This window comes from Lysinibacillus sp. RC79 (assembly GCF_041262405.1).
Classification (GTDB): Bacteria; Bacillota; Bacilli; order Bacillales_A; family Planococcaceae; genus Lysinibacillus.
Genome location: NZ_JBGCCD010000003.1, coordinates 1 through 115,343, shown reverse-complemented (window position 1 = coordinate 115,343; position 115,343 = coordinate 1). Strand labels below are relative to the sequence as shown.

Here is a 115,343-nt window from a genome sequence, read left to right as displayed (position 1 = left end):
AGACGAAGAAAAACCTGCAAAAGAAAATGAAAATGCATCATCTGGCGAAAGCAACAAAGAAAAAGCATTCTCAGTAGCAATGGTTACTGACGTAGGTGGCGTTGATGATAAATCATTCAACCAATCTGCTTGGGAAGGTGTTCAAGCTTACGGTAAAGAAAATGACCTAAAAAAAGGTAATGGTGGCTTCGACTACTTACAATCAAAATCAGATGCAGACTATGAATCAAATTTAAACGCATTATTACGTCGTGACTTTAATTTAGTATTTGGTATTGGTTATTTGATGGAAGATGCTATGACTGCAATAGCTGAAGAAAATCCAGATAATAAATTCGCAATCGTTGACGCTTCAGTAAAAGCAGACAACGTAGTATCTGTTTTGTTCAAAGAGCAAGAAGGCGCTTTCTTAGCTGGTGTAGCTGCTGCGAAAATGACTAAAACAGGAAAAATCGGCTTCGTTGGTGGAGGAGATATTCCCGTTATTAATCGCTTTGAAGCTGGATTCGTTGAAGGGGCTAAAACAGTAAATCCAGATATTGAGATTCAAAGAAAATATACTGGTGCATTTGATAAAGCTGATCTTGGTAAAATGACAGCTAACAGTATGTATTCTTCAGGCGTAGATATTATCTTCCATGCTGCTGGTGCAACTGGTAACGGTGTATTCTCTGAGGCAAAGGAACGTAAGAAAAAAGATCCTAATGCAAATGTATGGGTAATTGGTGTAGATGCTGACCAATACGAAGAAGGTAAAGTAGATGATAAAACAAACGTTACTTTAACATCTATGTTAAAAGGTGTTAACGCAGCAGTTGTGGATATTTCAAATAAAGCGAAAAACGGTGAATTCCCAGGCGGCAAAACGCTTACTTATGGTTTAGCTGAAGACGGAGTGAAGCTTGCAGATTCTCGTGGTGCAATCCCAGCAGATGTTCAAGCTGTCATCGACGAATATAAAGAAAAGATTTCCAAAGGTGAAATTAAAGTTCCAGAAAAAGTGAAAAAATAATTCATCTTTTGATCATCATAAGGGACTTTTAGAAGGCCCTTATGATGCTTTTTCAATCTATCGTTATATTTCGACTATTCGCAATACTCTATTTGATTCTATTTATTTACCATAGAGGTAGTAATTTTTCTATGAGTTTATCTTAAGAATAGTAATGATGGTATCAAGTTAATAGAAGAAAGGTTTCTAACGATGACCTTTCCTGTATTAATTTATCTTCATTCAGAAGAATATCTACCTCTATTAGTGGGACAAGATATGTATGAATTTTTTTAATAGGGTACATAATGCCGCTGAACGAAGATGAAACTTCTGGCTGGAGTCATTGCTGTGCGATGTGAAAAACGTTGAACTAACAGTGACTATGGCTAGTATTATTAAGTTTGTCTCAAACAAATCTAAATAACGGTTTCAAAAATTGGACGTATTGTTTATCTGTGCGAAAGCGGAGTGTTAACGAAACGTCAGCTACACATGTTTTCTGTGGCTAAAGCGAAGTAACAGCCACAAGGTGAAATGATAAAAGTGCCTATTAAGGGAGTGACGAAATTGGAACACGTGATTGAGATGCTAGGAATCCGAAAAGAATTCGGTAATTTCGTGGCGAATAATAACATCACCCTCCAACTGAAAAAAGGCGAAATCCATGCATTGTTAGGTGAAAATGGTGCAGGTAAATCGACTTTAATGAACGTCCTTTTTGGTTTGTATCAACCAGAGGGTGGCGAAATTCGAGTTCGTGGGAAGGCTGTTAAAATTACCAACCCAAATGTGGCCAATGATTTAGGGATTGGTATGGTCCATCAACACTTTATGTTAGTGGAAAATTTTACAGTAACAGAGAATATTATTTTAGGTTCGGAGCCTACAAAAATGGGTGTTATTAATATTAAAGATGCGGCAAAGAAAGTACAGGCACTTTCTGAAAAATATGGTTTAGATGTTGATCCATATGCCAAGATCGAGAATATTACAGTAGGGATGCAACAGCGTGTTGAAATTTTAAAGACGTTATACCGCGGTGCTGAAATTTTAATCTTTGACGAACCTACTGCCTCTTTAACACCACAGGAGATTACAGAGCTTATTCAAATAATGCGCCGCTTAATTGCAGAGGGCAAATCCATTATTTTAATTACCCATAAGCTAAAAGAAATTATGGAAGTCTCTGACCGTGTGACGATTATCAGAAAAGGGGAAGGGATTGGAACAGTTATAACTGCTGACACAAATCCTAACAAATTAGCTGAAATGATGGTTGGTCGCCAAGTCGAATTTAAAACAGAAAAAACAGAAGCAAATCCAACTGATGAAGTACTTGCAATTGAAAACTTGATTGTTACAGACTATCGTAATATTGATAAAGTAAAAGGGTTGAACTTAAAAGTACGCAAAGGTGAAATTGTTGGTATTGCGGGTATCGATGGCAACGGGCAATCCGAGTTAATTGAAGCCATTACAGGCCTACGTAAAATTAAAAGTGGTAACGTTAAATTAAATGGCAAAGATATTACAAATATGAAACCTCGAAAAATTACTGAGGAAGGCGTTGGGCATATCCCACAAGATCGCCATAAACACGGTTTAGTATTAGATTTCCCAATTGGCCATAATATCGCACTGCAAACATATTACCAGTCTCCAATCGCTAAGGGCTTTGTCATGGACTACAAGAAGGTGTCTGAAAAAGCGCGCCAAATTATTGAAGAATATGATGTTCGTACTGGTAATGGTGAAATGACTCCAGCACGTGCGCTTTCAGGTGGTAACCAGCAAAAAGCGATTATCGGTCGTGAAATTGATCGTAATCCAGATTTATTGATTGCTGCTTTACCAACTCGTGGCCTTGACGTAGGTGCTATTGAATTTATTCACTCTCGCCTTATCGAGCAACGTGATAAAGGAAAAGCAGTACTGTTAATTTCATTTGAATTAGATGAAGTCATGAATGTTTCTGACCGTATCGCTGTTATTTATGATGGTCAAATTGTTGATGAGTTAAATCCAAAAGAAACAACAGAACAAGAACTTGGTCTATTAATGGCAGGACAAAGTAGTAAAAATAACATGAATGATGCGAAGGAGGGGAACGACTAATGTCAAATCGTGTCATTAATATACTCGTTCCTATCATCTCTATTATTATCGGTTTAATTGTTGGTGCTATCGTGATGGTAGTCAGCGGCTATGACCCAGTACAAGGTTATAGCGCTCTTTGGACAGGTATTTTTGGAGATTCATATTCAATTGGGAACACAATTCGTCAAATAACACCGTACCTATTGGCCGGGCTTGCAGTAGCATTTGCATTCCGCACAGGTTTATTCAACATCGGTGTTGAAGGTCAGCTAATTTTAGGTTGGCTAGCAGCAGCTTGGGTAGGATCTGCATTTGACCTACCTAAAATTATTCACTTACCATTAGCATTACTTGCTGCAGCAGCAGCAGGTGCATTTTGGGCCTTTATTGCAGGTTTCTTAAAAGCGAAATTTAAAGTTCACGAAGTAATAGCGACAATTATGTTAAACTACACTGCGCTTTATATTGCGAATGCAGTGATTAAAAGGTTGTCTGACGGTGGCTTTAAAACAGAACGAGTTCATGAATCAGCTTCATTACGTTCTCCGTTTTTAAGAGAGCTTACAGACAATTCAAGTCTTCACTATGGCATCATTGTTGCACTGTTAATGGTAATAGTTATGTGGTTCATTTTAGAAAAAACAACACGTGGATATGAGCTAAAAGCGGTAGGCTTTAACAAGCATGCTGCAGACTATGCTGGTATGAGCGTTAACAAAAACATTATTTTAGCTATGACGATTTCAGGTATGTTCGCTGGTCTTGGTGGTGCTATGGAGGCACTAGGTACTTTCGGAAACGCCTCTATTAAACCAGGCTTTACTGGTATAGGTTTCGATGGTATCGCCGTGGCCTTACTTGGTGCCAACACACCACTAGGGGTAGTATTTGGGGCTTCATTATTCGGCTCACTTAAATACGGAGCGCTAAATATGCCGAATGCTGCAGGTATTCCAGAGGAAATCGTGTCTATTATTATCGCGTTAATTATTTTCTTCGTGGCATCAGGCTATATTATTCGAGTAGCGTTACAAAAGTTGAGCAAGAAAAAGGAGGGACAATAACATGGGCTTTTTAGAAATGTTATATTTCATCATCCCTTCGGCGATTCTTTATGCAACACCTTTAATTTTTACGGCAATCGGTGGTGTATTCTCTGAACGTTCTGGTGTAGTAAACATCGGACTAGAAGGTTTAATGATTGTTGGTGCATTTGTTGGTATTTATGTCAATTTAGAATATGCTTCAACATTCGGTGCAGCAACAATTTGGGTGGCAATGCTGGCAGCTTTCATTATTGGGGGAATCTTCTCACTTCTCCATGCAGTTGCGTCTATTTCCTTCCGTGCCGATCAAACAGTATCGGGGGTTGCTATCAACTTATTAGGTTTAGCGGTATCCGTATTCTTGGTAAAAATGATTTATGATAAAGGTCAAACAGATATGATTGACCAAGCTTATGCAATAAATCGTTTCGCTGTCCCTTATTTAGAGGACATACCGTTCTTTGGTCCATTATTATTCCAAAATGTCTACAGTACATCGATATTAGCTTTTGCAGTAGCTTTTGGATCATGGTTTATCATTTATAAAACACCATTTGGGTTACGTTTACGCGCTGTTGGTGAACATCCAATGGCTGCAGATACGATGGGAGTAAATGTTAATAGAATGCGCTATATTGCTGTTGTCATCTCTGGGGCATTAGGTGGTCTTGGTGGTGCAGTGTACGCGCAATCGATTGCAGGCAATTTCTCACATGCAACAATTGCTGGTCAAGGCTTTATGGCCATTGCAGCAATGATTTTCGGGAAATGGCATCCAATTGGTGCATTGGGTGCAGCATTATTCTTTGGTGTAGCGCAAACGTTAAGTATTGCAGGAAGCGGAATTCCTTACGTTCAAGATGTTCCTGCTGTGTACTTACAAATCTTACCGTACGTCTTAACGATACTTGCATTAGCAGGATTTATCGGTAAAGCGAGTGCACCAAAAGCTAGTGGCCAACCTTATATTAAGGGGAAACGCTAAAAAACAGACAATTATTTACACTAAAGACTGGGCGAAAATGCTCAGTCTTTTTCCTTGTACATATCTCAAGTGTTTGGGAAAATAATGGTTAGAGGTTAACCTTTACTTGCTAGTATGAACAGGTTCATTAATCAACCAAATGTAATTTCTCACTTTTCATATACATACTTTGGATTCTTTTTGCAATTATAGACAATAGACATGTATAGTATGTGTAGTACTTTGTTATATTAAGAAAGATAAGGAGGGTTCTATATATGTTTAAAACAATACCTTTTGCAAAAGGTGTCAATTTGCATATCCGACAAACGACCCAATTTAAAACCGTGAATTTTTCAATTAAATGGAGAAGAGCATTAACGGCCACAAATGCGTCTGAACGCACTGTGTTAACAAATGTATTGCAACACAGTAATGAAAAATATAAGACAACAGCTGCATTCCGAGGTTTCTTGGATGACTTGTATGGCACAGTGTTGTATTTTGACACATCTAAACGTGGTAATGAACATACAGTACTGATGAATGTAGAAGCCGTTAATGATCATTATTTGGCAAATACAAGTGTTTTAAACGAGGTACTCGGTTTATTGCACACAGCAATATTTGAACCGAATTTAGAAAACGGTGTATTTAAGGAATCTATTGTAGAGCGTGAAAAGAAAACGGTCATTCAGCGTATTGAGTCTATTTTTGACGATAAATCTCGTTTTGCGCAGCAACGTCTTCAACGAATTTTACGTCCAAATGAACCGGCCTCTATTTCTGCTAACGGAACTGTCGAGGACATTCAAAAAATAACCCCTACATCATTATTTGAAGCATATCAATCCATGCTTGCTAATGATAAAATCGACATCTATGTAGCAGGTGATATCAATGAAGACGAAATCGTAGCGAACCTAAAAAAAGCGCTACCATTTACTGATCGTACACCTGAAGAAATCCCAGCTGTGCTTCCGCAACAGCATCCACAAAATGATTATGTACGTGAACAACAAGAAATGAAGCAAGGAAAGCTGCATATTGGCTTTAGTACACCAGTACGATTTGGTGACCCGGATTTCACTAAAATGCAAATCTTTAACGGCGTGTTCGGTGGTTATCCTCATGCCAAATTATTTATGAATGTTCGTGAAAAGGAAAGTTTAGCTTACTATGCGTCTAGCTCATATGCGTCACATTATGGCTTAGTCTTTGTTGTGTCTGGGATTGAACCAAAGAATGAAGAAAAAGCGCTCTCACTAATTAAGGAACAACTTACTGTTATGCAAGCAGGCGATATTACAGATTTGGAAATAGAGCAAACAAAGGCAATGCTGACGAATCAGCTAAAAGAAGCATTGGATTCTGCTCGAGGACAAATAGAAATTTTTGACCAATATAAAGATTTACCCGAGGAGTTTTCTGTTGAAGCTTGGGCAAATAAATGGAAAGCTGTGACCAAGGAAGATATTGTTGAAATGGCGAAGCAAGTACAGCTAGAAGCGGTCTATTTCTTATGTGGAAAGGAGCAAGCCGCACAATGAAAACAATTGAATTCAAGCAATTAGATGAAACATTGTATTATGAAAAATTAGAGAATGGCTTAGATGTCTATATTTTACCAAAAAAAGGCTTTTCAAAAACGTTTGTGACGTTTACAACTAAGTACGGTTCTGTTGATCGTACATTTGTGCCGATTGGTGAGACGGATAGCATTACAGTACCAGATGGCATTGCTCACTTTTTAGAGCATAAAATGTTTGAAAAAGAAGATGGCGATGTCTTCCAAAAGTTTAGTGAATTCGGTGCTTCAGCCAATGCCTTTACATCATTTACACGTACGGCGTATTTATTTTCTTCGACGAACAATATTTATAACAGCACAGAAACATTATTAAATTTTGTTCAAGAGCCTTACTTTACAGAAGCAACAGTCAATAAGGAGAAAGGCATCATTGGTCAGGAAATTACGATGTATGACGATCAGCCAGATTGGCGGCTCTATTTTGGTACAATCGAAAATATGTATCATAATCACCCAGTAAAAATTGATATCGCTGGTACAATAGAGACGATTGATGGCATTACAGCGGACCATTTATACACGTGCTACAATACATTTTATCATCCGTCCAATATGTTATTGTTTGTCATTGGCGCAGTAGATCCTAATGAAATGATGACGTTTATTCGTGACAATCAAGGCAAAAAAGAATTCCCTGAACTAACACCTATTCAACGCTTCTTTGATCAAGAACCGACTGAGGTTGCTATTAAAGAACGTGAGTTGCATATGGATGTACAAAAGCCTAAGGTCTATATCGGTTTAAAAGCAAAAGAAACAAATTTTTCAGGGCGTGACATGTTAAAGCATGAGCTGTCTGTTCAAATTGCACTTGAACTTATTTTTGGACGTACATCTAAATTTTATGAGAGTGTCTATGAAAATGGCTTGATTGATGAAACGTATGCATTTGATTTCACGTTAGAAAAGGGCTTTGGTTTTGCTATGATTGGCTCAGATTCTACAGAACCGGCTGCATTAGAGAAAGCAATTAAGGAAGAATTAGCAAAGTATGATGGAGATGCACAATTTGAAAGTGCAGATTTAGAACGAGTAAAACGTAAAAAAATAGGTTTCTTCCTACGTGCACTGAATTCTATTGAATTTATCGCCAACCAATTTACACGTTATTCGTTTAATGAAATGAATTTGTTCGATGTTGTGCCTGTACTAGAGGAACTAACGATTGACGATTTGAAAAAAGCATTTTCTTCAATTCAAGGTGAATCTCAACAAACTGTCTTTAAAATTTTACCTACGGAGAAGGGCGTACAGTGAAAAAGTTTGCCCTCGTGTTAGGTGCATCAGGTGAGATTGGCCGTGCTATTTGCCAGAGTCTGGCAGAGGACGGTTGGTCCATCTACATACACTTTTCAAACAATGAAACAGCAGCACAGGCTTTATACCGCTCTCTTTCAGAAAACTTCCCTGCACAGGAATTTATGCTTGTACAGGGAGATTTTTCGAAAGCTTCCGGGGCACAATTGTTAACATCGCAAATTTTTAATGTGCAAGCGATTGTCTTTGCAAATGGTCAAGCGCATTATGCTCTGCTTGAAGATACTACGGTGGAGGATATGGATGCATTATGGCATGTTCATGTGCAAAATCCAATGCGTCTGACGGCATTGCTGTCATCAAAGCTTCGCGCTCATGATGTCAGCTATGTGCTTTTTATCGGTTCGATTTGGGGAGAGGCTGGATCGGCTGGCGAAGCACTTTACGCCACCGTGAAGGGCGCTCAACATGCTTTTGTGAAGTCATATGCAAAAGAAGCGGCACTGTCACGCATTCGTGTTAATGCCATTGCACCTGGCTTTATTAATACCTCGATGAACAGTCATTTATGTGAAGAAGAGCTTGACTATATTTTAGAGGACATTCCGCTAGGTATAGTTGGACAAACAACAGATGTTGCTGAAATGGTGCGTTTCTACCTTTCTGGAAAAGCAGATTATGTAACGGGACAAATCATTCGATTAAACGGTGGTTGGTACATATAATGTTCTTTTTTGCACATACTACATGTGTAAAGGAGGAGGAACATATGACGATTTTAGAAAACTGGCAAAAATGGACATCGTTTTTAGGTCAAAATGTTATGCAAGCCGAATCAAGTGGCATGCCAAAGAAAATGATTCAATCGGCTGCTGTACAAATTGGGGAATATTTGGCGACAAATGTCGATCCTAAAAATGAACAAGAACGAGTGCTGTCGGATTTATGGAGCGTTGCCTCTGAAGATGAAAAACATGCATTGGCGAATTGTGTCATTAAACTTGTACAAGATAAGCATGTGCAGTAAAAAAAAGAGGAGAACTATCTCCTCTTTTTTCTGTTTAAAAAGGGATTTTTTGCATTGAAAAGGGAACGTATGTAAGCCTATTTTGTATGTTCAAAAAAAAAATAGAAAGTTTTTAAAAATAACGCCATAATTCCACGTATTCTAACTTTCCATTACATAAAAAATCAGCTATGATGGAACTTATAAAGGATTTTTTACGTTAACTAATAGGAAGGGAACGAATGTGTTTGAGCGATTGGTACTTTGAATATGAAATTCAGGTGAATCGCCCTGGATTATTAGGAGATATTGCTTCACTTTTAGGGATGCTTCGGGTCAATATTATTTCAATAAGCGGTGTCGATGAGGATCGACGTGGTATGTTAGTGCATACAGACAACGATGAGACAATTGAGCGTTTTCGTACAATTGTTTCGACAATGGAACATATTAACGTGACCAAATTTCGACAACCTAAACTCCGTGATCGTTTAGCTATTAGGCACGGTCATTATATTCCTCGAGATGCAGATGAAAAAAACACCTTCCGCTTCGTACGAGATGAACTTGGCATTTTAGTTGACTTTATGGCTGAACTCTTTAAAAAAGAAGGTCATAAGCTCATTGGGATACGTGGAATGCCTCGTGTTGGAAAAACAGAATCGATCGTGGCGGCTAGTGTATGTGCCAATAAAAAATGGATTTTTTTATCATCTACAATGATTAAGCAGACTGTTCGCAATAAGCTCGCTGGTGATGAATTCAGTGACAATAATATTTTTATATTAGATGGCATTGTGACACGTCGTTCATCGGATGAGCGGCATTTGCAACTAGTGCGTGAAATGATGAGTATGCCTTCCATTAAGGTCGTCGAGCATCCAGACATGTTTGTTCAGCATTCAGAATATAAGATAGAGGATTTTGATTATATTATTGAATTACGTCATCATCCAGATGAAGAAATTACGTATGAAGTAATGGAAAAAAATCATATGATGTCCGAATCCAATTCATTTGGAGGATTTAATTTTTAAATTGATGTTAAAGTAGGTGTTATGAGTGGCAGAATTAGGGACTCGACTGAAAGAGGCGAGACTGTCTAAAGGCTACAGTTTAGACGATTTACAAGAAATAACGAAAATTCAAAAGCGTTATTTAATAGGTATTGAAGAGGGCAATTATTCGATTATGCCTGGTTCGTTTTATGTACGAGCTTTTATTAAACAATATGCTGACGCTGTCGGTTTGAACGCAGAGGAACTTTTAGAAACGTATAAAAGCGAGCTACCAGGTACTCCAAACAATCAAGTAAGTCAATCGATGACGACTAGCCCAAGTAGAAGAAAAGTATCAAAGGGCCCTTCTACTAAAATGATGGAGGCAATGCCCAAAATAATCGTTGGTTTATTTATCATTGTCATTATTGTGGTAATTTGGGTGCTTATGCAGTCTAGAAATAGTGCAGGACCAAATGTTACAGACGATTCAGCTTCATCAGAAATGCAATATGATTCAAAAGTAAAACCAATAGATACAGAAAAAGATAAAGAAAAAGAAAATAAAAAAGCTCAAACAGATGACAAACAAGAGTCAACAGATTCAAAAGATTCAGAAAAGGAAACACCTGACGAAAAACAAACTGAAGAGGGCAAGCAATCGATTTCAGCGGGGACTGTTGAAGCGGATGGTGCTACAACTTCTTATACGTTAACAGGTGCAGATACATTTAAAATACGTATTGAAGTATCAGGTCCTACATTTATCGGTATTCGAAACCAACAGCAACAAGAAATACTAACAGATACTCGTGTATATAATACAGGAGAAGTAGTAGAATTCGACGCAACATCTCAAAATTACGCTCGTATCCGCTTAGGTAATTCAACGCAAGCTAAAGTATACATTAATGACGAGCTTTTAACGTATGCACAGCAAATTGTAACGCAAAACATCGTCATCAATTTCAATAAAGAATAGTAGTCATCTAGTGATGACTACTTTCTTTCATCATGAAAGGTGTTAGAAAAATGAACATTCCAAATAAAATTACCATCTCTCGAATTTTACTTATTCCGTTCTTTGTCATTGTTATGATGTTTGATTTTGGTTGGGGAACAATGTCACTATTCGGTGCGGAGATGCCTGTTCATCATTTTGTAGGTGCACTCATTTTTATTATTGCTTCAACGACTGATTGGGTGGATGGTTTTTATGCACGTAAATATAATCTTGTGACAACATTTGGGAAATTCTTAGACCCACTTGCTGACAAATTGCTAGTTTCAGCAGCTTTTATTTTAATGGTAGAGCTTACAATGGCGCCTGCATGGATAATTATTATTATTATTAGCCGTGAGTTTGCAGTAACTGGCCTTCGTTTGATATTGGCAGGTGAAGGAGAAGTTGTTGCAGCGAACCAGCTTGGTAAAATTAAAACGTGGGCTCAAATTATGGCCATCGGAGCAGCACTTTTACACAATACAATCTTTACACTTATTGGTATTCCATTTGATACAATTATGCTATATATCGCATTGTTCTTTACACTGTGGTCTGGATGGGACTATTTCTATCTAAATCGACGTGTCTTACTTGAGTCTAAATAAGAGAGGTCTTGAGGATCATGAATGCTGAAATTCTTGCAGTTGGCTCAGAGTTATTGCTTGGTCAGATTTCGAACACAAATGCAAGATTTATTTCTAGTCAGTTGTCCGAGTTAGGGATAAATGTGTATTATCACACTGTTGTTGGAGATAATGCAAAACGTTTAGAAGAGGCTATTTCCATTGCAGAGACTCGTGCTGATTTAATCATTTTCTCTGGTGGGCTTGGTCCTACAAAGGATGATTTAACAAAGGAAACAATTGCTCGCCATCTTGACGTCCCTCTCGAATTTGATGAAATCGCACTGGCAAATATTGAACAATTTTTTGCAAAACGAGGACGTCCAATGACGGATAATAATCGTAAGCAGGCTTTAATATTAGCAGGTAGTGAGGTTCTTGTAAACCATCACGGTATGGCGCCTGGCATGATATTAAAAAAGGATGGGCGTACGTATATGTTGCTTCCAGGGCCACCTAAAGAGCTTGAGCCAATGTTCCAGTTTGAAGCGAAGCCAAAGCTCGGTGCGATGTTAAATGCTGGAGGGGTAATTACATCGAATGTTATGCGTTTTTATGGAATTGGAGAGGCGGAACTTGAAGTACGTGTCCAAGATATTTTAGATTCGCAAACAAACCCAACTGTTGCTCCACTTGCTTCTGACGGTGAGGTTACATTGCGTGTAACTGCCAAAGCAGAAACGGAGCAAGAAGCGCAGCAACTTATTACAGCAAAGGTAGCAGAGATTCAAGCACTTGTTGGGGACCATCAATACGGTATAGATGATGATTCTCTTGCCTCTAAAACAGTAGAGATGTTACTAGATAATAAGTTAACAATTTCTGCAGCAGAAAGTTTAACAGCGGGATTATTTCAGTCAGAGCTTGCTGAAATACCAGGTGTAGGGGATGCCCTTGTTGGTGGCGTTGTTACGTATACAGAAGAGGCTAAGATTAAGCAACTTGGTATTTCGAAAGAATTATTAACTACACATGGGATTGTAAGCAGTGAATGTGCAGCGGCTATGGCTAGTGCTGTACGTGAAAAGTTTGATACGGATATTGGTATTGGATTAACAGGCGCGGCAGGTCCTACAGCCCATGATCATCAACCAGTAGGGACGGTTTGGATTGGTATTGCAATTGGCGATGAAAAACCGATAACGTATTTACTTCATTTATCAGGTATGCGTAATACAAATCGACTTCGCGCGGCGAAATTTACTTGTCATTATTTAATGCAGCTTTTGGAAGAAAGAGGCTTTAAAAAACGTTAATCAATTATGCCTCGGCATAATTGTGTCCGGAATCGGCTTTGTGCCTAGGCCTGCAGATGTTTTTTGCGCGAAAGCGAAGCGTCAGCAGCACGACGTTGGTCACTCAGGCGTTTTCACAGGATGTGAAGTTCTTAGCCTGAGTTCCTCTTTTCAGCTGATGTTTGGACACCCGCTAAAAAGTAACTTATACCGGCATTCGTCTCACAACCTATAGAGATGTGCTGAAAGAAGTTAAATATAGTTGAAAATAGAAATTTGGGTAATGGAAAGTTACCCAAATTTTTATTTTGAAGAAAAACGAATAAATGTTCGCTTTTTTCTTGCGTCTTCTCTTAAAAACAAGTATAGTAGAGATAGAGAAAAACAGTGAACAGTTTTCGAAGGAGGAAAATGAATGAGTGATCGTAAAGCTGCCTTAGAACAGGCGTTAAAACAAATTGAAAAGAATTTTGGCAAAGGTTCTATCATGAAACTTGGCGAAAGGACCGATTTAGAAATCGCTACATCTTCAAGTGGTTCGTTAGCACTTGATGCTGCATTAGGTGTTGGTGGTTATCCACGTGGACGTATTATTGAAGTATACGGCCCTGAATCATCAGGTAAAACAACGGTTGCTCTTCATGCCATTGCAGAGGTGCAGGCGAATGGTGGACAAGCAGCGTTTATCGATGCTGAGCATGCGTTAGATCCAATCTATGCACAAAAATTGGGCGTCGATATTGATGAGCTTTTATTATCTCAACCAGATACAGGAGAACAGGCGCTTGAAATCGCAGAAGCATTAGTACGTAGTGGTGCTATCGATATCATCGTTATTGACTCAGTAGCAGCATTAGTTCCGAAAGCGGAAATCGAAGGAGATATGGGTGATTCGCATGTTGGTTTACAAGCGCGTTTAATGTCTCAGGCCTTACGTAAGCTTTCAGGTGCTATCAATAAATCAAAAACGATTGCTATTTTCATTAACCAAATACGTGAAAAAATTGGTGTTATGTTCGGAAACCCAGAAACAACACCTGGTGGACGTGCACTTAAATTCTATAGCTCCGTTCGCTTAGAAGTACGTCGTGCAGAAGCTATTAAACAAGGCAATGACATTATGGGTAACCGTACAAAAATTAAAATTGTGAAAAACAAAGTAGCACCACCATTCCGTACAGCAGAAGTTGATATTATGTACGGTGAAGGAATTTCAAAAGAGGGCGAAACAGTCGATTTAGGTGTTGAACTAGACATCGTTCAAAAAAGCGGTTCTTGGTACGCTTACGGTGATGAGCGCCTAGGTCAAGGTCGTGAAAATGCTAAACAGTATTTAAAAGAAAATCCAGCAGTACTTGACGACATCGCAAATAAAATCCGTGCTTCTTACGGTATTGCATCTTCATCTTACACAATTGCTGCGCATGATGAAGAGGAAGATATGGATGAGGAATTAAAGCTTCTTCTTGAAGATAAATAATATAAATGCATTGTTCCCACTCTTTATAGTGAGAGCAATGCATTTTTTTGTTTACACATACTGGGGAATATGGTTTTATAATATTTGTTAGGATATCCATATATTTAGTAGCGAAGGAAAATGTCCGATCATTTCACCAAAAGTAACTAGTCTTAAAGATACTTCCTAAGTACTGCTTCTACCTATTAATTTTATAAGTTAAAATAAGTGTTAGTGTAAAAGTATTAGGTAATTAATTCTCTTAATGGATATCACTGACTTTTTTTCTTGGAAGGGCGAACATGTGCCCGACTATCCTTGACAGAGCTTGAGGCTAGCTATACAATTAAATATGTATAATTTCTGAATTATGACTTTAAATAGGCAGTACATTCTGTCTTCATTTAGTAGGCCTTTAAAGACCTATTAAATGAAGATTGGGCCATGGCAGATGTCATGGATTTTGAATGAAATGAATATAAGAATGTAGGCCTGAAATCTTCGTATCCAGCGAAAATGGCTAACTAATCTGCAACGGTAAAAACACTACGTCCTGTGACTTTACCGAATGACCGACATCGTATCGGCCCTCGTGCAGACCTGAACACAATTCAAAATCCGGGACGCAATAATTATGCCAAGGCGAAATTGATGTATGCGCCTACTGAAACTGTAATACCCAAATAGCAAGAGGAGGTGTTCATATGGATGGAATTACTATCATCTCCGCTTTGCTTGGACTCATCGTTGGTGCCGCTGTTAGCTATATCTACATGAAAAAAGTGAATGACTCAAAAATCACTGGTGCTAAACATGTCGCTGAAACAATCGTTGAAGAAGGAAAACGAGAAGCGGAGGCATTGAAGAAAGAAGCACTACTTGAAGCCAAAGATGAAACTCACAAATTTCGTACTGAAGCAGAAAATGACATTCGTGAACGTCGTTCAGAACTTCAGAAACAAGAGAACCGTTTATTGCAAAGAGAAGAGAATCTTGATCGCAAAGATGATGCTCTAAATAAGAGAGAAGCAAGCTTAGAGCGTAAAGAACAAGCTCTTAGCGAAAAACAACAGCATATTGAACAGATGGAAAGCAAAGTGGACGAGCTCGTTGCCACACAAAAAACGGAGCTAGAACGAATTTCTGCTTTAACTAGAGATGAAGCAAAAGCTATTATCTTAGGAGAAGTAGAAAAAGAGCTAGCAACTGATATTGCTGTGATGACGAAGGAATCTGAAACACGTGCGAAGGAAGAATCAGATAAAAAAGCACGTGAAATTTTATCACTGGCTCTGCAGCGTTTTGCAGCAGATCATGTTGCTGAAACAACAGTATCTGTCGTGAACTTGCCAAATGATGAAATGAAAGGTCGTATTATTGGTCGTGAAGGTCGTAACATCCGAACTTTGGAAACGTTAACAGGTATAGATTTAATTATTGATGATACTCCAGAGGCGGTTATTTTATCAGGCTTTGATCCAATTCGTCGTGAAACGGCTCGACTTGCACTTGAAAAACTTGTACAGGATGGCCGCATTCACCCTGCTCGAATTGAGGAAATGGTGGAAAAATCTCGTCGTGAGGTGGATGAACAAATCCGCGAAACCGGTGAGCAAACAACATTTGAAATTGGCATTCATAACTTACATCCAGATTTAATGAAGATATTAGGCCGCATGAAATATCGTACAAGCTATGGACAAAACGTCCTAAAACATTCAGTTGAGGTCGCATATTTAGCAGGCTTACTTGCTGCTGAACTTGGTGAAGATGTAGCATTAGCTCGCCGTGCAGGCTTATTACATGATATTGGTAAGGCTATCGACCATGAAGTTGAAGGTAGCCACGTTGAAATCGGTGTGGAATTAGCAATAAAATACAAAGAACATCCTGTCGTTATCAACAGTATTGCTTCTCACCATGGCGATACAGAAGCAACATCTGTTATTGCCGTATTAGTAGCTGCAGCTGATGCGTTATCAGCAGCTCGTCCAGGTGCTCGAAGTGAGACGCTTGAAAACTATATCCGTAGACTTGAAAAGTTAGAGGAAATTTCCGAAAGTTATGATGGTGTAGAAAAATCCTTTGCGATTCAAGCAGGTCGTGAAATTCGTATTATTGTACAACCTGAAAAAATTGATGACTTGGCTTCACATCGCTTAGCGAGAGATATCCGTAAGCGAATTGAAGAAGAACTTGATTATCCAGGCCATATTAAAGTAACGGTTATTCGTGAAACACGTGCAGTGGAGTATGCGAAATAATGTTGAATGTTAGAGGTTTCTCTAGATGAAAATCTAGGGAAACCTCTTTTTTATTATTTTTATCATAGAAAAACTGAAGCGACGGAAAGAGGTGCCGAAGTAACGGAAAGAAAGGTCAAAGCGACGGAAAGAAAAGTCAAAGCGACAGATAGAATAGCCCCAAAGCGCCAATTGAACGTTAACATTTGATGCATAACTAGAAAAAGGAACTATGCTAGTCATGTTTAACAACTACCTTTCATAAAAAAGAAGAAAAAGGAAGTTGTGATATAGATGATTGATATACATGCGCATTTATTATTCGGCGTTGATGATGGGCCAAAAAATGAGGCGGAATCATTGAAGATGCTACAGCAAACATCAAGTGAAGGAATAACAGAAATAATTTGTACGTCCCATGCAATGCATCCACAATATCATGTTAACTATTCGGTTGTAGAGGAACAAACAACATATTTACAGCAATTGTTAGAAGAAAATCAGATACCAATCAAACTTCATACAGGGCATGAAGTACGTTTGCATGAAGATCTCCATACATTGATTAAACAAAAGCAACTCCATACATTGGCAAATTCTAACTACATCCTTTTGGAATTATCCTCTAGTACGATCCCTGCGTATACAAGAAAAATGATTATACTGTTGAAGGCAGCGGGATATACTCCCATCCTTGCGCATCCTGAACGAAATTATGCCATTAGAGAAAAACCAACACGACTTGAAATATTGATTCAAGAAGGCGCGTTAACACAAATAACGGCAGGAAGTTTAATAGGTTTCTATGGAAAAGAGGTACAGCGTTTATCGTTAGCATTAGTGCGAGCAAATTATATTCATACATTTGGATCCGACGTGCATAATGTAACATCGAGACCATTTTTCTATAAGGCAGCTTTAAATTACCTTGAAAAACAAAAGGAGCTAGATGCTGTCGATCAACTCTTAAAGAATAATGAATTTGTCATTGCAAACAAGCAGATACTTCCGCTTGAATTAGACAAAATCTACAGTAAGAAATGGTGGAGAATTTTTTAACTTCTTTCAGCAAATGTTTTGTGTAGCGAAAGCGAAGCGTCAGCGAGCACAAAGGCGAATCCAATTATGCCGAGGTATAATGGATCATTATTATAATTAGAATTGAGCGTGATTTTCAGATGAAATTATGTTACACGCTACTGTTTAGCGCCCTTATATTTATGAGCTTAATGCAACCCGTTGAAGGGATTTATCATAAATTAACATTGTTGATTTGCCTAGTTATAATTTTTTTATCCTTTCTAATGCATAAAAAAATTATCATCCAAAATGTACAGGCCAGCTTGTTTTTTAGTTTAAATATTTTTTTCTGTGTCATTTCCGCGGGGGTCAATCAAGATATAGAGCTATTAAAAAATAGCCTTCAGTTATTTTGTATTTTTTTTACTGTAGCGATTTTTTTTAATGATATTGTGAGAAGGCGTGTTAAAGAAATTGTCCTTAATGGTGTTTTATTAGCGTATATTCCATTTCTTATTTTATGCTTTCAAAAAAATCATTTTATGTACGGTGCCTTTGCAGGGGTATTTGAAAATCCAAACACATTGGGCGTTTCCATGATAGGTTTGACAGTTGTGTTGCTGATGAAGCTTTATGAAATAATAATTGCAATGTTGGAGGGGCATCAACAGCTGAAATTAACAATTCAATTAGGGTGCTATACAATCTTTTATTTATTTGCCTTGTACGTCATTATGCTGTCGAATGCGCGTACATCACTATTAACGGTTACTATTTTGACAACAGTGATGATTGTTTTATTAGTAAAAAGAACGAAAAAAAGATTTTTGCCCTTACTAAAATTTTCATTTTTATTAATAGTAGCTTGTTTATTACTAATTATAGCTATCCATGAAGTTGAAATGATGCAGAAGGCGTTTCAAAGTATTCTTTTGAAAATGGAGAAAAAGTCTACAAATATTACAGATGGTCGTCTTGATATTTGGAAATATGTATTTGAGCATTTTAGTTTTTGGGGACATGGCGCTGAATCACTATGGGTAATAGGAGTTTCTCATGCTCACAATACATTTGTGAATATATTACAGGAGGCGGGCTTACTACCACTCGTATGTTATTCTGTCTTTCTTATATCGATTGCGAGAGGTCATAGTCAGATGGATAAACAGCTAGTGGTGTTTACAGTCTTCGTCATTGTCGCTGCACTGGGAGTATCAACATTTGAAATACTCTATTTTAATGTGCTTCATATACTTGTCTTTGTAGTAAGTGGATTTGGCAGAAATAAAAACATGACGTAGTTGGTCAAAAAAGCCTATTCAGTCGCAATATATTTTTATCGAATAACTGTAAGGTTTGCTTAATATACTTCATTAATATTGCAATTTATCTACATTTGTAGGAGGGAATCTATTTTTGTGAATGAAGAAATTACAGTTCAAAGTATAATAAAAGCATTGCAAAAACGCTGGTTCTTTATCCTAGTGCTTACAATGTTGTCGGTTGGTATAGCCGCTGTGTTAAGCTTTTTTATTTTAACACCCATATATGAAGCTGAGACACAAATAATAGTGAATCAAAAAAGCTATGATAATCAGCAACTAGTAGGGGCACAAAATGTTGATACAGATCTTCGGCTAATCAATACGTACAATGTCATTATTAAAAGCCCTGCTATTTTATCGAAGGTGATTGATAAGTTATCGCTAACGACTACACCTGAACGATTAATGAATCAAATAGATGTCTCTAGTGCGAGTAATTCCCAAGTAGTGAATATTCGTGTACAAGATGAGAAAGAGTCTAAGGCTGTAGAAATTGCCAATACAGTCGCAGAAGTTTTTAAAGAAGAAATCCCTGTGCTTATGCATGTGGACAATATCAATATCTTGTCTATTGCAAAAGCTAGTGAACATCCAGCACCTGTTAAGCCAAACAAAATTTTAAATCTACTGATTGGAGCTATGTGTGGTTTCGCTCTAGCCCTACTGTTTGCTTATATAATGGAAGCATTTGATAAAACAATTAAAACCGAACGTGATATCGAAGAAATTTTATCACTACCAGTCATCGGGGTGGTCAGTAATCTAGAAGCGCATGTAAGAAAAAAGTCTAAGGCTAGGGGGAACCCATAATGTTTTCGATGAGAAGAAAAAAGAAGAACAAGTCACTGATGGCACGCAAGCTAGTTACTGTTTCAGACGTTAAATCAATTCCATCTGAGCAGTTTCGAACGATTCGCACAAATATTAAATTTGCACAGCCAAATCAAGATGTGAAAACTATTTTAGTGACCTCCTCTATTCCTGGTGAAGGAAAATCCACAAATGCAGCGAATATCGGTGTAGTTTTTTCGCAAGATGAGAAGAAGGTATTAATCGTAGATGCCGATATGCGTAAGCCCACTCTTCATCATACATTTCATCTCGCAAATAGTGGTGGCTTATCCTCTATACTATCTAGGCAAGAAAAATTTATAGATGTTATTCAAGAAACATTTGTAGAAGGAGTAGACATCGTTTCAAGTGGACCCATTCCGCCCAATCCAACAGAGCTGCTAGCGTCTGAAACAATGATATCTTTTATGGAGATGGCCAAGGAAAAATACGATATCGTAATTTTCGATGCTCCGCCTTTATTATTTGTATCGGATGCACAAATTTTATCTAATAAATGTGATGGTACGATACTTATTGTCAATTCAGGCACTGTTGGGAAAGCCGCGGTGCTAAAATCAAAGTCCATATTAATGACTTCTCAAGCCAATATTTTAGGGATTGTGTTAAATAATTTTAAAATGAAATGGGATAAGTACTATCAATACTATGGAGTGGAGTAATAAAAATCTATGAAGAAGATTTTGCATATTATTCCGACTACAGACTTTGGCGGGGTTACAACGATGATACTAGACATTTGGGCTAATACAAATAAGTCATTGTACCAATTTGATTTTGTGGTGTTTAACAAAGGAAGATACCATGACTATTTTATGGAGCAAGGTTCCCAATTGTTTTATCAAAAATATATTACGAAGCAAGGTCCTCTTGCCTATGTGATGAAAATATACAAAATAATTAAAGAAAATGGATATGATGCAGTGCATGATCATACGGGTTATCGAGCTGTTTTTACATTGCTAGCAGCACGTTTGGCTGGCGTTAAATGTAGAGTGTTACACAGTCATACAAATGTTGCTGAAGAATGGAGTAATAAATATTTTTTGTCCTTTCTAAAAAAAATAAGTGTTATGAATGCGACAAAGCTCGTTGCATGTAGTACAAATGCAGGGAAGTTCTGCTTCGGAGAAAAATCCTTTGACCTATTATTTAATCCAATGGATATCTACAAAATAAAATATCTTTCACAAGCTGAAAAGAAATTATTTAAAAAAGAACTAGGCATTAGTGATGATGATTTAGTTTTAGGACATATTGGACGTTTTGTCCCTGTAAAGAATCAACAGTTTCTACTGAAACTTGCTACAAGGTTAAAGCAAAAACATATTAAATTTAAGTTATTGCTTATTGGAGAGGGGCCATTAGAGGAAGAAATTCGTATGTTAGTCGAACATAATCATTTACAGGAATCCGTAAAACTATTAGGCCAACGTGCTGATATTTTCAAACTTCTTCAGCTGTTCGATAAATTTATTTTACCATCTAAATATGAGGGGTTTGGAATCGTCCTATTAGAGGCACAGGTATGTGGGACCCCATCACTTGTTTCTACAACTGTACCTAGAGAAGTCGATCTTAATGTAGGCTTAATTCAGTATTTAGATATAAATGGGGATATTGAAGATTGGCTACAAGAAATCATCAAAAAGAATGAGCCGATTGAACTGCATAGCATTATAGATGGAGTCGAAAACAAAGGATTGAATGCAGAAGATATTGCCAAAAAAATGTGTTCTTACTACATTTAACACTTAGCTATGAATATGCAATCAATCTAAATCTTAATTCGGAAGATATACGCTTAGAATCCGCTCGGGTAGAGGTGTCAACTGCTCAGGTAGGTCGAAAATCCGTTCGAGTAAAGGCGTTAACTGATTAAGTAAGCTAACAATCCAAATGTAGAGTCTCAATAGCTCAGACAATCTAAGCCCATGATAAAAAAGGATGATCGTATACAAAAAAAGATTAAAATTACTCATATCATAACCGCCATTGGTTTTGGAGGAGCGGAAACTATGCTCTATCGATTATTACAATCCATCGACAGGGATTTGTATGAGGTAGATGTTATTTGTTTGACGGAGATGGATGTATATGGCGAGTTAATTCAACAGCAATTAAATATGAATGTTTATATTTGTAATATGAAATCTAATTTCCTACGTTCACTTCTAACTTGTTTGAAAGTATGTAAAAATAGCGACATTATCCAAACGTGGATGTACCATTCAAACTTATTAGGTTATCTGATTTCAAAGGTTTGGAGAAAAAAGCTAATTTGGGGAATTCACCATAGCAATTTGGATAAAAAGGACAATAAATGGACAACTATTTTTATTGCAAAGCTTTGCGCGAGATTATCTAAAAAGGTAGATATGATTATTTCCTGTGGTCCAAAAGTAAAAGAGATTCATGAAGCAATCGGATATGCTAGTCATCAACATAAGGTCATCGTCAATGGCATTAATACGGATTTATTTAAGCCAAGTGTCAAAAGACAATATTATTTAGAGCTTTTTGATGTAGATAATCGACATATTTTATTGCATGTTGGTAGATGGGACCCATTAAAGGATTATAAAAATTTAATTGCTAGCTTAAAACAGTTAAATCTTGAAAGACAAGATTTTTATATGTTTCTAGTGGGGCTTGAAATAGATGCGAATAATAGTGAGTTACTTCAAATGATAAAGGATGCCCATTTAGAGGATGTCATTTTTTTATTAGGTAGTAGAGATGATATATCACAGTTAATGTCGGCAGCTGATCTGTTTGTCTTATCCTCTTCAGGTGAGGGGTTACCAAATGTATTAGTGGAGGCATTAGCGAGTGGAACGTGCTGTATCACGACAGATGTGGGAGATTGCAAATATTTAGTGGGAGAGTTCGGCGAGACAGTTACTGCCAAGGATGCTTATGCGTTATCTCAAGCTATCAATAAAGCATTAAATTATAGTTCGAAGCAATATGCTGAAAAGGCAAAGCTTGGTAGAGAACATATATTAGCTAATTTCAATATTAAACAGGTAATAGAACAATATCAATCAATATATCCAATGGTGTTGCCAAAAAGCTATTCAAAATAAGGAAAAGGTGTGTTTATGAAAGAAATTAAAATTGCAGCAGTTCTTTCATATATAACAATTGGTTGTACGATTATTTCTTCCATAGTGTTTACGCCAATCATCATCTCGATGCTTGGGCAAGAAGAATACGGTCTATATTCACTAATGATTGTGCTTGTTGGTTACCTTTCCATTTTAGATTTAGGGTTAGGCAACGCCATTGTGCGCTATATTTCTAGAAACAGAGCGACGAATGATAAAGTATTAGAAGCGTCGTTAAATGGTTTTTTTCTAAAATTATTTATAGGTATTGGTATTATTACATTACTCGCTGGCTTCCTTCTATTTTCACAAGTGGACGTAATTTTTGGAAAAAGCTTGACTGTAGAACAGCTCGATAAAGCCAAGATAATGGGCTATGTCATGACGATAAGTTTGGCGGCGCAATTTCCACTTAGTGTGTTTTCCTCCATATTACAAGCCTATGAAAAATTCATTTTTATTAAATTAACAGCATTACTGCAGGTCATCATACAGCCTCTAACGATGTTGTTTTTCCTTTTACAAGGCACAAATGCTGTTACATTAATTTATATTGTAGCGATCTACAATGCGCTATTTTTACTCATTGATGCGCTATTTTGTCTAAAAGTACTGGATATTAAATTTACGTTTACATTGAATAATCGAGCTTTCATAAAGGAAATCTTCGTCTATGCCATTTTTATTTTTATTACAGTTATTGTCGACAAAATTTATTGGCAAACGGATCAAGTTCTTTTAGGAATAATAAAAGGAACTGAGGAAGTAGCAATTTATGCAGTTGCTATACAAATTGTCTTAATTTTTATGTCGCTGGCCTTGGCGATTAGCGGCTTGTTTTTGCCTCGAATTTCGATTTTAGTGACACAAGATGAAGGGTTATTGCACATTAATAAACTATTTATAAAAGTAGGATCCATACAATTTTTAGTAGTTGGCTATATATTGGGGGGCTTTTTTCTTTTTGGGAAAGAATTTTTATCATTATGGTTAGGCAAAGAATTTATAGCCGTTTATTATATTGTGTTAATTATTATGATGCCTTTTATAATAGATCTCATTCAAAATCTGGGATTAAGTGTGTTGAAGGCTAAAAATTTATTTAAATTTAGAACGATATTATTAATAAGTGTAGCGGTCGGAAATATTTTTATTTCAATTCCTGCGATTTATTATTATGGGAAAATCGGTACAGCCTATGTCACAGCGTGTTCCTTATTTATTGGAAATGTTGTGATTATGAATATTTATTATTATAAGAAAGTAAAATTAGATGTTTACGGATTTTGGAAGGCAATAGGAAGATTAGCAATTGCCTTTGGGCTCGCCGTTACTTGCATAAAGCTTTTATGGTTGGTGACAAATCCAGCAACTACTTGGTTTTCAATTGTTCTCTATATTTTTTACTATAGTGTAATTGTTGGCGTTAGCCTGCTATTTGTAGGGTTGAGAAAAGAAGAGAGAAAAAGATGGCTGGAGTTAGCTAAAAGCCATTTTTTAACTTATTTCAGCAGATGGCGAAACATCCGCTGAAATAGAGGAACTCAGTCTAAGAACGCCACGTTCTGTGGCAATTTATCTGTGCGAAAGCAAAGCGACAGCTACAATTATGCCGAGGCATATTTGATAAAATAGGGGAGGTGCGAAATTTTGGAATCCAAAATCTTAGTGAGTGTCATCCTTCCTGTTTATAATGCAGAAAAATATTTAGAGAAATGTTTAGCTAGCATATGTCAGCAAACGTTAAAAAACATAGAAATAATTGCTATTAATGATGGTAGTAGTGATCAATCATTGATGATCTTACGTAAATTTGCAAAAGAAGAAGCACGAATCACTATTTTTGACATACCAAATGGAGGCGTAAGTAAAGCAAGAAATTTAGGCATTGAGCATGCGAATGGTCAATATGTTACTTTTGTTGATGCGGATGATTGGATTGAAGTAACGATGCTCCAAGAATTGTATCTCGCTTGTAGATTAACAGGAGCAACTATTGCGAAGTGTGATTTATTTTGGCAGGAGACGAATGGTAGTAGACACTTGAGTTACCTTTCACAAGCTTGTTGTACGTATAGTGCAGTAGATTGTTTAAATCAGTTATTTACTGAAATAGGAGAAAGACATTTTGGCTTTGTTAGCTGTAAATTATATTTAAAAACTTTTCTAGATAAACACGCTCTACGATTTGATGAAGATATGAGTTTTGCAGAAGATACAGTTTTTATTACGAGAGCCGTCATAAAGAATCAAGCTATTTGCTATGTTCCTAAGCAGTTATATCACTATAATGTTGAAAACCAAAACTCATTAACAAGAGGGACAATCGTTAATTTACGTCAGAAGTATGATGTATTATATGAAAAGCTGAAAAAGGAGCTAGAAATTGGCAATATATATAATGAAATAAAAAATAGCTTTTTAAATTATCAGTTTGAAGGACTACTTGTGATCTTGCATCATATCCAGACAAACACAGTCAGACAAGATATTAAAGTAGAGATACAATCATTTCTAAGAAAATATCCAGATCTACTAAAGGTCAAACTTATTAATAGAAATGTAAAGCAATTATTGTTTTTTAGGCTCATAAAGATGAATTGGCTCAATCTTTCCTCAACACTTATTTACGCCAATTTGAAAAAGAATAAAATAATTTAAGGGAATGCCAAATAATTAGTGTTTTATATTTTTTTTTGCTTAATGTTCTTACTGAGGTTACAATTAATGATGATATTTATCTTCAATGATATACGTGTAAGTAAAGAAGATTAAGTCTCTCAATGGAAACCAAAATGACATTGGGCGTAATGGATAGAAAGAGTGGTATTGTAAAAATGAAAGTTTTATTTATAGGTGATATTGTAGGTTCAATAGGACGGGATGCTGTAGAAAAATATTTACCCCGATTAAAGAAAAAATACAATCTAGACATTGTTATTGCCAATGGTGAAAACGCAGCAGCGGGTCGTGGTATAACACATAGTATTTATAATGATTTATTGCAAATGGGTGTGGATGTTATTACGATGGGTAACCACACTTGGGATAATAAAGATATTTTTGATTTTATTGATGATGCGGATTATTTAATACGCCCTGCAAACTTTTCAAGTGAGGCCCCAGGTAAAGGTATGATGCAAATTTCAAAAAATGGCGTTACATTATCTGTTATTAATTTGCATGGTCGAGTATTTTTACCTCCTCATGAGGATCCATTTGCGATGGCGGAGAAATTAATCGAAGAAGCACATAAAACATCACCGCTTGTATTCGTTGATTTCCACGCAGAAGCGACAAGTGAAAAAATTGCCCTTGGATGGCACTTAGATGGAAAGGCCTCGGCAGTCGTTGGTACACATACACATGTGCAAACAGCTGATGCACGTATTTACCCAAATGGAACAGCCTATATTACGGACGTTGGTATGACAGGTCCATACGATGAAATTTTAGGAATGACGAAGGAAAGTGTTATTTATAAATTCCAAACAAATATGCCATCTCGTTTCGAAGTGCCTAAAAAAGGACGCGAAGTGTTAAGTGGTTTCTTTGTAGAGATTGATGATAAAACAGGAAAAGCTCGACATTGTGAGCGAATTTATATAAACGAAGATTATCCGTTTCGAGGATAAGGAGAGAAACTATTGTGTATTAAAAAATACACAATAGTTTTTTGTTTTGAAAATTTGTTAATTCAATGAAATTAAAGCATCATAATAAAATATGACTCTTCGGCAAAACGAGGGGTTGATTTCCGCTCCGACTGGGCGCTTTCCTGGGGGCGTCCTATGAGCCGCTTCACTCGCGTTGCTCGCTCCAGGGTCTCATCTGTGACGCTAATCCCCAAGGAGTCGCCCAGTCTCCGCTACAATCAACCTCTTCATTTAGCATGTATTTTCTAGCATGTTAATCTAATTTATAGGGATAAAATCAAGCTTCAACAAGATGCGTTATTTGTGCGAAAGCGAAGCGGCAGCAACAAAAGCGGAGGAAGCGGCTCGGCGCTCGCCCACAGGAAAGTGAGTAGCCTGAAACGGAAATCACCCCCACGTTTTGAGGAGCTCCACTTTATTTAATATGACACCTTTATCTCATTGACATAGTAATTTCCTAGCGGGAATTTTCAGTCTTTTTTGATTGTTTCAATATATAAGAAATGAAAATAGTCTATTTCCTTCTCGCCAAGCATAAAATGACCTATCGACAATAACTTGAGGTCCAAACAAGGGGGACATGAGTTGTTGAGCGTAAACACTATTCGCGAAACGGGGAGGAATAATTGTGGATTCATTAAAAGTATCATCACGCTCTAATCCAAATTCAGTTGCAGGTGCATTAGTCGCGGTAATCAGAGAAAAAGGGCAAGCAGAAATGCAGGCAGTTGGGGCAGGGGCACTTAACCAAGCCGTGAAAGCAGTGGCCATTGCACGCGGATTTGTAGCGCCAAGTGGCACAGATTTAATTTGCGCACCGGCGTTTGCCGATATTTTAATTGCTGGTGAGGAACGTACAGCCTTAAAGCTTCTTGTGGAAAAACGTGTTCGATAAAAAGTAATGAAGTAAAATGCCTTGCACATAATAAGCTGCAAGGCATTTTTTTCGTGGTTGCGTAGCTCATGCTTAACATATTCACATGCTAAATGACTTAAAACCAAAAAGTTAGGGCCGATATTTGTTAAATCATATGCAATGTATAGAAGTTGATTGGAGTGGAGGCTGGGCGACTCCTTGGAAATTTTTATCTTTCTTTAGTAAAGTTTTTGTAGCTGAAGCAAAATGTCAACAACAATTATGCTAAGGCGAAATTGATACTTAGCTGTTTGAAAATTACAACTTTTTGAACAGGATTTTCAGTCAAAGGTCTGATTTTCGTTTAAATCGGGGAATAACAATAGTGTAGACCGTTTCTTCGTGTTAAACTTATGAAGGAAAAATAATAGTATACACATTGGATCTAAGGAGTTGTTGACATGTTACATCAGCTTTCATGGAAAGTCGGTGGGCAACAGGGTGAAGGGATTGAAAGTACAGGCGAAATTTTCTCAATGGCAATGAATCGTTTAGGTTACTTCCTATACGGTTATCGTCATTTCTCTTCTCGAATTAAAGGTGGCCATACGAATAATAAAATTACAGTTCGTCCAACAGAAGTACGTACAATTGCGGATGATTTAGATATTTTAGTAGCGTTCGACCAAGAAACAATCGACGTCAATTATAAAGAACTAACAGAAAACGGCATTATTTTAGCGGATGCAAAATTTGGTCCAGTGAAGCCAGAAGATTCAAAAGCGCCATTATTTGCGGTGCCTTTTACAGAGGTAGCTGCAGAGCTTGGCACTTCGTTGATGAAAAATATGGTAGCGATCGGTGCAACAGCTTCATTGCTAAATTTAGAGGATGAAGTGTTCCAAAATGTTGTAGATGATATTTTTGGCCGAAAAGGTGAAGAAGTTGTTCAGAAAAATATGGAGGCCATTGCACGCGGTCATGAATTAATGAATGAGCTTTTAGGCGATCGTGTAGGTGAATGGGCTTTAGCACCAGCAGATGGTAAACGCCGTATGTTCATGATCGGGAACGATGCAGTAGCACTTGGTGCACTTGCAGCTGGGACACGCTTTATGGCAGCCTACCCAATTACACCAGCTTCTGAGATTATGGAATACCTGATTAAAAAATTACCGAAATTCGGTGGTACGGTTATTCAAACAGAAGACGAAATTGCTGCAGCGACAATGGCAATTGGGGCAAACTTTGGTGGTGTTCGTTCCTTTACAGCTTCTGCTGGCCCTGGTCTTTCATTAATGATGGAAGCACTTGGTCTTTCAGGTATGACAGAGCAGCCACTAGTTGTTGTGGATACACAACGTGGTGGTCCATCAACAGGGTTACCAACAAAACAAGAGCAATCAGATTTAATGGCGATGTTATATGGTACGCATGGTGAAATTCCAAAAGTAGTAATTGCACCTTCTACAATGGAGGAAGCATTCTTTGACACAATCCAAGCGTTTAACATTGCAGAGGAATTACAATTACCAGTTATTTTAATGACTGACTTGCAATTATCTTTAGGTAAACAATCTGTAGAGCCATTCGATTACAATAAAATTGAAATTCGTCGCGGTAAAATTGTTACAGGCGACATTGAAGAAGCGGCTGATAAAGCATACTTCAAACGGTATGAAGATACGGAAGATGGTATTTCACCGCGTGTGTTACCTGGTACGTTGAATGGTATTCACCATGTAACAGGGGTTGAGCACGATGAAACAGGTAAACCATCTGAAGCAACTGGTAACCGTCAAGTACAAATGGATAAACGTTTCCGTAAGCTAGCGGCATTGAAATTTGATAATCCAGTATTTTCAAATGCGCCACACGAAGAAGCCGATATTTTATTAGTGGGCTTTAACTCAACACGTGGAGCTATTGAAGAAGTACAAGAACGCTTAAATGCTCAAGGGTTGAAGGTGAATCATGCACATATTCGTTTAATTCATCCATTCCCATCTGCTGAGGTGGCACCACTTGTAGCAAAAGCGAAAAAAGTATTCGTTGTAGAAAATAACTACACAGGTCAATTAGCAAATATTATGAAGATGAATATTGGTGGTCACGATAAAATCGAGACTATTACAAAATATAATGGTACACCATTCTTGCCAGGTGAATTAGAAAATCGTGTGAAGGAGTTGACTCGCTAATGGCAACATTTAAGGATTTTCGTAATACAGTGAAACCAAACTGGTGCCCAGGCTGTGGTGACTTCTCTGTACAAGCAGCGATTCAGCGCGCCGCGGCTAACGTTGGTATTGAACCAAACGAACTAGCTGTTATCTCTGGGATTGGCTGTTCAGGACGTATTTCAGGTTACATTAATTCTTACGGTTTCCACGGTATTCATGGTCGTGCATTACCGATTGCACAAGGCTTAAAAATGGCTAACCGTGATTTAAACGTTATTGCTTCTGGCGGTGACGGGGATGGCTTTGCGATTGGTATGGGTCATACAATTCATTCCATCCGTCGAAATATTGACATCACGTACGTTGTTATGGATAACCAAATTTATGGTTTAACAAAGGGGCAAACATCTCCACGTTCTGCTGCTGGATTTATTACAAAATCTACGCCAGGTGGTGCGATTGAGCCTTCATTAAAACCGTTAGAAGTCGCTTTAACAAGCGGAGCTACATTTGTGGCACAAGGCTTCTCAACAGATATTAAAGAGTTAACAGCTTTAATTGAAGCAGGCATTAATCATAAAGGCTTCTCATTCATCAACGTATTCTCACCTTGTGTTACGTATAACAAAGTGAACACGTACGATTGGTTTAAAGAAAACTTAACGAAGCTTGCTGATATTGAAGGCTATGATAACTCTGACCGCGGTATGGCAATGCGTACAGTGATGGAGCATGAAGGTTTAGTAACAGGTATTATTTATCAAGATACTGAAACAGCTTCATATCAAGAAAAAGTACCAGGCTATTCAGAGCTACCATTAACAGATATTAATATTAAAATGAGTGAAAATGATTTTAATGATTTAGTAAAAGAATTTATGTAAATCAAATTTCATATAGCATGACAAAAAGCATTTGGGATGTCCTCATTCCAAATGCTTTTCATTTTTTTTTATAAAGTGTGCTTCGTCTGCAAAGTGAGGGTTGATTTCCGTTCCGGCTGGGCGCTTTCCTGGGGGCGTCCGATGAGCCGCTTCGCTTCGCTGCAGGGTCTCATCTGTGACGCTGATCCCCGAGGAGTCGCCCATCCTCCACTCCAATCAACTATTCCAAAAAGCATATTACTCTAATATATAGTCATAAAACGAAACTTCAGTATGAGGGTTAAGTCTGTGCAAAAGTGAAGCACTACAGCATTCTCAAACCTTGACCAAATTGATTTTTATCCTGGATCCACAAAAATTTTTCGATATCCTTATAAAATCCTTATAATCATTTTCTACACTATAATCATCGAAAGGAAGATGATTATAAGATGGAAGATATTATTTTACAAACAGAAAATCTTAGTAAAAGCTTTAAGGGGCAAAAAATTGTAGAGGACTTGTCGTTAACGATACCACGCAATACTGTTTATGGTTTGCTCGGTCCAAATGGTGCAGGGAAATCAACAACGTTAAAAATGATTACGGGGATGCTGCGTCCGAATGCAGGAAAGATACTTTTTAATGGACGTGAATGGAATCGTAATGATTTAAAAGACATTGGTGTATTAATTGAAACACCACCGCTTTATGGAAATTTAACGGCAAGGGAAAATCTTAAGGTTCGAACGATTGCCCTCGGATTGCCAGAATCGCGTATTGACGAGGTATTAAGAATCGTAGACTTGACCAATACAGGAAAAAAACGAGCTGGGCAGTTTTCTTTAGGGATGAAACAACGCCTAGGAATAGCTATTGCGCTATTAAACAATCCAAAGCTTTTAATTCTTGATGAGCCAACAAATGGTCTTGATCCAATTGGCATTCAAGAGCTTCGAAAACTGATTCGATCATTTCCAGAGCAAGGGATTACAGTCATTTTATCTAGCCATATCCTGTCAGAGGTGGAGCAAGTTGTTGATGAAATTGGCATCATTGCGGGAGGGAAATTAGGCTATCAGGGAGTTGCCCCTCAAGGTCAGGAATTAGAATCATTATTTATGCAAGTAGTGTCTGCCAATAGAAAGGCGGGCATGTAACATGATATCAATTATGAAGGCTGAAAGATTAAAGTGGAAAAAGACTTTTATTATTAAATTAGTTTGGCTAGCGCCTATTGTAGTGATATTACTAACTGCAGTATTAATGGGAGGAAAGTTTTTTCAAAGTGGCGCTTATAATTGGTGGTATACAATGCTCCTGCCGGGTGCACTGACGATATGTTGTGCATTGGTGATCGAAAAAGATGCTAAATTGAAATATCATAGTATTCTCGCAATGCCGTTCGATCTGAAGAAGATTTGGTTTGGCAAAATACTTGCATGTAGTGCCTGGTTGTTATTAACTACATTTATTTTCTTTGCTGGTATTACTGCTGGTGGAATACTATTTGGTAATAGCTATTCTTTCATTAATAGTCTTACAGGTAGTTTGTTAATTTTCGTAACGTTTTTATGGCAAATTCCACTTTGTTTATTCCTTGCGGCAAAATTAGGAACTTATATGGCTATTTTTATAAATTTAGTGGCCAATATTGCTGGCATGATTGCATTTGCGAATGGGAATTTTTGGTATAGTGTTCCTTACGCCATTACAGCAAGACTAATATGTCCAACATTGAAGATTTTACCAAATGGTATGCCAGTACCTGAGGGCAGCCCGTTATTAAGCATGTCGGTTATAGTTCCAGGTATATTAGTTGCTTTAGCATGGTTTGCATTAATCAGCTACCTTACTGCACGTTGGTTTCAGAAAAGGGAGGCGAAATAGTATATGGTAATGTTAAGATTACTTAGAGCAGAGTTTCTTAAAACAAAAAGAACGCCCTTTTTGCTCACACATCTAATTGTACCAATTATTATTTCAGGGATGTTTTTAGCATACTATACTTATTCACCATGGGGTTTCAATGATAGGGTTACGGCTTATCTTCAAGCAGTAGCATGCGGGTTTCCAATTATTATTGGATTAGTTTGTGCAATGGCAGCGGAGCAAGAAGCAAATGCAGGACATTTTCAGGAGATGCTAACAGCTACTAAAACAAAAATAGTGGCCTATTTAAGCAAGTTGCTACTGTTATTGTTATTTAGTTTTGGAGCAATATTACTGTCCTTTGGTATTTTTAGTGTTGGTTTTATTGAACTTTTGCATGAAGATACTTTTGGTTATCAATTTTATTTAATAGCTGGATGTATTCTATTTGTAAGCTTTGCATTTTTATATATTTTACATTTTTTTGTTAGTCTTCATTTTGGTAAAGGTGCCTCAATCGGATTAGGTATTGTGGAGTCACTTTTAGTAGCCTTACTACTCACTGGACTAGGTGATGGTATTTGGTCATTTATACCTTATGGTTGGGGTGGTCACTTTGTTTCATTATGGGCAATGAAGGCGTCAGGGGTTGACTTATCGACAGTGGAAATAGGACTACAGGAAGGTATTATTGCTTCAGTTTGCGGAACTTTACTTGCATTAGTCCTATCTTGTTTATGGTTCTGGAAATGGGAAGGAAGAAAATCAGAAAGTTAGGATAAATGATGAGGGTAGAAATATGGCAAAAATATTAGCAGTAGATGATGAAAAAGATATTTTAGTATTGATAAAAAATGCATTACTAAAAGACGAACATTTAGTAACGGCAGTATCTAATGCGACAGAAGTCAGTAAAATGGATCTAGGTGCCTTTGATTTAATTTTACTGGATGTAATGATGCCCGAAATAGACGGATTTACTTTATGTGGTCAAATACGACATGCGGTAGATTGTCCAATCCTTTTTTTAACGGCTAAATCATTGGAGGAGGATCTAATGTATGGTCTAGGTCTTGGCGCAGATGATTATATAATCAAGCCGTTTGGAATTGGCGAGCTACGTGCAAGAGTGAATGCGCATTTGAGACGCGAAAAAAGAGAAAGACGTAGTATCCTTTTTGTAGATAACGTTCACTTCAATCTATCTGGCAAAGAGCTATTTGTAAATGAGGAAAAGGTAATGCTGACAAAAAGTGAATATGAAATATGCGAATATCTAGCTCGAAATAGAGGACAGGTGTTTTCTAAAGAAAAGATTTATGAAACTATTTTTGGGTTTGATGGGAAAAGTGACAGTACTGCTATTACTGAGCATATTAAAAATATTCGATCAAAGCTACATACCTTTAATATTGACGCCATAGATACTGTTTGGGGGATTGGATATAAATGGAGACAATGAGGCCCAATAAAGGAACACGTTTACATACTTTTTTTCTTCGATATCTCCTTTTCCTATGTATAGGCACTATTCTTTTAGTAGTACTACTGTTTAGTTTATTTTTCTTTTCTTTTTCTGCCAACATCGTTTTGCCAGCAAATTATGCAGAAAGTCAGATTTCATTATCAAAGGATCGAATTGCGTCTAGTAGTTCGGTTACAGCTGATATTATCCCAGACCTTGTTGACTACGCTGTCTTTTCTAAAGATGGACAATTTCTTGCAGGGAATCTTTCAGAAAAGGAAGCTTTTAAAGCTTGGGATGTAATGAAAAAAGGGGAAACTGGCTCCCAATTTTACTCGTTTATAGAGCGAGAAAATGAGATTTGTATATTACGATATTATTTAGTACCCCAGTATCGCTCTGTAATTTTAAGAAAATATTTGCCTAATCCGCAACTATTAGTATTTCTATTGTTTATTATTGGGATAATAGCTTATGCAACTGTTCTTGCTATCCATTTTGGCAGAAGTTTAAAGAAAAAAATGTTTGGCTTGCAAGAAGCGATTGAAAAAATACAAGATCAAAATTTGGATTTTACGATTAACCCTTCAGGAATTCGTGAAATAGATGATATATCGATATCTCTTGAGCAGATGAGAGAGGCCTTAAACACCTCGTTAAAACAGCAATGGGAAATAGAGCAGATACGTAGAGAACAAATTTCTGCTCTTGCCCACGATCTGAAAACACCTCTTACAATTATTCGGGGAAATGCAGAGCTTTTACAGGATACAGTTCAAGATGATAGTCAAAGAGAATATAATGACTATATTTTGAAAAATACAATGGAAATAGAAAAATTCACGAAAGAGCTAATTGATTTATCGAAAATGGAGAAAAATATCGTTCGTGAAAAAACGAATGTTAAAACGGATGCATTTATGACAGAAGTAGAAGATCAAATGAAAGCTCTTTCGTTGGAGAAAAAGCTTCAAGTAGATGTCCAAAAGGAGATGCTCCCTGCATGTATGTTGATCGATGAAGAGCAGTTCTATCGAGCGATTTTAAATGTCATTGCCAATGCTGTAGAGCACACACCTGAAAACGGAGAGGTGACATTAACTGTTCAAAGCGCTGCTGACTTTATTCAGTTTACCGTTACCGATAGCGGCTGTGGATTTTCTCCGAGAGATTTAAATGAGGCTACCAAACAGTTTTATCGCGGAGATCCAAGCAGAAATGCAGGAAATCACCATGGGATGGGACTTTATATTGCTCAATCAATTGTTCAGAGTCATGGTGGCACACTGCTAATTGGCAATGATTTAACAGGTGGAGGAAAAGTAACTATAACAATCCCAATCATTTTAGACTTTGCGTAATTGTTTCTGCTGTTACTTTGCTTTCGCACAGATATAAATTATTTAAAATGCGGTGAATTATTTACTGATCGAAGGATTTTTTGCTGATAATTTACTTATGCCTTTTGGTACGGAAATTAGCTTCTTCTATGAAGTTCAATAATATAACATTGGATTAAAATGTATACCATGAATATGAGTTGATTGGAGTGGAGGCTGGGCGACTCCTTGGGGATCAGCGGCTCATCGGACGCCCCCAGGAAGCTTTGCTCTGCGCGAAAGCGAAGCGTCAGCGACAAAGCGCCCAGCCGGAACGGAAATCAACCCCACGCTATGATGACGAGCCTTTAATTAATAAAAATGGTTGGTTAACACACCTGATAAAATATCTTGAGAAAAGAATGATTATGGCAAATTTGCTAATAACATTCTTTTTGTTTTGGTAAATGGAAAAAATGGGGAGTGTTTCGGGCAATAGTATTGTAAAAAATGCTACAATAAAAGAAAAAAGAAGAGGCGATGCACGTGGATAACGTCATTGATTTTATTGCAAAGAAAAGAGAACGTGAAGAAAGACAACGTGCCCAGGAATTAGAAAGGTATGTTGCGACACAATGTAATTTTCAGCAACCAGAAAATATTGATGCGCTTGTTGACGGAAAAGTGATTGAGGTCAAGGACCATACGTTGTTTTTAGGTTTTCTCTCGATATTAAAAGATGAAAAAATTGAACCACTTGATATTTTTCAGGATGTTTTTACATTAGAACCTGCTCGTTTTGAGATGTCCTACAATATGAGATGGTGGTCAGTTGTACAGCTTGCCTTTACATTTTTAACAATTTTAAAGGAAAACGAGCCACATACATATGCAGATTTTCTTGGTTTATAAAATTAATCTAGGGTGTGTGCACGTCTTGGAAAGCTACATAAACGTGCGCATACAGAACTAGATTCCTACTAACTCCTCTAAAAATTTTACAATCCCCCTTCAATTAATAATTGTTCATAGATTTTCATAATTCCTTAATAATTTTTACTGAATATTTTAACGTCCTCCATACTTGCTTAATGTTTGTTTCCTAACATAAGTGTTGTAAGGCAAATGAAAACAAACATAAACAAATGGAGGTTCCAACTCATGGCAATTCAAAAGTTGTGGAAGAAAGGTCTAATCGGAGCATTAGCAATTTCAATGTTGGCAGCTTGTTCTGACGGTTCATCTGGTTCGAATGAAGTGAAAAGTGATTTGACACTTGAAGAGATAACGAAAAAGGCAAAAGAAGAAGGAACTGTAAATTCTGTCGGTATGCCAGATACATGGGCTAACTGGGTAGAGACTTGGGGAGATTTTGGTACTGAATATAGCCTCAAGCATAAGGATACAGACATGTCGAGCGCTGAGGAACTAGCAAAGTTTGAGGCAGAAAAGGATGATGCCACTGCGGATATAGGTGACGTCGGAATTGCCTTTGGACCGATTGCCAAGGACAAAGGTTTAACATTACCGTACAAAACATCTTATTGGGATGAAATACCTGACTGGGCAAAGGATGATGAAGGACATTGGATCGTGGGTTACACTGGAACCATTTCATTTTTAACTGATAAAAACAACGTCAAAAATGCCCCGAAATCTTGGGAGGACATTAAAAACGGAAATTACACTGTCAGCATTGGTGATGCTTTAACAGCAAATCAAGCACAGTTTGCTATTTTAGCAGCTGCTATGGCATTTGGTGGCGATGAATCAAATATTCAACCAGGAATAGACTTTTTTGCAGACTTAGCAAAACAAGGGCGTTTAAAAGGAGATCCAACTGTAGCGAATTTAGAAAAAGGCGAAATTGACGTAGCTATCTTATGGGATTTTAATGCACTTGGATATCGCCACCAAATTGATGAGAAACGTTTTGATGTCGTCATTCCATCAGAAGGCTCTGTAACATCAGGCTATGCAACGATCATTAATAAATACGCCAAAAATCCTTATGCAGCAATGCTTGCTCGTGAATATATTTTATCAGATGCAGGGCAAGAAAATTTAGCGAAGGGTTATGCTCGTCCAATTCGTGACAAGGTTCAATTGTCTCAGGATGTTCAGAAGCTATTATTACCTGCGGACATGTACAAAAATGCACAGCCAGTAAAAGACCAAAAGAAATGGGAAGAAACAACAAAGCAAATTCCACAACTCTATCAGGAGCAGGTATTAATTCATGGAAAATAATAAAGTTGTCTTAATTGTTGTCGATGCACTTCGCTTTGATACAGCCTGTACCCATATGGGATTTATGCACCATTTAGTTGAACGTAAGATTGCAGCACGCTACAAGGTTTGCTCAGAGGTCCCGTCACTATCAAGGCCTTTATATGAAACGATTTTAACGGGGACACCACCCATTGTACATGGAGTAACGAGCAATATGACAGTGCGTTTATCCACGCAAAATAGTCTATTTCATTTAGCAAAAGAAAACGGTCTTTCTACAGCAGCAGCAGCCTATTATTGGGTTAGTGAGCTATACAATCGTGCACCATTTGTGCATATGGAGGACAGGTTACAATTAGATACTCAATTGCTGATTGAGAATGGCTTGTTCTACTTTGAGGATCACTATCCAGACAGTCATTTATTTGCTGAGGCTGCTTGGCTTATGGATAATAAGCAACCCGACTTCTTATATATTCATCCGATGAATGTAGATGATGATGGTCATAAATTTACAGCTGACTCGGCACAATATCGAAATCGTGTTTTAGCAGTTGATGCTTTATTATCTTTATTTATCCCAAAATGTCTTGCGCAGGGCTATGAAGTTATCGTGACAGCTGATCATGGGATGACGAGTGATGGCAATCATGGAGGCACAACAGCTGAGGATCGCCATGTGCCCATGTTTGTTATTTCGAATCACGTTAAAGCAGGCATTAAGGATGAGATTGTATCACAGTTACAAATTGCTCCGCTGTGCTGTCATTTATTGAATATCGAACCTTCTGATGAAATGGTTCCGCTGTTATTAGAGGGGATGCATTCATTAAAAAAGGTTTAATATCATTATTTATTCAGACTTTGAAGATTTATCGGAACAAAATCACGTTTTATCGGAACAATTTTAGCATTTATCGGAACAAAATCTCATTTTATCGGAATATTTTCTCGTTTTATCGGAACAATTTCAGTTTTTATCAACTATGGGCGACTCCATGGGGATTAGCGGCTCATCGGACGCCCCCAGGAAGCTTTGCTCTGCGCGAAAGCGAAGCGTCAGCGACAAATGTTTTATCTGTGCGAAAGCGAAGCGTCAGCAACAAATGTTTTATCTGTGCGAAAGCGAAGCGTCAGCAACAAAGCGCCCAGCCGGAACGGAAATCAACTCACACGTTTTGGTGATGAGCCTTCTAATTAATATAAATGATTAATCAATACTAATCTAAATGGCCGCTATTAAATATAGAAAGAAGTGATTGTTTTGATTTCGAAGCGGCAAACAGTTGCCTGGCTTTCTCCTTTTCTAGTACTTGTCCTGTTATTTTTCTTAGTACCGTTACTGTATATGCTAATCACAAGCTTTCAAAATAGTGATGGTTTTACACTTGCACAATATCAATCTGTACTAACGAATGATTACATTTTACAAGGCTTTAAAAATAGTATTACACTGTCCGTTATTTCGGCAGTCATTGCCTTAATCGTTACCTTATTTGCGGTTTATGCGATTATGAGATTTTCTGAGCCAGTGCGTGAAAAGATTTTAATACTGACAAACTTAACATCAAATTTTTCAGGTATTCCGTTAGCATTTGCGTTTATCGTATTACTTGGCAATAGTGGGCTCTTTACATTGCTATTTGATAAATGGGGAATTGGCACATTATCGTCCTTTTCTCTCTATAGCTGGGGTGGTTTGTTACTGATTTATATTTATTTTCAGCTACCATTAGCATTAATGCTTTTATACCCAATTTATGATGGAATTCAGCAACAATGGAAGGAAGCTGCGGCACTACTTGGAGCTTCTACTTGGCAGTTTTGGATGAAGATTGGGATCCCTGTTATGCTTCCAGGGATTGTTGGAACATTTAGCGTATTGTTTGCCAATGCAATGGGTGCGTATGCCTCAGCCTATGCGCTAACTAGCAGTAATTACAATTTAGTAGCCATTCGTATTGGTTCTCTTATTAAGGGAGATATTTTTGCCCAACCAGAGCTGGCAAGTGCTATTGCCGTAATACTAGCAGTAACGATGGTGACGGCGATGCTATTGAGTGAATGGAGCATTTCAAAAACAAGGAGGAAATTATAGTGAAAAAAAGAGGCTTTGCAGATTTATTTTTCCTCCTGTTAGTGATGTATTTAGTGTTGCCAGTTGTTGCAACAATGCTTTATGCCTTTGCGACGAATTGGAATAAAACCATTTTGCCAGAAGGATTAACATTTAAATGGCTTGCTACATTATTTCAGGATGCCGAATTTATACAGGCGTTTGGACGTTCTGTTTTATTGTCGGGTGGAGCTGTAATGATCGCATTGCTCGTTATCGTACCGGCCATATTCGTAATCGTGTTGTATTTTCCAAAATACGAAAAATGGATTCAGATGGCTGTTGTGATGGTGTATTCATTTCCAGGAGTTATTTTAGCAGTCGGACTCATTCGTGTTTACAGTAAATTTGGTGTGCCGATGATTTTAGTAGTTTTAGGGGCCTATGTTATCGGTATCCTACCATACATTTACCAAGGGACACGCAATAGTTTGCGAAATGTAGATGCACGGCAGCTTTTAGATGCAGCACAATTACTGGGAGCATCAAAATTGCAGGCATGTACCAAAATATTGTTACCTACTGTTTACCCAGGTTTATTTGCTGGTGCATTATTATCGTTTTCCGTGCTTTTTGGAGAATTTGTACTTATTAATCTTGTCGTCGGTTCTCGCTTTGAAACAGTGCAAATTTATTTAATGAAGAAGCTTAGTACAAGTGGACATATTGCTAGTGCAGTTGTCTTTATTTATATCGTTCTTATGGGCTTATTAACGTTCGCTATTGCAACATTAACGAAACGATCGAAAGGTGCTACAAATCTATGAGTTATATTGTGATTGAAGGGCTTCATAAAAAATATGGATCAACGACGGTTTTATCAAATATAGATATGAAGATTGAAAAAGGTGAATTTATAACTCTTTTAGGTCCGAGTGGCTGTGGTAAGAGTACCATTTTACGTATTTTAGCAGGCTTAACAGATGCATCTGCAGGAAAAATTATCATTGAAGGTAAGGATATGATTGGTGTTCAATCAAAGGATCGTCAGGTTGGTATGGTGTTTCAATCATATGCTCTATTCCCAAATATGACGGTGAAGGAAAATGTAGCCTTTGGTTTACGCATGCAAAAAGTAAATACTGCTGAAGTGGACCAACGTGTTCAAGAAATGCTTGAGATCGTGCATTTAAGTGAAAAAGCCAACTCATATCCGAAAGAATTATCTGGCGGTCAGCAGCAACGTGTTGCCCTTGCTCGTGCTTTAATTGTGCGTCCAAAGGTATTGCTGTTAGATGAGCCGCTCAGTGCGCTCGATGCCCAAATTCGTAAGAAACTTCAAGCTGACTTAAGAGCTATCCAACAAAAGCTAGGTATCACGATGATTTTAGTTACGCATGACCAAGAGGAAGCGATGGCTGTTTCCGACAGAATATTTGTTATGAATAATGGAATGATTGCACAAAGTGGAACACCTACTGCGATTTATACAAGCCCTGAAAGTGAATTTATCGCTAATTTTATTGGACATTACAATGTCTTTACGCGTCAAGCTCTAGAGAAAATGATTGGCGAGACATTGCCAAAAGAATACTCAAAATTTGCGATTCGACCAGAAGCGATTCATCTCAATCAGAGACAGGGGGATGTTTGTATTACTGGAGAGGCGAAGCAGTCATTAATGAGTGGCAATGTTATCCGAACAACGTTAGAGGGAGAATGTCTCTTTACGATGGAGCAGCTACACCAACGAGGGCATTCGTTTGAGTTGGGTAAGAAATATATGTGTTATGTAGCGAAAGAAGATGTGATTGCATTATCATGACCTATGCAAAAATTGAACGCTTCGAATTTATTTTAAAACAGTTAGAGGTTGATGGGAAAATTGTTGTTGCCAATATTGCAGAAGAATTACAAGTGGCACCAGAAACGATTCGTAGAGATTTTGATGAGCTAGAACAACAGCATTTATTAACGAGAGTACACGGAGGAGCTGTAAAGTATACGAACGTTAGAAATGAACCAGCATTTTTGAGGAAACTTCAAATGCAAAAAGAGGCTAAACGCAATATCGCTCGTTTAGCAGCTAGACGTATATGTGACGGGGATACAATTGTGGTTGATACAGGCACAACGACGGTGCATATTGCAGATTTTTTATTAGCAGTCAATGATATAACTGTCGTAACCAATTCGATCGCTGCAGCTGTACAATTTAATTTGGCTATAGAAGAGCGGCGGATGACGGGGAAGGTCATATTACTTGGAGGAACGACAAATCCAAGGCAATCCTCAGTAACAGGAGCTATGACATTAGAATTATTAGGAAATATGAATTTTGATAAAGCATTTATATCGTGTGGTGGTATAAGTGAAGGTATCGTATTCGATTATGATTTGGATGAATCGTTAATTTCTAAAAAAATGCTTGATCGTAGCAAGATGAACTTTTTATTAGCGGATGCATTTAAAATAAATGGTACGTCTTTTTATCAAATATGTCACATAGAAGAGTACTCAGAAATTCTTTGTGATATAGCTTGTCCATTGGAGTGGCAAGCGTATGAGGAAAAGTGGACAGTATGCAATGGAGGGAAATGCGGATGATTGATTATCATGTACATTTAGAGGAGGGCCCATATTCATTTCGTTGGCTAGAGCGCACTTCTCAGGCAATTAGATTTTTTAATGAAGATGAAGGAATAGCAAAAGGTTCTAAAGCATTTATAGAGTTGCAAATGCAGCAGTTATCAAAGCGATTACAGAATGGCTGTTATAGTGAAGAATGGTTAGATTTATATTTACAACAAGCAAAGCAGCTCGGTTTGCGCGAGGTTGGAATTGTGGACCATCTATATCGTTTCAAGGAGACGCGAGCATACTTTGAACGTTATATGCAGTTAGATGACAATGAAGTTGGTAGAGCTCAGCGTTACTGGCTTGATCGTGTGATGACGGAAAGCATGGATGATTTTGTGTTAGCTATTAATCGAGCAAAGGAAAAGTGGAGTCGTCATGGTATTTCCTTAAAGCTTGGCATCGAGGCAGATTATTTTGTCGGCGGTGAGGAAGAATTAGCATCTTTATTGGAAGGATATCAATGGGATTATGTTATCGGATCTGTCCATTTTGTGGATGGCTGGGGCTTTGATAACCCTCAAACACAATACATTTTTGAGGATATGGACGCCGCAGCTTTACAGGAAAACTTTGCACGATTTTTTGCCACAGTAGAAAAAATGATCCTCTCGAATATGTTTGATTTTGTGGCACATTTGGACAACTTTAAAGTGTTTGACTATCAAGTGAAGGATACGGCTTTTCTTGATTCGTGGTATGAAAGAATTGCTAAGGCACTTGTGACAACACAAACTGCCACTGAAATAAATGCCGGCTTATATTATCGCTATCCAGTAAAGGAAATGTGCCCTGGCCCCCGTTTCTTGCAAATATTAATTGAACATGGTGTAGCCTTTACAGTTTCCTCAGATGCGCATTTCCCAGACGATTTAGGCAAACACACCTTTGCGAATACAGAGTTACTAAAAAGCTATGGCATTCAATCAATTATTGGGTTTGATCAACGCAAAAAACAGTATATAGAACTATAATAAATGTCGCCGTTGATGGATATCTTCGGTGATTTTTTATTTTAAGGAAAAAGTGGTGGATGGGCTTCGGAGAGGTCATGGATTGGTTGAGCAAAGTGACGGAAAGAGCTGGCAGAGCGACGAATAGAAAAGGCAAATTGGATAGAACCGTCAAAGTGGTGGAAAGAAGAGCCAAAGTGACGGAAGGAACTGTCAAAGCGACGGAAAGCCCCGGCAGAGCGACGGAAAGAAACGTCCAAGCGACGGAAGGAACTGTCGAAGTGATGGATAGAATTCAAAGCGGCGGAAAGAAACGTCCAAGCGACGGATAAAACCATCAAACCGACGGAAAGCCCCCGCAAAACTGGCAACCTCCCATCAACCTAACGAAAATATTCATCTAGCTAAGAGTAATTAAGTCTAAACCGCGACATTTAGTACGCAAACCTTGTAGGATGTTGCAATTATTCAGTATAATAGTAAAATGGGATTTCAAATGTATGGAATTCGTTTGAAAGGAGTTACCTGATTGCGATGAATGAAGAACAACGCTTAGCTAATCAACAAGTCAATCAACCAAAAAAAGAAGACAAGCCTGAAAAGGATTATAGTAAATATTTTGAAACGGTCTTTACGGCACCTTCATTAAAAGATGCTAAAAAGCGTGGGAAAGAAGATGTTAAGTACCATAAGGACTTTAACATTGCAGAAGAGTTTGCAGGTATGGGCACAGGGCGTACTTTTTATATTCGTACGTATGGCTGTCAAATGAATGAGCATGATACGGAAATTATGGCTGGGATATTTATGCAGCTAGGGTATACGCCTACAGATGTAATTGACGAAGCTGACGTCGTACTACTGAATACGTGTGCCATCCGTGAAAATGCAGAAAATAAAGTATTTGGAGAACTTGGCTTCCTGCTAAAATATAAACGTAAAAATCCAGAAATGCTGATTGGGGTTTGTGGCTGTATGTCACAGGAAGAATCCGTTGTCAATAAAATTTTAAGAAGTTATCCACATGTCGATATGGTGTTTGGTACACATAATATTCACCGTTTACCGAACATTTTAAAAGAAGCATATATGTCTAAGGAAATGGTCATTGAGGTTTGGTCTAAAGAAGGCGATGTTATTGAGAATCTGCCGAAAAAACGTCTTGGCTCCATCAAAGCTTGGGTAAATATTATGTACGGCTGTGATAAATTCTGTACGTATTGTATTGTACCTTATACGCGTGGTAAGGAGCGTAGCCGCCGTCCAGAGGAAATCATTGCTGAAGTTCGTGAACTAGCGGCTGCGGGCTATAAAGAAATTATGCTATTAGGACAAAATGTCAACGCTTACGGTAAGGATTTTGAGGATATTGAATATCGACTTGGTGATTTGATGGATGAATTACGAAAAATTGATATCCCACGCATTCGTTTTACAACGAGTCATCCACGTGACTTTGATGATCATTTAATCGAAGTTCTTGCACAACGTGGTAATTTAGTTGAACATATTCATTTACCAGTACAATCTGGTTCAAATGATGTGCTAAAAATTATGGCGCGTAAGTATACGCGTGAGCATTTCCTTGGATTAGTAGCAAAAATTAAAGCGGCTATTCCGGAAGTAACACTAACGACTGATATTATCGTAGGCTATCCTAATGAAACAGAAGAACAATTTGAGGAGACATTATCCTTGTACCGTGAAGTAGGCTTTGAAATGGCCTTTACTTATATTTATTCTCCTCGTGAGGGTACACCTGCTGCCAAAATGGTGGATAATGTACCTGAAGAAGTGAAAAAAGAACGACTTCACCGTTTAAATGAGGTTGTAGGGGAATACTCTCGAAAATCATTAGAGAGCTTGAAGGGTGAAATAGTAGAAGTCTTAGTCGAAGGTACAAGTAAAAAACGCGAGGATGTTTTAGCTGGCTATACTCGTAAAAATCGTCTTGTCAACTTTAAAGCGCCAGCAGATCTAATTGGTCAATTAGTGAAGGTAAAAATAGTTGAGGCTACTTCTTATTCACTAAGTGGTGAGTTCGTAGAAGTAGTAAAAAATGAAAAGGTGGAAGCGTAAATGTCACAAGTATTATATACAAAAGATGATTTAATCAAGAAGTCACACGAAATTGCGCATATGATTGCCAATACGCCAGAAGTTGAATTTTTCAAAAAGGCAGAAGCACAAATTAATGAAAACCAACAAGTACGTGAGCGTATTGCAAGTCTAAAAAGTCTACAAAAGCAAGCTGTTAACTTCCAACACTTAGGGAAAGAAAAAGCGCTTAAATTAATTGAAGATAAAATCGAAAAAATCGAAGAAGAAATCAACGCGATCCCAGTGGTTCAACAATTTAAAGAATCTCAAGGTGATGTAAATGATTTATTGCAATTAGTTTCGAACACAATTGCTAACAATGTTACAAATGAGATTGTTCGCTCAACTGGTGGAGATGTACTTCGTGGAGAAACTGGCTCATACGTAGCCAATACAACACCAGGCAGCTGCTCATAAACATAATAGAAGTAATAGCTCGAATGAATTTCATTCGGGCTTTTCCTATTTTCGAAAAAAAGTCGACGAATCTTTGTGAATGTTGTGGTGCTTTAGATGAGGGTGGTTACATTCCAGGCTACTCGCTTTCAGTGTGGGAAGCTTTGTTCTGCGACGAAAACACTCGAGTAACCTTCCGCTCGAATCAACGATAGCGTGGAACTTTTATAAATTTTTTACATTTCAAAAGAACACGCTACGGCTACTCACCATAATTGAACGGAAAAGACTTATAACAATGACGGGATAATACGCTTTCGCACAAAAAACGTTTCTGAAGTTTCATTTTTTCACTAAAATTAGAACGATTTGCCAGAAGATACATGCTATGTGAAGTGGTTGATTGGAGTGGAGGCTGGGCGACTCCTTGGGGATTAGCGTCACAGATGAGACCCTGGAGCGAGCATCGCGAGTGAAGCGGCTCATCGGACGCCCCCAGGAAAGCGCCCAGCCGGAACGGAAATCAACCCCTCGTTTTGCTGAAGGATACTTTAGGACACCTTAATTTCATTGACATTATAGTTTTTCAACAATTTGAAACGCTCGAATGATGTAATTTGGGCTATTTTTATGTGTTATTCTTCAATATTCATAGAAATTAGCGTGTTTCAGACAACATACTATGAAAAATGAATTTTTCCTTAATTCGATTCAAAAAATATATGTTCACCCAATAGGCGCTACCTGCATATGATGGAGTGAAAAGAGTCGAAGGAGGAATTGCGCTGAAACGTTTACGACAAATCGTGACGAGAGCAGTAGTTGCCAAAGGGAAGAAGAGAACGGAAGAACGTGTAACATTAAGTCCATCAAATAAGCCGACGAGTATTCTCGGTTGCTGGGTCATCAATCATACTTGTTCCGCGAAAAAAGTCGGTAAATTTGTAGAAGTATCAGGGAAATTTGATGTCAATGTATGGTATGCCTATAGTAGTCATTCGAAAACAGCAGTGTTTTCTGAAACGGTGCACTATAAAGACAAAGTGAAGCTTTCTTTTAGAGATGGTGAAGTGAGTGTTGGTGATGATGTTCGTGTACGTGTCATTCAAGAACCAAACTGCGTAGAGGCAATCATCTCTCCATGCGGTACGAAATTTGAAATCGTAGTAGAACGTGAAGTCGTTGTAGAAGTAATGGGAGAAACGACGATTTGCATTAGTGTACATCCACTAGATTTCGAAGAGGAATGGAACTTTGATGAGAGCTCATCCTCGTCTTCATCTAGCTCCAGTTCCAGCTCATCGTCTAGCTCAAGTGAAGAAGGTAGGTATGTTTTAGAGTCCTCATCGTTTCCTGATGAAAGACCAAGATAATACTAAAGATTTTATACATGCGAAGCGCTAGCATCTTAAAAAAGGTGAATTAAGCGTTTCGCATGTATCTTTTGTTATAATAAAAATATCTAAATGGTTAGAGCGAGGGAATTATTAAAATGACAACATATACACCAATGATGCAACAGTATTTGCAGGTAAAGGAAGATTACAAGGATGCCTTTTTGTTTTTTAGATTAGGCGATTTTTATGAGATGTTTTTTGAGGACGCTATTAATGCCTCTCAACTTTTAGAAATTACATTAACGAGCCGGGATGCGGGTGCAAAAGAGCGTATTCCAATGTGTGGCGTTCCGCATCATTCGGCAAGAAATTATATTGAAACTCTTGTGCAAAAGGGCTATAAGGTTGCAATTTGTGAGCAAACAGAAGATCCAAAGCAAGCAAAAGGTGTAGTGAGGCGTGAAGTCGTACAGCTTATTACACCGGGTACGATCATGGAAGGTAAGTCGCTCGATGGTAAAACCAATCATTTTATTGGTGCTGCGGAGCAATTCGACGATACGACATATGGCTACGCTTATTTAGACTTATCTACAGGTGAAGCAGTAGCCTCCCAGATTGAGGGCGACGGTAAAGCACTTTTATTGCAAATGCAGGCATATGGTATTCGTGAATTAATTGTAACGGAAAGTTTGCAACTTCTATTAGCAGAGCATGCAGTAAACGCGGGTATCGTCCTTTCTATTGAAACAGATGAAATGACGTTGGATAAAGCTGCACATTATTTAGATGCGGTGCCAAATGATTTACAGATGGCTTGCCTTCGTTTGCTAGCTTATATCGATAAAACACAAATGCGTTCATTATCACATATTCAAGCATTTACCTACAATGAAATGAAAAATTATCTACGCATTGACTCTAGCTCTAAGCGTAATTTAGAGCTTATTCAATCTATTCGTGGAGGCGATCAAAAGGGCACACTCTTATGGTTGTTAGATGACACAGTGACAGCAATGGGGGGACGAAAGTTAAAGCAATGGTTACACCAACCTCTTGCTTCACATTCTGCCATTGAAGCGAGACTAGCAACCGTCACTGATTTATTGGAGGAGTATTTTGTTAGAACGGAGCTACAAGCCTCTTTAAAACAAGTATATGATTTAGAGCGTTTAGCTGGGCGTGTAGCTTTTGGTAATGTTGGAGGACGTGATTTAGCACAGCTACGTGATTCATTACGTCAAGTACCTGCCATTCAGCAGCAATTACTTGGTGCCAATAAAGAAACATTGCAAAAGCTAGGCGCTGCACTTGATACGTGTGCGGATGTAGAGGCGCTATTAGCTCGTGCTATTACAGACAATCCGCCAATTACTATTAAAGAGGGTGACGTCATTCGAGATGGCTATGATGAGCGATTAGATGAGCTACGTTATGCTTCTCGTAATGGGAAGGATTGGATTGCACAGCTAGAGCAAGAGGAACGGATAAAAACAGGCATTAAAAACTTAAAAATCGGTTACAATCGAATTTTCGGCTACTATATTGAAATTACGAAATCTAATATCCATTTAGCTGATTTAACACGCTATGAACGTAAACAAACTTTGGCAAATGCCGAGCGTTATATTACACAAGAGCTTAAAGAAAAAGAAGCATTAATTTTAAATGCTGAGGAAGAAAGTTTAACGTTAGAGTATAACTTATTTGTGGCAATACGTGATGAATTAAAGGTGTTTATTCCACGTGTCCAAGCTTTAGCGGCAAGCATTAGTGAGCTAGATGTGCTATTAAGCTTTGCAAGTGTTTCAGAGAAATATCGTTTTACAAAGCCTGAGTTTCATGGTGGACGTTCGTTAGAAATTATTGAAGGGCGCCATCCGGTTGTAGAGAAAATGCTCAATAAGCAAATGTATGTACCAAACGATTGTGTACTTGAGGAAAATAACAATATGATGCTTATTACTGGTCCGAATATGTCCGGTAAAAGTACGTATATGCGTCAGGTTGCACTAATTGTTGTCATGGCACAAATGGGCTGTTATGTGCCTGCAGAAAAAGCTAGATTACCAATTACAGATCAGATCTTTACACGCATCGGTGCAGCAGATGATTTAGCTGCGGGACAATCAACATTTATGGTGGAGATGTTAGAATCTCAGCACGCGATTACGCATGCTACAAAAAATAGTTTAATGCTGTTTGACGAAATTGGTCGTGGGACATCTACTTATGATGGCATGAGTCTTGCTCAATCCATGATGGAATACATCCATGACAAGATTGGAGCAAACACTCTATTTTCAACTCACTATCATGAATTGACGGCACTTGAAAAGGAGCTTCCTCGACTGAAAAATGTACACGTATCTGCTACTGAAAAAAATGGCACGGTTGTCTTTTTGCATAAGGTGAAAAAAGGAGCTGCCGATAAATCTTACGGAATTCATGTAGCACAGCTTGCACAATTGCCAGAGGAAATTTTAACAAGAGCACAAGTGCTACTTGAAAACTTCGAGGCTGGAAATGAAGCTGGAAACGAAGTAGCCGTGGTACAAGAAGTTGTTGAAAAGCCACTGCAAATGTCACTATTTACGGAGGAAGAACCAGTCTCTCCAGCAGAGACAGAGGTGCTTAAAAACCTAGAAAAAGTAAATATTCTGGGTACTTCACCAATGCAAGCGATGAATATTTTATACGAACTACAGCAGCAACTAGTAAATGCAAAAAAGTAAAGGAGTGATGAGCTATGGGAAAAATACAAATTATGGACGAGTGGCTGTCCAATAAAATCGCGGCAGGGGAAGTAGTTGAAAGACCAGCCTCTGTAGTTAAAGAGCTTGTTGAAAACGCCATTGATGCAGGAAGTACGTCCATTGATGTTTTTTTACTAGAAGCTGGCCTCACTTCAATTCAAGTCATTGATAATGGTAGTGGTATGGATGAAGAGGATGCATTAATATCATACTCTCGCCATGCGACAAGTAAAATTCATCAGGAGCATGATTTATTTCGAATTCGTACACTTGGCTTTCGTGGTGAGGCATTAGCTTCCATTGCATCGGTGTCAAAAATGACACTCATTACATCTAATGGTGAATCGGGAACGTATTTAGAGCTTGAGGGTGGGCATGTTGCTACACATAAACCTGGCCCTTTGCGCAAGGGAACCGATATTACAGTGGCACAGCTATTTTTCAATACACCTGCTCGATTAAAATATATGAAAACAATACAGACCGAGCTTGGACATACCATTGATTTGATGAACCGTCTGGCACTCGGAAATCCACAAATTGCGTTTAGATTATTGCATAACGGTCAGCAATTGTTACAAACAAATGGACGAGGTGACGTACAGCAAGTATTAGCTGCCATTTACGGTGTCCATAATGCTAAGAAAATGGTGGCATTCAATGGAGAGTCACATGATTATAAAATTTCTGGATTCGTATCACTACCTGAGGTAACTCGTGCTTCGAAAAACTATATGTCGTTGTTTGTGAACGGTCGCTGGGTGAAGCATTATTTAGTACAAAAAGCGATTGTAGATGCCTATCATACGTATTTGCCCATTGAACGTTTTCCAATTGTAGCGCTTTATATCGAGGGAGATCCTTATTTAACAGATGTCAATGTTCATCCTGCCAAGCATCAAGTACGTTTAAGTAAAGAGACTGAGCTTCTAAAGTTAATTGAGGAAACAATACGAGAGAAAATCCGCCATGTTATTCGAGTACCGCTAATGGAAAAGAAGGAGAAAGTGGTAAAGCCTGCGACGGAGCAGTTAAATATATGGAAACCAGCACCAAAGCTTAATGTGGAGAAAATGAATGCTATTGTAGAAAAGCTCTATGATGTGCAAACTGTTCAGGAGTCGAATACATTAGAGCCTATAGTGCCAGAACCCGAATCCGTTCCTACAGCCATTGAAGATAGCTGGCAACCGACACCGATGATAGAAGTAAATCCTCCTGAAGAAGTAACGCTAGAGGAGCCAGTGGAAATTCTAGAGGATGAGCCAGCTAAAGAACCATTCCCTGCGCTTGAAGTGGTAGGGCAGATTCACGGCACGTATATTGTTGCACAAATGGAGGATGGCTTTTATTTAATCGATCAGCACGCCGCTCAGGAGCGTATTAAATATGAATTTTTCCGTGAAAAGGTCGGTCAGGTGAACCCAAATGAGCGTCAGGCTTTATTGCTTCCATTAACCTTCCATTATGCTGCGGACGAGGCTCTTATATTAAGAGAAAATAGACAGGAATTAGAAGCTGTTGGTGTATTTTTGGAAGAATTTGGACAGGCCTCATTTGTCGTGAGAGAGCATCCTAGTTGGTTCCCTAAAGGGGAAGAACAGGCAATTATTGAGGACTTAATTGAACAGGTGCTGACAACCAAAAAAGCAGACGTCAAAAAATTACGTGAGGCGGCAGCGATTATGATGAGCTGTAAAAAGTCGATAAAGGCCAATCATTATTTAACGAAAGAACAAATGGACACTTTATTGCAAGATTTACGTAATGCAGACAATCCATTTACATGCCCACATGGACGTCCAGTACTTATTCATTTTACAACTTATGAAGTGGAAAAAATGTTTAAACGGGTAATGTAGTTGTAATGCCTAACAATTTATTATAAGAATAAACAAGAGCAACATGAACAGTCCATGCTGCATAAAAGGAAATTAGAACATAATACAAATGGAGTTAAAGTTTCTATGCATAAAGTTATTGCTAGTTATACAGGCTAGCATACGCAATAGAGGTTAAACGTATTTTCAAATTATAGCTAATGGGGGAGAAAGATATGTTTTCATTTGAGCATCGTCCTAAAATTATGCAGTTTTTAGAGCAATATAGCTTTGACGTTTTAGTCATTGGTGGTGGCATCACTGGTGCTGGCATTGCACTTGATGCAGCATCTAGAGGGCTATCAGTCGCTTTGATTGAGAAGCAGGATTTTTCTGCTGGCACATCGAGCCGTTCAACAAAACTTATTCATGGTGGGCTTCGTTATTTAAAGCAACTTGAAGTAGGTGTAGTAGCTGAGGTTGGGCGTGAGCGTGAAATTGTATATGACAATGCTGTTCACGTGACAACGCCTGAAAAGATGCTACTACCATTATATAAGAAGGGCTCGCTTGGACCATTTACAACATCAATGGCACTGAAGGTATATGATCGATTAGCAGGTGTTAAAAAGCATGAACGTAGAACAATGTTAAACGCTCAGGAAACGGCAGCGCTAGAGCCTTTACTCAATCGAGATGAGCTTATTGGCGGTGGCTATTACGTTGAATATCGTACAGATGATGCCCGTCTAACAATTGAAGTGCTGAAAAAAGCTGTGGAATATGGGGCGCTTTGTTTAAATTATGCGGAGATGACAGAATTTTTATATGAGAAGAAAAAGCTTGTTGGGGCACAAGTGAAGGATCATGTTACAGGGAAAACGATCGAAGTACATGCCGCGCAAATCGTCAATGCTACTGGACCTTGGGTGGACGAGGTTCGCCAAAAGGATAAAGTAGCAGACAAAAAGCAATTACGTCTTACTAAAGGAGTTCATATTGTCTTTGATCAAAAGGATTTTCCATTACGACAAGCAGTGTACTTTGATATAGTGGATGGGCGTATGGCCTTTGCAATTCCACGTGATGGTAAAGCCTATGTAGGGACAACAGATACAGTTTACGAGGGAGACCCTGTACATCCTGTCGCTACCCAAGAGGATGTTGATTATTTAATTGCTGCTGCAAAAACTGTCTTTCCAACTGCAAATATTTCAAGAGATACGATTGAATCGTCGTGGGCAGGTGTGCGCCCACTTATTTTTGAAAAAGGGAAGGATCCATCCGAAATTTCACGCAAAGATGAGATATGGACGGCTCCGAGTGGACTAATGACGATTGCGGGTGGCAAACTAACGGGCTACCGTCAAATGGCAGAAACAATCGTTGATAAAATTGTGAAAACCCATAAATATAAGCACGCAAGTCCATGTGTAACACGTGAGTTATCACTTTCTGGTGCAAAAGGCATTAATGCCATCAATTTCACTGATTATAGTACGTATAAAGCTAAAGAGGGCGTTCAGTATGGTCTAAATTATGATGAAGCAAAACAGCTTGTACAAAAATATGGTACAAATGTTGATGCATTATATAACCAGGTGAAATATTTACATGAATATGGAAGTACGATGCCCCTGGCCTTACATGCAATGCTACTTTATGGCATAGAAGCGGAAATGGTGTACACACCAAGTGATTTCTTTATCCGTCGAACAGGCTTATTATACTTCGATATTGATGCGGTAAAACGTTATAAACAGCAGGTCATTCAAGTTATGCAACACCATTTTAACTATACAGAGTCACAAAGAAATACTTATGTCGCTCAACTCGAGCAAGCAATTTTAGATGCAACAAATTTTGCGGAGGAAGGAGTGTAGGCAATGCGTTATATTGAAATGTCAGATGGCCATTTTCTGTTTACTCGAACATTAAAGCCAACGAAGCCATGTATTGGTCATATTCATATTCTACATGGTATGGCGGAACATAGTGGACGTTATGCTAAATTTGCAAATAGCCTAAATGAAGCTGGCTTTGCAGTGACTATGCATGATCATCGAGGGCATGGAGAAACAGCAGCCTATAATGGCACACTAGGTTTTTTTGCTGAAGAAAATGGGTTTGATCGCGTCGTAGAGGATGCACATGAAGTAGTAACATTATTGCATGAACAATTTACAGATGTACCTTTGATTTTATTTGGTCATAGTATGGGATCGTTCATTACTAGAAGATATATTCAATTGTACAGCGATCAAGTGGATAATGTGATTCTTTGTGGAACAGGAAACGTTACAGCATTGCACACGATGGGGAATTTAGTAGCAAAAGTATTGGCCAAACAGCTTGGTAAAGAGACGGAGAGCAAGTTGTTAAATAAGCTGAGCTTTGGTAGCTTTAATAAACAGTTCCCAAATTCGAAGACTGCGTATGACTGGTTATGTTCAACAGAGGACGAGGTGCAAAAATATATAGATGATCCGTATTGCGGCTTTATTCCAACAAATCAATTTTTTGTGGATTTAACTACAGGTTTTATGTCGTTAAATCGTAAAAATGAGATAGCAAAAATACAGAAAGACTTACCGATATTGTTGATAAGTGGTAGTAAGGATCCAGTAGGAGAGCAAGGCCAAGGTGTATACTCTGTTGCTGAACAATTTGCATCAGCGGGTATACAGGATGTAACGGTCTACTTATTTGAGGATAAGCGCCATGAAATCCTAAACGAGGACAATCAAGAGGCAGTCTATCAAGTTTTATTACGGTGGTTAGAAAAATATGATACAAGATAAAATACAGCAGGCAGAGGTTGTAGCAATCGTAGGGCCTACTGCTTCTGGGAAAACGGCACTAAGTATTGAGTTAGCAAAAAAATATAATGGCGAAATCATCAATGGTGACTCCATGCAAATCTATCGAGGCTTAGATATTGGTACAGCGAAAATTACTGAAGAAGAGATGGAGGGTGTACCCCATCATTTACTAAGCTTCAAAGAGCCCACAGAGTCCTTTTCAGTAGCAGACTATCAAAAAATAGTGCGAGCTAAAATTGCGGAAATTCAAGCGCGTGGCAAGCTACCGATTATCGTAGGGGGCTCAGGTTTATATGTGCAGGCAGTACTCTATGATTTTCAATTTACAGAGGAGCAGGTAGATGAAGCGGCACGAAAAGCCTATTATGCAGAACTGGAGAAATTAGGTCCAGAGGCAATGCATGCTAAGCTTAAAAAACTTGATCCACAAACAGCTGAGACAATTCATCCAAATAATACTCGCCGTGTTATACGTGCGTTAGAGATGATTGAGCTTAGTGGCGTTTCAAAGGCATCCGAAGCACACAATCGTGGAGAAGTTCCACTTTACAATCATGTGATTCTAGGGCTTGGGCAAAATATGTCACGTGAAGTGCTTTATGATCGTATTAACCGTCGTGTTGATATAATGATGGAAAAAGGGCTTTTAGAAGAAGTAAAAGGCTTATGGCAGCAAAATATTCGAGGTGTGCAGTCAATCCAAGCAATCGGCTATAAAGAATTATATGATTACCTAGATGGAAAATGTTCTTTAGAAGAAGCCATTGACAGTTTGAAGCAAAATTCTCGTCGCTATGCGAAAAGACAACTAACTTACTTCCGGAACAAAATGGATGTATATTTTGTTCATAATGACGAAAAACTTTAATTATTTTCTAAAAATTACTAATTGCCAAATTGGTAGAACATGCTACTATAGGAATGAAGAGGTAGAAAGAGAGTATAGGGAGGCATTTTGATGAAATCAATTAACTTGCAAGATACATTCTTAAACCATCTACGTAAAAACAATGTTTTTGTAACTGTGTTTTTATTAAACGGTTTTCAGTTAAAAGGAACTGTGAAATCCTATGATAATTTTACAGTATTATTACTAGATGCTGATAGCAAGCAACACCTTATTTACAAACACGCTATTTCTACATTTGTTCCAGCAAAGCAAGTAGATTTTTTAGAGACAGACGAATAGAAACATTAGAGTAAAACAGTTAGTGTTCATGACACTAGCTGTTTTTTTGCCTTCAGGCTATAATGTAAGAGGAAATCGACATATTGGAGGACTACACATATGAAAACTATGGATACAACAGAAATATTAGAACTATTAGATGCGAACGAAGATCTATACATTATTGATGTTCGTGAAGATGATGAGGTAGCACAAGGCATAATCCCTGGTGCTCAGCACATTGCTCTTGGGACAATCCCTGAGCGCTTAGGTGAATTAGATGCTTCTAAGCCATACATTATCGTTTGCAAAGCAGGCGGTCGTTCAGCAAATGCTTGTGCATACCTAGAAGCGCAAGGCTTTGACGTAACAAACCTTGAAGGCGGCATGCTTACTTATGATGGAGAGTTAGAATTTAAATAATTATCGATTAAAACCCTCGTTTAAGCGAGGGTTTTTCTTATACAATTGAGTCGATATAAGATTGAAGCAATTGTTATTAATTTGGTAGTATATGTTATAATTACAACATACAAGGAGGGATTAGTATGTATCGAACAATAGCACCCCCAACAATGTCTTTGCAGTAGAATCTACTGTTTAGGCATTCAATAAAAGCTTGCTAATTCTCAATAGATTCTACTGTATATCGAAGACTATATACATGTAGAAAGTAGGAATTAGAAATGAGCGGAAAACTATCTTTTATTTTATCAATGATTATTTTTGGAGCTGTCGGTGTTTTTGCAAAATATATTAAGTTACCTTCAAGTGAAATTGCCTTTTGGATGAGTCTCATTGGCTCTTGTTTTTTACTTTTGATTTTCCTTTGTAAAAAAGTAAGGTTTACGAAAACAACTATTTTGCAAAATAAATGGCCATTGGTACTTTCGAGCTTTGCCTTATGTGGCAATTGGATTTTCCTTTTCCAAGCGTACAAGGAAACAACCATCGCAAATGCAGCGCTAAGCTACTATTTTGCTCCAGTACTAGTGATTTGTTTATCACCTATAATTTTGAAAGAGAAAATATATGCAAGGAAAATCTTTTATGTTTGTGTTGCTCTAGTAGGCCTGTATTTTATCGTCCGAAGTCAAACTACCGAAACGAGCGAACATTATATCGGAATTGTATATGGGCTTATTGCAGCTTGTTTCTATACAATAGTAACATTCACCAATAAGTATATTCGTGGATTAAAAGAGCCTGATAATACGATTATTCAACTTGCAATAGCAGCGTTATTTCTTGCTCTTTACCTTTTTGGGACTAATGGGTTCCAAGTAATGCAGATCGATATAAAATCAATTAGTTTGCTTATAGCATTGGGTATTGTTCATGCTGGAATCGGCTTCTATCTGTTCTTTTTGGGAATGCGTTATCTAAAAGGGCAAAGTATAGCGATTTTAAGCTATATTGATCCACTGACATCATTACTGATTTCGACGATGATTATAGGAGAAAAAATGACGACCTTACAAATACTGGGCGCTATCCTGTTACTCGGCGCAACATTTCTGAGTGAAATAGATAAAACAGAGTTGATATCACAGCAATAAACGGACAGGAAGCTCCCGAAAGCCTTTTTGGCATTAGGGAGCTTTTTCTAGCAAAGGGGAATAGAATTAGTTTTATCCTCTAAAATCCGTTTTAATATTTCATACTCTTTTGAAGAAAGCATTCTATTTATCTAATTTTCTTCCATCTTGAAAAACCGTTTGTAACCTGAATATACTAATGATGAATATTAGCTCCTGAGTTGATCTTTCTTCTGTAATAAAAGCACTTGCTCCTACATTATAGGTAGCTTGAATTTATTCTGTATAATTTGTTGCTAAGTCTAATTTTCTTTAATATTGTGCCATGCACCATTCTTTAGTTTCTTGGTCGGCAAAGGATGCTTCTACACTATTTAAATAAATTTGCCGATAATCTTCTTCGCTTAGATTAAATTCATTGTTAACTAAATGGATTTCTTTTGCCATTGTAGTATCTGATACTGTTCTGTTATCCGTATTAAATGTCACTTTTATTCCATCTTTATGAAACTTATAAATCGGATGTTCAGAATAATGATGCACAGCTTTCGTTTGGACATTACTTGTTGGACACATTTCAAGCACTACCTGTCTTTCTTTCACAATCTTATAAGCCTCGGCACAATCTTTAATAAATACTCCGTGTCCTATTCTTTCAGCACCCAACAGTTCAACAGCCTCTAGCACGTTTTTACCAATTCCCGTTTCACCGGCATGAATAGTGACTCTGTAGCCATATTCTTTGGCTAAAGCGATTGGATCTACGAATTTTTCACAAAAGCCTTCTTCTTCGGATGCACATAGGTCAATTGCCACTACACCTTTTCCAAGGAACTTTTTCCCCTTTTCAACCACCTCAAATGCACTTTCTACAGACATCGTCCTCATGCAAGACAGGATTATATTTCCCTTTATTTCGTAACAGCTTTCAGCGTCTTTCATCCCCTCTATAACAGATTGAATAACTTCTTCAACACCAAGACCTTGTAATGTGTGAAGTAACGGGGCAAATCTGACTTCTAAATATTTCACATTTTCCCTTGTTGCATTCTCAAATAGCTCAAAAGTAATTCTTCTTAAGTTCTCTTTAGACTGCATTACTAAATTAGGAAGAGAAAATCTTTTTAAATATTCATCAAGGGATTCACATTCTAACGGAGCAATCAGCTCCTTTTGCAGTTCATCCTTATCAAAAGAGGGTAACTGAATGCCTTCCTTTTGTGCAATATCGATAATAGTTTCAGCCCTAAGGCTTCCATCCAAATGACAGTGCAGTTCAATTTTTGGCAATGCTAAAAAGTTCATTTTTGACCTCCGGAAATAAATTTTTAGATTAAAATACAGAAAAAAATTCCTGACTACAAAGAAAATACAAATTTTGTACTTTCTTCGTAATCAGGAATTTCGGTTCCTGGTAGAGACCCCCAAACCATATTATTGGAGTTATACGAAATATATTATTGAATTCATTTGCGATTTTCAATATGATAATTGAAAAATTTCGGATTGTCAACATGGTCCATACCTTTTTCAACAAAACTGCTTCGTTCGTTTAAGTACATTTCTTCAAATAGTTATTTGTTGTATTAAGAGGAAAAGGCTCTTTTGATTTACATTTCGGAGTACCGAATGCCAACATTCATTATTATCTCTTACACCTAATGATCCTTATATCGATAGACCACTCGCCCAAATTCCTTTAAAACCGACTTCCTCTACAACTTTTGCGGAAAGACCGTTATGGGATTCCATTAAAAATTCAAGTTTGTCTGAATATATTTTTTTAAAAAAATTCGTCCTTTTTTTCAATATCTCCCATCTCCCCATACTCGACATGTCTATATGACTAAAAGTAAAGATTAGCAGGGCAAATATATTAGAAGCTAATGATTTTGAAATCAATAAAATGGATGTATTGAGAACAATCATAATGCTACTTTTCTAGTGTAGTAAATTTATTTTGACTCTAACAGAAAAATAGGAGATATTAGTCGCGTTACCAAGTCTCACTCACCCATGCAAGATAAATCTATTTACATACAATACAGTAACCTCCATAAGTGGGGAGGACTACACTATTAATACAAAAGAAATAAAAATATCTAACTAAATGAGGTGAGTTTATTGAAAAACGGACTTGGAAAATGGGAACAATTCTTACTGTTAAAACAAAATCCTTTAACAACTAACTGCATTCCAGAATCAACACTTTACAGTCTAGAAAACCTAATCTATTTATTAAATAAGTATGAGTATATTTATGTGAAACATGATAGCACTGGACAAGGAAGAGCAATGTATAAAGTATACAAAAGAAAAGATGGACACTATTGTTTTAACGGATTTACCATGCAAGGTGAAGAAATAAATAAGTGTGTAGCAGCAATTGAGGATTTCCATCAAGTTCTACATCCATATGAGAAACACGGTAGATTAAGCGGAATTTATATTATACAGGAGGGGGTCAAAAGTCTAACCCCTGATGGGGATTCAATATCCATTCGTGTTCATGTTCAAAATCTAAAGGGAAAATGGGTAATTGGTGGAATTTACGGAAGGATTGCAGCTGAGGATCATGGGATTGTCAATTCAAATCGGGGTTCTCAAGCAATATCGATGGATGAATTATTATCAGGTTATTTGATGATGGATAATACAAAGAAAGATCAAACAATAGATTCTCTAAAAGAAGATTCAATTTTAGCAGCTGAAGTAATAGCATCCCACTTTCCTTGTAGAGAATATGGCATTGATTTTGGAATAAATCTTGAAGGAAAACCTGTATTATTTGAAGTAAATACAACGCCAAGCATACGTAGTTTTGCCAAAGTTGATAGAGCGATTTGGAAGAATATTGTTGAGATTAGGAAAATGCAAAATGAAGGCTAAGTTTGAAATGTAGTTATTTTTCATGTTAGTCATCAGCATATTTCTATTCAATAGACTTACATCCTAAAATTACTTTCCCTACTATAATTTTAGGAAAGAAGAAACTTAATTGCATCCGTTACTTGTGAACGATTAGGAATTTACCTAGAAAAAATGGATTATGGTTGGGTAGGCGCGATATGAATCAATTTTCGAAGGAATCCCTGGAACAATTTTTCATTTAATCAAATATATTGACACAAAAACCACTTTCCCGTAGATTTAAAGTAATTGCATAAAAGCATTAGGTGCCCATTGCGGGAGAATAGGGAATAAAGTGAAAAGCTTTAGCGGTCCCACCACTGTAAAAGGGAGTTTCATAGAGAATGCCACTAGCATCGTTCTGGGAAGGTTCTACGAAATGTTGAAATTGAGCCAGGAGACCTGCCTATCTGCTTCGTATTATATAGACGATGGAAAAGTCTGTAGTTTATTTGTTATGGAATAAACTACAGGCTTTTTATTTTTTTCTCTAAATCAATCTTCGAGTAACAAGGGCAAAAAAGAAAGGGGAAATTTTCATGCAATTATTACAACAGACGATTCAAAACATTCAAAGTGCTGACAACAAAATGACGGGGAAGGCAAGAGAACGCATAGATGCACTTTGCAAGCCTCCTGGAAGCTTGGGAAGACTAGAGACCCTTGCTGTGCAACTATCCGGAATTACAGGCGAACAATTTCCTGTGATTGATAATAAAGCGATTATTGTCTGTGCCGCAGATCATGGTGTTTGTGATGAAGGGGTGACATCTAATCCACAAAATGTGACGGTCTTTCAAACATTAAATTTTCCTAGAGGAGGGACTGGTGTCTGTGCTATCGCAAAAATCACAGATGCTAAAATTGTCACAGTAGATGTTGGCGTAAAAGAAGATATTCCACATGATGCTGGTGTCATCCTAAAAAAAATTAAATATGGAACGGACAATATGGCAAAAGGTCCTGCTATGTCAAGGGAAGAAGCCATTCAATCTATTGAAGTAGGAATTGAGGTAGCTACGGAAGAAATAAACAAGGGGATAAATGTACTCGGGACAGGTGAAATGGGTATTGGCAATACCACGCCGAGTGCTGCCATATTATCGGTTCTTCGCGAATGTCATCCGAATGAAGTGACAGGCTTCGGTGCAGGTGTTGGACCAGGGGGAATAGCACATAAAGTAGAAGTCATTCACAATGCTATTGTATTAAATAAACCAAATCGCGATGATGCTATTGATATTCTTGCAAAAGTCGGTGGGTTAGAAATAGGTGCTATGGCTGGAGTGATACTTGCTGCCGCCGCACATCGTAAACCTGTTGTTATAGATGGCTTTATTTCTACTATTGCTGCACTTATTGCATACGAACTCGAACCAAACGTAAAAGACTATATCATTCCTTCTCATGCCTCTGAAGAACCAGGTGCAAAAATTGCTGCTGAAATGCTCGGGGTTGAACCGATGCTACAGATGAATATGAGATTGGGCGAGGGCTCTGGTGCAGCTTTAGCATTTCCTATATTGGACGCAGCTTGCTCCATGATGAAAAATATGGCTACATTAGAAGAATCTATACTGCTGTTAGAAAAGTAATCATAGATTATGAATTCTTTTTCTATTAAACCTTAATAAAATAGGAAAAGCTTAAGTAGAGAAAAGGAACTAAGTTGGGTATATCTCTTGACTCTGTTCTTTTAATCTCTGCTTTAACTACTTTAGAGTATTCTTTAACATTCTAAAAGGTTCTATGCCCTCCAATACTAATTTTATAATTTTTTATGTTACACATTTAATGATAGGTGAGGTTTAAATGTTATTTTATAAATACTTGGTAAATTATGAGGTAAACAGATTATTATAGGATTCTAATGAAACGGAGTTTATGATTGGATTTTATAACCCCTTGTCTAGAAAATGCATGAGAAAAAAATTTAAATGATAAAGTATGCTATAAATAATTGCATGCTTTATTTTCTTTAAAAATAAGTTAGCGAGATTAGCATGATATGTATTTAAAGTTACATATATAATATTTGGGGAAAGAAATTGAAAGTTTGTAGTGTATCAAATTCAAATATGCAAAAGCCCTAATTTTATTGCTATGACAACCGCACCAACACGAGAATCTACGTTTAGCTTTCGGATAATAGAAGAGATATGATGCTCAACTGTTCTCTTACTAATTCCTAATTCCTCACTAATATCATTATTTGTTTTATCTTCAGCTATCTTTTGCAAAATTTTATACTCTTTGGGTGTAAGTATACTCAAATTAAACACTCCTATCTATCTAATTATTATAAAGGCATAATAGCACGAATTGACATAAAATTCTACTTATTAGAAAAAAATTTACAAATCAAAATATTCGTAAATGAAATATTAATCTTAAGAAAATTGCGGGAATTACGGATTTTTTTTTGCGTAAATTCTGTTAAGTTTGAGATATAAATTACATATAAATAATTTATTAGTAAGTTTAGTTATGTGTATTTTGTATATATTTTCGGGAGATATTTTACAATGTTAAGAAGATATTTCTAGCAAATTAAAAATTAATCCCCTTTCCATTTTTTTCTATCCAGGCGCATTAAAGGTAATCGTTTTTTATCAATCTCTTTTTTCGACATCAAAAAATGAGCTCTTGTCATGTTTAATATCAAAAAATTAAGAAATTAATGATTTGTTTTAAGTTGCAGGAGTAATATCTTGTTATTATCTCCTTTATATGGATAAAATAAATATTTTTTCTAGGATATTGACAACTCTGAAAATGGTCAATATAGTTAAAAGTGTAAGTATATGTAAAAATATGTTTAAATGTATTTAAATTGGTAATTACCCAGAATATACTTGCTGGAAATTATGGGAAAGGAGTGAAAAATAGTTGGAGAATATTAATAAATGGATTGAAAATAAAGAAAAAGATCTTCATTTAAAAGTAGGATTAAATTTTTTAAATCAGTATGCAATTAGTATTATTTGTGAAATATTCAATAAGGAGAATATTTTCGGTAGTTCAAAAGCTTTGACGATTGATGAGATTATACAAAATAAAGGTTATAATATTGCAACTTCAAAAAGACCTTTAGAGTTAATGTGTAATTGGTTATGTTCAAAAAATATTTTGGAAAAAGTAATAGATGAAAATCAGGGAACTAGATATATGATTACCCAAACTATTCCATCCCCTGATTTACTACAACTTGAAAAAAGTGTGGTTGGGAAGACAATGCCAGGAGCAACGCAATTATTAAAGTTGCCACTTAAACATGCAAATGAAATATTTTTGGGCGAAATGTCACAAGAAGGTTTATATGCTCAGCAGTCTGTGTCACTATGGCAATCTTATTTTAGCCATCCTGGGATGTCTATTCCTTCAGAGATTGTTGCAGAATTCATATACGATAAAATAAAAGATAGAACGGAGCCAGTAACGATAATGGAAGTTGGAGCTGGTTCGGCTAATGGTACTCGAGCGTTATATGAATTGCTAGCTTCAAAGGATAAATTAAATTTAGTTAAGAAATTTATAATCAGTGATTTTTCAACTGATTTTATCGAGAATTGTGAAAAAAATATTAAAGATAGTTATGGCGAACAAGATATTTTTGAATTTAAACTATTTGATCTTAATATCTCACCTACAGACCAAGGGTTAGAACAAGCATCTGTAGATTTTATCTTAGGTGTTAATTGTTTGCATTATATTAAGGATTGGTCAAAACAATTTCAAGAGATTCATAGTATTTTGAAATGGGATGGGTGGTTATTATCCGCTGGGTATTTTAGAAACATTTTAGAGAAACCTTTTCATATTGAATTGCATGGCAGTTTTTTCGAAGAATACCATGATGTTATTTTAAATGAAAAGTACCGACCTGAATTTGGAATAATGACACCTGAAATATTTCAAAGTGCATTAATCGAGTCTGGATATTGTGAAATAGAAATTTGGCCACCGAGAGTGAGCTGGGAGAATTTCGATTTTTATTGTGGTGTTGTAGCTGGAAAAAAAATCCGTTAATAATAAAAGGAGAATTATATTATGGGAAATTTAACAGTAAATTTAGAGAATGAGATTAAGGAAATGATTGTAGATCGATTAGGATTAATAGATGTAGATATAGAAAGTATTGATAATGATGCCCCAATTTTTCTTTCTTTTGATGCAGATGGTTCAGGTCTAGGACTTGATTCTGTTGATGCATTAGAATTGGTTGTTGGATTAAATGAAGTTTTTGAAGTGCAGGTAACTGATGAAGATATGGCTATATTCCGTAATGTTTCTAGTATTGCAGATTTTATTCGTGAGAAAAAAGGGGTGTAAACCCGTGATGCTTAAGAACCCTATTCGAGTAGTGGTAACGGGACTTGGTGTTGTTGCTCCAAACGGCTATGATAAAGAAACATTTTATCAGGCATTATTGGATGGGAAATCTGGAATTGGTAACGTTGAACGAATCGAAATGTCTAATTTCCGCACTCAAATAGCAGGAGAGGTTAAAATTTCCTTTCCTGAAATGGCTAGAGAACATAACTTTGACCGGACTGTATCAATGGCATGTGTCGCCTTAGATGAAGCATTTAAGGATAGCGGTATAGATTCAACATATATAAGTGGATTAGGGATACGGGCTGGCATGAGTTTTGCTACTTCTTTAGGTGGAAATTCTAGAATGATGGAACATTTGAAAGAAGAATTGGATGAAAGAAAAATTCAGCCAGAATGGTTAACTGATTTAAATTTCTTTTCTAATTATATCGCTAAGAATGCTGGTGTTAAAGGGGCTATAAATTCAACCACATCTGCTTGTGCTGCTGGGACTGCTGCAGTAGGAATTGGATTTGATCAGATTAGATTGGGACGAGCAGATGTAATGATAGTAGGAGGCTCTGACCCTTTAACAGAGTTTTCAATTGCGGGTTTTCATTCCTTAAGATCTTTAAGTCCAACAGGAAGCAAGCCATTTGATGAAAATCGTGATGGGTTAGTTATTGGAGAAGGAGCTTCAATATTTATTTTGGAAAATTATGATCATGCTTTAGAGCGTGGAGCACATATATATGCAGAAATCATTGGGTATGGGCTAAGTAATGATGCATATCATATTACCTCCCCAGATCCAAACGGAGGTGGTGCTATCCGTGCAATGAAAATGGCATTACAAGATGCAAATCTAAGGCCAGATGATGTAGATTACATCAATGCACATGGTACTTCAACGTTAGTTAATGACAAAATGGAATTGAATGCCATTAATGAAGTTTTTCAAGATCACGCTAAAAAAATTTCTATTTCTTCAACTAAATCGATGACAGGTCATTGTCTAGGTGCAGCAGGAAGTATTGAATTAGCAGCTTGTGTTTTAGCAGTAGAAAGAGGTTTTGTTCCACCTACTGCAACTTTAAGTAAACCAGAAAAAGATTTTGAAGAATTCAGTTTAATTAAAAGCAAGAGTGTAAAAAAACCGATTAAAGTAGCAATGTCTAACTCCTTTGCCTTTGGTGGAAATACTGCATGTGTCATTTTAAAAAAGGCAGATGAATTGAATGTGAGAAAAGGGGTGCAATTTGACTAGTCAAGATTATGATGTAATTGTAATCGGTTCAGGGATAGGGGGACTTGCCTCGGCTAGTGCAATGGCTAGTAAAGGTTACAAGGTATTAGTATGTGAGGCTGAAGGAAGAATGGGGGGATATTGTCAGTCCTTTGACAGAAAAGGATTTCGCTTTAATTCATCAATTCATAAAATTGGTGGACCATTTCCTCGTTATTTAATTGAAAAATTTTTAAGCTTAATGGGAGAGAATAGTCAACTTGAGTGGACAGAATTTGAGGAATATGTTCAGGTAGATTCTATTAAGATAAATTCCGGATCAAAAACTTTAAATCAAGATTTGAAAGAATATTTTCCTCATGAGTCTACCCAATTAGATGTTTTCTTTTCTGATATTCGATTAGTATATAAAGAATTAATATATCTTGAAAAAAATCGAAATAATATTACTGCTTTTAATCCGACGGCAATGAAATTATTAATGCAATATCAAGTGATTACAATTGAACAATTACTTAATAAATATTTTCAAGATGAACATTTAAAAGGTATTTTATATGGACTTTGCGATGGTATGCCAGGACAAAGTGCAATAGTTTTAGTAGTATTTTTTAATTTACTAATTGGGAATAATTCAGTTCTTCCTGTTGGTGGTGCTGAAAGTATACTTAATATTATGCTAAAAGTTGTTGAAAAGGCGGAAGGAAAATTAATTTTAAATTCTCCAGTTGAACGTATTTTAGTTGAGGATGGTCATGTAATTGGTGTAGAGGTAAATGGACAAGAGATACTTAGTAAATTTGTAGTCTCTAATGCAGATATTTATACTACATATGAAAAATTAATTGGTAAAGAGCATATCCCGCCGAGGTTCCTTAATAAAATGCACAATGTTTGGAAACCAAGTTCATCTTGTTTTTCTGTTTGGCTTGGATTAGATTGTCCAATACAAGATTTGGGATGGAACGGGCAAAATGTAAACTATTACCAAGGTTATGATCGATTGTTTAATATGAAAGAAGACCTTGTCACTTCCGGAGGTCGCCTTCCAAAAGACGCCTTTTGTTGGGTAGGTACTTCTGCAAACCTTGACCCTACTGCATCGCCAAGTGGTTATTCTCAAGTTTCTTTAGGAATACCCATTTCGTACCAGTATGAAAATAGTTGGGGTATTGTAAACGGAAGAAGAGGACGAGAATATCGTGATACCAAAATGCGTTTAGCAGAACAATTAATTAATTCTGTAGAACAAATTATGCCAGGTTTACAAAAGCATATTTTTACTTCAACAATAGCGACACCACTCACTTTCGAAAGATATTCACGTAATGTAGGTGGATCATACTTAGGTTTTGCATTTGAGCCTGCATATTTACAAGATAGGATGAGACCAGAATCAAAAGGTTTACTACAGGGTTTGTATCTTAGTAGTAACTGGAGTTCAATGGGAGGTGGCTTTATAAAAGTAATGATGGAAGCTATAAGGGGCGCAGATTTAATGTTAATGGAAGATGGAAGAACAGATTTCTATGACTTTCAAAATAAATATTTTTTTGAACAGATGTCAAGCCTAAAAATATAATTTAATGAATAGGGGAACGATCTTGAAACGACCATCTACTGTGAGTATTCTGAATTGCGGAGAAATTCGTTTTAAAGGGGATTCAAATTGGATGCCCGTTCAGGCTTTCTTAATTCAAACATCTGATACAAATATTGTGGTGGATGCTGGATTTCATCCAGAAATATTAACGGACACAAAAGGATACTTAGGAATACTATCTACATTGATTGAATTAAAAGTAACTCGTGAAAATTTAATTGATAACCAAATTAAAAAACATGGGTTAACAGTTTCAGATATTGATAAAGTGATTTATTCCCATCTCCATTTCGATCATAGTGGAGGAGCTGTACTCTTTGAAGGGAAAATGCAAGAATTGGTACAGCTTGAAGAATTTAATTTTGCTCAAAACCCTAATTTTCAATTTGAATATAATAAAAAAGATATAGATTATGCTCAAAAATTCGAAAAAATTAATGGTGAATTCGATTTATATGGAGATGGGAAAATACAACTTATCCAAACACCTGGGCATTCTATTGGGCATCAATCTATATGGATTAGAGATTCTGAAAGTTATGATAAGTTGTTGTTGTGTGATGCTTCCTATACGGTTGATCAATTTATGAAGAGAGGACAATCGAAGTATCCTCATAAAAAAGAACAGGAGATTTCATCAATCAATCGACTGCATAAAATGATTGAAGAACGGCGTAAACCTGTTTTAGTTTATGCTGGTCATGATGCTACTCCTCAAATAATTTCAGTTAAATGATGGAAGGTAAATTTATGGAGGAAAAATTTGTTGACGTTGTTGTATTAGGTGACAATTTGACTGCTATTACTTCATCGATTTTGTTAGTTAAAAGAGGATTTTCGGTTCAACGCATCGGTGAGCACCCAGTTTTCGATCAGTACCCTTGTTTTCCGCTTTATCATCAAGACGCGGATCAAGGGATTCTTGGTTCTATCATAAAAGAAATAGATTTGACAATTCCAGTAAAACCAATTAATCATATTGATAATTCGTTCTTTCCAGATTTTACATGGAAGAGAACTCGTTCTTTAAAAGAACAAAAGAATTTATTATTAGATTTCTTTCCAGAGTATAACGAATCAATAAATGAATATTTTAATGTAATTGAAGGGCTTGGGAAGGAATGGTCTATTCTATTAGAATCTAATGGGGGATTAAACCCAAAGGAAATTCCATATTCAATTAGATATAGTAATCTTTCTTATGTTAATTATATTGAAAGCTTATTTAATGGAAATCAAAAACTTATTGGTATACTTTGTATTTCCCTTCCGAGTAGTGATGTTGCTTTGACTGTAATGGCTGGATACTTATATGGACAAGTTTTTGATAGTTGTATAATCGATGGTGGAATTCAACGAATTTATCAACAGATGGAAAACATGTTAAGGGAAGGGAATGTATCTCTAGACAAACCAGATATTCCTATAATTATCACACAACAAAATCCTGGTTATAAGGTGCAATATCAAAAAAATTTAGCGTGCTTTGCTAAATGTGTACTCGATACAAGAGGAGATATGCAAAATAAAAGCAGTCGATTATGTTCGGATTCTAAACTAACGTTTTTGAGTATTTTACTAGAGCTAAAGGAAGAAATACATGGTATCCCACATACTGAAATTTGGTACGATTATCCTGACTATGATTTGAATTCATATTTCAAAAGGTTAGAAAATGGGATTCTACCAACTGATATCGCTTATATTTTGTGGAATACGCATCCTAGGATGGGAAGAGCGCAAGTCGAATTACGTATAGATATCCCATTGATAGCTCTGGGGGATAGAGAAAAATATAATAAAATAATACATCAGGTTTTAGAAAAAATAGAATTTAGAATTCCAAACCTTAAAGACAAAGTTGCTAATATAGAAATATTCACCCCAGAGATGCATGCTGAAAGGACTCATTTAAGTGATGGTTCAGGTACAAGATGGGCATTTTCAGTTAAGCAGGTATTCAAAAATCCAATGAAATTAGAAGTAGCTCCAAAGTATTTTAGTACACATGATTGGGGATTCGCATGGTTTTCCGTAGCTTATATTGCTGCAAATCAAATTACTGCAAAATTAAAAAATGTTAAAGAAAGCATGAGATGAGGGGAGTAAATTTTGTCGAAAATTTTTACATTTAAAACAACTCCACGATTCAGCGATACGGATGCTTATGGAATTGTACATCATAGTAACCATTATAAGATGTTAGAGGAAGCTAGAATTAATTATGCAAATTGTGTTCTAGATTTATCTATGGAGGATTTTAATGATTTAGGATATAAATTCCCTGTTATAAAAAGTGAATGTAATTATAAAGTTCCCATCTATTACGGGGATACTTTAAATATTGATATTATCTTTAGTATTGAGAAAGCAGCTAGATTAACTTTTTCTTATACAATTTATAATGAGAGAACTAAACTAATTCATGCGACGGCTAAGACTTGTCATGTTTTTATGAAGCATGATGGAAAGCTTTGCTTAACTTATCCGGATTGGTTTATTGCAAAGATAAAATTAGCTCTAACGGAATATCAAATAGATTACTAAAAAGGGAAGTAGAAAACGATGGTTCTAATGAAGGAAAAGATATATTTTCCAAAATTATTAACTTTTCACGAGACATCAAATAATATATTGATTAGTGCTGTCAGAACTAAATTAGCTGCAGATGGACTTCGTATTAGCCCATCATTACTCTTATTACTTGGTCAAGGAATTGATTTTTTTTATCAAAGTAAAAAAGATAAGGAGAAATTTGTAGGCAATGCATTCGCAGCTAATCCTCAGTTATTGAGAGATTTATGTTTACCATTAGGATTGTACCTGGAAGATTTCCGAACAATTGATATTAGACGTTTGCAACTAGATATTAAAAGAAATCTTCTTTTAAGAGTTGCTCCTCCAATGTTAGAACTACCTGGTTATCTACTAGGTCGTGAATTTGAACTATATCCGAAAGTATTAACCCTTGTAGCAGGATTATCTGAAGATGAATCCAAAATCATACTTTTACATCCTACAAGAAAAGAATACCTATCTATTGATTACTCATCATTAAGTAATATTTGTCAAGCGAATGGTGGTATAAGATGGTTAATGATAAATAGTCCTTCGTTTTCAAAACCAGTTTTTCCATCTTTAGATTTAGGAATAACCCAAGCTTTACAGTTATGGGCATTTCGTAAATTAAATACAACGATGGGAATGAATATATTAAGAGGAGAACAAGCTTTCCAGAAGTGTATAAACGATCTCCATCTTATTAGTAATATTTCAGATGAATTTATTCAGGAACAATACTTCCATCACTTATTAAGTAATATGAATTTTGAGTTTGGAGTTACTTGGGGTAGAGACCTCCTAGTAAATGCATTACAGGAGGCTAATTCCTATATACCTGTTGGACATATTATACAGGATGCTGAAAAACTGGTGGAAGATTGGATGATATGGACAGAAATCATAAACACTAGTAAGGAATGCTATACTACTGTTTCAAAACTAGCAATTGAAAAACTAATTGAAATATCTACTTTAGAAAAAAAAATCGCAGAGTTTTTATTAACTCCACAATAGTTAGTTGAGGTGGTTAAGGAAATGATATTGAGTCAATATCCTCATCGTTTAAGTATCTCCTGCCGTTTAGGTTCTTTAAGAGATGTTCTCGAATATCATGGTTATCCCTTTAGTGAAGCAATGCTATTTGGTTTAGCTAGCGCATTATCATTCGCTTATGTTCGGCCAAACGAAAAATCAGATAATACAGAGTTTATTTTGATTAATGGCTCAATTCATTTCGATTACCATGAGATAAGCTCGTTATTAAGGTTGCGCTATTCCAATTATCTCCCTAAAGATAATATAGAAGCATGGGAATTAGCTCGACAAATTATGGAAGATAGGCAGCCTGTTTTATTAAGTGCTAGTCTACCTATATATTTACCTTACTTAAAATCATCCCAAGTGACTTCGGCAAATCCAACCCAATTAAGTGAGAAACAGCAAAATTTTATTCAACAATCTCAACAAATTTTTTCTAGACTTCGAACTCCTGTTGGTAATCATATTACCCAATTAATAGGGTTTGATGAAGATAAGGATGAAGCATATATTGTAGAAAATAATATATCTATGGTTCAAACAATTCCACTTTCGGTATTAACTGAATCACGTAATCCTGGAATGGATTGTATTAAATCCCCTAATAATGAAATGATGGTATTTTATCCGCCTCAGAAAATGCCTTCTATAAATTTTGCTATTAAAACAGCTATTTTTCGAATGGTTCATTCTTTTTTATATACCAGTTATCCTTCTAGTGGATGGAAAGCAATTAAGAATTTGAAAGAAGATTTGCCATATTGGCCAGACCTTATGCCAAATGAAAAGCTACAAAATTCTCTTTTCATGATGTATTACTTGTCGGAAACCACAGGTGGAGGAGGATTTTACCGGAAACTATATAGTCGTTTCCTTTTTGAGGCATCAAAGATTCTTGAAGATCCGGTATTACTTGAATGTTCTATGGGATATCGAAAAATTGCGAGTATATGGAGAGAATTTACAACTGCTTGTATGAAGGGTGCTTTTCAAGCTGAAGAAACTGTACGTAATCCCGAGATATTCGAATTGTTGAACTTACTAGTTATTCATGAATATGAACTAGCCAGAAAATTAGAGTCTCATATAAATTTGGGACAAGAAAATGATTGGCGTATTTATGAATTAGGAGGAAATAAAATATGATGATTGCCGATTTTCCCCATAGAATAAGCTATACGAGTAGCGCGGGAAACATAAGGGATCTGATGGAATATGAGGGATATAAGTTCACAGAAGCGATGTTATTCGGTTTAAGTAAAGGTTTGTCTTTTGAATATGTTTTGCCAGAGGAGACAAAAAAAGCGGTTGATTTTGCAATGATTTCTGGTGATACACACAACCAATTTGAAGAAATAGCTTCATCACTTCGAATACATTATGCCTCTTGGGTTCCTAGAGATAGTGATACAGGATGGGAACACATAAAAGAGCTTTTAAAAGAAGGTAAACCAGTCTTCTTAGAGGTTATTTTATCTGTTTATTTCAAATACTTGGATAGTTATGTGCCGAATGTAAATACTTCACATAAGGGAACGAATAATTTCGTTTCTACTGGGGATCGTATGTTTTCGCGTCTACAGACCTTAGCTGGTACCCATATAACTATTCTAATTGGGATAGATGAGCAAGAAAATTGTGCCTATCTCATTGAAAATAACCTACCAATTATTCAAAAGGTCCCGCTTGATATTTTAAAGAGTGCATGTAACCCACTAACAGAGGTTACTAAACATCCTAGAAATCGTTACAGTGTGTACTATTTACCTACAAGATTTCCAAGCATTAAGGAAGTAACCCAAAATGCAATATATAGCAATATGCACTCATTCTTATATACAAGAAGAAAATTCTATGGAATTAATGCAATTGAACGTTTAGCTAAACAAATGCCCAATTGGCTTGAACTAATGCCACACGAACAAGTAAGTATAACAATGGGTATGATGTTATATGTTTCAGAAAATGCAAGTGATGGGGGATTCTATAGAAGTCTGTATGCAGAATTTCTTAGTGAGGCTGCTGATATTCTTGGAGAATATAGACTGAAGGAAATATCGGAAGATTACAATAATTTAGGGCTTATGTGGAGAAATATAAATAAAATGTTAGCTAATGGAGTGGGTTTTCCTGAACAAGTCTTAAAAGCAACTGATTTGAATGTTTACATTAATGAAATTGCAGTGGAAGAAAGGAAAATAGCTGAGAGGTTGTTAAGTTTAGCTGAGACTTGGGGGATTGAGAATGAAAGTTTTATCTAATTGGATTAATGAGCATCGTACGGGTTCTCATTGTGCTTCAACAGCGATGCGAACTATTTTTTCAGGATACGGCTATTGTTTTAGCGAAGATTTTTGTTTTGGGTTAGGGAGTGGCCTTGGGTTTACCTATCAAAAATATCAATCAGTAGACTATTACTTCTTTACTGGACGTAATGAGAGTCTAGAAGAAAATGCAGTGGGTATTCTAGGGGGATTTATTGAAACAAAGAGAACAGACGACCCAATAATTGGTTGGCAATGGGCAAAGAATTGGATTGATTTAGGTGTTCCAGTCATTCTTGATTTAGATATGATGTATTTACCTTATATGAAAGATAAATTACGCCTTCAGCAATCCTTCCATTTTGGTTTACATAATGCTATTTTGATTGGATATGATGAAAGAAGAAATATAGCTTTTTTACTAGATTATATGTGGAATGAGGTAATAGAAGTAACATTGAAAGATTTAGAATATGCCCGTAATTCACAAACCTCACCTATTAAACCTGATAACGGTTTAAAAGCAATAATATTGCCAAAAGAAAAGCGGGATCTAAATCAAGTGATAAAAGAAGCTAACCGAACGAACATTTTTAGAATGAAAGAACCTTTTGCATTTAAGATGGGTCTCCCTGGTATAAAACTTTTTGCACGAGAGATAAGAATGTGGAAAACAACATTGACTGAAAAGGAACGACAAACTCATGCTTATATGGCATCGGTCCTGTTTGAAAAGGTTGGAACAGGCGGTGGGAATTTTAGAAGAATGTATGCTCGTTATCTCAGAGAATGTGCAACAATAACAGGGAATACTGAATATCATCAAAGTTACAAAAACTATATGGAGTTATTTAAATACTGGCGTCAGTTAGCAAAGTTATTTGATCTTGGTTCAATAGATGCTAATGCTGGAATATTTGATACAGATCCTCAAATAGAAATATTACTAGATCAGTTGGTTGATTTAGAGTATAAGGCTATGGAACATTTAGAAAACATAGTCATGGAGGAAGGTGGATTATTATGTTGAATATTCAAGAAATTAGAAAAGCGTTGCCTCATAGATACCCATTTTTAATGGTAGATAAAATTATAGAAATTATTCAAAATCAAAGAGTTGTTGGATATAAAAATATTTCAATTAATGAACCATGGACTAAAGGACACTTTCCTGATGAGCCTATATTTCCAGGAGTATTAATATTAGAAACTATGGCTCAAATTGGAGGATTTGCATTTTGGTCGCCTAATTCCACAGATGAACAACTGAGAGGGTACATATCAAGTATGGATAAAATAAAATTTATTCATCCTGTTTATCCTGGAGATAGATTAATAATCGAGGCTACAGTAAGTGCTAAGCTGAATCAGCATGCTCAAGTTATTTGTGTGGCAAAAGTAGATGAAAAAATAGTTGCTAAATCGGTTATTTCATATGTATTTAAATAGGAATAAAGTAAAGAGTATTTTAATGCAAAGAGAACCCATGTTGATGATAGAGTCAATTCAAAAATTGGACTTGAACACTCTTATTGCCATTCCAAATTATGATGAGATATGGGTAAATGATGATAAGGTTTCCATGGTTAGTATTGTATTAGAAGCAATGGGACAGTCGGCAGAGATTTTATGGCGACTTAACGGGTTAAATGGTAAAGCTTATCTTTCGAAGATTGAGAATGTTGAATTTAGTTTTTTTGGATTATTTCCAAGTGATGGAGTGAAAATAAGAGCTGAAATTGTAAGTTCATTTGGTAGTTTTAAAAAAAGTAAAATTGTTTATGAATATAAAGATAAAGCATTATTATCTATTCAAACAATACATTTTTTTAACAAGAGTTAATAATTAATTAGGAGGGAACTTATGGTGCGAGTTGTAGTAACAGGGGCTGGAATATTATCTCGTATAGGAACTGAAATTGGGCAATTTTGGGATAATGTTGTCAAGGGTGAATGTGTTGATGAAAAAAATATAATTCTTGAATTACCTTCATTGGCTAATATGAGAACAGTAAATAGAATGGATAGATTTTCTCGTTTAACTTTACAGGCTACCTTAATGGCGATAAAAAACAGTCAAATGGACTTAACTCAACTGAATGTTGAGAAAATTGGGACTGTTTTTAGTACTGTATATGGATCTTTGCAAAGTAACGAAGCCTTTGCTAGAAAACTATTAACTAGTGGTTCTGATTTCACAAGTCCAACTGTTTTTACAAGAACTGTAGCAAACGCTTGTATTGGTCAAGTATGTATGAATACAGGACTTAAAGGAGTAAGTACCATGTTAATGGGAAGCAGTAGTATTGGATATTCATATGATTTGATTTGTATGAGAAAAGCAAATGCAATTATTGCTGGAGGAGTAGAAGAATATCATGCAGATGTTGCAAAATCATATAAAGAGCTTGGATATACAACTGAAGATGACTTTAATAAAACAACTATATGTAGACCTTTAGACTTGAATCGTGACGGTATTTCAATTCGTGAAGGAGCTGGAGTTGTTATTGTTGAAGAGCTTGATCATGCGGAAAAACGTGATGCACCAATTCTATGTGAAATAAAAGGATATGGAGGTGCTTTTTCAGAGGTAAGCCCGGAGAGGGCGTTAGCACCAATGGATAGTAAGCCGTTTGAAAATTCAATGCTTTCAGCTTTATTAGATGCAGACTTAGAGCCAAAAGATATCGATGCTGTTATTTTTTCAGCGAGCGGTTCACGTTATGGAGATTTGGCTGAAGCTTTAGCTTTTCATAATGTGTTTGGTAAATACGCAAAGGATATTCCTATTACATCTGGAAAAGGTATTATTGGAGAGACAATAGGTGCTTCAGCTTCTATTGGATTCATAATAGGTGCTCTCAGTTTAAATCATCAATTATTACCAAAAACAGCTGGGTACTCTAAACCAGATAGTGAAATTCAATTAAATGTAGTAACAGAATCAAAAAAAATGTCTATTGAAAATATTTTAATAAATAGTTTTGATGTTGGAGGGAATCTTTCAAGTATTATTTTATCGAAAATGGTCAAGTGAAAATTAATTAGAAATGAGGTAGGACATGAGGTTAAAAGGGAAGGTAGCAATTATTACCGGTGGATCAAGAGGGATTGGTCAAGCAATTGTAAAAAAGCTCGCTGAAGAAGGCGCAGAGATTGCTTTCACTTATAACTCTGATAAAGAAGCTGCAGAGAAAACGACTAAAGAATTTTTACAAAATGGAATTAATATAAAAGCGTATCAATTAGATATAAAAAGTTTATCGCAAATAAAGTCTTTTATAAAATCTGTATTAGATGATTTTGGTAGGATTGATATTTTAGTGAATAATGCAGGTGTGACAAGAGATAGTTATCTAATGATGATGGGGGAAGACGCTTGGAATGATGTAATTGACACAAACTTAACTGGACTATTTTACATAACTAAACAGGTGTTGCCCACAATGATTAGACAAAAAAATGGGTCTGTTATCAATATAACTTCAGTAGGTGGCCTTATTGGAGTTGCTGGTCAAACAAATTATTCCGCTGCAAAGGCAGGTATCATTGGTTTAACCCATTCGTTAGCAAAAGAAATATCTGCTAAGAAGATTCGTGTAAATGCAGTTGCACCAGGGTATGTTGAAACAGATATGTTAAATAAGTTAACAGATGAATTAAAAGAAAAATATAAAGAAACTATCCCCGTAAAGCGATTTGGAAGGCCAGAGGAAATTGCTAATGTGGTTGCTTTTCTCGCCTCAGATGATGCTAGTTATATTGTCGGACAAACAATTGTGGTTGACGGAGGCTTATTGAGTTAGAGGTATATTTAGTTAAATGTAGGGCGGGATTATATGTTTACATTAAAAGGACATACAACTTTTATTACGGGAGCTTATGGAGGATTAGGAGCTGCCTGTGCCAAGTTATTTGCTCAACAAGGATCAAATTTGATCTTATTTGATAAGAATGAAAATATCGTTAATTTAGCTGAGGAAATTGGTACAAATGCTATTGCCTTTGTGGGTGATGTAACGAGTGAAATAGATTTAGAAAAAGCCATTTCTTTAGGAGTAACTCAATTCGGTAGTATTGAAAATATGATATGTTGTTCGGGAATTGTACGAGCAGGTGCTGTAACTGATACGAAGATATCTGATTGGCAAAATGTTTTTGATGTAAATGTTCTGGGAGTATACCTTAGCTGCAAGGAAGTACTACCTATTATGGAAGCTCAAGAATATGGAAGAATAGTTACAATTTCATCGCATTTTGGACTTGTAGGTGCTCCGCGTTTAGCTGCATATAATGCTTCCAAAGGTGCGGTAATTCAATTGACTAAATCTATAGCTTTAGATTATGGAAGAAAAAATATACGTGCTAATTGTTTATGCCCTGGAATGATGAAATCAGATATGTTTAAAAACATATTAAAACAAGTAGGGAATGCTAGAGATTGGGTCGATTTAATGAGGGGATTACCAACTGGGGAATTAGAGCCTGAAGATATAGCAAAATCTGCACTTTTTTTAGTATCCTCTGCAAGTAATACAATGAATGGGTCAGTATTAGTGGCAGATGGCGGCTATACTGCAAGATAAAGGAGGCGATTCTTACTGATGAAATATTCGTATATTGATGCTTCACGAGTATGGCATTGTTGGAATCAAATGGATGTGTATTTGAAACAAATGTATACTCTTATTGAAAAATCAGAAGGAAATATTCTTACGGATCAAGAGGGAAAAAACTATTTAGACGCTAATTCATCTTTATGGAATGTAAATATTGGTCATGGGCATCCTAAAGTAATTAATGCAATAAATAAGCAGTTTCAACAGTTGGATAATACTTCTTTATTTTTGACGACAAACGGACCAGCAATAGAATTGTCTAAAAAACTGTCTGAATTGACTGGAAATCGATATCCTCATGTTTTTTATACTAATAGTGGTTCAGAATCAACAGATACTGCGATGAAGATGGTTAGACAGTATTTTTATAACAAAGGAAAATCAAAAAAATGCAAGTTTATTAGTTTAAAAAATGCATATCATGGGAGTACATTTGGTGCGATTAGTGTTTGTGGAATAGATTATGATAAAAGACCATTTGGGGACTTAATTCCAGGTTGTATTCAAACAACATCCCCCGATCTGTTTCAGAAACCTGCAAATATATCTGAAACAGAATGGATTGTTTCTTGTGTTAAAGATTTTGAAACATTGATATTAAAAGAAGGTGCCGATACAATAGCTGCATTTATATCTGAACCAATACAGGCTTCTGAAGGCATTGGAATAATTCCTGATTTATATTGGCAGGAAATTAGGAAACTTTGTGATCAATATGAAATTATCTGGATAAGTGATGAAATTGCAACTGGCTTTGGGAGAACTGGTAAAATGTTTGCTGCTGAGCATTCGGGAATCTGGCCTGACATTATGTTACTCGCTAAAGGTATAACTAGTGGTTATTTTCCTTTGGGAGCAGTTATGGTTAAATCTGAAATATTTGAGTGTTTTTTAGGGAAGGTTGATTCTGGGAAAGAATTTGTGCACGGATTTACTACGAGTGGACATCCAGTCGCATGTGCAGCAGCAATTGCTAATATTCAAGTTATAGAAGAGGAAAAGTTAATCCAGAATGCAGCAGAAATAGGCGAATATTTACTTTCACGATTATTAGAATTTAAAGATAAAGAAGGAATAATTGATATACAAGGTAAGGGACTTATGTTAGGAGTTCAATTGTCAGACCAATTAGGCTCTGGCCCCATAACAAATCAATGGCCAATCTCAATGCTATTTACCAACCTATTATCTAAAAGAGGGATACTTGTACATGCGGCAGGAACCAATGCTGTTGTTTTAGCTCCTACACTAACATTTACTAAAAAAAATTGCGATGATTTTATTAAAGAGTTTAATTATGTTCTAGAACTTTTGCAAAAAATTAAGACGATGAAAGTGTTAAATTCATGAGTATAAAGGGTCCGGATATTATTATTATTGGAGCAGGCATAGCAGGGTTGGCAACGGGAGCAAATTTAGCTAGTGAAGGTTTATGTGTATGGATCATAGAGCAGAGTGATACTGTAGGAGGATACGCAGGTGGATTTGAGCGTGGAGGTTATCATTTTGATATAGGCGCACACCATATTGGGGGATTCAAGTCAGATGATGTTATAGATCGATTGTTGCGTAAACTTAAGGTTCGAGAGAAGATAGAAGTTATATCCAGCGAACCGATACTAGGGATTTATGGAGAAGATAAGATTAATATCCCTTTTTCTTTAAATGAAATGGAAGATGTGTTACTTGATTATTTTCCTAGGGAATCTATGGGGATTAAGGTAGTAATGGATGATTTAAAGTCATTTAGTACTGCATTAATAAGAAACGATCAAAACAAAATTGTTAATTTCTTTAGAATGTGGAGTGGAAAATCCTTTGCAGAGTATATTCTTTCAAAAATCCCTAATAAAAAAGTATTAGGAATTTTATCTGCACTTGGTCCAGGTTACGGTGGAATATCTGCAAATGGTTCTGCCTTCACAATGGCAAGTTTACTGGCCTCTTATAATGAAGGTGCCTATTATGTAAAAGGTGGAACTTATAAGTTACCGAAACTTCTGATTGAAACGATTGAAGAACACGGAGGACGGCTATTAAAAAATACTAAAGTGGAAAAAATAATAACAGAAAATTCACAAATAGTAGGGGTTAAAGTTAGGGATAGAGAAAATAAATTAGAAATAATAAAAGGGAAATATGTAGTTTCTGCAATTTCCATAAAGCAAACATATAGAATGCTAAATCAAAATGATGTTAATATTCGATTTGGCCAAAGATTAGAACAATTAGCTACTGGCCCTTCTGCTCTGAGGTTATATGTAACTCTAGCACCTACTTATAGTCCTGAAGTCAGCGATAAAAGTTATTTTCCAAGTTGGAATGCACAAAACTGGGATAAAGATTTATGTTATCGTTCAGATATTCATCAGGGTAAAATCGTTCCTATCACATTAACATGTTTTCCTACTAAAATAGATTCCACTTTATCACCTAATAATGGACATATAATGTTAATGACAATTCTAACTAGAGAAGGTTTTTATGATAATGACGAAACAGAAATATGTAGATTAAAAGAAATTGCAGAATTCATTTCACCTGGAGTAGTATCACATATTAAAAGTATAGAGTTGGCAACTCCAAAAACTTTTGAAAAGTATACATTAAATGATGAGGGTTCAGTTTTCGGATGGGACCGTACACCAATCCAAAGTTTACGTACAAATGCACTTGTAGCTGGTATTGGCATAAAAGGTCTGTTTATTACCGGACAGTGGGGACCTAATTTTGGGGTATACGGTGGATTCTTAGAGGCAGAAAACTTATCACAAAAAATAGTAAGTGAATATAAAGAGGTGAAGTAATATGACTGACATTCTGGAAATAAAGAATCTTACTAAATCTTTTACCAATGTAAATATAATTAGTGATCTCACCCTCAATATTAAAAGAGGAGAAGTGTATGGCTTAATCGGGCCAAATGGTGCAGGGAAAACTACTTTAATCAGTATAATTTGTGGATTGATAAAACCTACAAAAGGTTCAATCACTTTTGATGGTGAAAATATCCTTGGAGATAATGCAAAATTAAAAAAGCTTTTAGGAATAGTTCCTCAAGATATTGCTCTTTATTCAGCGTTAAGTGCCAAGGATAATTTGCTTTTTTGGGGAAGAATGTATAATTTAAGCGGAGAGGAATTAAAGGAAAGAGTAGCTGAATGTTTAAAATTAGTGGGCTTAGATGATAGAGCTAATGAAAAAATTAGTACTTTTTCTGGCGGTATGAAAAGAAGAATAAATATTGCAGCAGCTATTTTACATGAACCTGAACTACTTATTATGGACGAACCTACAGTTGGTATTGACCCGCAGTCAAGAAACCATATTTTAGAGACTATTAAGCAATTAAATAGTAACGGTATGACAGTTATATACACGTCTCATTATATGGAGGAAGTTGAATATTTATGTGATCGAATTGGCATAATAGATCATGGAAAATTAATTGTGCAGGGAACCATTAAAGAGGTTATTCTTCAAATTGGGAATGAGTCAAAAGTCTTTTTTTCACTTCAGAATTATAATGAAGGTTTATTAGGAGGTATAACTCAGACCGTACCTGGAATAGTTGAAATTGAATCGAATAAATTGATGATTAGCACTGAGAATGTTCATCAAACTTTAATAGAAATATTAGAGGCTGTTAGAAATCTGGAAGAAAGTCTTGCAACAATTGATATTCTTTATCCAAATCTAGAAACTTGCTTCCTCCAAATAACTGGGAAATCCCTTAGGGATTAATTGGGGGGAACTTAATGAAAATATTTTGGATAGCAATAAAAGATTTAAAATTAACTTTTTTTGATTGGAAGGCATTATTAATTTTAATTATTACACCATTGGTATTGATTTTAATATTAGGTAATGCTTTAGCAGGTACTTTTGAAGATAACTCTACTATAGAAAAATTTACTGTAGCAGTTGTACACGACCCAAATCAACAAAATGAAAAATTATTAAAACAAGTCAAGGAAAATGCTGAAAAATTTATTCATATCGAAGAAATGAATAAACAAGAAGCTAAAGCCGAAGTGGAAAGTGGAGAAATTCCAGTAATGGTATTAATCCCTGAACAAATTACAAAATCGAATCCTATCTTTGTACAGCATAATGTAAAATCAGAACTTCAAGGTAAAATTACTGAACAGGTATTCAATCAAGTACTTCAGGGTGCGAATCTCATAGAAGAAGCTTATAAAATCGCATCAGAAAATTCCGATATTGATTTACAACCTGTAAATTTCCAACAAAACGGATTTGATGAAAAAAATCGAGATATTTCAGAGATTTTATTTAAAAAGAATAGTAGTTTTGAAGATAGAAAGACAGTTTCTTCATTTCAATATTATGCAGCTGGAATAAGTGTCATGTTTATTTTGCTGACTGGTATGTCTGGCCTTAGCTCAATAATTGAAGAACAGAAATTAGGAACGTATTCTAGGATAAGAACGGCCACTTTAAGTTTACCGTCATATTTAACTGGAAAGTGGTTAAGTACAACAGTTACTTGTTTACTTCAATTCATCATTTTATATTTAGGGACTTCCTATATTTTTGATATAACTTGGGGGGACCATATTGAAGGTTTATTTCTTTTAATAATTGCCTATATATTTGGAATTGGAGGCATTGTTATCTTCCTAACAACTTTTATTACAACACAGACAATGGTAAACATTTTTCGTGGAGTAGGTGTACAAATTATGGTCTTACTGGGGGGGAGCATGATACCTGTTCAATCCTTTCCAGAGAAATTACAATACGCTGCTTATATCACGCCTAACTATTGGGCCTTAAACGGAATTTTAGATTTAATGGGAGGTAAGAATAGCAGTGATATAGTTTTCGAGATAATTATTCTACTATGTATAGGTCTTCTTACATTTAGCATAGGCTATATTAGACTTTCGAAAAGGGAGGGAGAGAATCTTGGGTAAAGTATGGTATGTTGCAAGACAACAATTTAAATTAATTTTAGGAAAGCGTGGTTCTTTACTTTTGATGTTTATAATGCCCATTGCTTTCTCCTTTATTTTTGGATTTTTAAATGGGACTTATGGAGATGAGAAGAATTCCTCTTTATCAATGATACTTGTAGATTTAGATAAAACGACAATATCTAAAGAATATCAAAAATTGCTAGAAAATAATCATTCTGTTGTCTGGCTTAATAAGAACGAAACAGAAGCGAAAAAATTAATGGATAAAGATAATACTAAAGGTGTCTTAATAATTCCTGAAGGCTTTCAAAAAGGAATAATAAATGGAGATGAAAAGGAACAATTAATTTTAACCTTGAAACAAGAATCTCCTGAAATAAAGAATGATATTATAGCATCATATCAACAACTTAGGACCATTTATGAAATAGAACAAAACTTTAGTAACCATGAATCGGTAAATAATTTATCGAAAGTTGTTGAAAATATAAATTCTAATCGGTCTATTGTAAAAAGAGACATTTTAGGGGATGGATTGATCGTTGAAAAACAAAAAGCAATTAATCGAAACTCATTAGGGTTTGCAATTATGTTTTTAATGTTCACACTTATGTCTTCGTCAGCAGTTTTACTTGATGAACGTACAGAGGGTACTTTAGGAAGGTTGATGACTACTCCTACTTCGAAAATTACCATTTTTATTGGATATATATTAGCTTTCTTTATGATTGGATGGTTTCAGTTTGGTATTTTAATGTTGGTAAGCGCCTTTATATTTGGAGTTACATGGGGGAATGTTTGGGGAGCTATTATATTCGCCTCATTGTTAATCATTACTTTTATTGGATTAGGATTAATGATTGGTGGCTTTGTAAAAACTGTAAAGCAACAACAGGCAATAGGTAGTTTAATTATTATTTCAACTTCGATGTTAGGTGGGGTATATTGGCCAATTGATATTGTAGGAGATGTTTTTAAAAAAATATCATTATTTATGCCGCAAACATGGGCTTTAAGCGGTTTCCAAGATTTGATGGTAAGTAATTCTGGTATTTCTGAGATAACTTTACAAGTCGTTATCATATTGGGGTTTGCAGTGGTATTTTTGGGGGTAGGATTAAGGAGATTTAAATTTTAAGTAAGAAAAGTATGGGAAGTGCAAAATGATAATTGGCATTGGTTTTGATTTAATCGATTTGGATAGAATTAAAAATTTATTAGAAAGAAATAATTCAGATTTGAAAAAATTATTTTTCACAGATAATGAAGGAAAACAATTTGAAAAATTAAAGAACGAAAAACGTAAAATAGAATGGGTTGCTGGTAGAATTGCTGCTAAAGAATCATTTGCGAAAGCTGTTGGGACAGGATTTGCAAAAAATGTAGGGTTTCAAGATATAGAAATTATTTCTAATTCTTTAGGCAAACCTGAGGTAAAGTACCTAAAATCAATAGAGATGATTTTTCCTGAATACCAACAGGTTGACTTTCTACTTACAATAACTCATTCACAACAATCGGCTGGTGCGGTTGTAGTCATACAAGGATTACCATTTTCAAAATTTTTTTGAGAGGTTTAGATTGGCTATAGTTTTTTTGGAAAAATACAATCATTTCAAAAATTGTGTTTGAAATTTGGAAGGTGGATAAAATGTATTTAATAAATGGTTTAAGTAAATCTTACAAAAACGGTGAAATAATTAACCAAGTATTAAAAGGAATTGATTTAAAGATTGATACAGGCGAATTTGTAACAATTCTAGGCCCTTCTGGTTCAGGAAAGTCCACATTTCTAAATATTTTAGGGGGTCTTGACCTAGATTTTCAAGGAAAAGTCGAATTCTTTGGAAAAGATTTTAACAAATCTAATGAAAAAAAAATGGTGAAATTTAGACGAGAAAACGTCTCGTTTATTTTCCAGGAGTATCATTTATTGCCGACGCTTACGGTTTACGAGAATGTAAAGGTTGGGCAATACCTTAGTCCCTCCAAAAGTTCTATTGATGAAATTTTAGGAAAAGTAGGTTTATTAGAGCATAAAGATAAATATCCAAGCCAACTTTCTGGAGGACAAAAACAACGTGTAGCCATTGCACGTGCAATAATAAAAAATCCTAAAGTAATTTTTTGTGATGAACCAACAGGTGCACTTGATAGTTCTACAGCTAAAATGATTATGAATTTACTAGTAAAAATGAATAGAGAAAATAATATTACTTTAATCTTAATTACACATAATGTAGAGTTGGCGAATTTATCCAACAAGATCATTAATATGGTTGATGGAGAAATTGATTCTATAAAAATTGTTGAAAATCCATTAACTATTGAAAAGATAGTGTGGTGATTAAATGTTAAATAAACATTCAATAAAATATTTGTTTAAGTATAATAAATTCCTGTTTATTTCCATTAATTTTATGATTTTGATCACAAGTTTAATCGCTTTTTCATTGTTTGTTACAAATGATAATCTGGATACAGTTAATGAAAAGTATCAAATGTTGAAACAAGAAGATTTTAATTTTTTACCTAAATTGAATAAGGATGATATCAATAATTTAGTTTCAACATACGAAATTAGCCCTAAAGAATTTGAAGAGAAAGACTTCAATCAGATCCTTTTAGAGCACAATATTTTATATAGTGATGTTTATCATGAAAGAATAGATGAGTTACAAAAAAAATATGGATTTAAAAGTGAATTACAACAATCTAAATTTTTTGAATCAAACGGAAAAAACTATAGAGTTATTAAAAATAATGAAATAATTAATAAATTCCTTTTTTTAGAAGGTGAGATGGCTGTAAAGGATAACGAAGTAGTTATTGATGTAAATACAGCTAAAAAAAGAGATTTAAGTATAGGAAGCTCTTTTAATATTGAAGAAAAAGAATATAAAGTGTCCGGTATTGCGAGTTTTCCAGGTTTAATTAATCCTAATATGAGTATTTCAGGTTATAAAATTTATAAACCAGAAACATCTGTCATTATTTCTTTAAATGACGAGCAATATAATTTATTCGATGCACCAGAAAAATCTTATTATGCTGGAATATGGACAAATAGTCCTCGAGAAATTCCTAGCTCAGAGATTGAATATAAAATAGACAAGAAGAATAATACCGAGATTAATACACTAGATTTAAAAATATCGATGAATAAAATAATTATTGGTGTCACTGTAACAATGTTATTATCTATTGTTGGCATAATGTTAGCGATGGTTATAATAAAAATGATTCAAGATAACTTAAAAATTTATGGTGTATTGAAGGCAGTCGGATATAAAAATTTAGAGATAGTTTTAAGTTTTTCTCCAATCTCCTTTTTATTGGTTATTCCTGTTTCTTTAGGCATTCTAATAACTAACTTTATTAATAATAAAATATTTGGTGTAATGAATAGTGATTTATTAGCCCCATACCTTAATAAAAAAATTGATTTATTTTTAAGTTTTTCTGTTATGGCAATTTTTTTTATAGGTGTTTTAGTTTTCTCATTTTCAATTATTTTCTTGTTACTGAGAAAGAACTCAATTCAACTTATTCATGAGACTAGTCAAGTAAAAAATAACCTAATTAAAAGAATTTTATTGAAGTTATTTGCTAGAAAGAAATTTTTAAGTGATTTACGTAACAAATTTATTTTTAGAAATTTATTTGTTTTTTGTATAGTAATTTTTTCTGGGTTTGCATTAGGTGTTCAAGTTCTAATGAGTATGGGAATGGCAAGCTTTCCAGACCAAATGGCTAATGCATTAGAAAAACAATATACGTATGAATACAATTCAATATTAAATAATAATATTGATATTTCTAATATAGAAGATGCGCAAGGATATTTTATAAGAAATATGAAGATAGACGCCAAAAATAAAATAAGTGATGATATAACTTTGATCGCCCTTGAAAGCGATAAAAAGAATCAATATATTCATTTCTATGATTACGAAACAAATAGTGGTATAAACAATAAACTTCAACAAGGGGTAATTATTAACAAGTGGTTCGCAAATAAATATAATCTTGAAGTTGGCGACAAGATAAAAATTTATGACAACAAAAAAAATATAAGTATTAAAATAGCAGGAGTTAATTTAGATTTACAAGGAAATGAGATGTACACTTCTAAAAAATATTATGAAAATGTATTTTCTGAAAAGTTAGATTTTTATAGTGGTTTTTATAGTATAGAAAAACCAATTATAAACAAAGAAAATATTATTCAAACATTTGTACAAAAAGAACAAAAAGAAGCAGTAAAACTTCATTTTGAAAATTATAAAATTATATCAGGTGCTATGTTATCTTTAGGATTAATACTTGGTGGAATATTATTATGCATTTCCATATACATTGCAATAAAAACAGGGGAAAAAAATATTCTTTTACTTAAGTCAATGGGATATAAAAATACTGAAATTAATCGTGTTTCAATTATCGGTTATATATATCCTTTAATAATAGGTATTGCGATATCGATACCTTATTTCTTACTTTTGGGTAAATTGCTTTTTGGTGAACTTTCAAAATCAGCAACTTTCTATTTACCAATGCAAGTATCATTTATAAATATTTTATTAGTTACTAGTTTTTCATTATTGTTCTTTATACTAATTTCGATTTTTTATATGTTAAAAGTAAAAAAGTCAACTTCTTTTCAGAAACTGTTAGCTGAAAAATGGTGACGTATTATAGTTGCATTTAAGAAACTTGCATTAATGAAAGGATGTTGACCTCCTTTCATTAATGGATTAGTCGATGAACTATTGCGATGTGTACTGTGGGTATCCTTTAGATAAATAAAGGATGTCTCAGTACACAATTATTTTGCTGTTTAATATTTAAAGTACGGGTTGTAAATCATTTTGATAGTTAGTTTCAAATTATTATAAATCTGACACCTCCTCTTTTATAAACATACTAGTTTCTTGCTTTTTTATATATTAAAGCTAATTCAACCTCCGTAACGGTAAACGCCATTTCTTCATATATGAAAGTATTCTTAGTACAGTGATCACACCAAATAATACAAATAAAAAGATATCCCCTGAAAATAGTTGAAGTCCGATGATAAGCCCGGCTAGCGCTGCCCAAACACCATAGATTTCATCACGAAGAACTAACGGTTTACGTCTAGCTAATAAATCGCGAACAATTCCACCACCTGACCCTGTTAAGACAGCAGCTACAATAACGGCACTAATAGGCATGTCGAGCTTCACAGCATAAAGGGCACCTTGAATCGCAAATGCCGATAATCCAATAGCATCAGTGAAGTTGCCCCAACGATGCCAATGCTGAATGAGTCGATGTGGAAATAAGAAAAAAATTGTGATGGCTGCAATGGCAATTTGGAACATCATATCCTGACCCCAAAGCGTTGTTACAGGTAAACCTATGAGTAGATTTCGTATAGCTCCACCGCCGAAAGCAGTTACGATACCGAGTATATAAACACCGAATAAATCGTATTCTTCCTCCATTGCAATTATTGCCCCGGAAATAGCAAAGGCAATTGTTCCAATGATACTAAAAACCTCCCAAGCCAACCCTTTCACCCCTTAAGTGAATAAATCATTTCATGTAGTTTTAAATTAGATTCCATACTAGGAATCATTAAAGTCTCCTTTTTTGTATCTAAGAGTATTTACAAAGGAAATCATCGACTTATGATTTAGAATTATCAGATATTAAATGTCAAGAGTATTGATCAGGAAAAAATAGGTTTATTATTGAGCGATAAAGGATTTTTTTGTTTCTATTTTGCTATTATATTCCCATTTTAACTGATTGTAGCGTAGGGCTACTCGACTCCCGCGGGAAAGCGAGGCAGACGAGACCCTGCACGGAGCGCAGCGGAGGAAGCGGCTCGACGCTCGCCCGCAGGAAAGCGAGTAGCCCGTAGCGGAAATCAGCCTCTTTGAATTAATTCGGATGTATAAAAATGGTTAATCAACATACCTAATTAAATATCTTATTATAGCAGAAAAAATAGATGTAGTTTGTAATTTAGCTTAGCGCCAAAATGCAATTAGAAACACAAGCAAATTTTGCAGGCAAGCTCACAAATTGTTAAGATAGGATTTGAACAAATGTGAAATGGAGAAGAACATAATGACTTTTACAACGAATTTATCAGAAGAAACACTAGCATTAGCTGCTAAAATAGAAGAAAAGGTACGCCCTTTTCATGCAAAGGTAGAAGACATGGCGTTCTTCAATCAACAAAAAGTGCTTGCTGCATTCCGAAAGCATCAAGTAAGTGATTATCATCTGCACCCGTCTAATGGTTATGGCTATGATGATGAGGGGCGTGACAATCTAGAACGAGTTTATGCAGAGGTCTTTGGAGCGGAGGCTGCCATTGTACGTCCCCAAATTATTTCTGGTACACATGCAATCACACTTAGCTTATTCGGAGTGCTACGTCCTGGTGATGAATTACTTTATATTTCGGGGCAGCCGTATGATACATTGCAATCAATAGTCGATGGTGGCGATAAGGATACTGGCTCGTTAAAAGATTATAAAATCGGTTATAGCCATGTGGATTTAATCGATAATCAAGAGATCGATTGGGAAGGTGTTGCAGCTGCAATTACAGCAAACACAAAAATGATTGCTATCCAACGTTCGAAGGGCTATGCAACGCGCCCATCCTTTACCATTTCGCAAATTGCAGAAATGTGTGCAAAGATCCGTGGATTAGCACCGAATGCAGTTATTTTCGTCGATAATTGCTACGGAGAATTTGTTGAGGCACAGGAACCAACAGAGGTTGGGGCTGATTTAATAGCAGGCTCGCTCATTAAAAATCCTGGTGGAGGCTTAGCGAAAATTGGTGGTTATATTGCGGGTCGTGCAGATTTAGTAGAGAAATGTGCTTATCGTATGACATCACCAGGTATTGGTGCTGAAGCAGGAGCAACATTAAATACGCTTGGTGATTTCTATCAAGGATTTTTCCTTGCTCCACATGTTGTATCTCAAGCATTAAAAGGTGCCATTTTTACTGCTGCTATGTTGGGGGAAATAGGCATGAATACATCACCAAGGTATGATGCTAATCGTACGGATTTAATTCAATCGGTTTCTTTCCAAACGGCGGAACAAATGATTGCTTTTTGTCGTGAAATTCAAGCGAACTCACCAATCAATGCGCATTATGCACCTGAGCCAGCGTATATGCCTGGCTATGAAGATGATGTCATCATGGCAGCTGGAACTTTCATTCAAGGTTCAAGCATTGAGCTTACAGCAGACGGTCCTATTCGTCCGCCATTTACAGCATTTATTCAAGGTGGGTTAACATACGAGCACGTAAAATTTGCTATTTGTAGTGCTGTTCAAAAAATCCAAAAATAGGTAACGAAAAACTATTCAAAACTTCCATTTTGAATATAGTTTTCTATTTATGGACGAAAAGTTGAAGATACGTATCCTATTTATATAAGTTGATTGGTGTGGAGACTTGACAACTCCTTGGGGATTAGCAGCTCATCGGACGCCCCGGGGAAAGCGCCAAGCCGGAACGGAAATCAACCCCACGTTAGGATATTAAGTTTAGTTTTTTACAATTTTTCATCATTTCAAAAAAATATTTTAATGCATGTTAGGAAACCTTACATGAACGGTTGACAGTGTAAATTTTTCATTATATTATTAGCAGGTATTGGAGGGGACTTAAATGAGTCGTGAAATTAGACGAACTATGCCGTTATTATCTATGAATATCGTAATGCAATTGACAGAGCTTTCGGCACGTCAGATTCGTTATTATGAAGAACACCATTTAATTGAGCCGCACCGAACAGAAGGCAACCGTCGAATGTTTTCATTAAATGACGTCGATACACTGCTGGAAATTAAAGATTATTTGGATCAGGGTATGAACATGGCGAAAATTAAAAAGCTGTTCGCTAAAAAGAATGAACCTGTTTCAACAGATGAACGTGATTTAAGTGACTCAGAATTACGTCACATCATGCGTGAAGAAGTGCGTCAAGCGCAACGCATGCAAAAATCATCCATCCGACGTGGGGATTTATCCCGATTCTATTAATAAAAGGCAACATCATTCATTTCTTTATTAATAGAGTAGGGTAATGATAAAAAAGCTAGACAATTTATAGGAGTGTGGAAATCTGTGGGTAAATACACAAAAGAGGACATTAAACGTCTAATCGAGGAAAAAAACGTAAGCTTTATACGTCTACAATTTACGGATATTCTTGGCACAATCAAAAATGTTGAGATTCCTGTAAGCCAACTAGATAAAGCTCTAGAAAACAAAATGATGTTTGATGGCTCATCTATTGAGGGCTTCGTACGTATCGAAGAATCAGATATGTATTTATATCCTGACTTGGATACTTTCGTAGTGTTCCCTTGGACTTCTGAAAAAGGAAAAGTAGCACGTTTCATCTGTGATGTATACACTGCTAAAGGCGAGCCATTTGCTGGTGACCCACGAAACAACTTAAAACGTATCCTTAAGAAAATGGAAGAAATGGGCTTTACAAGCTTCAATTTAGGGCCTGAGCCAGAATTCTTCTTATTTAAATTAGATGCAAAAGGTGAACCGACATTAGAAGTAAATGACCACGGTGGTTACTTCGACTTAGCACCAACTGATCTTGGCGAAAACTGCCGTCGTGATATCGTATTAGAGCTAGAAGAAATGGGCTTCGAAATTGAAGCATCTCACCATGAGGTAGCTCCTGGACAACACGAAATTGACTTTAAATATGCAAATGCAATTACAGCTTGTGACAATATCCAAACGTTTAAATTAGTTGTTAAAACAATTGCTCGTAAACACGGTCTACATGCTACATTTATGCCAAAACCATTATTCGGTGAAGCTGGCTCTGGCATGCACTTCAATGTTTCGTTATTTAAAGGTAAAGAGAATGCATTCTACGATGAATCTACTGAAATAGGTCTTTCTGAAACAGCAATGCAATTCATGGCAGGTGTCCTTGCTCACGTTCAAGGCTTCACAGCTGTGACAAACCCAACAGTTAACTCTTATAAACGTCTTGTACCGGGTTATGAAGCGCCATGTTATGTAGCATGGTCAGCTCAAAATCGTTCACCACTTATCCGTATCCCATCAGCACGTGGTCTTTCAACTCGTGTAGAAGTACGCTCTGTGGACCCATCTGCTAATCCGTATTTAGCGATGGCTGTTATTTTAGAAGCTGGTCTTGAAGGGATCCGTCGAAACTTAACACCACCAGCTGCTATTAATCGAAACATCTACGTGATGTCTGATGAAGAGCGTAAAGCGAATGGTATCGCAAACTTACCACCAGCACTTGATGATGCTTTAGCATTACTTGCTAAAGATGAAGTAGCTCAAGCAGCTTTAGGTGAGCATATTTATGCAAACTTTAAAGAAGCAAAAGAAATCGAGTTCGACATGTATCGTACAACAGTACACCAATGGGAACGCGATCAATATTTAAAAATGTATTAAAAATATTAACCGAGTACCTAGTAAAGGTGCTCGGTTTTTCTTATGAAATGAGCGTAAATAGTAAATGATAGAAATAGGCATTTTCATAAGAGAGTGCTATTGAAAAATATGCGATGAGGTATTTTTAACCTCATCGCATATTTATTAATAGCCCATATGATGATGACCCATATGATGATGGTCCATGTGATGGTGATGATGTCCCATATGGTGGTGGTGATGATGCGGCATATGGCAAGGTTCAGGTGGCATTTCACAAAGTGTATGAGTTTCGCAACATTCATTCACTACAGACTCAGTGCATGGGAAATGATACTGATGATCAATCATATGTTTATTAACTGTTGTTACATGTGCTGGCTGTATATGTGGTACAACTGTATGGATGTAGTTAGTGCGTACAAATTCCTCTGGTGGACAACAATGTGGTGGCTCAAATTGAGTTGGACATGTAATCGGTGGACAACAATGTGGACCTTTTGCATGATGATGGTGATGCATATGATGCATATGTTGCATATGTTGCATATGATGCATACGTCTATCCATGGTAAAACCTCCTGTTTTGATAAGTTGTGGTTCATAATTAACATATGAGATGAAAGACAATATGGTCTATTTGTATGCCTATTAAGGGCTGGTTAAATCTCTTAGGTAATTAAAATAGGTATGATTAATGGAGAGTTTCGCCAAATTTCAACTTCTTTTAGACTTCAGCTACTGTAAAATTGAGCTTTGTTGAAAAGTAATAGTGCAAAGAAGAAATGCAGATATTATTAGCAGAGAATAATAATAATATTAAAATTTAGATTGAATAAAAATGCATTTTGTTGTAGAATTAACCGATGTATTGTAGGTTTACGATATTTTTTAAGTTCATAAAAATGAATGATAGTGATTATTCTATAAGACTTAATGCATAAAAATTTTGCATTGCGGATGTTAATTATAAAAAGTAGTGTTTGGGCATTCCTTTATTACTTTTTAAAGGAATGTTTTTTTATTTTATCCTTCATGAACTGCTCGTAAATGCCAGATTGATGAATGAAACATTTATACAGATATACATTTCTTGGTGGTTTCACAGTACCTAACAAGCTTGATGTATAAAACTTCGAAAAAACCTAAAGAAATGAGGCTTTAAATGATGAAAAAATATCCTACTTCTACATACTTTTTCTTCATAATTCCGTCTCTTATTGGTGTCCTATTATTTATGACACCAATTTTAACGGAAGATGGATGGAAAGTTCCAATTGCTATTTTAGCAAATTTACTAGCTGGTTTTGTTGCTCCGGTTATTAGTTATTTTACTATAATTATGTTTGCGATTTCGGCAATTGGATCACTCATTGCCAAATTAATTCCTCGAAATAATACAAAAGAGCCTAGTATATTATATACATTATTTTATGTAAATTGGTTTTGGACAATTATAAGAGTTATCGGCTTAGTATTTGCCTCAATGGTTGTCTTTGATTTTGGACCATCGGCGATTAATAATGAAAATACTGGTGGATTATTAATGAACCCAGACGATGGTTTAGTAACATTTTTATTTACGATTTTCTTATTTGCAGGTCTACTACTACCATTTTTAACAAATTTCGGTTTGCTTGAATTTTTCGGAACGATGATGGTAAAAATCATGCGTCCTCTCTTTAAAAGCCCAGGTCGTTCATCGGTTGATGCACTTACTTCGTGGGTTGGTGATGGAACAATTGGTGTTCTGATGACGAGTAAGCAATATGAAATGGGGAACTATACGAAAAAAGAGTCAGCCATTATTGCAACGAGCTTCTCTGTAGTATCTATCACATTCTGTATCGTAGTATTAGATACAGTGCATTTGTCACGCTATTTTATTCCATATTACTTAACGGTTGTACTTTGCGGTCTTGTGTTAGCGATCGTTATGCCGCGAATTTTTCCGCTTGCTAACAAAGAAGATACTTATATCGACGGTACACCAGTAGATTTATCACGTGAAGAGTTACCAGAAGGCTATAATTCTGTGTCTCATGGCTTAGAAAATGCTTTAGCCGTTGCGCACGCCAATCGTGACCCACGCCAATTTTTGAAAGATGGAACTAGAAATGTCTTGGATTTATGGGTTGGTGTAGCACCGATTGTTATGGCATTTGGTACGGTTGCTCTAATGCTTGCTGAATTCACTAATATTTTTGCATTTTTAGGAAAGCCGTTTGAACCTATTTTAACAGTACTTGGTTTACCAGAAGCAGCTGAAGCAGCACAAACGATGGTTGTTGGCTTTGCTGACATGTTCTTACCTTCAATTTTGGGAGCAGGAATTGAGGCTGACTCTACTCGATTTGTGATTGCTGTCGTTTCTGTGACACAACTTATTTATATGTCTGAAGTTGGCGGCCTTATTTTAGGTACAAAAATTCCACTGAAATTTTTAGATCTAGTTGTTATTTTCTTAATACGTACGATTATTTCACTACCAATCGCAGCATTAGTTGCACACATACTCTTTTAGACTAAAAAGGCAATTGTTGTTCGAATTTACTAACGTGAACAATTGCTTTTTTCTTTATCTAAATTGCGTCTTAAAAAGAATAAAGAGAACAGAATACAACTTGACACATAATTTCAGTGAGTTGGGAAAAACTACACTTAAAGTGATACTGAGGTGATAAAATGGACAGAATTTTTTCTCTCTGCTTAAGTTCCTATTTGTTATTTTCTCAACCAAGTGATGCCTATATAAATGATTCGCTCAGTCCTTATGAAGAAATTTATCCTGAAATAGGCTATAAAACGGTTGAAGCAGCTGCCTCTGATTTTGAACGGCACTTTCATCAAGGACTAAAGCTACCACTTCGAGTACCGCCTATTAGTTTTACACATCATTTTGGTCGGTTTAATAATCTTGATGGTGACATGAACGATTTTTTTGAAGTTACATTTATTAATAATCAACTTCCTGAGCATCATTATAAAATAACGGTTCGACCTATTCAGTTTAAGTACCCATCTAAAAAGGAAAGTATAGTAAAGACATTCGAATTGAAAAACGGAACGACTTCAATTTATATGGAGATATCAGGTTTCAATGTACTTGCTTTTGAAAGAGAATATTGGCAATATATGCTATGGATTGACAAGAGGGTTTCAAATAAGGTGACACCTGAAGTTTTAGTCGACATTGCCAATTCCATTGACTATACAACGCAAGAGGATGAACATGGATAATAAAAAATGCCAAGGCCATTAATGTGGGCTTGGCATCATTTTCTTTTTGAAAGTATTCCGAATAGCCTCTAGAATTATGCTGCATTGACAGAAGCATTTCGAATCGCCATTGTTATGATTGAGTAGAGTAATACACTAAAAACTAATAAACTACTTAAAAGAGTAAAGGTAGATATATTTGATAGTAGGTCAAATAAAGAAGAATACCACTTGAAAATGATTGTAACAATTGGAATTAAGACTAGTAACCCTATAAAACTGTAACCACCAATAGTTCCTAAGCGATAAAAGACAACATTCATCAAAAGGCCGGCTGTTAGGAAGAAAAGCAGTAAAACAGTATCCAATGCCATCGTTTGTAAAAATGATGGGGAATTATTAAAAAATAAAATAGGATGAATAATGAATATGTTGGAAACGAAAGTAATTATTTTTTGTGTACAACCAATTATGAAGGCACCTACTAAGCTCCAACAGATGAAAAAGAGCCCCACATTGAACATAAATTGCAAGCGACATAAACCAAGCCTTAAAAAATAAGACAAGGTTTTATTTAGTAACTTTGCTGCCATGACACTGGAAAAGATATAAACAGGTATAGAAATCATGATGGAAAAAGAATAAATATGCAGTTCAAAAAAAGTATCTATGAAAAGCGAAAATAGGACGATTGAAAATAAAATGCACCAAAAAGTTATAATTTGTTTTTTATAGCTTTGAAATAATACATACAAACTACCCTTTACTGTATTCATTTAATAGCCCTCGCTTTCTGCTGTTTACTTAAATACACCAACATATCTTGTAATGAAACACGTTCAAGCATAATATTCTGTCCTTCAATGGATTGACCATCAGTGAAGACAATTGCAGTTAGCTCCTGCATAAACGTATGCTTATAAATACTCTTTAGACCATTAATTGCCTGCTCAACATCAGAAGGACTACCTTTTACTGCAACAATATGCTCATGCCATTCCTCTGCTGTTTTCTGAAGCAGTAATTGTCCTTCGTGTAAAATAAGTATTTCTTCAAATAGCTTACTTGCCTCATCAATTAAATGTGTAGACAAAATAAAAAGTCTTGGATTTTCGGTTTGTTGTTCAATCAATAAATCATAAAAAGTATTTCGGCCAGCTACATCAAGTCCGATATAAGGTTCATCAAAAATCGTAATTCCTGCATGGCTCGCAAAGCCTGTGATAATGCCTAACGCAGACACCATTCCTTTTGATAAACTGCGAACCTTATCTTTTGGATTTAGAGCAAAAACTTCTAGTAGCTCCATTGCAAGATTCTTATCCCATTTAGGATAAAAGAAGCTATTCGCCTTTAACGTTTGTGCAATAGTCATTTCCTCTTGGAAATTTCCACTCTCTGCAACAAAACAAATATCACGTAGAGTTAAAGGTACATTGAAAACATTTTCTCCGTTGACAGAGATGTTCCCATTATTTGAAGCAATAAGCCCTGATAATAAGTTTAAGAATGTTGTTTTACCAGCGCCATTATGGCCCAAAAATCCAATAATTTTAGGTCCTTCAATTGTAAAAGTTATATTTTTTAAAGCTTCCTTATGTTGATATGATTTACTAACATTTTTCACTTCAATTTTCATAGGTTAACTCCTTTGAAACATATTTTGTAATTCTTCATCCGAAATACCTAATCTTATTGCTTCTTTTTTCAATGGCTCAATATGTTGCTTGAAAAAATTTTCCTTACGCTCCGCAATTAATATCTCACGAGCGTCAGTACTAACAAACATGCCGACTCCGCGTTTTTTATAAATTACGCCTTTGTCCACTAATTCGTTCACGCCCTTTCCAGCTGTTGCAGGATTAATTTGATATTCCTTTGCAAATTCATTTGTGGATGGAATGCGATCTTCGGGTTGTAGGTGTCCATCTAAAATTCCATCCTCTATTCGTTCGCGAATTTGTTGGAAAATGGGCTTTTCATTGTTTAAAGAGTGAATCACAATCCACCTCCTTGTGTTGATTGGTTAATTACTTATGTAACTAACTATATAACGTCAGGATATTTTTGTCAATTCCATATTATGAAAAAATTAGTTGACTGAATGCATTCTTTAAGTTAATATAACTAGCGAATAAGAAAGAGGTTCATAGCGCATACCCTCTATAAAAAACTATGGATGACGTCATCTACGCCATATCCCAAAAATGCGGATATGGCGATTTTTTTTTATTAGGATTCACGCATAATGGACTTCTCACAATTTGAGGAGGCATTTTTATGGCAGGAAGAAATGAAGAGCAAGGATTACAGGATTTAACACTCCTTGGCAACCAAAATACAAAATATTTATTTGAATACTCACCAGAGATACTTGAAGCGGTCGATAATTTGCATACGAAAAACGATTTTTTTGTGAAGTTTAATTGCCCGGAATTTACGAGTCTATGCCCAATGACAGGGCAGCCTGACTTTGCGACAATGTATATTTCTTTTATTCCAGATAAAAAGCTAGTAGAGAGTAAATCATTAAAGCTCTATTTATTTAGCTTCCGTAATCATGGGGACTTTCATGAGGATTGTGTTAACATCATCATGAATGATTTAATTAAACTGATCGAGCCACGTTATATTGAAGTATGGGGCAAGTTTACACCGCGTGGTGGCTTGTCCATTGATCCTTGGTGTAACTATGGTCGCCCGGGCACAAAATATGAAAAAATGGCGGAGCATCGTTTGATGAATCACGATATGTATCCGGAAAAGGTAGATAATCGCTGATGCTTTACTATTTAAATGGATTGTTTGTTGGCTTTTTAATTTTAGCTAATGTTTTAGCTGTTAAAGTGTTTAGTATAGGCGAATGGATGATGCTTCCGGCCGCGGCAATTTTAATCATTTTCACGTATCCGCTGATTGATGTAATTTGCGAGGTATATGGCAAGGAAGCGGGTAGTCGCACGGTCAGAACAGGGCTTATGGCACAAGTGTTTGCGGCATGCTTTATTGCTATTGCCATTGCACTACCACCTGCACAAGCCTTTGTTCATCAGCAGGAGTTTGAGACAATTCTCGGCGGCAGTATGCGTGTCATTATTGCAAGTCTTGTAGCCTATTCGGTCAGCGTTAATTTGGATGTAGTCATATTTAGTAAATTTAAAGAAAAGCATGGAAGCGGAAAGCTTTGGCTTCGAAACAATGCGTCTACGATGCTAAGCCAACTCATCGATACGGCATTATTTATTACGATAGCCTTTTATGGAATAATGCCAATTAAAGTGTTGTTGACATTATTTATAACACAGTATATGTTTAAATTTTTTGCGTCTATTGTAGCAACACCACTTGTTTATGGGTTAGTTTTCGTTGCGCGAAAATTTGATAAACGTAAAGGCTTTGAACCCTCTCATTACTGAGATGATTCAAAGTGATGAAAAACAAAATAGTCATAAATTAGAGCGACTTGCTAGAATATACATGCTATGTGAAGTGGTTGATTGGACGCCCCCCGGAAAGCGCCCTGTCGGAACGGAAATCAACCTCTCGTTTTGCCGAAGAACTATACTTTATTTCATTAACTCAATAATTTTTCTACAACGAGCCATCTCATTACTGAGATGGCTTTTTGATGTGTGCCTTGCCAATCAGATAAGCGCTATAAGGCAAAAACGAAATGATTTTTATAATGAATATACAGACAATCAAGCTCGATAGAAATAGCGTAAGGACTTGAAGAAAGGTTGAAGGTATTTGTGCTGTATATGGGACTAGATATTCTTGAACAAGCCAATGAATCAAAAATATCCCGAATGAATATTGACTTACTAAATTAATGATTTTTAGCTTCGGCACAATTTGACCAAATGCTAAAATGCATAAAGTAATTGAAATGATCAGCAACATCATATCTAATCGTTTAGATGTGATTTCGGTGGCTCCTAAATAATAATTTATAGCTAATATGGAAGCCGAAAGAATAACTAAAACAAGCGTTGCGAATTTGTACTTAATAATATTTGAGGCAACCCATTGATAATACGTACCAATTAAATAAGCAATTACAAAGTAAGGAAGCCAGCCGACGAATAGTAAACGAATTAGATTAGCGTTCTCTATAATAAAATCAACATTCAGATTTACGAGAGTCCTATATAAAATACCGAGTGTAAACAACATGGGGGTTAGCCACACACTTGATAGCTGATATTTTTTTATGATAAAGAACAGGATGTATAACTGAAAGATTGTCACGACAAACCACCCTGAAAAATCTCCTAAGATAATATGACGATACAGCGCATCCCAAAAGCTTTCATCATAATGAAGTGTTGCGTTTGCCGCATACAAAATACCTGCTACTACAAATGGAATATAAACAAATTGAAGTCGACGCCATAAAAATTTAGGAGGCAGCTCAGCTTGATAGCGTTTTGCTAAAATTATAATAGACAATAAAATAAAAGTTGGCGTCGCGAAACATAAAAGTAATCTAAAAAATTGATAGTACGGATTTTCAATGTAACCATTCATAGTCTCCGTATTCGTTGTAGCGTGTAATAACACAATCGATAAGCAGGCAATCGCCCTCAAAACATTCCACTCATACACCATTTCAATCACCCACATTTACGCAAGATTGAAGGCATCCATCAACAAGATGCACCCTAACTATTTATATGAGTAAAGCATTCTTAGTAAAACACATTGATATATAGATTTAAAAATTATTAATAACTCGATGGGAGAGATGTCACATAAATCTTCTGCGGAAGTTGATGGTACTCTCATAACGCGAATATAAGAATCCCTCATATTCCACGTTTATAGCTCCATTTTTGCATATGTGCCATGTTACGGCGGAGCATATACTGTGGATGAGAAGGGGGGAGGTGAGTATTTATGAAAATTAACTGGATGATCCGTTTTCAGCATAAACCATTTTTATTTGCGCTATTTTCGTTGATTTTGTTACTGGCACAGCAAGTAGCAACTATTTTTGGCTATGATTTAACGAGTGCAATGAGTGAGCAGGCAACGCAGATCTTAAATACCGTATTATCAATTTTCGTTTTAATAGGGGTTGTAGTAGATCCAACTACACGGGGAACCAGTGATAGTCAACGTGCTTTAATGTATCGAAGACCTAGATAAATATTAGGGTAAAAATAAATTAAAAGTGTAATTTTACAACAAGGATAAATATGTTATACTGTTAAAAAATTGATAAAGTGGGGAGGATGATTGAATGTCGCTTGAAATGGAGCGGAGGGTTGCCAAGCTCGAACAGGATATGATGGATTTACGCAAGGAATTAGAGGGCTTAAAGCGTCAGGAATCTGTTGAAAAAACAAGTACATTGAGCCCTAGAAAATCCATTATTGAACAATCTACGCCAAAACCAGCACAAAACCTAAAGCCAAATTCAAACTTGAAACCAAAGCCAAAAACAATGCCAGCTCCAGAAAAAAAGATGGAGCCACAGCGAACGTTGGAAGAGCGTATTATGTGGGCACTTCCAAAATTATTTATGGTAATTTTAGTGATGGGGGTGCTTTGGGGTCTTAAGCTCGTGAGTGATTATGGCTATTTATCGAATGAGGTTAAAATCATCCTCGCCTACGCATTATCGATTGCCTTAGCTGCAATAGCTTATGTGTTGGAGCATAAAAAAATAGGATCATCAGCCATCACAATTTCTTTATACGGTGGGGCATTTATTGTTGGAATATTAACAACAGCTGCTAGTGCGATATTGTATGAAATTATAGGTTTAACGATGGCACTTGTTATTGCCGTTGTTTATATCGGCTACGGTATTGCTATTAGCTATTTAAAGAAAAACGAAGTACTAACAATATTTGTGGCGTTTACCTCATTATTACTACCTTATTTACTAGAATATATGGATTTTAGTCCTATAATTATTTTAATCTATGTGGTTGTCCTATTTACGATGCTGCAATTTGTCATTCATCAACACAAGCAGAAATTGGCTCTCTATACAGCAACCTTTTTCTCAGAGCTAGCTGTCAGCATTATAGCGTTTATGAACCATGACAATCGAGTTGTTTTTGCAATAGGTTTCCTAGTTGTTCTAACTATTTTTTACACGAGTTGGTGCCGTTTATATAATGCAGAGTCTAAACTGAAATATATTCATGTCGGACTCCAATTTAGCCTAGGAGCCTTTAATTTATTGCTCTTGAACTTTATTATTAGACCAATTGACTATAGCGAAGCACTATTACTCATAGTAGTCAGCTTGTTTGCAGCTTTAGCGGGTTATGGCTATAAGCAAAAATGGCAGGAGGCATTTGATAGTGCCGTAACACTCGCATTTATTACACTATGTAATACGCTACTAATTATGAATTTACCAGGGAATGTAGAGCATTTGCTCATCCCATTCATCACCTTTGCAGGCGTTATGATGAGTTTGCGATTACGAGCAAGTATGATGAAGGTTGTCGGCTCATTTGCATTTACAATTACACTCGCTTTAAGCTTTATTATTCATGAGCCGACACCATTCTTCAGCATAGATCACGTTAGCTTGATCATGCCGGGAATATATCTCCTAATTATTTATGTATATGCGAGACGTCCAAAAGAGACACTGACATCCTTTGAAAAGTTTATGAAGGAAATGTTTATGCTTGATATTGTAGCAGTTATTACGGCTGGTTATTTCTTAGCCTATATCGGAAAGCTGGATGGAATTTACTTTGCAGGTGCTGGTAATATCCCACACCTAACGTATATGATCCTCGCTTTACTTTTCACGGGATCACTTTTAGTACCAACAAAATACAAAGGGCGTGCATTAACGCCAGTCCTTAGTGTATTTTTCGTTTTCTTCACAGTAATGCTTGAAATTATTCCGTACAATATGCAGGGTGTCGAGTGGCTAAATATAGTAACAAGAATCGTGTATATTGCTGTGATCGTAGCAATTATGATTGATTTACTGATGAAGGGGCGCATTTATCAAATCTATCAAGAGCAAATAGAGAAACTTCTGGACCCGATTGTAAGTGCAGGCGTTGTCCTTACAATGATATCTGTTTGGGGACTCATATCCCAGCTTACCTACAACAGTTTGCTTGATTGGAAGCTAAGTATTGCCTTCTCAACGATTACATTATTCCTAACAGCGAGTATTGCACTATGGCTTAGCACCTTGCGCAACTTACGAACATTACGTATAACAGGTTTTATCATCTTAGTTATTGCGTTTATTAAGCTTATATTCTTTGATTTGTCAGCGCTAGACTTATTAATACGAGCTGTCCTGTTTATCACGATTGGTGGGATTGGGTTGCTGTTGTCGGGTAGGTTGTTGCGGAAATAAAAAAAGGGTTATTTAGAGTATCATTATAAATACGTTACTCTAAATAACTTTTTATTGTTTAATAGCATTTGTATACATTCAATTTCGATTGAGGTAAATGGGTGTATAAATTTACATAGAATAATAGAAATTAATAAGAATATTCATAGTTAGTAGTATAATCGACAGAACCAGGAGTAACAGTAGAGCCGCCAATCATACACGCTTTTTCGAATGCAGCACTATCTGTAATAACCTTAGGATTATTAGATTTTTTTGCGTAAATATTACTAGTATTTCCAGAGTTGTTATTTATATTACCGATTATTAATTCACCGTTGACACAAATAGTAGCATTTCTATTAAGATCTGCAGCTTCAATTTGTGCATTATAATTAATATAAATTGTTGAATTTTCCATCCCATTTATATTTCCTATTGATGTAACCCAGTTACCCCCGTCAATGTACATAGTGGATTTGGTTAATTTAATATTTCCCATTGAAGCATTTCCGGCCACTTCAATAGTTGATCCAACTAAGCCGCTACCGTTAAAATTACCAACGAAAAGTGCGCCATTAACATGTAATTTTAATTGATTCATTGTATTTAAATTACCGCTCGTCATACTTCCAAGTATATAGATTGTCGAATTGTTAATATCACTATTCAAATTACCAGTCGTAAGTGCCCCACTTACACGATATATAGAATTTTTAAATACTAAGTTATCATTCTGGCTATAGGTAATACTTCCTTTGATTTGACAAGACATGTTGGATAAATCATCTTTTTTTTGATTTGGACAGATTTTTAAATTATCTCCTGGATCAGCAATAGTATTGTCTTTAAGAATAGCTGTGCCTTCACTTCCGCCGCCAGTCCCCTGGCCAATTATATTGGCAAAATCGACTTCAATCGTTCCTTTGATATTTGCTTGTTTTAATTCATCATAGCCTGTACTTGTAAAAGCAATAATCAGTTTATCGCCAACATCTGAAAAAAAATTTGGTCCGCTAGTAGGGTTAATATCGAAAGAGTTTTTGTTGTTTTGATGTATTATAACTTTGGTATTTAAATTTTCTACAATCTCTTGTAAGTTATTTTGCATAGCGGTCATTGCTAAACCCTTATAGTGGTCATCGTCTTCTATTATATTTTTTTTAATATCTTCTTCTCGTTGAGTTAATACTTTTTGAATAATTTGAGTTTGCTTAGTTATTATTTCATTCGTCATAGCATGCTGAAAATAACTTACGCCCATTTCAGCGATAGATTGGGCCTGAATTGTACCTTCAACAGCGTCATTTTGCTTTGTTGTATTAGATGAAATTCCTATAAATGATAAAAAAATTACAGAGAATAGTATAGAAATGATTATTACAAAGGCTAATATATAGCCGTCGTTATTATTTACGACACTTTTCTTCATTTATGCTCCTCCTTTAAACGACTTAATAAAGTGTTGATTTTGACTTTATTATTGGGATTATCCTTTTCTTCGATTATTAACTCGATTTCAACATTAGTCGTTTTGGGATTTACAGGATTTGTGAAACTATTTGGTAATTTAATACACATTTGACTGTTTTCAAATACTTCAGTTTTAGCAACATTTTGAGCAGTATATTGAATTGAAAAGCTACAACTATTGGATGTGACAGTATATTCAGTGGAACGTTTATGAATGGAGTTTAAGCTTGATATAATCACATTTGCTTCCTGCTGCATTTGATTTTTGGAGACGGCTTTCTTTGAATAATTAGTGCCTTGAAAAAATATACTCCACACTAAAATAGAAACTAAACTGAAGATAATCAATGTTGCTAACACTTCTACTAAAGTAAGACCGCGTTCGTTTTTTGTTGTCATTTTTCTCACCCTTAATAAAAGATGTAACCATAGATTTCCGTTACTAAAATATTGTTATTTTTATAAATGAAGACACCAATTTGATTAGCTTTTGTGGGTAGTGAATTTAAATCGGGCGTTCTCGATACTATGATTTTAGTATGATATTTTGATGTCATGGACTTAGTAGTAGCAGTGGAAATTGTAATTGTATCACTATCATATGTAAGCGTGTCACCAGATTCGATAAATGAGAACGTAGCATCTGGATTAGCCAATAAAGAATTAAAGTCACCTTGTAATGTTGATTGCCAATAAGATAGCTCTTTTGATGCTAAGTTTACAGCCACTTGTTTATCTTCATTTTGGTTGTTTTTTTTGCCCATTTGCGGAAGGAAATTAACTATAGAAATCAGTATTATTGCTAGTATTACGATAGAAGCAACAACTTCTACTAATGAAATACCACGTTCATTTAATACTTTTTTGGGGGTCATTTCATCAACACCTTCTGTCAGTAAGAATTGTGTACTTTCTTTGTAAAGTAAGTTTGTAAAAATTATTTCAAGGAGTGATGGGATAATCCAAACTGTTATTATCATCAGTTGAATTTAAAAATCCTATATATGTAAAGCATTCGAACGGGTCACATCTCGGCATGAGCTTTATGTACCAACTCTGTTCTTGTGAGGTCCAAATGCATAACGGGGTTGTCTTCTGCCAAAATCTCCATTTCAAATTATGTAGTTCATTCAACAACTTACATACAAACCTCTTTTTTTTCACTTTATACTAGATTCCACCTAAAAAATTCCTGTAAAAATAAGTTAAATAGGTATTGGTGACTCAATTATATAAGTTAAAAGACATACTGGCAACACATAAATATGATTGATATGACATGCTATTTGTTTTTGTATGTTCTAAAAAACGACAAATATTAGGGAAAAAGTCGTATTCAAATACATATTTTTTATAGTATGATAAGGGCATGAATATAAAGTTGTGTTTTACATAAGGAAATAGGTATTGGTTTTTTACATATATTTAGTAAAGGTTGTGAGTCTATGAGATTACCTCTGAAGGTAGGTTCTGTTTTAATTGCACTAGTCCTTCTTTTGGTTATTTGGATCCCCAACCTCATAATAGATAATGCATTAGCCAAAGGTGGTGGCTCTACAATTGGTGGTATATCTGTTAAGGGATTAGGGGATGAGGACATTGAAGCGGCAATACTGGAGGCAATTAATACTTGGAGGGAAACGCCGATTTCTGTAAAAGGTGCAGGTGTGAACGCTACGATCGATCCAGCATTATTTACTTTCGAGGTAGCAAGTTCTTTGGCTGAATATCATAACCTAACGGACAAGTCTTGGTATGCTTTTTGGCAGAGTAAAAAAACAGTCCATCTTCGACTACATGTGTCAGCAGATGATAGGGTAAAGGCTCAGCTTGAAGGGACAGGTGTATGGGAAGTCGATCCAACATTAAGTGAGATCATTTCAAATGCTTCATATTTAAAAAATCATGAAATTGTAGCAAAGGTTGCTGATACTTCCACAATGGAAGCAGAACGTTTAGCTTTATCGATTGAAGAAATTCCTACGAATGCTACCAATGTTTTAGAACTAGCGAATTCTTTGAATGATTTCATTATCGCGCCAAATGAGCCCTTTTCATTATTAACGGCTTTAGGAGAACAGTCTGAAAACATAAATAGTGAGTCGTTAAATTTTGTCGCTTCAAATATTTATCATACTGCACTTCAAACAGAATATGAGATTTTAGAGCGTCATGCTCAAAATACAGTGCCAGTTTACTTACAACAAGGTTTGGATGCGAAGGTGAATCGTGCGTTAGATAAGGATTTGCAATTTGTAAACCATTCAGATCAACCGAATAAGTTAAAACTGACTGTAGAGGGTGATTCTTTAAAAGTGGAATTACTAGCTCAAAAGAAAGAAAAAGAAATCTCTGTTCGTGTTAGTAAAGATAAAATCATACAACCTCGAGTCATTACTCGTTATTCTAAAGATTTATCAATAGGCAGGGAAGAAGTTCTTCAAAAAGGTCAAGAGGGCGTACGGGTCGAAGTTTATCGCTCGGTTTTAGAAAATGGTAACACTAAGGAGGAACTTGTTAGCCGTGACTATTATCCACCAGTTAATAAAATTATTGTGAAATCTTCAAGGCAGCCTGTTGTTCCTGAAAATAGTAGTGGAACAGGTAAGGCAACTTCCAATGATCCAGACTTACAAATGGATTTAGATGGAGATGGATTACCGGATACACAATCTAAAAATAAAAAATCCGGCAATAACGCAAAATCAAATAAAGATACATCTACAAATACAAATACTTCAAACGACCCGAATGACCCTGAAATTGTGTACGGCTATTATGATAAAGGTGGGAATTTTATACAAACAAGCCCGTAAAGAGAGGAGCATAAGCGAATGGCCATAAAAACTGGGCGAAAGCGCTTAGGTGATTTACTTGTAGAATCTGGTGTTATTACAAATGTGCAATTAGAATTTGCCCTTACAAACAAAACAAAAGATGAGAAATTAGGCGATTTTCTCATAAAGGAAAATATTCTAACCGAGCAACAATTAATCGAAGTACTAGAGTTTCAACTAGGAATCCCACACATTCATTTGAATCAATATTCAATAAGCCCGGATTTACTTCAACTTGTTCCGGCCGAACTCGCTAAACGAACAAATATTATTCCGATTCGTCGTGAAAAAAATAAACTGTTCATCGCGATGGCTGACCCGATGGATTATTTTGCAATTGAAGAAGTACGTATGGCGACGGGCTGCCAAATCGAAACAAGTATTGCAGCTAAGGATGATTTATATCGTACGCTAACGAAATACTATGATTTACAAGAGTCTATGGATGCTGCATTGCTCGATATAGGTGCGACAGTTGCTGAAACACAAGAGGAAATTGAACGAGAGGATTCTCCAATTGTTCGCCTAGTTAATCAGATAATTGCTAACGGGGTTGCCCAACGTTCGAGTGATATCCACTTTGACCCGCAGGAGACAGATTTAAGGGTTCGTTATCGAGTGGATGGTGTTTTGAGAACGGAGCGCTCGTTACCGAAACATATGCAAAATATAGTATTAGCACGTATAAAAATTATGGGGAACTTAAATATAACGGAAAATCGAGTTCCTCAAGATGGGCGTATTAAAACGAATGTTAATTTCAAGCCAGTAGATATTCGACTTTCGACACTTCCAACTGTTTATGGAGAAAAAGTGGTGATGCGGATTTTGGACTTAAGTAATGTAGCCAATTCCATTGACAAGCTTGGCTTTACAGAGCAAAACGAAGTCCTTTTCCGAAACATGATTGCCAATCCTAATGGTATTTTGCTGATTACGGGACCTACAGGATCAGGTAAATCATCTACATTATATGCTGCCTTAAGTAACTTGAATGAAGAAAATGTCAACATAATTACAGTTGAAGATCCAGTAGAATATCAGCTTGATGGTATCAACCAAATTCAAGTGAAAGAAGAAGTAGGCTTAACATTTGCAACTGGATTGCGTTCGATTTTGCGTCAAGATCCAGATATTGTAATGATTGGTGAAATTAGGGATTTGGAAACTGCGCAAATAGCGGTACGAGCTTCATTAACAGGGCATTTAGTTTTAAGTACTTTACATACAAATAGCGCAGTTGAGTCGATTTCTCGACTAAAGGATATGGGAATAGAACCGTTTTTATTATCCTCCTCATTAGTCGGAATTATGGCACAGCGCTTAGTACGACGAATTTGTCGAGATTGTGGAGAAAATTATACTTTTACCAACCACGAATTGGAAATAATGCGTGATAACGGTATTGAAGGTGTTACACACGGTAGACGCGGAAGAGGCTGCCCTTCGTGTAATCAAACAGGGTATCGTGGACGGATGGCTATTCATGAAATTTTACCAATCGACCGCAATATTAAAGAAATGATTTTAAGTCGAAGTAGCGATAGTGTGATCCGCAATTATATGAAACAAGAAGGCTATTACACATTACTGGTAGATGGGTTGTTAAAAGTAGTAGAAGGACAAACAACTACTTCAGAAGTATTGCGTGTAGCAAACGTAGATTAGGATGTGAATCGTTCATGACAACATTTAGAAATATTGATGAGCTATTAACACGTGCATTTGAAGAAAAGGCATCTGACCTTCATTTAACAAAGGGTATTCCGCCTGTTTATCGTATCCATGGACAACTAGAATATTATGGGAATGAACTACTAACTTCCGAAGAATTACAGACAATAGTTAAAACTATTTTGCCTGAGCATAAATTACAAGAATTTCATGATAAAGGGGAAACTGATTTCAACTATTCATTGCCAGGGAAATGTCGTTTTCGTGTAAATGCGTATCATCAACGCAATGAAGTGACAATAGCTGCCCGTTTGATTGAAGCAAAAATTCCTTCCATTGAATCGTTAAATATGCCACAGGTCCTGTATCAATTAGCAGAAAAACCACAGGGACTTATTTTAGTGACTGGTCCAACAGGTTCTGGTAAATCTACAACACTTGCTGCAATGATTGATCATATTAATGAAACAAAATCCAAGCATATTATAACGCTTGAGGACCCGATTGAATATTTACACGCACACAAAAAATCCATTATCAATCAACGTGAAGTAGGGGTTGATACCCATAGCTTTGCCAATGGCTTGCGTGCAGCATTACGTCAAGATCCTGACATTATTTTAGTAGGGGAGATGCGTGATTACGAAACGATTTCAACAGCTATCACTGCTGCAGAAACAGGTCACTTAGTAATGGCGACATTGCATACAAGTAGTGCTCCGACAACGATTGATCGTATAATAGACGTTTTTCCACCGCATCAGCAGGGGCAAATTCGTGTGCAACTTGCAAATGTTTTAGTGGGCATTGTTTCACAGCGTTTATTTGTACGTAAGGATGCCAAGGGACGTATTGCTGCAACCGAAATATTGGTACAAGCACCATCTGTTTCAAATTTAATTCGAAATGAAAAAGTTCACCAAATTCCAACTGTTATGCAGACTAGTAAAGCTTTAGGCATGCATACTTTGGAAACTTCTATGCAGCGCTTAATCACCATGGGGAAAATTTCTTTGGAAGACGCAAGGCCATATATGAATGCGGGGGATTATAGTTGACCGTTTTTCGATATAGTGGACGCACAAAAACTGGTGCACAAAAAAAAGGGATTATTGACGCCGCCAACAAAAAGGTAGCACTTGAAAAATTACGAGTGCAGGGTATTAATGCTCGTGAGCTGGAAGAGTCTAATAGCATTTTACACAGAGACTTAAATATTGGCGGTAAAGTAAAGCACCAGGATTTCGTTATTTATTGTCGCCAATATGCAACACTAATCCGTGCTGGAGTTTCAATTGTAGAGGCAACACATATTTTAAGTGCGCAAACGAAAAGTAAAGCATTGAAAAAAGCCTTAGAACAAGTGGAAGAAGATATACGTGGGGGTACAGCATTTTCAGATGCAGCGGCCAAACATCCAAAGGTTTTTCCAGTAATGTTTATTAATATGATGCGCTCAGGTGAGGCAACAGGGAATATCGATGAGACTTTAGAGCGTTTAGCAGGGACACTGGAAAAACAATTCAAAATTAAGAAGAAAGTACAATCGGCATTGGCATATCCTGCTATTTTATCTGTGCTGACAATCGCTGTAGGTATGTTTCTAATGATATTTATTGTTCCTACGTTTATGGCTACTTTTAAAGAAATGGACATGGAAATGCCGATCTTAACTGTCGTTGTTGTCAGTATTTCGGATTGGTTGATAGCATACTGGTATTTTGCAATTGGAATTCTCTTATTATCGATTCTTCTATTTAGATTTTTCTATAAAAATAATAGGCAATTTCATTACAATGTAAATTATGCATTATTGAGAATCCCTGTATTTGGTATTTTGATGCAAAAAAATGTAATTGCTCGTATGACTAGAACCTTATCTTCTTTGTTCAGTAGTTCAGTGCCAATTCTACAGGCACTTACAATTGTCGAAAAGGTTGTAAGAAATCCAGTGGTAGGAAAAGTTGTACTGGAGGCAAGAGATAACTTAGAAAAAGGCGGTACCTTATCTGAGCCATTAGAAAAAAGTTGGCTATTCCCTCCTTTAGTAACTCAAATGACATCTATCGGGGAAAAAACAGGTTCTCTTGATTATATGCTCGAGAAGATAGCTGATTTCTATGAGGATGAGGTAGATCGTTCCGTTGATACATTAAAATCGCTCATTGAACCATTGATGATACTAGTTTTAGCTGCCGTTGTAGGTGTGATTGTCGCAGCAATTTTCCTACCAATGTTCGCATTATACGAAAATATGTAAGCGTACTAACTTTAAAGGGGGTGGTGTAGAGAAAAGTTGTTGTAGCAATGGGGGTACTTTGTGTTTTCGGACTAATCATAACAATTTTTAAGGAGGAACACTTATGTTCAAAAAAATTATGAACAAAAAACTATTAAAAAATCAAAAAGGATTAACGCTAATCGAGCTATTAGCAGTAATCGTTATCCTAGCGATTGTCGCGGCGATTGCTATCCCAGCGATTGGGAACATTATTAATAACTCAAAATTCAATGGAGTAAAGGCGGATGGTATTAATGTATTAAATGCTGCTAATCTTTACTATACAGATAATCCTGATGCGACAGATGGTGTGACAGTTGATAAATTAAAAGAAGACAAATATCTTGATACAGCTGGGAAAATCCCTGGAGGTGCTACAGTTACTAAAGAGGTTCCTCGAAAGTTATACGGTCAAGTGGAGAAAGCTGTAAAATCTTTCACTGTCACATTCAATAACGTTACTATAGATGATATAAATAAAGACGAGAAAAAGGGAAGTGCGATTGATGCAGCTTATTCTATAGATACAAAATCAAAATAACCCTCCCAACCTACTCAGAGGCGTAGTTTAATCTGCGCTTCTGGTTGGGAAATGGATGGTTAATTATTAAACCTTAAGTTCAAAAGGAGGCATCTTTTCACATGTTTACAAAAAAGAAAAAATCGCATGTGTCGATTGAAATAAAGGATTATATTTTGCGTGCGATTGTGGCAAAAGGTGCTGATCCGTCGCAATGGAAAGGCTTTGAAATGCCATTAGCACAGGGAATTGTTGAAGGCTCTGTTATTCATGATGAAATGGTCTTGTTTGATTTAATGAAAAATAATGTTGCAAAATGGGCTGGCAAAAAGCATAATGCGCGTATTTTTGTACCGGATACTTCAGTTTTGTTAAAGAGCTTTGAGCATCCTGATGATATAGAGTTAAATGAATTAAAAGGTTATGTGGAGATGGAGCTTGGTCATTCCATTCATCTTCCATTTCAAGATCCTCTTATTGATGTATATGACCCAAATCCTGATGATGGACAGGCAATGTTATTTGCAGCACCTTCAGAAGAAGTTACTAAAATGATTGGACTTTTACTCGATGCTACATTAGAACCACAAGTAGCAGATATTCGAGCATTGTGCAATATTCGTCTGTTAGAGTATTTACAGTTAATAAAGGATGATCGAACTTATTTAATAGCGGATTGGTCAATCAATGAATTGTCGATTAGTATTTTTTCATCTGGTCAACTGGAGTTTTTACGATACCAATCATTTGATACAGATCTATCGAAATGGAAGCCTGAAGAGATAGAAGAGCATCGTTTTTCTTATCAATTAGAAGTCGAAGATGATTATCGTATTATTCTTACCGATCAAATGCTTGAAATCGATCGTATCATGAATTTTTTTAAGTTTTCCTTACATAAAGGTGAGAAAAGTGTAGATGAGATTATCATTTTAGGAGATAATCCACTACTTCCTACCATAGAAGAGTTTTTAGAAAATAATTTTATGACACCAATTATTATGTTAAATGATTCAATCATTCAAAAATCATTCCCTCAATTTTCAGAGAAATTTGCAAGCTTAATTGGACTTGCATTAAAGGGGGATAACTGATGGTACCAGAAATTAACCTCTTGCCGCATTTGGAAAAGAAGCATTCAACACCTACTTTAATATATGTAGTATTTATTATTCTTATTGGTATGATAGTAGGATATATGATTTTCTTGTTTTTCCAAGCAAAAATTGATCTTACAAAATTAAGTGCACAGGAAGTGGAGCTTTCATCGCAACGTGAACAGCTTCAAATTGAGTTAGTTGGAAAGCGAAATGTGAACCAAGGCTCATTGGAACAATCTGTACAATTTGTGGAAAATGTATCGTATCCTGTGACACTCTTAATGGATGAAACACAAGTATTATTACCAGAGCAAACGTATTTCAGGAAATATGTATTTGATGAAAAAAATGTTGAAATTACGGCTGATTTTGAAACGATGTCAGCTATATCAGCCTATTTAGAAAAGCTAACTGCAAGCCTCTATTTCAATGATATACAGGTTGATACTATTTCTAATTTTGATGTTTCTATTGGAAACCAAGAGGAAGAAAGTGCTAAGAACAAGTTTAAGGAAATACCACGTTATTCAGCAACTATTACATTAGGAATTGATTTTAAATTTCTTGCTGGAGGTAGAGAATCATGACAAGTAGTAAAAATTCAACGATTCTTATCTTAACAGCTCTAATTGCAGCAATTTTATTTGCGCTATATTACTATATATTAACACCTAAATTAGAAGAAGTAGATACGAAAGAAAGCACAATTAACGCTCTTCAACAAGAAATTTCTACTACTCAGCAGCAGATTGCTTTAATTGAAAAGAATAGCAAATCAAATAGTACAAGTAATTTAACATTGCGTAAAAAAGTACCTCAAACTCGAGCTATTGATGAAGTAATTCGAAATATTGAAGAGATTGAAGCGGTGACGGGAACACGGGTAGAAGCTATGAACTTTAATAATTATGATTCACTCGTAATAGATTCTACTATTACAGATCCGAACTCGACAAATTCTGATGAACAAGTTGAGACACAGCAATCTGCAACTGAAGCGGATCAACAAGCGGTTACGAAGAATGATGAAACACCTGCAGTGAAAGATAAATTACCAACTGCTACTTTCACCAAAGATTCCTTACCAAAAGAATTAAAACTAGTAACATTTAATATAGATGTTGTCGCGCTGGACAATAAAGCAATGGTTGAATTTATAAAAGAGATTGAAAAAATTGATCGTGTGATGAAAATTGATGCTATCGATTTCACATTAACAGGTGAAGAAGCGAAATTCCAAGAGGATGCAGATACAACTTTAAAAGCTACCATACAAGTAACGACGTTCTATTATGAAGGACAACAATAATCTAGATGGCGCGCATACTTCAAATGTATGGGCGTCTATTAGTATAGGAGGACATAAAAATGGAAATTGCTTATACAATTACAGTTTTAATAGTTGGGCTCGTTCTAGGCTCATTTTTTAATGTAGTTGGCTTACGTGTACCTTTGAAAGAGTCCATTGTGCGTCCACCCTCGCATTGCACTTCTTGTAAGAGACAGTTGACAGCACCTGATTTGGTGCCTGTTTTGTCTTATGTATTTTTAGGTGGAAAATGCCGTAGCTGTGGACAAAAAATTTCTTGGATTTACCCATTGATGGAACTTATAACAGGTGTATTATTTGCCTTTGCTTATTGGAAATTAGGCTTTAGTGCAGAATTTTTTGTAGCGCTATTATTAATTTCATTATTAGTGATTATTGTTGTATCGGATTTTGCGTATATGCTTATTCCCGATAAGGTGCTATTATTCTTTTTACCACTGCTAGTTTTTGGACGCGTGATATCTCCTTTGTCTCCGTGGTGGGACAGTATAGTGGGTGCTGTCGTAGGCTTTGGCATATTATATTGTATAGCTGTTCTATCAAGGGGTGGAATGGGTGGAGGCGATATTAAATTATTCTTTTTACTTGGTCTCGTACTCGGCACAATTCATGCAATTCTGACGCTATTTGTAGCAGCAGTGATTGGCATGATTGTTGGGATAGTTGTGTTAAATGTACGCGGGCAGGGAAGAAAAACGCCTATACCATTCGGACCGTCTATTGCTCTAGCAGCTATTATTATCTATTTCTATGGGGATGCGTTGATGGATTGGTATCTCGGGTTTTGGTAATTAATCAGTGGAGGGATAAGATGAAACCAATTATCGGTATAACGGCTTTTGCGGAGGATGATTTGTCCTCAAGATTAAATGCTGCTTATAGCAAAAGTATAATTGAAGCTGGTGGTGTTCCAATTATAATTCCGCTTGGAGTGGAAAAGGATGTTGCGCAAATTTTATCGCTGACGGACGGATTATTACTATCGGGTGGCTATGATGTACATCCATTCCTCTTTGATGCAGAACCTACACCAAAATTAGGGAAGGTTCATCCTGAAAGAGATACAGTAGAGCTTGCATTAATTAACGCGGCTTATATTCGGAAAATGCCGATTCTCGGAATTTGTCGAGGGCTTCAAATACTAAATGTTGCGTTTGGAGGCACAGTCTATCAGGATATTGAAAGCGAGTACCATAGTCGAAAATTAATAAAGCATATGCAACAAGCGGCACGAGGCGTTGCTACACATCATGTTAATCTAACACCTGATACATTATTAAAAACGATTATTGAGGAAGAAAAAATTGCTGTGAATTCATTTCACCATCAGGCAATAAACGTAGTAGCAGAAAAATTGGAAGTGGTAGCAAAATCAAGTGATGGTATCGTTGAAGCGGTAGTACACGAAGATTTACCATTTTGTCTAGCAGTACAGTGGCATCCTGAGGAGCTAGCTAATGCAGGAGATGAAGTATCAAAGAAACTATTTACTGCATTTGTAAAGACAAGTTTGAAATTTAAGGTAGAGGCATAAAGCTTTATTAGCATAGATTTTTAATCAAGGGCAAGTGCTAAGTGTAAGAATCCATTTTAAAGTGGATTCTTTTTTAGGTGTGCCGGGCATGTCCGTCAACTAGGTGATGAAAGTTCACTGTGGGCGTTGGGATATGCGAACCACTAGCCAAGTGCAAGGGTGTCCGTGGCGACGCGGAATCTGAAGGAAGCAGGCGGCAAAACCTTGGTCCGAGGTACA

107 protein-coding genes, 1 pseudogene and 2 riboswitches (1 of these 110 running past the window's edge) are annotated in these 115,343 nt (G+C 36.1%); of the genes and pseudogenes, 96 read left to right on the top strand and 12 right to left on the bottom strand.

Features of this window, described 5'->3' with window-relative positions; all coding sequences use genetic code 11:
- The 51 genes from ABH968_RS04295 to ABH968_RS04045 all read left to right on the top strand — a co-directional run.
- Nucleotides 1-1,012, top strand: partial view of a BMP family lipoprotein gene (locus ABH968_RS04295; RefSeq protein WP_370042808.1) — the 3' portion only. It extends 77 nt beyond the left edge of the window; 1,012 of the gene's 1,089 nt are visible here — the last part of the coding sequence; its start codon lies beyond the left edge, outside the window; the stop codon is at nucleotides 1,010-1,012.
- Between the two features lie 549 nt (nucleotides 1,013-1,561).
- Complete coding sequence (locus tag ABH968_RS04290) at nucleotides 1,562-3,109, top strand: ABC transporter ATP-binding protein (RefSeq protein WP_370042807.1); 1,548 nt, start codon at nucleotides 1,562-1,564, stop codon at nucleotides 3,107-3,109.
- Nucleotides 3,109-4,155, top strand: coding sequence for an ABC transporter permease (locus tag ABH968_RS04285; RefSeq protein ID WP_370042806.1), 1,047 nt, complete (start codon nucleotides 3,109-3,111; stop codon nucleotides 4,153-4,155). Before ABH968_RS04290 ends, ABH968_RS04285 begins: the two co-directional genes overlap by 1 nt.
- 1 nt (nucleotide 4,156) lies before the next feature.
- The gene (locus ABH968_RS04280; RefSeq protein WP_370042805.1) at nucleotides 4,157-5,122 is read left to right on the top strand and encodes an ABC transporter permease; all 966 of its coding nucleotides are present in this window, start codon (nucleotides 4,157-4,159) and stop codon (nucleotides 5,120-5,122) included.
- A gap of 257 nt (nucleotides 5,123-5,379) precedes the next feature.
- Entirely contained in the window at nucleotides 5,380-6,651 is a 1,272-nt protein-coding gene (gene yfmF / locus ABH968_RS04275; protein WP_370042804.1) for an EF-P 5-aminopentanol modification-associated protein YfmF, read from the top strand.
- Complete coding sequence (gene yfmH, locus ABH968_RS04270) at nucleotides 6,648-7,949, top strand: EF-P 5-aminopentanol modification-associated protein YfmH (RefSeq protein WP_370042803.1); 1,302 nt, start codon at nucleotides 6,648-6,650, stop codon at nucleotides 7,947-7,949. The genes yfmF and yfmH overlap by 4 nt, the downstream gene beginning before the upstream one ends.
- Nucleotides 7,946-8,674, top strand: coding sequence for an elongation factor P 5-aminopentanone reductase (gene ymfI / locus ABH968_RS04265; RefSeq protein WP_370042802.1), 729 nt, complete (start codon nucleotides 7,946-7,948; stop codon nucleotides 8,672-8,674). The genes yfmH and ymfI overlap by 4 nt, the downstream gene beginning before the upstream one ends.
- Nucleotides 8,675-8,718: 44 nt before the next feature.
- Nucleotides 8,719-8,976 (top strand): DUF3243 domain-containing protein, encoded by a 258-nt coding sequence (locus ABH968_RS04260; RefSeq protein ID WP_370042801.1) that lies wholly within the window; start codon nucleotides 8,719-8,721, stop codon nucleotides 8,974-8,976.
- Nucleotides 8,977-9,203: 227 nt separating this feature from the next.
- Nucleotides 9,204-9,992: a DUF3388 domain-containing protein gene (locus tag ABH968_RS04255; RefSeq protein WP_370042922.1), complete on the top strand. Its 789-nt coding sequence runs from the start codon at nucleotides 9,204-9,206 to the stop codon at nucleotides 9,990-9,992.
- A gap of 25 nt (nucleotides 9,993-10,017) precedes the next feature.
- Nucleotides 10,018-10,935, top strand: coding sequence for a helix-turn-helix domain-containing protein (locus ABH968_RS04250; protein WP_370042800.1), 918 nt, complete (start codon nucleotides 10,018-10,020; stop codon nucleotides 10,933-10,935).
- A 50-nt stretch (nucleotides 10,936-10,985) separates the two neighbouring features.
- Nucleotides 10,986-11,564: a CDP-diacylglycerol--glycerol-3-phosphate 3-phosphatidyltransferase gene (gene pgsA / locus ABH968_RS04245; RefSeq protein ID WP_370042799.1), complete on the top strand. Its 579-nt coding sequence runs from the start codon at nucleotides 10,986-10,988 to the stop codon at nucleotides 11,562-11,564.
- 17 nt (nucleotides 11,565-11,581) lie between these two features.
- Nucleotides 11,582-12,838, top strand: a complete 1,257-nt coding sequence (locus ABH968_RS04240; protein ID WP_370042798.1) for a competence/damage-inducible protein A — start codon at nucleotides 11,582-11,584, stop codon at nucleotides 12,836-12,838.
- A gap of 394 nt (nucleotides 12,839-13,232) precedes the next feature.
- Nucleotides 13,233-14,297: a recombinase RecA gene (recA, locus tag ABH968_RS04235; RefSeq protein WP_370042797.1), complete on the top strand. Its 1,065-nt coding sequence runs from the start codon at nucleotides 13,233-13,235 to the stop codon at nucleotides 14,295-14,297.
- A 683-nt stretch (nucleotides 14,298-14,980) separates the two neighbouring features.
- Nucleotides 14,981-16,540, top strand: coding sequence for a ribonuclease Y (gene rny / locus ABH968_RS04230; protein ID WP_370042796.1), 1,560 nt, complete (start codon nucleotides 14,981-14,983; stop codon nucleotides 16,538-16,540).
- Between the two features lie 273 nt (nucleotides 16,541-16,813).
- Nucleotides 16,814-17,578 carry a tyrosine-protein phosphatase gene (locus ABH968_RS04225; protein WP_370042795.1) on the top strand — a complete coding sequence of 255 codons (765 nt, stop codon included), beginning with the start codon at nucleotides 16,814-16,816 and terminating at the stop codon, nucleotides 17,576-17,578.
- A 413-nt stretch (nucleotides 17,579-17,991) separates the two neighbouring features.
- The gene (locus tag ABH968_RS04220; protein ID WP_370042794.1) at nucleotides 17,992-18,840 is read left to right on the top strand and encodes an O-antigen ligase family protein; all 849 of its coding nucleotides are present in this window, start codon (nucleotides 17,992-17,994) and stop codon (nucleotides 18,838-18,840) included.
- A gap of 117 nt (nucleotides 18,841-18,957) precedes the next feature.
- Nucleotides 18,958-19,674, top strand: coding sequence for a YveK family protein (locus ABH968_RS04215; protein ID WP_370042793.1), 717 nt, complete (start codon nucleotides 18,958-18,960; stop codon nucleotides 19,672-19,674).
- Nucleotides 19,675-19,682: 8 nt separating this feature from the next.
- Complete coding sequence (locus tag ABH968_RS04210; RefSeq protein WP_370042921.1) at nucleotides 19,683-20,378, top strand: CpsD/CapB family tyrosine-protein kinase; 696 nt, start codon at nucleotides 19,683-19,685, stop codon at nucleotides 20,376-20,378.
- Between the two features lie 9 nt (nucleotides 20,379-20,387).
- Nucleotides 20,388-21,467: a glycosyltransferase gene (locus tag ABH968_RS04205; RefSeq protein ID WP_370042792.1), complete on the top strand. Its 1,080-nt coding sequence runs from the start codon at nucleotides 20,388-20,390 to the stop codon at nucleotides 21,465-21,467.
- Nucleotides 21,468-21,650: 183 nt separating this feature from the next.
- Complete coding sequence (locus ABH968_RS04200; protein WP_370042791.1) at nucleotides 21,651-22,805, top strand: glycosyltransferase; 1,155 nt, start codon at nucleotides 21,651-21,653, stop codon at nucleotides 22,803-22,805.
- A gap of 15 nt (nucleotides 22,806-22,820) precedes the next feature.
- Nucleotides 22,821-24,359 (top strand): oligosaccharide flippase family protein, encoded by a 1,539-nt coding sequence (locus ABH968_RS04195; protein WP_370042790.1) that lies wholly within the window; start codon nucleotides 22,821-22,823, stop codon nucleotides 24,357-24,359.
- 117 nt (nucleotides 24,360-24,476) lie between these two features.
- Nucleotides 24,477-25,487, top strand: a complete 1,011-nt coding sequence (locus ABH968_RS04190; protein ID WP_370042789.1) for a glycosyltransferase family 2 protein — start codon at nucleotides 24,477-24,479, stop codon at nucleotides 25,485-25,487.
- A gap of 176 nt (nucleotides 25,488-25,663) precedes the next feature.
- Nucleotides 25,664-26,461 (top strand): TIGR00282 family metallophosphoesterase, encoded by a 798-nt coding sequence (locus ABH968_RS04185; protein ID WP_370042920.1) that lies wholly within the window; start codon nucleotides 25,664-25,666, stop codon nucleotides 26,459-26,461.
- A gap of 649 nt (nucleotides 26,462-27,110) precedes the next feature.
- Nucleotides 27,111-27,377, top strand: a complete 267-nt coding sequence (locus ABH968_RS04180) for a stage V sporulation protein S (protein WP_010858535.1) — start codon at nucleotides 27,111-27,113, stop codon at nucleotides 27,375-27,377.
- 422 nt (nucleotides 27,378-27,799) lie between these two features.
- Nucleotides 27,800-29,539, top strand: coding sequence for a 2-oxoacid:acceptor oxidoreductase subunit alpha (locus tag ABH968_RS04175; protein ID WP_370042788.1), 1,740 nt, complete (start codon nucleotides 27,800-27,802; stop codon nucleotides 29,537-29,539).
- A complete protein-coding gene (locus ABH968_RS04170; RefSeq protein WP_370042787.1) occupies nucleotides 29,539-30,405 on the top strand; it encodes a 2-oxoacid:ferredoxin oxidoreductase subunit beta in 867 nt (288 codons plus the stop codon). The genes ABH968_RS04175 and ABH968_RS04170 overlap by 1 nt, the downstream gene beginning before the upstream one ends.
- Before the next feature lie 431 nt (nucleotides 30,406-30,836).
- Nucleotides 30,837-31,544 carry a lantibiotic protection ABC transporter ATP-binding protein gene (locus ABH968_RS04165; protein WP_370042786.1) on the top strand — a complete coding sequence of 236 codons (708 nt, stop codon included), beginning with the start codon at nucleotides 30,837-30,839 and terminating at the stop codon, nucleotides 31,542-31,544.
- 1 nt (nucleotide 31,545) lies between these two features.
- On the top strand, nucleotides 31,546-32,274 hold the full coding sequence (locus ABH968_RS04160; protein WP_370042785.1) for a lantibiotic immunity ABC transporter MutE/EpiE family permease subunit: 729 nt from the start codon (nucleotides 31,546-31,548) through the stop codon (nucleotides 32,272-32,274).
- A gap of 3 nt (nucleotides 32,275-32,277) precedes the next feature.
- Nucleotides 32,278-33,033 (top strand): lantibiotic immunity ABC transporter MutG family permease subunit, encoded by a 756-nt coding sequence (locus ABH968_RS04155; RefSeq protein ID WP_370042784.1) that lies wholly within the window; start codon nucleotides 32,278-32,280, stop codon nucleotides 33,031-33,033.
- 22 nt (nucleotides 33,034-33,055) lie between these two features.
- Complete coding sequence (locus ABH968_RS04150; protein WP_370042783.1) at nucleotides 33,056-33,718, top strand: response regulator transcription factor; 663 nt, start codon at nucleotides 33,056-33,058, stop codon at nucleotides 33,716-33,718.
- Nucleotides 33,706-35,082, top strand: coding sequence for a sensor histidine kinase (locus ABH968_RS04145; RefSeq protein ID WP_370042782.1), 1,377 nt, complete (start codon nucleotides 33,706-33,708; stop codon nucleotides 35,080-35,082). Before ABH968_RS04150 ends, ABH968_RS04145 begins: the two co-directional genes overlap by 13 nt.
- A 498-nt stretch (nucleotides 35,083-35,580) precedes the next feature.
- Nucleotides 35,581-35,952: a 2-oxoglutarate ferredoxin oxidoreductase subunit beta gene (locus ABH968_RS04140; protein ID WP_370042781.1), complete on the top strand. Its 372-nt coding sequence runs from the start codon at nucleotides 35,581-35,583 to the stop codon at nucleotides 35,950-35,952.
- 249 nt (nucleotides 35,953-36,201) lie between these two features.
- The gene (locus ABH968_RS04135; protein WP_370042780.1) at nucleotides 36,202-37,290 is read left to right on the top strand and encodes an ABC transporter substrate-binding protein; all 1,089 of its coding nucleotides are present in this window, start codon (nucleotides 36,202-36,204) and stop codon (nucleotides 37,288-37,290) included.
- Nucleotides 37,280-38,116, top strand: a complete 837-nt coding sequence (locus ABH968_RS04130; protein ID WP_370042779.1) for an alkaline phosphatase family protein — start codon at nucleotides 37,280-37,282, stop codon at nucleotides 38,114-38,116. The genes ABH968_RS04135 and ABH968_RS04130 overlap by 11 nt, the downstream gene beginning before the upstream one ends.
- Before the next feature lie 411 nt (nucleotides 38,117-38,527).
- A complete protein-coding gene (locus tag ABH968_RS04125) occupies nucleotides 38,528-39,370 on the top strand; it encodes an ABC transporter permease (RefSeq protein WP_370042778.1) in 843 nt (280 codons plus the stop codon).
- Nucleotides 39,370-40,155: an ABC transporter permease gene (locus ABH968_RS04120; RefSeq protein WP_370042777.1), complete on the top strand. Its 786-nt coding sequence runs from the start codon at nucleotides 39,370-39,372 to the stop codon at nucleotides 40,153-40,155. The genes ABH968_RS04125 and ABH968_RS04120 overlap by 1 nt, the downstream gene beginning before the upstream one ends.
- Entirely contained in the window at nucleotides 40,152-41,153 is a 1,002-nt protein-coding gene (locus ABH968_RS04115; RefSeq protein ID WP_370042776.1) for an ABC transporter ATP-binding protein, read from the top strand. The genes ABH968_RS04120 and ABH968_RS04115 overlap by 4 nt, the downstream gene beginning before the upstream one ends.
- On the top strand, nucleotides 41,150-41,935 hold the full coding sequence (locus ABH968_RS04110) for a DeoR/GlpR family DNA-binding transcription regulator (RefSeq protein ID WP_370042775.1): 786 nt from the start codon (nucleotides 41,150-41,152) through the stop codon (nucleotides 41,933-41,935). The genes ABH968_RS04115 and ABH968_RS04110 overlap by 4 nt, the downstream gene beginning before the upstream one ends.
- Nucleotides 41,932-42,939 (top strand): histidinol phosphate phosphatase domain-containing protein, encoded by a 1,008-nt coding sequence (locus ABH968_RS04105; protein ID WP_370042774.1) that lies wholly within the window; start codon nucleotides 41,932-41,934, stop codon nucleotides 42,937-42,939. The genes ABH968_RS04110 and ABH968_RS04105 overlap by 4 nt, the downstream gene beginning before the upstream one ends.
- Nucleotides 42,940-43,016: 77 nt before the next feature.
- Nucleotides 43,017-43,250, top strand: a complete 234-nt coding sequence (locus tag ABH968_RS04100) for a hypothetical protein (protein WP_370042773.1) — start codon at nucleotides 43,017-43,019, stop codon at nucleotides 43,248-43,250.
- A 202-nt stretch (nucleotides 43,251-43,452) separates the two neighbouring features.
- Nucleotides 43,453-44,997, top strand: coding sequence for a tRNA (N6-isopentenyl adenosine(37)-C2)-methylthiotransferase MiaB (miaB, locus tag ABH968_RS04095; protein ID WP_370042772.1), 1,545 nt, complete (start codon nucleotides 43,453-43,455; stop codon nucleotides 44,995-44,997).
- Entirely contained in the window at nucleotides 44,998-45,435 is a 438-nt protein-coding gene (locus ABH968_RS04090) for a YlbF/YmcA family competence regulator (RefSeq protein WP_370042771.1), read from the top strand.
- Nucleotides 45,436-46,172: 737 nt separating this feature from the next.
- Nucleotides 46,173-46,787 (top strand): outer spore coat protein CotE, encoded by a 615-nt coding sequence (cotE, locus tag ABH968_RS04085; RefSeq protein ID WP_370042770.1) that lies wholly within the window; start codon nucleotides 46,173-46,175, stop codon nucleotides 46,785-46,787.
- 119 nt (nucleotides 46,788-46,906) lie between these two features.
- Entirely contained in the window at nucleotides 46,907-49,486 is a 2,580-nt protein-coding gene (gene mutS, locus ABH968_RS04080) for a DNA mismatch repair protein MutS (RefSeq protein ID WP_370042769.1), read from the top strand.
- Between the two features lie 14 nt (nucleotides 49,487-49,500).
- Nucleotides 49,501-51,369, top strand: coding sequence for a DNA mismatch repair endonuclease MutL (gene mutL, locus ABH968_RS04075; RefSeq protein ID WP_370042768.1), 1,869 nt, complete (start codon nucleotides 49,501-49,503; stop codon nucleotides 51,367-51,369).
- A 194-nt stretch (nucleotides 51,370-51,563) separates the two neighbouring features.
- On the top strand, nucleotides 51,564-53,210 hold the full coding sequence (locus ABH968_RS04070) for a glycerol-3-phosphate dehydrogenase/oxidase (RefSeq protein WP_370042767.1): 1,647 nt from the start codon (nucleotides 51,564-51,566) through the stop codon (nucleotides 53,208-53,210).
- Nucleotides 53,211-53,213: 3 nt separating this feature from the next.
- Nucleotides 53,214-54,128 (top strand): alpha/beta hydrolase, encoded by a 915-nt coding sequence (locus ABH968_RS04065; RefSeq protein WP_370042766.1) that lies wholly within the window; start codon nucleotides 53,214-53,216, stop codon nucleotides 54,126-54,128.
- Nucleotides 54,115-55,017, top strand: a complete 903-nt coding sequence (miaA, locus tag ABH968_RS04060) for a tRNA (adenosine(37)-N6)-dimethylallyltransferase MiaA (protein ID WP_370042765.1) — start codon at nucleotides 54,115-54,117, stop codon at nucleotides 55,015-55,017. The genes ABH968_RS04065 and miaA overlap by 14 nt, the downstream gene beginning before the upstream one ends.
- Before the next feature lie 90 nt (nucleotides 55,018-55,107).
- Nucleotides 55,108-55,338: an RNA chaperone Hfq gene (gene hfq / locus ABH968_RS04055; RefSeq protein WP_370042764.1), complete on the top strand. Its 231-nt coding sequence runs from the start codon at nucleotides 55,108-55,110 to the stop codon at nucleotides 55,336-55,338.
- 99 nt (nucleotides 55,339-55,437) lie between these two features.
- The gene (locus ABH968_RS04050; RefSeq protein WP_370042763.1) at nucleotides 55,438-55,740 is read left to right on the top strand and encodes a rhodanese-like domain-containing protein; all 303 of its coding nucleotides are present in this window, start codon (nucleotides 55,438-55,440) and stop codon (nucleotides 55,738-55,740) included.
- Nucleotides 55,741-56,003: 263 nt separating this feature from the next.
- On the top strand, nucleotides 56,004-56,876 hold the full coding sequence (locus tag ABH968_RS04045; protein WP_370042762.1) for a DMT family transporter: 873 nt from the start codon (nucleotides 56,004-56,006) through the stop codon (nucleotides 56,874-56,876).
- Nucleotides 56,877-57,167: 291 nt separating this feature from the next.
- Here ABH968_RS04045 and add read toward each other — a convergent pair whose 3' ends face one another.
- Both add and ABH968_RS04035 read right to left on the bottom strand, forming a co-directional pair.
- Nucleotides 57,168-58,160, bottom strand: coding sequence for an adenosine deaminase (gene add / locus ABH968_RS04040; RefSeq protein ID WP_370042761.1), 993 nt, complete (start codon nucleotides 58,158-58,160; stop codon nucleotides 57,168-57,170).
- 67 nt (nucleotides 58,161-58,227) lie between these two features.
- Nucleotides 58,228-58,326, bottom strand: a riboswitch (purine riboswitch).
- A 197-nt stretch (nucleotides 58,327-58,523) separates the two neighbouring features.
- Nucleotides 58,524-58,664, bottom strand: coding sequence for a hypothetical protein (locus ABH968_RS04035; RefSeq protein WP_370042927.1), 141 nt, complete (start codon nucleotides 58,662-58,664; stop codon nucleotides 58,524-58,526).
- Nucleotides 58,665-58,979: 315 nt separating this feature from the next.
- Between ABH968_RS04035 and ABH968_RS04030 the strand changes: the two genes are divergently transcribed.
- A complete protein-coding gene (locus tag ABH968_RS04030; protein WP_370042760.1) occupies nucleotides 58,980-59,744 on the top strand; it encodes a YheC/YheD family protein in 765 nt (254 codons plus the stop codon).
- 268 nt (nucleotides 59,745-60,012) lie between these two features.
- A riboswitch (cobalamin riboswitch) is annotated at nucleotides 60,013-60,189 on the top strand.
- Between the two features lie 115 nt (nucleotides 60,190-60,304).
- Complete coding sequence (cobT, locus tag ABH968_RS04025) at nucleotides 60,305-61,360, top strand: nicotinate-nucleotide--dimethylbenzimidazole phosphoribosyltransferase (RefSeq protein WP_370042759.1); 1,056 nt, start codon at nucleotides 60,305-60,307, stop codon at nucleotides 61,358-61,360.
- Between the two features lie 477 nt (nucleotides 61,361-61,837).
- Here the strand turns inward: cobT and ABH968_RS04020 are convergent.
- A pseudogene (locus tag ABH968_RS04020) lies at nucleotides 61,838-62,041 on the bottom strand (response regulator transcription factor); the annotation flags it as partial.
- 613 nt (nucleotides 62,042-62,654) lie between these two features.
- On the opposite strand from ABH968_RS04020, the gene ABH968_RS04015 reads away from it, so the two are divergent.
- The 24 genes from ABH968_RS04015 (at nucleotide 62,655) to ABH968_RS03900 (ending at nucleotide 87,051) form a co-directional block, all read left to right on the top strand.
- A complete protein-coding gene (locus tag ABH968_RS04015; RefSeq protein WP_370042758.1) occupies nucleotides 62,655-63,794 on the top strand; it encodes a class I SAM-dependent methyltransferase in 1,140 nt (379 codons plus the stop codon).
- A 21-nt stretch (nucleotides 63,795-63,815) separates the two neighbouring features.
- Entirely contained in the window at nucleotides 63,816-64,097 is a 282-nt protein-coding gene (locus ABH968_RS04010) for a phosphopantetheine-binding protein (protein ID WP_370042757.1), read from the top strand.
- Between the two features lie 7 nt (nucleotides 64,098-64,104).
- Nucleotides 64,105-65,349, top strand: coding sequence for a beta-ketoacyl-[acyl-carrier-protein] synthase family protein (locus ABH968_RS04005; RefSeq protein ID WP_370042919.1), 1,245 nt, complete (start codon nucleotides 64,105-64,107; stop codon nucleotides 65,347-65,349).
- Complete coding sequence (locus tag ABH968_RS04000) at nucleotides 65,342-66,910, top strand: phytoene desaturase family protein (RefSeq protein WP_370042756.1); 1,569 nt, start codon at nucleotides 65,342-65,344, stop codon at nucleotides 66,908-66,910. Before ABH968_RS04005 ends, ABH968_RS04000 begins: the two co-directional genes overlap by 8 nt.
- Nucleotides 66,911-66,932: 22 nt before the next feature.
- Nucleotides 66,933-67,667, top strand: coding sequence for an N-acyl homoserine lactonase family protein (locus ABH968_RS03995; protein ID WP_370042755.1), 735 nt, complete (start codon nucleotides 66,933-66,935; stop codon nucleotides 67,665-67,667).
- Nucleotides 67,668-67,681: 14 nt separating this feature from the next.
- Complete coding sequence (locus tag ABH968_RS03990) at nucleotides 67,682-69,031, top strand: phytoene desaturase family protein (RefSeq protein ID WP_370042754.1); 1,350 nt, start codon at nucleotides 67,682-67,684, stop codon at nucleotides 69,029-69,031.
- Nucleotides 69,032-69,043: 12 nt separating this feature from the next.
- Nucleotides 69,044-69,478, top strand: coding sequence for an acyl-CoA thioesterase (locus tag ABH968_RS03985; RefSeq protein WP_370042753.1), 435 nt, complete (start codon nucleotides 69,044-69,046; stop codon nucleotides 69,476-69,478).
- A gap of 18 nt (nucleotides 69,479-69,496) precedes the next feature.
- A complete protein-coding gene (locus ABH968_RS03980) occupies nucleotides 69,497-70,507 on the top strand; it encodes a hypothetical protein (protein WP_370042752.1) in 1,011 nt (336 codons plus the stop codon).
- Nucleotides 70,508-70,528: 21 nt separating this feature from the next.
- The gene (locus ABH968_RS03975; RefSeq protein ID WP_370042751.1) at nucleotides 70,529-71,677 is read left to right on the top strand and encodes a BtrH N-terminal domain-containing protein; all 1,149 of its coding nucleotides are present in this window, start codon (nucleotides 70,529-70,531) and stop codon (nucleotides 71,675-71,677) included.
- Nucleotides 71,674-72,792 (top strand): BtrH N-terminal domain-containing protein, encoded by a 1,119-nt coding sequence (locus ABH968_RS03970; RefSeq protein WP_370042750.1) that lies wholly within the window; start codon nucleotides 71,674-71,676, stop codon nucleotides 72,790-72,792. The genes ABH968_RS03975 and ABH968_RS03970 overlap by 4 nt, the downstream gene beginning before the upstream one ends.
- Complete coding sequence (locus ABH968_RS03965) at nucleotides 72,776-73,825, top strand: BtrH N-terminal domain-containing protein (protein ID WP_370042749.1); 1,050 nt, start codon at nucleotides 72,776-72,778, stop codon at nucleotides 73,823-73,825. Before ABH968_RS03970 ends, ABH968_RS03965 begins: the two co-directional genes overlap by 17 nt.
- A complete protein-coding gene (gene fabZ / locus ABH968_RS03960) occupies nucleotides 73,819-74,244 on the top strand; it encodes a 3-hydroxyacyl-ACP dehydratase FabZ (RefSeq protein WP_370042748.1) in 426 nt (141 codons plus the stop codon). The genes ABH968_RS03965 and fabZ overlap by 7 nt, the downstream gene beginning before the upstream one ends.
- A gap of 22 nt (nucleotides 74,245-74,266) precedes the next feature.
- On the top strand, nucleotides 74,267-74,638 hold the full coding sequence (locus tag ABH968_RS03955) for a hotdog family protein (protein WP_370042747.1): 372 nt from the start codon (nucleotides 74,267-74,269) through the stop codon (nucleotides 74,636-74,638).
- 24 nt (nucleotides 74,639-74,662) lie between these two features.
- Entirely contained in the window at nucleotides 74,663-75,835 is a 1,173-nt protein-coding gene (locus ABH968_RS03950; protein WP_370042746.1) for a beta-ketoacyl-[acyl-carrier-protein] synthase family protein, read from the top strand.
- Nucleotides 75,836-75,860: 25 nt separating this feature from the next.
- The gene (gene fabG, locus ABH968_RS03945) at nucleotides 75,861-76,604 is read left to right on the top strand and encodes a 3-oxoacyl-[acyl-carrier-protein] reductase (RefSeq protein ID WP_370042745.1); all 744 of its coding nucleotides are present in this window, start codon (nucleotides 75,861-75,863) and stop codon (nucleotides 76,602-76,604) included.
- A gap of 33 nt (nucleotides 76,605-76,637) precedes the next feature.
- Nucleotides 76,638-77,384, top strand: coding sequence for an SDR family NAD(P)-dependent oxidoreductase (locus ABH968_RS03940; protein WP_370042744.1), 747 nt, complete (start codon nucleotides 76,638-76,640; stop codon nucleotides 77,382-77,384).
- An 18-nt stretch (nucleotides 77,385-77,402) separates the two neighbouring features.
- Entirely contained in the window at nucleotides 77,403-78,767 is a 1,365-nt protein-coding gene (locus ABH968_RS03935) for an aminotransferase family protein (protein ID WP_370042743.1), read from the top strand.
- Nucleotides 78,764-80,224: a phytoene desaturase family protein gene (locus tag ABH968_RS03930; RefSeq protein WP_370042742.1), complete on the top strand. Its 1,461-nt coding sequence runs from the start codon at nucleotides 78,764-78,766 to the stop codon at nucleotides 80,222-80,224. Before ABH968_RS03935 ends, ABH968_RS03930 begins: the two co-directional genes overlap by 4 nt.
- A 10-nt stretch (nucleotides 80,225-80,234) precedes the next feature.
- The gene (locus ABH968_RS03925; RefSeq protein ID WP_370042918.1) at nucleotides 80,235-81,161 is read left to right on the top strand and encodes an ABC transporter ATP-binding protein; all 927 of its coding nucleotides are present in this window, start codon (nucleotides 80,235-80,237) and stop codon (nucleotides 81,159-81,161) included.
- Between the two features lie 14 nt (nucleotides 81,162-81,175).
- The gene (locus ABH968_RS03920) at nucleotides 81,176-82,357 is read left to right on the top strand and encodes an ABC transporter permease (RefSeq protein ID WP_370042741.1); all 1,182 of its coding nucleotides are present in this window, start codon (nucleotides 81,176-81,178) and stop codon (nucleotides 82,355-82,357) included.
- Entirely contained in the window at nucleotides 82,350-83,498 is a 1,149-nt protein-coding gene (locus tag ABH968_RS03915) for an ABC transporter permease (protein WP_370042739.1), read from the top strand. The genes ABH968_RS03920 and ABH968_RS03915 overlap by 8 nt, the downstream gene beginning before the upstream one ends.
- Before the next feature lie 25 nt (nucleotides 83,499-83,523).
- Entirely contained in the window at nucleotides 83,524-83,931 is a 408-nt protein-coding gene (gene acpS / locus ABH968_RS03910) for a holo-ACP synthase (RefSeq protein WP_370042737.1), read from the top strand.
- 80 nt (nucleotides 83,932-84,011) lie between these two features.
- Nucleotides 84,012-84,707 carry an ABC transporter ATP-binding protein gene (locus ABH968_RS03905; protein WP_370042735.1) on the top strand — a complete coding sequence of 232 codons (696 nt, stop codon included), beginning with the start codon at nucleotides 84,012-84,014 and terminating at the stop codon, nucleotides 84,705-84,707.
- A gap of 4 nt (nucleotides 84,708-84,711) precedes the next feature.
- Nucleotides 84,712-87,051: an FtsX-like permease family protein gene (locus tag ABH968_RS03900; RefSeq protein WP_370042733.1), complete on the top strand. Its 2,340-nt coding sequence runs from the start codon at nucleotides 84,712-84,714 to the stop codon at nucleotides 87,049-87,051.
- A gap of 264 nt (nucleotides 87,052-87,315) precedes the next feature.
- Here the strand turns inward: ABH968_RS03900 and ABH968_RS03895 are convergent, their stop codons facing one another.
- A complete protein-coding gene (locus ABH968_RS03895) occupies nucleotides 87,316-87,915 on the bottom strand; it encodes a trimeric intracellular cation channel family protein (RefSeq protein ID WP_370042731.1) in 600 nt (199 codons plus the stop codon).
- A gap of 565 nt (nucleotides 87,916-88,480) precedes the next feature.
- On the opposite strand from ABH968_RS03895, the gene ABH968_RS03890 reads away from it, so the two are divergent.
- From ABH968_RS03890 to glnA, 3 genes are all read left to right on the top strand, one after another.
- Nucleotides 88,481-89,731, top strand: a complete 1,251-nt coding sequence (locus ABH968_RS03890; protein WP_370042729.1) for a methionine gamma-lyase family protein — start codon at nucleotides 88,481-88,483, stop codon at nucleotides 89,729-89,731.
- A 322-nt stretch (nucleotides 89,732-90,053) separates the two neighbouring features.
- Nucleotides 90,054-90,428: a MerR family transcriptional regulator gene (locus ABH968_RS03885; RefSeq protein ID WP_370042727.1), complete on the top strand. Its 375-nt coding sequence runs from the start codon at nucleotides 90,054-90,056 to the stop codon at nucleotides 90,426-90,428.
- A gap of 84 nt (nucleotides 90,429-90,512) precedes the next feature.
- The gene (gene glnA / locus ABH968_RS03880; protein WP_370042725.1) at nucleotides 90,513-91,847 is read left to right on the top strand and encodes a type I glutamate--ammonia ligase; all 1,335 of its coding nucleotides are present in this window, start codon (nucleotides 90,513-90,515) and stop codon (nucleotides 91,845-91,847) included.
- Nucleotides 91,848-91,991: 144 nt separating this feature from the next.
- Here the strand turns inward: glnA and ABH968_RS03875 are convergent, their stop codons facing one another.
- Nucleotides 91,992-92,396, bottom strand: coding sequence for a CotD family spore coat protein (locus ABH968_RS03875; protein WP_370042723.1), 405 nt, complete (start codon nucleotides 92,394-92,396; stop codon nucleotides 91,992-91,994).
- 598 nt (nucleotides 92,397-92,994) lie between these two features.
- Here ABH968_RS03875 and ABH968_RS03870 point away from each other — a divergent pair.
- Together ABH968_RS03870 and ABH968_RS03865 are read left to right on the top strand one after the other, a co-directional pair.
- Nucleotides 92,995-94,350: a YjiH family protein gene (locus tag ABH968_RS03870; protein ID WP_370042917.1), complete on the top strand. Its 1,356-nt coding sequence runs from the start codon at nucleotides 92,995-92,997 to the stop codon at nucleotides 94,348-94,350.
- Nucleotides 94,351-94,511: 161 nt separating this feature from the next.
- Nucleotides 94,512-95,066, top strand: coding sequence for a hypothetical protein (locus tag ABH968_RS03865; protein WP_370042721.1), 555 nt, complete (start codon nucleotides 94,512-94,514; stop codon nucleotides 95,064-95,066).
- A gap of 74 nt (nucleotides 95,067-95,140) precedes the next feature.
- Here the strand turns inward: ABH968_RS03865 and ABH968_RS03860 are convergent, their stop codons facing one another.
- From ABH968_RS03860 to ABH968_RS03850, 3 genes are read right to left on the bottom strand one after another with little or no spacing between them, the layout of a single operon-like run.
- Complete coding sequence (locus tag ABH968_RS03860; RefSeq protein ID WP_370042719.1) at nucleotides 95,141-95,821, bottom strand: hypothetical protein; 681 nt, start codon at nucleotides 95,819-95,821, stop codon at nucleotides 95,141-95,143.
- Nucleotides 95,818-96,684: an ABC transporter ATP-binding protein gene (locus ABH968_RS03855; RefSeq protein WP_370042717.1), complete on the bottom strand. Its 867-nt coding sequence runs from the start codon at nucleotides 96,682-96,684 to the stop codon at nucleotides 95,818-95,820. The genes ABH968_RS03860 and ABH968_RS03855 overlap by 4 nt, the downstream gene beginning before the upstream one ends.
- 3 nt (nucleotides 96,685-96,687) lie before the next feature.
- Nucleotides 96,688-97,047, bottom strand: coding sequence for a GntR family transcriptional regulator (locus ABH968_RS03850; RefSeq protein ID WP_370042715.1), 360 nt, complete (start codon nucleotides 97,045-97,047; stop codon nucleotides 96,688-96,690).
- A 278-nt stretch (nucleotides 97,048-97,325) separates the two neighbouring features.
- On the opposite strand from ABH968_RS03850, the gene queF reads away from it, so the two are divergent.
- A complete protein-coding gene (queF, locus tag ABH968_RS03845) occupies nucleotides 97,326-97,826 on the top strand; it encodes a preQ(1) synthase (RefSeq protein WP_049668571.1) in 501 nt (166 codons plus the stop codon).
- Entirely contained in the window at nucleotides 97,826-98,461 is a 636-nt protein-coding gene (locus tag ABH968_RS03840) for a queuosine precursor transporter (protein ID WP_370042713.1), read from the top strand. The genes queF and ABH968_RS03840 overlap by 1 nt, the downstream gene beginning before the upstream one ends.
- A 193-nt stretch (nucleotides 98,462-98,654) precedes the next feature.
- Here ABH968_RS03840 and ABH968_RS03835 read toward each other — a convergent pair whose 3' ends face one another.
- Nucleotides 98,655-99,656: an acyltransferase family protein gene (locus ABH968_RS03835; protein ID WP_370042711.1), complete on the bottom strand. Its 1,002-nt coding sequence runs from the start codon at nucleotides 99,654-99,656 to the stop codon at nucleotides 98,655-98,657.
- 288 nt (nucleotides 99,657-99,944) lie between these two features.
- Between ABH968_RS03835 and ABH968_RS03830 the strand changes: the two genes are divergently transcribed.
- Both ABH968_RS03830 and ABH968_RS03825 read left to right on the top strand, forming a co-directional pair.
- Nucleotides 99,945-100,196: a phage holin gene (locus ABH968_RS03830; protein ID WP_370042709.1), complete on the top strand. Its 252-nt coding sequence runs from the start codon at nucleotides 99,945-99,947 to the stop codon at nucleotides 100,194-100,196.
- A gap of 94 nt (nucleotides 100,197-100,290) precedes the next feature.
- The gene (locus ABH968_RS03825) at nucleotides 100,291-102,396 is read left to right on the top strand and encodes a DUF2339 domain-containing protein (RefSeq protein WP_370042708.1); all 2,106 of its coding nucleotides are present in this window, start codon (nucleotides 100,291-100,293) and stop codon (nucleotides 102,394-102,396) included.
- A 130-nt stretch (nucleotides 102,397-102,526) separates the two neighbouring features.
- Here the strand turns inward: ABH968_RS03825 and ABH968_RS03820 are convergent, their stop codons facing one another.
- From ABH968_RS03820 to ABH968_RS03810, 3 genes are read right to left on the bottom strand one after another with little or no spacing between them, the layout of a single operon-like run.
- Entirely contained in the window at nucleotides 102,527-103,807 is a 1,281-nt protein-coding gene (locus ABH968_RS03820) for a hypothetical protein (protein WP_370042706.1), read from the bottom strand.
- Nucleotides 103,804-104,247 (bottom strand): type II secretion system protein, encoded by a 444-nt coding sequence (locus ABH968_RS03815; protein ID WP_370042705.1) that lies wholly within the window; start codon nucleotides 104,245-104,247, stop codon nucleotides 103,804-103,806. The genes ABH968_RS03820 and ABH968_RS03815 overlap by 4 nt, the downstream gene beginning before the upstream one ends.
- Before the next feature lie 11 nt (nucleotides 104,248-104,258).
- On the bottom strand, nucleotides 104,259-104,828 hold the full coding sequence (locus ABH968_RS03810; protein WP_370042703.1) for a type IV pilus modification PilV family protein: 570 nt from the start codon (nucleotides 104,826-104,828) through the stop codon (nucleotides 104,259-104,261).
- Between the two features lie 465 nt (nucleotides 104,829-105,293).
- Between ABH968_RS03810 and ABH968_RS03805 the strand changes: the two genes are divergently transcribed.
- The 10 genes from ABH968_RS03805 to ABH968_RS03760 all read left to right on the top strand — a co-directional run bounded on the left by ABH968_RS03805 (nucleotide 105,294) and on the right by ABH968_RS03760 (nucleotide 115,124).
- The gene (locus tag ABH968_RS03805) at nucleotides 105,294-106,664 is read left to right on the top strand and encodes a VanW family protein (protein WP_370042701.1); all 1,371 of its coding nucleotides are present in this window, start codon (nucleotides 105,294-105,296) and stop codon (nucleotides 106,662-106,664) included.
- A gap of 18 nt (nucleotides 106,665-106,682) precedes the next feature.
- A complete protein-coding gene (locus ABH968_RS03800; protein ID WP_370042699.1) occupies nucleotides 106,683-108,353 on the top strand; it encodes a GspE/PulE family protein in 1,671 nt (556 codons plus the stop codon).
- Between the two features lie 14 nt (nucleotides 108,354-108,367).
- Nucleotides 108,368-109,417 carry a type IV pilus twitching motility protein PilT gene (locus ABH968_RS03795; protein ID WP_370042697.1) on the top strand — a complete coding sequence of 350 codons (1,050 nt, stop codon included), beginning with the start codon at nucleotides 108,368-108,370 and terminating at the stop codon, nucleotides 109,415-109,417.
- Nucleotides 109,414-110,619 carry a type II secretion system F family protein gene (locus ABH968_RS03790; RefSeq protein WP_370042695.1) on the top strand — a complete coding sequence of 402 codons (1,206 nt, stop codon included), beginning with the start codon at nucleotides 109,414-109,416 and terminating at the stop codon, nucleotides 110,617-110,619. The genes ABH968_RS03795 and ABH968_RS03790 overlap by 4 nt, the downstream gene beginning before the upstream one ends.
- A gap of 103 nt (nucleotides 110,620-110,722) precedes the next feature.
- Entirely contained in the window at nucleotides 110,723-111,181 is a 459-nt protein-coding gene (locus ABH968_RS03785; protein WP_370042693.1) for a prepilin-type N-terminal cleavage/methylation domain-containing protein, read from the top strand.
- A gap of 101 nt (nucleotides 111,182-111,282) precedes the next feature.
- A complete protein-coding gene (pilM, locus tag ABH968_RS03780; protein ID WP_370042692.1) occupies nucleotides 111,283-112,254 on the top strand; it encodes a type IV pilus biogenesis protein PilM in 972 nt (323 codons plus the stop codon).
- Nucleotides 112,254-112,847 (top strand): PilN domain-containing protein, encoded by a 594-nt coding sequence (locus ABH968_RS03775; protein ID WP_370042690.1) that lies wholly within the window; start codon nucleotides 112,254-112,256, stop codon nucleotides 112,845-112,847. The genes pilM and ABH968_RS03775 overlap by 1 nt, the downstream gene beginning before the upstream one ends.
- A complete protein-coding gene (locus tag ABH968_RS03770) occupies nucleotides 112,844-113,569 on the top strand; it encodes a hypothetical protein (protein WP_370042688.1) in 726 nt (241 codons plus the stop codon). The genes ABH968_RS03775 and ABH968_RS03770 overlap by 4 nt, the downstream gene beginning before the upstream one ends.
- A 59-nt stretch (nucleotides 113,570-113,628) precedes the next feature.
- Nucleotides 113,629-114,381, top strand: a complete 753-nt coding sequence (locus ABH968_RS03765) for a prepilin peptidase (RefSeq protein WP_370042686.1) — start codon at nucleotides 113,629-113,631, stop codon at nucleotides 114,379-114,381.
- 20 nt (nucleotides 114,382-114,401) lie between these two features.
- Complete coding sequence (locus tag ABH968_RS03760; protein WP_370042684.1) at nucleotides 114,402-115,124, top strand: gamma-glutamyl-gamma-aminobutyrate hydrolase family protein; 723 nt, start codon at nucleotides 114,402-114,404, stop codon at nucleotides 115,122-115,124.
- Nucleotides 115,125-115,343: the final 219 nt, after the last annotated feature.

Bases quoted from the DNA above. Each gene is read 5' to 3' on its own strand.
- ABH968_RS04285 (WP_370042806.1), top strand. From the start codon at position 3,109: ATGTCAAATCGTGTCATTAATATACTCGTTCCTATCATCTCTATTATT.
- ABH968_RS04280 (WP_370042805.1), top strand. From the start codon at position 4,157: ATGGGCTTTTTAGAAATGTTATATTTCATCATCCCTTCGGCGATTCTT.
- yfmF (WP_370042804.1), top strand. From the start codon at position 5,380: ATGTTTAAAACAATACCTTTTGCAAAAGGTGTCAATTTGCATATCCGA.
- yfmH (WP_370042803.1), top strand. From the start codon at position 6,648: ATGAAAACAATTGAATTCAAGCAATTAGATGAAACATTGTATTATGAA.
- ABH968_RS04260 (WP_370042801.1), top strand. From the start codon at position 8,719: ATGACGATTTTAGAAAACTGGCAAAAATGGACATCGTTTTTAGGTCAA.
- pgsA (WP_370042799.1), top strand. From the start codon at position 10,986: ATGAACATTCCAAATAAAATTACCATCTCTCGAATTTTACTTATTCCG.
- ABH968_RS04240 (WP_370042798.1), top strand. From the start codon at position 11,582: ATGAATGCTGAAATTCTTGCAGTTGGCTCAGAGTTATTGCTTGGTCAG.
- recA (WP_370042797.1), top strand. From the start codon at position 13,233: ATGAGTGATCGTAAAGCTGCCTTAGAACAGGCGTTAAAACAAATTGAA.
- rny (WP_370042796.1), top strand. From the start codon at position 14,981: ATGGATGGAATTACTATCATCTCCGCTTTGCTTGGACTCATCGTTGGT.
- ABH968_RS04225 (WP_370042795.1), top strand. From the start codon at position 16,814: ATGATTGATATACATGCGCATTTATTATTCGGCGTTGATGATGGGCCA.
- ABH968_RS04210 (WP_370042921.1), top strand. From the start codon at position 19,683: ATGAGAAGAAAAAAGAAGAACAAGTCACTGATGGCACGCAAGCTAGTT.
- ABH968_RS04205 (WP_370042792.1), top strand. From the start codon at position 20,388: ATGAAGAAGATTTTGCATATTATTCCGACTACAGACTTTGGCGGGGTT.
- ABH968_RS04200 (WP_370042791.1), top strand. From the start codon at position 21,651: ATGATAAAAAAGGATGATCGTATACAAAAAAAGATTAAAATTACTCAT.
- ABH968_RS04195 (WP_370042790.1), top strand. From the start codon at position 22,821: ATGAAAGAAATTAAAATTGCAGCAGTTCTTTCATATATAACAATTGGT.
- ABH968_RS04185 (WP_370042920.1), top strand. From the start codon at position 25,664: ATGAAAGTTTTATTTATAGGTGATATTGTAGGTTCAATAGGACGGGAT.
- ABH968_RS04175 (WP_370042788.1), top strand. From the start codon at position 27,800: ATGTTACATCAGCTTTCATGGAAAGTCGGTGGGCAACAGGGTGAAGGG.
- ABH968_RS04170 (WP_370042787.1), top strand. From the start codon at position 29,539: ATGGCAACATTTAAGGATTTTCGTAATACAGTGAAACCAAACTGGTGC.
- ABH968_RS04165 (WP_370042786.1), top strand. From the start codon at position 30,837: ATGGAAGATATTATTTTACAAACAGAAAATCTTAGTAAAAGCTTTAAG.
- ABH968_RS04160 (WP_370042785.1), top strand. From the start codon at position 31,546: ATGATATCAATTATGAAGGCTGAAAGATTAAAGTGGAAAAAGACTTTT.
- ABH968_RS04155 (WP_370042784.1), top strand. From the start codon at position 32,278: ATGGTAATGTTAAGATTACTTAGAGCAGAGTTTCTTAAAACAAAAAGA.
- ABH968_RS04150 (WP_370042783.1), top strand. From the start codon at position 33,056: ATGGCAAAAATATTAGCAGTAGATGATGAAAAAGATATTTTAGTATTG.
- ABH968_RS04145 (WP_370042782.1), top strand. From the start codon at position 33,706: ATGGAGACAATGAGGCCCAATAAAGGAACACGTTTACATACTTTTTTT.
- ABH968_RS04140 (WP_370042781.1), top strand. From the start codon at position 35,581: ATGCACGTGGATAACGTCATTGATTTTATTGCAAAGAAAAGAGAACGT.
- ABH968_RS04135 (WP_370042780.1), top strand. From the start codon at position 36,202: ATGGCAATTCAAAAGTTGTGGAAGAAAGGTCTAATCGGAGCATTAGCA.
- ABH968_RS04130 (WP_370042779.1), top strand. From the start codon at position 37,280: ATGGAAAATAATAAAGTTGTCTTAATTGTTGTCGATGCACTTCGCTTT.
- ABH968_RS04115 (WP_370042776.1), top strand. From the start codon at position 40,152: ATGAGTTATATTGTGATTGAAGGGCTTCATAAAAAATATGGATCAACG.
- ABH968_RS04110 (WP_370042775.1), top strand. From the start codon at position 41,150: ATGACCTATGCAAAAATTGAACGCTTCGAATTTATTTTAAAACAGTTA.
- ABH968_RS04105 (WP_370042774.1), top strand. From the start codon at position 41,932: ATGATTGATTATCATGTACATTTAGAGGAGGGCCCATATTCATTTCGT.
- ABH968_RS04100 (WP_370042773.1), top strand. From the start codon at position 43,017: ATGGATTGGTTGAGCAAAGTGACGGAAAGAGCTGGCAGAGCGACGAAT.
- miaB (WP_370042772.1), top strand. From the start codon at position 43,453: ATGAATGAAGAACAACGCTTAGCTAATCAACAAGTCAATCAACCAAAA.
- ABH968_RS04090 (WP_370042771.1), top strand. From the start codon at position 44,998: ATGTCACAAGTATTATATACAAAAGATGATTTAATCAAGAAGTCACAC.
- mutS (WP_370042769.1), top strand. From the start codon at position 46,907: ATGACAACATATACACCAATGATGCAACAGTATTTGCAGGTAAAGGAA.
- mutL (WP_370042768.1), top strand. From the start codon at position 49,501: ATGGGAAAAATACAAATTATGGACGAGTGGCTGTCCAATAAAATCGCG.
- ABH968_RS04070 (WP_370042767.1), top strand. From the start codon at position 51,564: ATGTTTTCATTTGAGCATCGTCCTAAAATTATGCAGTTTTTAGAGCAA.
- ABH968_RS04065 (WP_370042766.1), top strand. From the start codon at position 53,214: ATGCGTTATATTGAAATGTCAGATGGCCATTTTCTGTTTACTCGAACA.
- miaA (WP_370042765.1), top strand. From the start codon at position 54,115: ATGATACAAGATAAAATACAGCAGGCAGAGGTTGTAGCAATCGTAGGG.
- hfq (WP_370042764.1), top strand. From the start codon at position 55,108: ATGAAATCAATTAACTTGCAAGATACATTCTTAAACCATCTACGTAAA.
- ABH968_RS04050 (WP_370042763.1), top strand. From the start codon at position 55,438: ATGAAAACTATGGATACAACAGAAATATTAGAACTATTAGATGCGAAC.
- ABH968_RS04045 (WP_370042762.1), top strand. From the start codon at position 56,004: ATGAGCGGAAAACTATCTTTTATTTTATCAATGATTATTTTTGGAGCT.
- add (WP_370042761.1), bottom strand. From the start codon at position 58,160: ATGAACTTTTTAGCATTGCCAAAAATTGAACTGCACTGTCATTTGGAT.
- cobT (WP_370042759.1), top strand. From the start codon at position 60,305: ATGCAATTATTACAACAGACGATTCAAAACATTCAAAGTGCTGACAAC.
- ABH968_RS04010 (WP_370042757.1), top strand. From the start codon at position 63,816: ATGGGAAATTTAACAGTAAATTTAGAGAATGAGATTAAGGAAATGATT.
- ABH968_RS04005 (WP_370042919.1), top strand. From the start codon at position 64,105: ATGCTTAAGAACCCTATTCGAGTAGTGGTAACGGGACTTGGTGTTGTT.
- ABH968_RS03990 (WP_370042754.1), top strand. From the start codon at position 67,682: ATGGAGGAAAAATTTGTTGACGTTGTTGTATTAGGTGACAATTTGACT.
- ABH968_RS03980 (WP_370042752.1), top strand. From the start codon at position 69,497: ATGGTTCTAATGAAGGAAAAGATATATTTTCCAAAATTATTAACTTTT.
- ABH968_RS03975 (WP_370042751.1), top strand. From the start codon at position 70,529: ATGATATTGAGTCAATATCCTCATCGTTTAAGTATCTCCTGCCGTTTA.
- ABH968_RS03970 (WP_370042750.1), top strand. From the start codon at position 71,674: ATGATGATTGCCGATTTTCCCCATAGAATAAGCTATACGAGTAGCGCG.
- ABH968_RS03965 (WP_370042749.1), top strand. From the start codon at position 72,776: ATGAAAGTTTTATCTAATTGGATTAATGAGCATCGTACGGGTTCTCAT.
- fabZ (WP_370042748.1), top strand. From the start codon at position 73,819: ATGTTGAATATTCAAGAAATTAGAAAAGCGTTGCCTCATAGATACCCA.
- ABH968_RS03955 (WP_370042747.1), top strand. From the start codon at position 74,267: ATGCAAAGAGAACCCATGTTGATGATAGAGTCAATTCAAAAATTGGAC.
- fabG (WP_370042745.1), top strand. From the start codon at position 75,861: ATGAGGTTAAAAGGGAAGGTAGCAATTATTACCGGTGGATCAAGAGGG.
- ABH968_RS03940 (WP_370042744.1), top strand. From the start codon at position 76,638: ATGTTTACATTAAAAGGACATACAACTTTTATTACGGGAGCTTATGGA.
- ABH968_RS03935 (WP_370042743.1), top strand. From the start codon at position 77,403: ATGAAATATTCGTATATTGATGCTTCACGAGTATGGCATTGTTGGAAT.
- ABH968_RS03930 (WP_370042742.1), top strand. From the start codon at position 78,764: ATGAGTATAAAGGGTCCGGATATTATTATTATTGGAGCAGGCATAGCA.
- ABH968_RS03920 (WP_370042741.1), top strand. From the start codon at position 81,176: ATGAAAATATTTTGGATAGCAATAAAAGATTTAAAATTAACTTTTTTT.
- acpS (WP_370042737.1), top strand. From the start codon at position 83,524: ATGATAATTGGCATTGGTTTTGATTTAATCGATTTGGATAGAATTAAA.
- ABH968_RS03905 (WP_370042735.1), top strand. From the start codon at position 84,012: ATGTATTTAATAAATGGTTTAAGTAAATCTTACAAAAACGGTGAAATA.
- ABH968_RS03900 (WP_370042733.1), top strand. From the start codon at position 84,712: ATGTTAAATAAACATTCAATAAAATATTTGTTTAAGTATAATAAATTC.
- ABH968_RS03890 (WP_370042729.1), top strand. From the start codon at position 88,481: ATGACTTTTACAACGAATTTATCAGAAGAAACACTAGCATTAGCTGCT.
- ABH968_RS03885 (WP_370042727.1), top strand. From the start codon at position 90,054: ATGAGTCGTGAAATTAGACGAACTATGCCGTTATTATCTATGAATATC.
- ABH968_RS03875 (WP_370042723.1), bottom strand. From the start codon at position 92,396: ATGGATAGACGTATGCATCATATGCAACATATGCAACATATGCATCAT.
- ABH968_RS03870 (WP_370042917.1), top strand. From the start codon at position 92,995: ATGAAAAAATATCCTACTTCTACATACTTTTTCTTCATAATTCCGTCT.
- ABH968_RS03865 (WP_370042721.1), top strand. From the start codon at position 94,512: ATGGACAGAATTTTTTCTCTCTGCTTAAGTTCCTATTTGTTATTTTCT.
- ABH968_RS03860 (WP_370042719.1), bottom strand. From the start codon at position 95,821: ATGAATACAGTAAAGGGTAGTTTGTATGTATTATTTCAAAGCTATAAA.
- ABH968_RS03855 (WP_370042717.1), bottom strand. From the start codon at position 96,684: ATGAAAATTGAAGTGAAAAATGTTAGTAAATCATATCAACATAAGGAA.
- queF (WP_049668571.1), top strand. From the start codon at position 97,326: ATGGCAGGAAGAAATGAAGAGCAAGGATTACAGGATTTAACACTCCTT.
- ABH968_RS03840 (WP_370042713.1), top strand. From the start codon at position 97,826: ATGCTTTACTATTTAAATGGATTGTTTGTTGGCTTTTTAATTTTAGCT.
- ABH968_RS03835 (WP_370042711.1), bottom strand. From the start codon at position 99,656: ATGGTGTATGAGTGGAATGTTTTGAGGGCGATTGCCTGCTTATCGATT.
- ABH968_RS03830 (WP_370042709.1), top strand. From the start codon at position 99,945: ATGAAAATTAACTGGATGATCCGTTTTCAGCATAAACCATTTTTATTT.
- ABH968_RS03825 (WP_370042708.1), top strand. From the start codon at position 100,291: ATGTCGCTTGAAATGGAGCGGAGGGTTGCCAAGCTCGAACAGGATATG.
- ABH968_RS03820 (WP_370042706.1), bottom strand. From the start codon at position 103,807: ATGAAGAAAAGTGTCGTAAATAATAACGACGGCTATATATTAGCCTTT.
- ABH968_RS03815 (WP_370042705.1), bottom strand. From the start codon at position 104,247: ATGACAACAAAAAACGAACGCGGTCTTACTTTAGTAGAAGTGTTAGCA.
- ABH968_RS03810 (WP_370042703.1), bottom strand. From the start codon at position 104,828: ATGATAATAACAGTTTGGATTATCCCATCACTCCTTGAAATAATTTTT.
- ABH968_RS03805 (WP_370042701.1), top strand. From the start codon at position 105,294: ATGAGATTACCTCTGAAGGTAGGTTCTGTTTTAATTGCACTAGTCCTT.
- ABH968_RS03800 (WP_370042699.1), top strand. From the start codon at position 106,683: ATGGCCATAAAAACTGGGCGAAAGCGCTTAGGTGATTTACTTGTAGAA.
- ABH968_RS03795 (WP_370042697.1), top strand. From the start codon at position 108,368: ATGACAACATTTAGAAATATTGATGAGCTATTAACACGTGCATTTGAA.
- ABH968_RS03785 (WP_370042693.1), top strand. From the start codon at position 110,723: ATGTTCAAAAAAATTATGAACAAAAAACTATTAAAAAATCAAAAAGGA.
- pilM (WP_370042692.1), top strand. From the start codon at position 111,283: ATGTTTACAAAAAAGAAAAAATCGCATGTGTCGATTGAAATAAAGGAT.
- ABH968_RS03775 (WP_370042690.1), top strand. From the start codon at position 112,254: ATGGTACCAGAAATTAACCTCTTGCCGCATTTGGAAAAGAAGCATTCA.
- ABH968_RS03770 (WP_370042688.1), top strand. From the start codon at position 112,844: ATGACAAGTAGTAAAAATTCAACGATTCTTATCTTAACAGCTCTAATT.
- ABH968_RS03765 (WP_370042686.1), top strand. From the start codon at position 113,629: ATGGAAATTGCTTATACAATTACAGTTTTAATAGTTGGGCTCGTTCTA.
- ABH968_RS03760 (WP_370042684.1), top strand. From the start codon at position 114,402: ATGAAACCAATTATCGGTATAACGGCTTTTGCGGAGGATGATTTGTCC.